Annotated in this window: 112 protein-coding genes and 2 tRNA genes (1 of these 114 cut by a window edge); 51 read left to right on the top strand and 63 right to left on the bottom strand. The window is 60.0% G+C overall.

Features of this window, described 5'->3' with window-relative positions; genetic code table 11:
* Both BG455_RS16245 and BG455_RS16240 read right to left on the bottom strand, forming a co-directional pair.
* Positions 1-66, bottom strand: the 5' end (the start) of a protein-coding gene (locus BG455_RS16245; protein ID WP_071471055.1) for a helix-turn-helix domain-containing protein. 588 nt of this gene lie to the left of the window's left edge; 66 of the gene's 654 nt are visible here — the first part of the coding sequence; the start codon lies at positions 64-66; the stop codon falls past the left edge of the window.
* Positions 67-206: 140 nt separating this feature from the next.
* Entirely contained in the window at positions 207-677 is a 471-nt protein-coding gene (locus tag BG455_RS16240; RefSeq protein WP_071471054.1) for a MarR family winged helix-turn-helix transcriptional regulator, read from the bottom strand.
* A gap of 235 nt (positions 678-912) precedes the next feature.
* Here BG455_RS16240 and BG455_RS16230 point away from each other — a divergent pair, with 235 nt between their 5' ends.
* Positions 913-1,308, top strand: a complete 396-nt coding sequence (locus tag BG455_RS16230) for a hypothetical protein (RefSeq protein WP_071471052.1) — start codon at positions 913-915, stop codon at positions 1,306-1,308.
* Between the two features lie 21 nt (positions 1,309-1,329).
* Here the strand turns inward: BG455_RS16230 and BG455_RS16225 are convergent, their stop codons facing one another.
* Positions 1,330-1,587 carry a BolA family protein gene (locus tag BG455_RS16225; RefSeq protein ID WP_071471112.1) on the bottom strand — a complete coding sequence of 86 codons (258 nt, stop codon included), beginning with the start codon at positions 1,585-1,587 and terminating at the stop codon, positions 1,330-1,332.
* Positions 1,588-1,710: 123 nt separating this feature from the next.
* Between BG455_RS16225 and BG455_RS16220 the strand changes: the two genes are divergently transcribed.
* Positions 1,711-2,346, top strand: coding sequence for a J domain-containing protein (locus BG455_RS16220; protein ID WP_071471051.1), 636 nt, complete (start codon positions 1,711-1,713; stop codon positions 2,344-2,346).
* On the opposite strand, the gene BG455_RS16215 is transcribed toward BG455_RS16220, so the two are convergent.
* Entirely contained in the window at positions 2,318-2,530 is a 213-nt protein-coding gene (locus BG455_RS16215) for a hypothetical protein (RefSeq protein ID WP_071471050.1), read from the bottom strand. The two genes, BG455_RS16220 and BG455_RS16215, sit on opposite strands and share 29 nt — an antisense overlap.
* 164 nt (positions 2,531-2,694) lie before the next feature.
* Between BG455_RS16215 and BG455_RS16210 the strand changes: the two genes are divergently transcribed.
* Positions 2,695-2,769 (top strand) — tRNA-Gly (locus BG455_RS16210).
* A 768-nt stretch (positions 2,770-3,537) separates the two neighbouring features.
* Here BG455_RS16210 and BG455_RS17400 read toward each other — a convergent pair.
* Positions 3,538-3,705 carry a hypothetical protein gene (locus BG455_RS17400; RefSeq protein WP_170124760.1) on the bottom strand — a complete coding sequence of 56 codons (168 nt, stop codon included), beginning with the start codon at positions 3,703-3,705 and terminating at the stop codon, positions 3,538-3,540.
* Between the two features lie 209 nt (positions 3,706-3,914).
* On the opposite strand from BG455_RS17400, the gene BG455_RS16205 reads away from it, so the two are divergent.
* Positions 3,915-7,562: a vitamin B12-dependent ribonucleotide reductase gene (locus BG455_RS16205; RefSeq protein ID WP_071471049.1), complete on the top strand. Its 3,648-nt coding sequence runs from the start codon at positions 3,915-3,917 to the stop codon at positions 7,560-7,562.
* Positions 7,563-7,839: 277 nt separating this feature from the next.
* On the opposite strand, the gene BG455_RS16200 is transcribed toward BG455_RS16205, so the two are convergent.
* Positions 7,840-8,040 (bottom strand): helix-turn-helix transcriptional regulator, encoded by a 201-nt coding sequence (locus tag BG455_RS16200; protein ID WP_071471111.1) that lies wholly within the window; start codon positions 8,038-8,040, stop codon positions 7,840-7,842.
* Positions 8,041-8,345: 305 nt separating this feature from the next.
* A complete protein-coding gene (locus tag BG455_RS16195) occupies positions 8,346-10,202 on the bottom strand; it encodes a sigma 54-interacting transcriptional regulator (RefSeq protein ID WP_084386527.1) in 1,857 nt (618 codons plus the stop codon).
* Between the two features lie 211 nt (positions 10,203-10,413).
* On the opposite strand from BG455_RS16195, the gene BG455_RS16190 reads away from it, so the two are divergent.
* The 13 genes from BG455_RS16190 (at position 10,414) to BG455_RS16130 (ending at position 20,940) form a co-directional block, all read left to right on the top strand.
* Positions 10,414-11,790, top strand: coding sequence for a CmpA/NrtA family ABC transporter substrate-binding protein (locus BG455_RS16190; protein WP_071471048.1), 1,377 nt, complete (start codon positions 10,414-10,416; stop codon positions 11,788-11,790).
* A gap of 3 nt (positions 11,791-11,793) precedes the next feature.
* Positions 11,794-12,627 (top strand): nitrate ABC transporter permease, encoded by an 834-nt coding sequence (gene ntrB / locus BG455_RS16185; RefSeq protein ID WP_071471047.1) that lies wholly within the window; start codon positions 11,794-11,796, stop codon positions 12,625-12,627.
* A gap of 13 nt (positions 12,628-12,640) precedes the next feature.
* Positions 12,641-13,552 carry an ABC transporter ATP-binding protein gene (locus BG455_RS16180; protein ID WP_071471046.1) on the top strand — a complete coding sequence of 304 codons (912 nt, stop codon included), beginning with the start codon at positions 12,641-12,643 and terminating at the stop codon, positions 13,550-13,552.
* Between the two features lie 34 nt (positions 13,553-13,586).
* Entirely contained in the window at positions 13,587-14,057 is a 471-nt protein-coding gene (cynS, locus tag BG455_RS16175; RefSeq protein WP_071471045.1) for a cyanase, read from the top strand.
* 291 nt (positions 14,058-14,348) lie between these two features.
* Complete coding sequence (gene rfbC / locus BG455_RS16170) at positions 14,349-14,903, top strand: dTDP-4-dehydrorhamnose 3,5-epimerase (RefSeq protein ID WP_071471044.1); 555 nt, start codon at positions 14,349-14,351, stop codon at positions 14,901-14,903.
* A 4-nt stretch (positions 14,904-14,907) separates the two neighbouring features.
* On the top strand, positions 14,908-15,951 hold the full coding sequence (gene rfbB, locus BG455_RS16165) for a dTDP-glucose 4,6-dehydratase (protein ID WP_071471043.1): 1,044 nt from the start codon (positions 14,908-14,910) through the stop codon (positions 15,949-15,951).
* Positions 15,948-16,796, top strand: a complete 849-nt coding sequence (gene rfbD / locus BG455_RS16160) for a dTDP-4-dehydrorhamnose reductase (RefSeq protein ID WP_071471042.1) — start codon at positions 15,948-15,950, stop codon at positions 16,794-16,796. Before rfbB ends, rfbD begins: the two co-directional genes overlap by 4 nt.
* Positions 16,793-17,665, top strand: coding sequence for a glucose-1-phosphate thymidylyltransferase RfbA (rfbA, locus tag BG455_RS16155; protein WP_071471041.1), 873 nt, complete (start codon positions 16,793-16,795; stop codon positions 17,663-17,665). The genes rfbD and rfbA overlap by 4 nt, the downstream gene beginning before the upstream one ends.
* Positions 17,666-18,019: 354 nt before the next feature.
* Positions 18,020-18,721, top strand: coding sequence for a 7-cyano-7-deazaguanine synthase QueC (queC, locus tag BG455_RS16150; protein WP_071471040.1), 702 nt, complete (start codon positions 18,020-18,022; stop codon positions 18,719-18,721).
* Positions 18,721-19,074, top strand: a complete 354-nt coding sequence (gene queD / locus BG455_RS16145) for a 6-carboxytetrahydropterin synthase QueD (RefSeq protein ID WP_071471039.1) — start codon at positions 18,721-18,723, stop codon at positions 19,072-19,074. Before queC ends, queD begins: the two co-directional genes overlap by 1 nt.
* Positions 19,071-19,778 (top strand): 7-carboxy-7-deazaguanine synthase QueE, encoded by a 708-nt coding sequence (queE, locus tag BG455_RS16140; protein ID WP_071471038.1) that lies wholly within the window; start codon positions 19,071-19,073, stop codon positions 19,776-19,778. Before queD ends, queE begins: the two co-directional genes overlap by 4 nt.
* Before the next feature lie 23 nt (positions 19,779-19,801).
* On the top strand, positions 19,802-20,266 hold the full coding sequence (gene queF, locus BG455_RS16135) for a preQ(1) synthase (protein ID WP_071471109.1): 465 nt from the start codon (positions 19,802-19,804) through the stop codon (positions 20,264-20,266).
* Positions 20,267-20,469: 203 nt separating this feature from the next.
* Positions 20,470-20,940, top strand: a complete 471-nt coding sequence (locus tag BG455_RS16130; RefSeq protein ID WP_071471108.1) for a CoA-binding protein — start codon at positions 20,470-20,472, stop codon at positions 20,938-20,940.
* Here BG455_RS16130 and BG455_RS16125 read toward each other — a convergent pair.
* From BG455_RS16125 to hisF, 3 genes are all read right to left on the bottom strand, one after another.
* Positions 20,935-21,843, bottom strand: a complete 909-nt coding sequence (locus tag BG455_RS16125; protein ID WP_071471037.1) for an SMR family transporter — start codon at positions 21,841-21,843, stop codon at positions 20,935-20,937. The two genes, BG455_RS16130 and BG455_RS16125, sit on opposite strands and share 6 nt — an antisense overlap.
* Before the next feature lie 67 nt (positions 21,844-21,910).
* A complete protein-coding gene (locus BG455_RS16120) occupies positions 21,911-22,225 on the bottom strand; it encodes a phosphoribosyl-ATP diphosphatase (RefSeq protein ID WP_071471036.1) in 315 nt (104 codons plus the stop codon).
* The gene (gene hisF, locus BG455_RS16115) at positions 22,222-22,983 is read right to left on the bottom strand and encodes an imidazole glycerol phosphate synthase subunit HisF (protein ID WP_071471107.1); all 762 of its coding nucleotides are present in this window, start codon (positions 22,981-22,983) and stop codon (positions 22,222-22,224) included. The genes BG455_RS16120 and hisF overlap by 4 nt, the downstream gene beginning before the upstream one ends.
* Positions 22,984-23,095: 112 nt before the next feature.
* On the opposite strand from hisF, the gene BG455_RS16110 reads away from it, so the two are divergent.
* Positions 23,096-23,413 carry a TraR/DksA family transcriptional regulator gene (locus BG455_RS16110; protein WP_071471035.1) on the top strand — a complete coding sequence of 106 codons (318 nt, stop codon included), beginning with the start codon at positions 23,096-23,098 and terminating at the stop codon, positions 23,411-23,413.
* Between the two features lie 36 nt (positions 23,414-23,449).
* Positions 23,450-25,060, top strand: coding sequence for a peptide chain release factor 3 (locus BG455_RS16105; protein WP_071471034.1), 1,611 nt, complete (start codon positions 23,450-23,452; stop codon positions 25,058-25,060).
* A gap of 6 nt (positions 25,061-25,066) precedes the next feature.
* Here BG455_RS16105 and BG455_RS16100 read toward each other — a convergent pair whose 3' ends face one another.
* The 4 genes from BG455_RS16100 to BG455_RS16085 form a co-directional block, all read right to left on the bottom strand.
* The gene (locus tag BG455_RS16100; RefSeq protein ID WP_071471033.1) at positions 25,067-25,984 is read right to left on the bottom strand and encodes a bifunctional riboflavin kinase/FAD synthetase; all 918 of its coding nucleotides are present in this window, start codon (positions 25,982-25,984) and stop codon (positions 25,067-25,069) included.
* A gap of 29 nt (positions 25,985-26,013) precedes the next feature.
* A complete protein-coding gene (locus BG455_RS16095) occupies positions 26,014-26,457 on the bottom strand; it encodes a MaoC family dehydratase (protein WP_071471106.1) in 444 nt (147 codons plus the stop codon).
* Positions 26,458-26,678: 221 nt separating this feature from the next.
* Positions 26,679-27,560 (bottom strand): TIGR01459 family HAD-type hydrolase, encoded by an 882-nt coding sequence (locus BG455_RS16090; RefSeq protein ID WP_071471032.1) that lies wholly within the window; start codon positions 27,558-27,560, stop codon positions 26,679-26,681.
* Complete coding sequence (locus tag BG455_RS16085) at positions 27,557-28,474, bottom strand: manganese-dependent inorganic pyrophosphatase (RefSeq protein ID WP_071471105.1); 918 nt, start codon at positions 28,472-28,474, stop codon at positions 27,557-27,559. The genes BG455_RS16090 and BG455_RS16085 overlap by 4 nt, the downstream gene beginning before the upstream one ends.
* A 241-nt stretch (positions 28,475-28,715) precedes the next feature.
* Here BG455_RS16085 and BG455_RS16080 point away from each other — a divergent pair, with 241 nt between their 5' ends.
* On the top strand, positions 28,716-29,003 hold the full coding sequence (locus BG455_RS16080; protein ID WP_071471031.1) for a co-chaperone GroES: 288 nt from the start codon (positions 28,716-28,718) through the stop codon (positions 29,001-29,003).
* Positions 29,004-29,048: 45 nt separating this feature from the next.
* Positions 29,049-30,698, top strand: coding sequence for a chaperonin GroEL (gene groL, locus BG455_RS16075; RefSeq protein ID WP_071471030.1), 1,650 nt, complete (start codon positions 29,049-29,051; stop codon positions 30,696-30,698).
* A 129-nt stretch (positions 30,699-30,827) separates the two neighbouring features.
* Here groL and BG455_RS16070 read toward each other — a convergent pair whose 3' ends face one another.
* Positions 30,828-31,052, bottom strand: coding sequence for a DUF1150 family protein (locus BG455_RS16070; RefSeq protein ID WP_071471029.1), 225 nt, complete (start codon positions 31,050-31,052; stop codon positions 30,828-30,830).
* Between the two features lie 11 nt (positions 31,053-31,063).
* The gene (locus tag BG455_RS16065; protein ID WP_071471028.1) at positions 31,064-31,480 is read right to left on the bottom strand and encodes an Hsp20 family protein; all 417 of its coding nucleotides are present in this window, start codon (positions 31,478-31,480) and stop codon (positions 31,064-31,066) included.
* 190 nt (positions 31,481-31,670) lie between these two features.
* On the opposite strand from BG455_RS16065, the gene BG455_RS16060 reads away from it, so the two are divergent.
* Genes BG455_RS16060 through BG455_RS16050 form a run of 3 tightly spaced genes read left to right on the top strand, consistent with a single transcriptional unit; the run spans position 31,671 to position 33,498 of the window.
* Positions 31,671-31,889: a YdcH family protein gene (locus BG455_RS16060; protein WP_071471104.1), complete on the top strand. Its 219-nt coding sequence runs from the start codon at positions 31,671-31,673 to the stop codon at positions 31,887-31,889.
* A gap of 60 nt (positions 31,890-31,949) precedes the next feature.
* Positions 31,950-32,438 carry a 5-(carboxyamino)imidazole ribonucleotide mutase gene (gene purE, locus BG455_RS16055; RefSeq protein WP_071471027.1) on the top strand — a complete coding sequence of 163 codons (489 nt, stop codon included), beginning with the start codon at positions 31,950-31,952 and terminating at the stop codon, positions 32,436-32,438.
* Positions 32,431-33,498 (top strand): 5-(carboxyamino)imidazole ribonucleotide synthase, encoded by a 1,068-nt coding sequence (locus BG455_RS16050; protein ID WP_071471026.1) that lies wholly within the window; start codon positions 32,431-32,433, stop codon positions 33,496-33,498. Before purE ends, BG455_RS16050 begins: the two co-directional genes overlap by 8 nt.
* Positions 33,499-33,839: 341 nt before the next feature.
* Here BG455_RS16050 and amaB read toward each other — a convergent pair whose 3' ends face one another.
* The 3 genes from amaB to BG455_RS16035 form a co-directional block, all read right to left on the bottom strand.
* Entirely contained in the window at positions 33,840-35,339 is a 1,500-nt protein-coding gene (gene amaB, locus BG455_RS16045) for an L-piperidine-6-carboxylate dehydrogenase (RefSeq protein ID WP_071471025.1), read from the bottom strand.
* 80 nt (positions 35,340-35,419) lie between these two features.
* Entirely contained in the window at positions 35,420-35,845 is a 426-nt protein-coding gene (locus BG455_RS16040; RefSeq protein WP_071471024.1) for a universal stress protein, read from the bottom strand.
* A 238-nt stretch (positions 35,846-36,083) separates the two neighbouring features.
* Positions 36,084-36,926, bottom strand: coding sequence for an EAL domain-containing protein (locus BG455_RS16035; RefSeq protein ID WP_071471023.1), 843 nt, complete (start codon positions 36,924-36,926; stop codon positions 36,084-36,086).
* Between the two features lie 182 nt (positions 36,927-37,108).
* Here BG455_RS16035 and argH point away from each other — a divergent pair, with 182 nt between their 5' ends.
* The 4 genes from argH to BG455_RS16015 all read left to right on the top strand — a co-directional run bounded on the left by argH (position 37,109) and on the right by BG455_RS16015 (position 42,797).
* Positions 37,109-38,497, top strand: coding sequence for an argininosuccinate lyase (argH, locus tag BG455_RS16030; protein WP_071471022.1), 1,389 nt, complete (start codon positions 37,109-37,111; stop codon positions 38,495-38,497).
* A 124-nt stretch (positions 38,498-38,621) separates the two neighbouring features.
* On the top strand, positions 38,622-38,936 hold the full coding sequence (locus BG455_RS16025) for a DUF2834 domain-containing protein (protein ID WP_071471021.1): 315 nt from the start codon (positions 38,622-38,624) through the stop codon (positions 38,934-38,936).
* 85 nt (positions 38,937-39,021) lie between these two features.
* On the top strand, positions 39,022-40,287 hold the full coding sequence (lysA, locus tag BG455_RS16020; RefSeq protein ID WP_071471020.1) for a diaminopimelate decarboxylase: 1,266 nt from the start codon (positions 39,022-39,024) through the stop codon (positions 40,285-40,287).
* 32 nt (positions 40,288-40,319) lie between these two features.
* On the top strand, positions 40,320-42,797 hold the full coding sequence (locus tag BG455_RS16015; RefSeq protein WP_071471019.1) for a DUF4175 domain-containing protein: 2,478 nt from the start codon (positions 40,320-40,322) through the stop codon (positions 42,795-42,797).
* A gap of 171 nt (positions 42,798-42,968) precedes the next feature.
* On the opposite strand, the gene rpsD is transcribed toward BG455_RS16015, so the two are convergent.
* From rpsD to BG455_RS15995, 4 genes are all read right to left on the bottom strand, one after another.
* Positions 42,969-43,589 carry a 30S ribosomal protein S4 gene (gene rpsD / locus BG455_RS16010; RefSeq protein WP_071471018.1) on the bottom strand — a complete coding sequence of 207 codons (621 nt, stop codon included), beginning with the start codon at positions 43,587-43,589 and terminating at the stop codon, positions 42,969-42,971.
* Between the two features lie 188 nt (positions 43,590-43,777).
* On the bottom strand, positions 43,778-44,809 hold the full coding sequence (locus tag BG455_RS16005; RefSeq protein WP_071471017.1) for a Hint domain-containing protein: 1,032 nt from the start codon (positions 44,807-44,809) through the stop codon (positions 43,778-43,780).
* 115 nt (positions 44,810-44,924) lie between these two features.
* A complete protein-coding gene (locus BG455_RS16000) occupies positions 44,925-45,563 on the bottom strand; it encodes a response regulator transcription factor (protein ID WP_071471016.1) in 639 nt (212 codons plus the stop codon).
* A 24-nt stretch (positions 45,564-45,587) separates the two neighbouring features.
* Complete coding sequence (locus BG455_RS15995) at positions 45,588-48,293, bottom strand: PAS domain-containing protein (RefSeq protein ID WP_245735573.1); 2,706 nt, start codon at positions 48,291-48,293, stop codon at positions 45,588-45,590.
* On the opposite strand from BG455_RS15995, the gene BG455_RS17620 reads away from it, so the two are divergent.
* Positions 48,216-48,518: a hypothetical protein gene (locus BG455_RS17620; RefSeq protein ID WP_245735574.1), complete on the top strand. Its 303-nt coding sequence runs from the start codon at positions 48,216-48,218 to the stop codon at positions 48,516-48,518. The two genes, BG455_RS15995 and BG455_RS17620, sit on opposite strands and share 78 nt — an antisense overlap.
* Before the next feature lie 118 nt (positions 48,519-48,636).
* Positions 48,637-49,425: a type I methionyl aminopeptidase gene (map, locus tag BG455_RS15990; RefSeq protein ID WP_071471014.1), complete on the top strand. Its 789-nt coding sequence runs from the start codon at positions 48,637-48,639 to the stop codon at positions 49,423-49,425.
* On the opposite strand, the gene BG455_RS15985 is transcribed toward map, so the two are convergent.
* Positions 49,382-50,257, bottom strand: coding sequence for a YihY/virulence factor BrkB family protein (locus BG455_RS15985; RefSeq protein ID WP_170124758.1), 876 nt, complete (start codon positions 50,255-50,257; stop codon positions 49,382-49,384). The genes map and BG455_RS15985 overlap by 44 nt on opposite strands.
* Before the next feature lie 41 nt (positions 50,258-50,298).
* Positions 50,299-50,610, bottom strand: a complete 312-nt coding sequence (locus tag BG455_RS15980) for an H-NS histone family protein (RefSeq protein WP_071471012.1) — start codon at positions 50,608-50,610, stop codon at positions 50,299-50,301.
* Positions 50,611-51,053: 443 nt separating this feature from the next.
* Between BG455_RS15980 and cobT the strand changes: the two genes are divergently transcribed.
* Entirely contained in the window at positions 51,054-52,922 is a 1,869-nt protein-coding gene (gene cobT / locus BG455_RS15975; protein WP_071471103.1) for a cobaltochelatase subunit CobT, read from the top strand.
* A gap of 4 nt (positions 52,923-52,926) precedes the next feature.
* Here the strand turns inward: cobT and BG455_RS15970 are convergent, their stop codons facing one another.
* Together BG455_RS15970 and BG455_RS15965 are read right to left on the bottom strand one after the other, a co-directional pair.
* Positions 52,927-53,679 carry an SDR family NAD(P)-dependent oxidoreductase gene (locus BG455_RS15970; protein ID WP_071471011.1) on the bottom strand — a complete coding sequence of 251 codons (753 nt, stop codon included), beginning with the start codon at positions 53,677-53,679 and terminating at the stop codon, positions 52,927-52,929.
* Positions 53,676-54,467, bottom strand: coding sequence for an SDR family NAD(P)-dependent oxidoreductase (locus BG455_RS15965; protein ID WP_071471010.1), 792 nt, complete (start codon positions 54,465-54,467; stop codon positions 53,676-53,678). Before BG455_RS15965 ends, BG455_RS15970 begins: the two co-directional genes overlap by 4 nt.
* 87 nt (positions 54,468-54,554) lie before the next feature.
* On the opposite strand from BG455_RS15965, the gene BG455_RS15960 reads away from it, so the two are divergent.
* Positions 54,555-55,241 carry a hypothetical protein gene (locus BG455_RS15960; protein ID WP_071471009.1) on the top strand — a complete coding sequence of 229 codons (687 nt, stop codon included), beginning with the start codon at positions 54,555-54,557 and terminating at the stop codon, positions 55,239-55,241.
* Here BG455_RS15960 and BG455_RS15955 read toward each other — a convergent pair.
* The 16 genes from BG455_RS15955 to BG455_RS15875 form a co-directional block, all read right to left on the bottom strand.
* Positions 55,227-56,495, bottom strand: a complete 1,269-nt coding sequence (locus BG455_RS15955; RefSeq protein WP_071471102.1) for a vWA domain-containing protein — start codon at positions 56,493-56,495, stop codon at positions 55,227-55,229. The genes BG455_RS15960 and BG455_RS15955 overlap by 15 nt on opposite strands.
* Before the next feature lies 1 nt (position 56,496).
* On the bottom strand, positions 56,497-57,606 hold the full coding sequence (locus BG455_RS15950) for an ATP-binding protein (protein ID WP_071471101.1): 1,110 nt from the start codon (positions 57,604-57,606) through the stop codon (positions 56,497-56,499).
* Positions 57,607-57,697: 91 nt separating this feature from the next.
* A complete protein-coding gene (gene glnT, locus BG455_RS15945) occupies positions 57,698-59,029 on the bottom strand; it encodes a type III glutamate--ammonia ligase (RefSeq protein ID WP_071471008.1) in 1,332 nt (443 codons plus the stop codon).
* 75 nt (positions 59,030-59,104) lie between these two features.
* Positions 59,105-60,448, bottom strand: coding sequence for an FMN-binding glutamate synthase family protein (locus tag BG455_RS15940; protein WP_071471007.1), 1,344 nt, complete (start codon positions 60,446-60,448; stop codon positions 59,105-59,107).
* A gap of 12 nt (positions 60,449-60,460) precedes the next feature.
* Positions 60,461-61,144, bottom strand: a complete 684-nt coding sequence (locus BG455_RS15935; RefSeq protein WP_071471006.1) for a GltB/FmdC/FwdC-like GXGXG domain-containing protein — start codon at positions 61,142-61,144, stop codon at positions 60,461-60,463.
* Between the two features lie 3 nt (positions 61,145-61,147).
* The gene (locus tag BG455_RS15930; RefSeq protein WP_071471005.1) at positions 61,148-62,044 is read right to left on the bottom strand and encodes a class II glutamine amidotransferase; all 897 of its coding nucleotides are present in this window, start codon (positions 62,042-62,044) and stop codon (positions 61,148-61,150) included.
* Between the two features lie 531 nt (positions 62,045-62,575).
* Positions 62,576-63,136 (bottom strand): sarcosine oxidase subunit gamma, encoded by a 561-nt coding sequence (locus BG455_RS15920; RefSeq protein WP_071471003.1) that lies wholly within the window; start codon positions 63,134-63,136, stop codon positions 62,576-62,578.
* Positions 63,129-66,074 (bottom strand): sarcosine oxidase subunit alpha family protein, encoded by a 2,946-nt coding sequence (locus BG455_RS15915; RefSeq protein WP_071471002.1) that lies wholly within the window; start codon positions 66,072-66,074, stop codon positions 63,129-63,131. The genes BG455_RS15920 and BG455_RS15915 overlap by 8 nt, the downstream gene beginning before the upstream one ends.
* Positions 66,071-66,358: a sarcosine oxidase subunit delta gene (locus BG455_RS15910; protein ID WP_071471100.1), complete on the bottom strand. Its 288-nt coding sequence runs from the start codon at positions 66,356-66,358 to the stop codon at positions 66,071-66,073. Before BG455_RS15910 ends, BG455_RS15915 begins: the two co-directional genes overlap by 4 nt.
* Positions 66,359-66,443: 85 nt before the next feature.
* A complete protein-coding gene (locus BG455_RS15905) occupies positions 66,444-67,694 on the bottom strand; it encodes a sarcosine oxidase subunit beta family protein (protein ID WP_071471001.1) in 1,251 nt (416 codons plus the stop codon).
* Between the two features lie 185 nt (positions 67,695-67,879).
* Positions 67,880-68,572 carry a transcriptional repressor LexA gene (lexA, locus tag BG455_RS15900; protein ID WP_071471000.1) on the bottom strand — a complete coding sequence of 231 codons (693 nt, stop codon included), beginning with the start codon at positions 68,570-68,572 and terminating at the stop codon, positions 67,880-67,882.
* A 78-nt stretch (positions 68,573-68,650) separates the two neighbouring features.
* The gene (locus BG455_RS15895; RefSeq protein ID WP_071470999.1) at positions 68,651-69,814 is read right to left on the bottom strand and encodes a molybdopterin molybdotransferase MoeA; all 1,164 of its coding nucleotides are present in this window, start codon (positions 69,812-69,814) and stop codon (positions 68,651-68,653) included.
* Positions 69,811-70,290: a cyclic pyranopterin monophosphate synthase MoaC gene (gene moaC / locus BG455_RS15890; protein WP_111361306.1), complete on the bottom strand. Its 480-nt coding sequence runs from the start codon at positions 70,288-70,290 to the stop codon at positions 69,811-69,813. Before moaC ends, BG455_RS15895 begins: the two co-directional genes overlap by 4 nt.
* A gap of 1 nt (position 70,291) precedes the next feature.
* On the bottom strand, positions 70,292-71,101 hold the full coding sequence (trpC, locus tag BG455_RS15885) for an indole-3-glycerol phosphate synthase TrpC (protein WP_071470998.1): 810 nt from the start codon (positions 71,099-71,101) through the stop codon (positions 70,292-70,294).
* Positions 71,102-71,121: 20 nt separating this feature from the next.
* Positions 71,122-72,144 carry an anthranilate phosphoribosyltransferase gene (gene trpD / locus BG455_RS15880; protein WP_071470997.1) on the bottom strand — a complete coding sequence of 341 codons (1,023 nt, stop codon included), beginning with the start codon at positions 72,142-72,144 and terminating at the stop codon, positions 71,122-71,124.
* Positions 72,141-72,722: an anthranilate synthase component II gene (locus tag BG455_RS15875; RefSeq protein ID WP_071470996.1), complete on the bottom strand. Its 582-nt coding sequence runs from the start codon at positions 72,720-72,722 to the stop codon at positions 72,141-72,143. The genes trpD and BG455_RS15875 overlap by 4 nt, the downstream gene beginning before the upstream one ends.
* A 174-nt stretch (positions 72,723-72,896) precedes the next feature.
* On the opposite strand from BG455_RS15875, the gene BG455_RS15870 reads away from it, so the two are divergent.
* Positions 72,897-74,348, top strand: coding sequence for a divergent polysaccharide deacetylase family protein (locus BG455_RS15870; protein WP_170124756.1), 1,452 nt, complete (start codon positions 72,897-72,899; stop codon positions 74,346-74,348).
* Between the two features lie 175 nt (positions 74,349-74,523).
* Positions 74,524-74,610, top strand: a tRNA-Leu gene (locus tag BG455_RS15865).
* Positions 74,611-74,612: 2 nt separating this feature from the next.
* Here the strand turns inward: BG455_RS15865 and BG455_RS15860 are convergent.
* The 7 genes from BG455_RS15860 to hslO all read right to left on the bottom strand — a co-directional run bounded on the left by BG455_RS15860 (position 74,613) and on the right by hslO (position 82,016).
* Positions 74,613-75,119: a L,D-transpeptidase family protein gene (locus tag BG455_RS15860; protein WP_071470994.1), complete on the bottom strand. Its 507-nt coding sequence runs from the start codon at positions 75,117-75,119 to the stop codon at positions 74,613-74,615.
* 84 nt (positions 75,120-75,203) lie between these two features.
* The gene (locus BG455_RS15855; protein ID WP_071470993.1) at positions 75,204-76,001 is read right to left on the bottom strand and encodes an ion transporter; all 798 of its coding nucleotides are present in this window, start codon (positions 75,999-76,001) and stop codon (positions 75,204-75,206) included.
* Positions 76,002-76,037: 36 nt separating this feature from the next.
* Entirely contained in the window at positions 76,038-77,252 is a 1,215-nt protein-coding gene (locus BG455_RS15850) for a class I SAM-dependent RNA methyltransferase (protein ID WP_071470992.1), read from the bottom strand.
* Between the two features lie 140 nt (positions 77,253-77,392).
* Positions 77,393-79,285, bottom strand: a complete 1,893-nt coding sequence (locus BG455_RS15845) for an ABC transporter ATP-binding protein (RefSeq protein ID WP_071471098.1) — start codon at positions 79,283-79,285, stop codon at positions 77,393-77,395.
* Positions 79,286-79,349: 64 nt separating this feature from the next.
* Positions 79,350-80,483, bottom strand: coding sequence for a CCA tRNA nucleotidyltransferase (locus tag BG455_RS15840; protein ID WP_071470991.1), 1,134 nt, complete (start codon positions 80,481-80,483; stop codon positions 79,350-79,352).
* Entirely contained in the window at positions 80,474-81,079 is a 606-nt protein-coding gene (locus BG455_RS15835; protein WP_071470990.1) for a CoA pyrophosphatase, read from the bottom strand. Before BG455_RS15835 ends, BG455_RS15840 begins: the two co-directional genes overlap by 10 nt.
* Positions 81,069-82,016, bottom strand: a complete 948-nt coding sequence (gene hslO, locus BG455_RS15830; protein ID WP_071470989.1) for an Hsp33 family molecular chaperone HslO — start codon at positions 82,014-82,016, stop codon at positions 81,069-81,071. The genes BG455_RS15835 and hslO overlap by 11 nt, the downstream gene beginning before the upstream one ends.
* 407 nt (positions 82,017-82,423) lie before the next feature.
* On the opposite strand from hslO, the gene BG455_RS15825 reads away from it, so the two are divergent.
* Positions 82,424-82,645 carry a hypothetical protein gene (locus tag BG455_RS15825; RefSeq protein ID WP_143079946.1) on the top strand — a complete coding sequence of 74 codons (222 nt, stop codon included), beginning with the start codon at positions 82,424-82,426 and terminating at the stop codon, positions 82,643-82,645.
* Positions 82,646-83,307: 662 nt separating this feature from the next.
* Here BG455_RS15825 and BG455_RS15820 read toward each other — a convergent pair.
* Entirely contained in the window at positions 83,308-84,588 is a 1,281-nt protein-coding gene (locus BG455_RS15820; RefSeq protein ID WP_245735571.1) for a PP2C family protein-serine/threonine phosphatase, read from the bottom strand.
* Between the two features lie 181 nt (positions 84,589-84,769).
* On the opposite strand from BG455_RS15820, the gene BG455_RS15815 reads away from it, so the two are divergent.
* Complete coding sequence (locus BG455_RS15815) at positions 84,770-85,111, top strand: Hpt domain-containing protein (RefSeq protein WP_071470987.1); 342 nt, start codon at positions 84,770-84,772, stop codon at positions 85,109-85,111.
* 13 nt (positions 85,112-85,124) lie between these two features.
* On the opposite strand, the gene ilvA is transcribed toward BG455_RS15815, so the two are convergent.
* The 3 genes from ilvA to BG455_RS15800 are packed head-to-tail and all read right to left on the bottom strand — an operon-like array spanning position 85,125 to position 88,132.
* On the bottom strand, positions 85,125-86,372 hold the full coding sequence (gene ilvA / locus BG455_RS15810; RefSeq protein WP_071470986.1) for a threonine ammonia-lyase IlvA: 1,248 nt from the start codon (positions 86,370-86,372) through the stop codon (positions 85,125-85,127).
* On the bottom strand, positions 86,369-86,794 hold the full coding sequence (locus tag BG455_RS15805) for an acyl-CoA thioesterase (RefSeq protein WP_071470985.1): 426 nt from the start codon (positions 86,792-86,794) through the stop codon (positions 86,369-86,371). The genes ilvA and BG455_RS15805 overlap by 4 nt, the downstream gene beginning before the upstream one ends.
* A gap of 15 nt (positions 86,795-86,809) precedes the next feature.
* A complete protein-coding gene (locus BG455_RS15800) occupies positions 86,810-88,132 on the bottom strand; it encodes a sodium-dependent transporter (RefSeq protein ID WP_071470984.1) in 1,323 nt (440 codons plus the stop codon).
* Between the two features lie 106 nt (positions 88,133-88,238).
* On the opposite strand from BG455_RS15800, the gene BG455_RS15795 reads away from it, so the two are divergent.
* From BG455_RS15795 to BG455_RS15770, 6 genes are all read left to right on the top strand, one after another.
* The gene (locus BG455_RS15795) at positions 88,239-89,468 is read left to right on the top strand and encodes an argininosuccinate synthase (protein WP_071470983.1); all 1,230 of its coding nucleotides are present in this window, start codon (positions 88,239-88,241) and stop codon (positions 89,466-89,468) included.
* Between the two features lie 79 nt (positions 89,469-89,547).
* Complete coding sequence (gene gpmI, locus BG455_RS15790) at positions 89,548-91,062, top strand: 2,3-bisphosphoglycerate-independent phosphoglycerate mutase (RefSeq protein ID WP_071470982.1); 1,515 nt, start codon at positions 89,548-89,550, stop codon at positions 91,060-91,062.
* Entirely contained in the window at positions 91,059-92,159 is a 1,101-nt protein-coding gene (locus tag BG455_RS15785; RefSeq protein WP_071470981.1) for a murein hydrolase activator EnvC family protein, read from the top strand. Before gpmI ends, BG455_RS15785 begins: the two co-directional genes overlap by 4 nt.
* 59 nt (positions 92,160-92,218) lie before the next feature.
* On the top strand, positions 92,219-93,553 hold the full coding sequence (locus BG455_RS15780) for a S41 family peptidase (RefSeq protein ID WP_071470980.1): 1,335 nt from the start codon (positions 92,219-92,221) through the stop codon (positions 93,551-93,553).
* Positions 93,550-94,035 (top strand): RNA pyrophosphohydrolase, encoded by a 486-nt coding sequence (locus BG455_RS15775; protein ID WP_071470979.1) that lies wholly within the window; start codon positions 93,550-93,552, stop codon positions 94,033-94,035. The genes BG455_RS15780 and BG455_RS15775 overlap by 4 nt, the downstream gene beginning before the upstream one ends.
* Before the next feature lie 263 nt (positions 94,036-94,298).
* Positions 94,299-94,982: an IS6 family transposase gene (locus tag BG455_RS15770; protein ID WP_071471096.1), complete on the top strand. Its 684-nt coding sequence runs from the start codon at positions 94,299-94,301 to the stop codon at positions 94,980-94,982.
* A gap of 413 nt (positions 94,983-95,395) precedes the next feature.
* Here BG455_RS15770 and BG455_RS15765 read toward each other — a convergent pair whose 3' ends face one another.
* Both BG455_RS15765 and BG455_RS17000 read right to left on the bottom strand, forming a co-directional pair.
* Positions 95,396-97,504 carry an ice-binding family protein gene (locus tag BG455_RS15765; protein WP_071470978.1) on the bottom strand — a complete coding sequence of 703 codons (2,109 nt, stop codon included), beginning with the start codon at positions 97,502-97,504 and terminating at the stop codon, positions 95,396-95,398.
* A gap of 76 nt (positions 97,505-97,580) precedes the next feature.
* Positions 97,581-98,099 (bottom strand): transposase, encoded by a 519-nt coding sequence (locus BG455_RS17000; protein WP_084386521.1) that lies wholly within the window; start codon positions 98,097-98,099, stop codon positions 97,581-97,583.
* Positions 98,100-98,254: 155 nt separating this feature from the next.
* On the opposite strand from BG455_RS17000, the gene BG455_RS15760 reads away from it, so the two are divergent.
* From BG455_RS15760 to copM, 5 genes are all read left to right on the top strand, one after another.
* Positions 98,255-98,977, top strand: a complete 723-nt coding sequence (locus BG455_RS15760) for a WD40/YVTN/BNR-like repeat-containing protein (protein ID WP_071470977.1) — start codon at positions 98,255-98,257, stop codon at positions 98,975-98,977.
* Between the two features lie 39 nt (positions 98,978-99,016).
* Positions 99,017-99,625 (top strand): hypothetical protein, encoded by a 609-nt coding sequence (locus tag BG455_RS15755; protein ID WP_071470976.1) that lies wholly within the window; start codon positions 99,017-99,019, stop codon positions 99,623-99,625.
* 69 nt (positions 99,626-99,694) lie between these two features.
* Positions 99,695-99,835, top strand: a complete 141-nt coding sequence (locus BG455_RS17395) for a hypothetical protein (protein ID WP_170124755.1) — start codon at positions 99,695-99,697, stop codon at positions 99,833-99,835.
* 18 nt (positions 99,836-99,853) lie between these two features.
* Positions 99,854-100,237, top strand: coding sequence for a DUF302 domain-containing protein (locus tag BG455_RS15750; protein ID WP_071470975.1), 384 nt, complete (start codon positions 99,854-99,856; stop codon positions 100,235-100,237).
* A 55-nt stretch (positions 100,238-100,292) separates the two neighbouring features.
* Positions 100,293-100,718, top strand: a complete 426-nt coding sequence (copM, locus tag BG455_RS15745) for a CopM family metallochaperone (protein ID WP_071471095.1) — start codon at positions 100,293-100,295, stop codon at positions 100,716-100,718.
* 87 nt (positions 100,719-100,805) lie between these two features.
* Here copM and BG455_RS15740 read toward each other — a convergent pair whose 3' ends face one another.
* The 4 genes from BG455_RS15740 to BG455_RS17480 all read right to left on the bottom strand — a co-directional run bounded on the left by BG455_RS15740 (position 100,806) and on the right by BG455_RS17480 (position 104,976).
* Complete coding sequence (locus BG455_RS15740) at positions 100,806-101,417, bottom strand: class I SAM-dependent methyltransferase (protein ID WP_071470974.1); 612 nt, start codon at positions 101,415-101,417, stop codon at positions 100,806-100,808.
* 166 nt (positions 101,418-101,583) lie between these two features.
* The gene (locus BG455_RS15735) at positions 101,584-102,624 is read right to left on the bottom strand and encodes a mechanosensitive ion channel family protein (protein ID WP_071470973.1); all 1,041 of its coding nucleotides are present in this window, start codon (positions 102,622-102,624) and stop codon (positions 101,584-101,586) included.
* Between the two features lie 22 nt (positions 102,625-102,646).
* On the bottom strand, positions 102,647-104,224 hold the full coding sequence (locus tag BG455_RS15730; RefSeq protein WP_071470972.1) for a sodium:solute symporter family transporter: 1,578 nt from the start codon (positions 104,222-104,224) through the stop codon (positions 102,647-102,649).
* A 317-nt stretch (positions 104,225-104,541) separates the two neighbouring features.
* Positions 104,542-104,976 (bottom strand): SDR family NAD(P)-dependent oxidoreductase, encoded by a 435-nt coding sequence (locus BG455_RS17480; RefSeq protein ID WP_071470971.1) that lies wholly within the window; start codon positions 104,974-104,976, stop codon positions 104,542-104,544.
* A 270-nt stretch (positions 104,977-105,246) separates the two neighbouring features.
* On the opposite strand from BG455_RS17480, the gene BG455_RS15720 reads away from it, so the two are divergent.
* Together BG455_RS15720 and BG455_RS15715 are read left to right on the top strand one after the other, a co-directional pair.
* On the top strand, positions 105,247-106,518 hold the full coding sequence (locus BG455_RS15720; RefSeq protein ID WP_211307062.1) for a chemotaxis protein CheB: 1,272 nt from the start codon (positions 105,247-105,249) through the stop codon (positions 106,516-106,518).
* Positions 106,519-106,636: 118 nt separating this feature from the next.
* Complete coding sequence (locus BG455_RS15715) at positions 106,637-107,677, top strand: IS110 family RNA-guided transposase (protein WP_071470970.1); 1,041 nt, start codon at positions 106,637-106,639, stop codon at positions 107,675-107,677.
* Positions 107,678-108,022: 345 nt separating this feature from the next.
* Here BG455_RS15715 and BG455_RS15710 read toward each other — a convergent pair whose 3' ends face one another.
* Genes BG455_RS15710 through BG455_RS15700 form a run of 3 tightly spaced genes read right to left on the bottom strand, consistent with a single transcriptional unit; the run spans position 108,023 to position 110,308 of the window.
* Complete coding sequence (locus tag BG455_RS15710) at positions 108,023-108,532, bottom strand: IS200/IS605 family accessory protein TnpB-related protein (RefSeq protein WP_084386519.1); 510 nt, start codon at positions 108,530-108,532, stop codon at positions 108,023-108,025.
* Positions 108,447-109,679 carry a hypothetical protein gene (locus tag BG455_RS15705; protein WP_071470968.1) on the bottom strand — a complete coding sequence of 411 codons (1,233 nt, stop codon included), beginning with the start codon at positions 109,677-109,679 and terminating at the stop codon, positions 108,447-108,449. Before BG455_RS15705 ends, BG455_RS15710 begins: the two co-directional genes overlap by 86 nt.
* On the bottom strand, positions 109,676-110,308 hold the full coding sequence (locus tag BG455_RS15700) for an IS607 family transposase (protein ID WP_071470967.1): 633 nt from the start codon (positions 110,306-110,308) through the stop codon (positions 109,676-109,678). The genes BG455_RS15705 and BG455_RS15700 overlap by 4 nt, the downstream gene beginning before the upstream one ends.
* Before the next feature lie 774 nt (positions 110,309-111,082).
* On the opposite strand from BG455_RS15700, the gene BG455_RS15695 reads away from it, so the two are divergent.
* Both BG455_RS15695 and BG455_RS15685 read left to right on the top strand, forming a co-directional pair.
* Positions 111,083-111,673, top strand: coding sequence for a response regulator transcription factor (locus BG455_RS15695; RefSeq protein ID WP_170124740.1), 591 nt, complete (start codon positions 111,083-111,085; stop codon positions 111,671-111,673).
* A gap of 478 nt (positions 111,674-112,151) precedes the next feature.
* On the top strand, positions 112,152-112,819 hold a 668-nt coding region (locus BG455_RS15685; RefSeq protein ID WP_143079945.1), incomplete at its 3' end, for a GAF domain-containing protein.

The following is a 112,819-nucleotide window of genomic DNA, read 5'->3' as shown; positions in this document are numbered from 1 at the left end:
GCGCAGGCGGTGGGGGTCTTGCATCAGCGTGGCTTTGCTGCTGGTCTGCTTTGCGGTCTGGGGCATGCTGACTCCGAAAGAATTCTGCGCCTGTCGCCAGTTTTGGCGTCTGTGCGGGGCGCGTGTTTCACCAGAGTATAAACCGAAGCAACCCAAATAACACGTTGATCTTGGGGTTCTGCTGGACGGGCCAAAGCGCAAGCGCGTCACGCCAGCGGTTGATCTGTGGTCTGGGGTTGCGTGCTCTCGATTGCGTACAACAAGGCCGCCAGCCCTTGTTCCAGCGCGGCGCGGTCGGGCGGGGGCATGGCGCGCAGAATATCGCTGGCCTGTGTTTCAACCTGTGGCAGGATTTCGGCAAACAGCGCTTTGCCGGTAGAAGTGCAGGCATATAGCCGCAAACGCCGGTCGCTTTGCGCAATCGCGCGCGAAATCAGGCCCTTTTCTTCCAGCCTCTGTGCCGCGCGGCTGACCTGCACCTTGTCCAGCGTGGTGCGCTGGCCCAATTCAAGCGAGGTCATCTCCTTGACCCCTGCAAGCAGGAACAACAGCCGCCATTCCTCGCGGCTTAGCCCGTAGCGGCGCCCATAGACATTCATCAGGCAGCGCGAGAAGGCTTCGGCGGCGATGGCCAGTTTATAGGGGAAAAACCCGTCAAGCTGGACATTGTCTTTCATGGCGGATGCCCTTTGTTGCTGCATGTGAAAGGCGCGGCGTGCCTGCCTTGGTGCCGTGTCACCATAGCCAGAATCATTGCATTTGCAACCAATCTGGCCATCTGGCGCGACAGGACCAGCTGGCCGGTCGTGCCCGGCCGCCGATATGCTGTGGCGGGCCAAAAACTGTGGTGTTGCGTCGCGCGGCAATGTCGTACAAGCTGCGCTGCGATAAGTTGCCAAGACAGGACTGCCAATGCAATTGTACGAGTATCTTGCCCTGCCCGCACCGCTTCGCGGTCAGAAAATCAAGGGGTTGAAAACCCCGGCCGAGCGGTATGCCCATGAAATAACAACCCTTTTAAATGAATTGTCGTCTGAGGGGTGGGAATATTGCCGCAGCGAATGTCTGCCCAGCGAAGAACGCAAGGGCCTGACAGGCAAGACTGTGGTGCAAAACCATCTGCTGATCTTTCGCAGGCAAAAGGCAGAACAACTGGCCGAACATGTTGTCGGCACAGACACCGTGCGCCCCAGTTTTGAACCCCGCCCGGACTATGTGGAGCCCCCCGCCATAGACAGCCCCAGCGCTGACAGGCCCATATATGACAACCGCAGGGAGCCTATGTTCGCACCGCGCAAGGACGAGTGACGCCGCAGCGGCGGGGCAGGGTCAGGCGTCGATATCCAGCGCAAGCGCATGGATTCGGCCCACAAGATCGGCCCCCAGGGCGGCATGTACCGCGCGGTGGCGTTGCAGGCGCGACATGGTGGCAAAACCGGGGGCGCGAATCTTCACATTGAAATGTGTCTCGCCCCCCTCGCGCCAGCCGCCATGGCCGCGATGGCTTTCGCTGTCATCCTCGACATGCAGCTCTTGCGGGGTGAATGCATCATTTAGTCGCGCCTCGATTTCTTCACAAAGTCGCATCATGGCTGTCTTCCCTCTTCAATCATTTGCCAAACATATCTAGACTGCTGCCTCCGGATCGGAAAGGGGACTTCCCCGCGCTTTCGATCCCAGCACAAGATTACAGGCCGCACAGGATACCGCATGGACCGCAAACCCCTTTTCGATTTCGACATCCGCGCCTCGACGGATAAGAAAAAACGCACGCGTGGCCGCCGTGGCATGTCTGGCGCGTGGGAAACATCCGTGCGCCAGTGCGAACATCCGGGCTGCGACGAGGATGGCAAGTATCGCTGCCCGAAATCACCCGATATGCTGACCGAATACATCTGGTTCTGCAAAGATCACGCCCGCGAATACAACCTGAAATGGAACTATTTCGAAGGCCAGACCGAAGCCGAGATGATGGACGAGATGGAGCGGGACAGGGTTTGGGGCCGGTCCACCAAGCCGCTGGGCAATAATGACGAACGGCTGGCATGGCAGCGCTTGGGCATTGAAGACCCGCATCAGGTATTGGGCGACAAGGCCACGCAAAACCCGGGCCGTGAATCGCGCATGGGCGGCACACGCAAATTGCCTGCAACAGAACGCAAGGCGCTGGAAATACTGGATGCGCGCGACAGCTGGTCGCGGACAGATATCCGCAAGCAATATAAAAGTCTGGTGAAAGACCTGCACCCCGACAGGAACGCAGGCGCGCGCACCGATGAAGACAGGCTACAAGAAGTTGTCTGGGCGTGGGACCAGATCAAGGATAGCCGAAACTTCCGCGATTGAGCAGCAGCCTGACAATGGCTTGCGCCGCGCGCTGCATCATATTTGGTGTGCGGCGCGGGGCAGGGGGGCTGTCGATCCGGGCAAGACTGCCTTCAAGCGCGCGCAAGCGGCGCAAATCCTCCAGTCGCAGCATATCGGCGGTTTCGTGGCGCGCGCCTTTGGCGGTGATCGTCGACTCTTGCATGGTAGCCTCGCTATCTTTGACACATGGCCCTTTGATACCGCGAAAAGGTAAATGGGCTGTGACATGGGCGCTCTTATGGGGTGCGATGAAAAAATCTGTGATTGTGTGGTTTTCCCTCTTGCGGCGCAGGGGGATAGTTTGTAGATCGCACTCACCCAAAGGACGCGGGCGTAGCTCAGGGGTAGAGCATAACCTTGCCAAGGTTAGGGTCGTGAGTTCGAATCTCATCGCCCGCTCCAATCAAAAAGACCGTTGCTGCGAAGCAACGGTCTTTTTGCTTTTCACCCTCTCGACAGCGCAGCCAAACATTAACTTTTGAGTCTTTGTCGGCACTTACGGGGTGCTGCTGAACGTCAAGTTAATTTTCATAGCTTTCGTGCAAAAATAGTCGTTGACGACTCTACTTTGAAAACGACTGATTGTGCTCAGTCAGTGAGTTAACCACCAAATATAGAAGGTTAGTCTTAGGGGTGGTGTGCAAAGCGACTACTGGTGGGAGCCGGTCAACATGCTCTGATTAAACGGAGTGACATGGATTGAACGGTCGGGCGTGCGCATTACGCAGACGCGCTCAACACAAGCTCGGGGGAGAAGGAATTTAACTTTCAAGCGGCTCGTTGCCGCTTGGACCGCTGTATTAGAAAGGCAAGGTAAATGAGTCAGCCACCCAGTGCCCCCGTCTATCGGACCATTGTGTATCACAAATCGGTAAGTGATTTTGTCGATAAATATAATTGTTTGGATTTAGCTTTTGCTGAGCAATGGCGTGCAGTCGAAGACTATCTATGTAGATCGTCACATCTGGCAGAGACATGCAGCGTCGCTCAAGACGAAAGCCAGTCGCCAGCCCTCTTCGAGAGTGTCCATTGTTTGTCATTTGGACGAATCGTCCTGACCGGCTGTTTGTCGCAAGACGAGGTTGTTTTGCTCTGCGTTTCGACCGTGGGACAACACCCTGCAGCCGCAATGGACTTGCAGCCAGAGGTATAACGGTTTTGATCAAGCTCTCAGATAAACATGGTGTCATAAATTTCTTCGGTGCGGCGCGTGTGCAACACCAGAAATGCGATGCGGCCTGTTTTCACAAGCTGTTTTGTCCTCCCTTTGAACCTGCCACGCGAGAGCTGTGAGTGGGTACAAAATTTGAAGGAAAAAGTGTTGACGGTTGTGCTCAATTACGTCACCTTGTGCCTATGACGACGCAGAGCACAACATGTAGTCAAGCGTGAAAGTGCCTAGACGAAAACATAACAGCGAAGAGTAGTTTCGGCCAATAACCGAACAATGAAAGCCGCGCAGCAGCGCGCACTTTCTGCTGTGTGTCCTGTGTTGTGACAGGCCAGGGTTAACTGGCGCAGCGAATAGAGATGAAAAGGATAGGCAGATGATCATCGAGCGGCATTTCACCACAAGCAACAAAGACGCTTATGCGGCACTGGACTTCACCACCACGGTTTCGGAAATCCGCAACCCTGATGGCACAGTGGTGTTCCGCAATGACGCGGTTGAGGTGCCATCGGGCTGGTCGCAAGTGGCCTCTGACGTCATTGCCCAAAAATATTTCCGCAAGGCCGGTGTGCCCGCGCGGCTGAAGCGCGTGGCAGAAGAGGGTGTGCCAGAATTCCTGTGGCGCTCGGTCGCGGATGAGGCCGCGCTGAAAGACCTGCCGGAAGATGCGCGCTACATAGGCGAATCGTCGGCCAAGCAGGTGTTTGACCGTCTGGCAGGCGCCTGGTGCTATTGGGGCTGGAAGGGCGGCTATTTCGCCACCGAATCCGATGCGCAAACCTATTTTGATGAAATGCGCTTCATGCTGGCCGCACAAATGGCCGCGCCCAACAGCCCGCAATGGTTCAACACTGGTCTGCATTGGGCGTATGGCATTGATGGGCCGTCACAGGGCCATTTCTATGTGGACCCCTTTACCCACAAGCTGGTGAAGTCGAAATCCAGCTATGAACACCCCCAGCCGCATGCCTGTTTCATCCAGAGTGTCAGCGATGATCTGGTGAATGACGGCGGCATCATGGATCTTTGGGTGCGCGAAGCGCGCCTGTTCAAATATGGTTCCGGCACAGGAACCAACTTCAGCTCGCTGCGTGGGCAAGGCGAGAAACTGTCGGGCGGCGGTAAATCCTCTGGGTTGATGGGTTTCCTGAAAATCGGTGATCGCGCGGCTGGCGCGATCAAGTCGGGCGGGACCACGCGCCGCGCGGCGAAGATGGTTATCTGTGATATGGACCATCCCGATATCGAGGAATTCATCAACTGGAAGGTGATCGAAGAACAAAAAGTCGCCTCTCTTGTTGCCGGTTCCAAATTGCACGAAGCGCGCCTGAACGAGATTTTTGGCGCAATCCGGGCATGGGATGGCAGCACAGAGGATGCCGTCGATCCGACAAAGAACCCTGCGCTGAAAGCGGCGATAAAATCGGCCAAAAAGTCGATGATCCCCGAAACCTATATCGGGCGCGTGCTGCAATATGCCCGCCAGGGCTATGACAGCATCGAATTCCCCACCTATGACACGGATTGGGATTCGGAAGCCTATGTCAGCGTCTCGGGCCAGAACTCGAACAACTCGGTGCGCGTGACCGATGCCTTCCTGAAGGCTGTCAAGGATGATGCCGATTGGGAATTGCTACGCCGCACCGATGGCAAGGTTGCCAAAACCATCAAGGCGCGCGAGTTGTGGGACCAGGTGGGCCATGCCGCATGGGCCTGTGCCGATCCGGGCATCCAGTTTCATGACACAGTGAACGCATGGCACACCTGCCCTGCGGACGGGGCCATTCGCGGCTCGAACCCGTGTTCTGAATACATGTTCCTTGATGATACGGCCTGCAATCTGGCCTCGATGAACCTGCTGAAATTCTATGATGGCAAGGTGTTCAACGCCGAAGGCTATATGCACGCGACCCGTCTGTGGACGATCACGCTGGAAATCAGCGTGATGATGGCGCAGTTCCCGTCGAAAGAAATCGCGCAGCGGTCTTACGAATTCCGCACGCTGGGTCTGGGCTATGCCAATATCGGCGGGTTGCTGATGAATATGGGCTTTGGCTATGATTCGGATGAAGGCCGCGCCCTGTGCGGCGCGCTGACCGCGCTGATGACAGGCGTTGCTTACGCCACTTCGGCAGAGATGGCCGCAGAGCTGGGCGCGTTCCCCGGCTATAAGAAAAACGCCGATCATATGCTGCGGGTCATCCGCAACCACCGCCGCGCGGCCTATGCCGATGCCAGCTATGAGGGGGTGAATATCGCGCCCCTGGCACTGGATGCCGCCAACTGCCCCGAGGCGCGCTTGGTCGAACTGGCCCGCGCGGCATGGGATGAGGCCCTCAGCCTTGGCGAGGCGCACGGCTACCGCAACGCACAATCGACCGTGATCGCGCCTACCGGCACAATCGGTCTGGTGATGGATTGCGACACAACAGGGATCGAGCCTGACTTCGCACTGGTGAAGTTCAAGAAACTGGCTGGTGGCGGCTATTTCAAGATCATCAACCAGTCGGTTCCCGCAGCCCTGCGCAAGCTGGGCTACCGCGAATCGGACGTGGGCGAGATTATCGCCTATGCTGTGGGCCATGGCTCTCTTGGTCAGGCACCCGGCATCAACCACACCAGCCTTCTGGGCCACGGCTTTGGTGCGGCAGAGATCCAGAAAATCGAAGCCGCCCTGCCATCTGCTTTCGACATCCGTTTCGTGTTCAACCAATGGACATTGGGCGAGGCATTCTGCCGCGAAACATTGGGCATTCCGGTGTCCGAATTGAACAACCCCGGCTTTGACCTGCTGCGCCACCTTGGCTTTACGAAAGCCCAGATCGATGCAGCGAATGACCATGTCTGTGGCACCATGACACTGGAAGGTGCGCCACATCTGAAGGCTGAGCATTACAGCGTCTTCGATTGCGCCAACCCCTGCGGCAAGAAGGGCACGCGCTATCTGTCGGTCAACAGCCACATCTACATGATGGCGGCGGCGCAAAGCTTTATCTCGGGGGCGATTTCCAAGACGATCAACATGCCCAATTCGGCAACGATCGAGGAAACGCTGGCCGCCTATGAATTGTCATGGTCGCTGGGGATCAAGGCCAATGCGCTGTATCGTGACGGGTCCAAACTGTCACAGCCCCTTGCCGCAGCCCTGATTGAAGATGACGCAGAGGCCGAAGAAATCCTCGAATCCGGCAGCCAGCAAGAAAAGGCGCAGGTTCTGGCCGAGAAGATTGTTGAAAAGATCATCGTCAAGGAAGTGATCCGCCGCCACCGCGAAAAACTGCCAGAGCGGCGCAAGGGTTACACCCAGAAAGCCATCGTCGGCGGGCACAAGGTTTACTTGCGCACGGGCGAATACAGCAGCGGCAAGCTGGGCGAGATTTTCATCGACATGCACAAGGAAGGTGCAGGCTTTCGTGCGATGATGAACAATTTTGCCATCGCTGTGTCGGTGGGCCTGCAATACGGTGTGCCGCTGGAAGAATTTGTCGATGCTTTCACCTTCACCCGCTTTGAACCGGCAGGCATGGTGCAGGGCAATGACAGCATCAAGAACGCAACTTCGATTCTTGATTATATCTTCCGCGAACTGGCTGTCAGCTATCTGGACCGCACTGATCTGGCGCATGTGAAACCTTCCGGCACTGCATTCGATGATCTGGGCGCCGGCGAGAATGAGGGGCAGGCGAATATCTCTGAACTCTCTGATGGTGCCGCGTCCCGCTCGCTTGAGGTGCTGCGCCAGATCAGCTCGACCGGCTATCTGCGCAAGCGCCTGCCGCAAGAATTGCATGTGCTGCAAGGGGGGCAGGCTGCAACAGGGTATTCAACCGATGGCAACACCGCCGTGGCTTTCGAGACGCGCGAAGTCGAAACCGTCAGCATCGCCCCGCTGGATGCCCGTGCCAAAGCCCGGATGCAGGGCTATGAGGGCGACCCTTGCGGCGAATGCGGCAACTATACGCTGGTGCGCAACGGCACCTGCATGAAGTGCAACACATGCGGCGGCACGAGCGGGTGTAGTTGAGGGAGGTCAGCTGGTGATTGTCCCCGGGGGGATAGTTCCTCCCGAATGGGGGGATAAATCCTCCCCTTCGGGCCAAAATTTCTCCGGGGCATAAATCAGAAAAGGATCAGATGAACGCTCTTGGCTTCGCCCCCTCGCTCATAAGCAACAGCGCTGAGGCGTCCGAGAAGATCAGTCCGCGAAGCCAAATTCAAGATCGGTGCAGAATCGGGACGTCGACTACGGAACGATAACGGTGGCTTATGAAGGCAGACTAGAATACGCAATCATGCGGTGCTCAATCCTTTCGATACTGTTCTCCGGCAGCACTCAGCGCAGCGCGCTCGAACGCTTCCACGTCTTCAATTCTGTAGATCACACGACCGCCGATTTTCAGGAACCGAGGCCCGTCCCCGATCCAGCGCCACCGTTCCAGCGTCCTCGGGCTGATTTCCCAGCGTGCTGCCAGCTCTGTCTGATTCAAACAAGTTTCACGCATTTTCGACTCCTTTCGCGCGCGCCCACATGGGCGCAGGGGAACGAAGGCGTCAGCGAAAATTATATGCAAATCAGATAGTTACAATTCATCTTGTAGCTTCGGCCTGTTTGGTCGGGCTCTGAGAAGGTTCGACCCTAGGCCCATCCCCTCCACCAGTCTACCTAAGCGTATGCTAAAATTGAAAATTCAATTATAATGCATCTTTATGACAAGGTGCCGCGCCCGCTTGCTTGCGCTGGCCCCGTGTTATGCAGGGCGCTGTGTCGAGTTCGTGCGGTTGTCTGCGTGGTGTTCAAAGCAGCGCTTCACAGCCAGTCTTCTGGCTGGATGCGAAGTTTCTTGATCCTTGAATACAAGGTTGTTGGCTGCACCATCAGCATATCGGCCGCGCCCTGTGAACCGGCGACTTTTCCCTTGGCCTTGCGCAAGGCATTGACAATATTGGCCCGCATGACCGAGGTCATCTCGGCATCTGTCATAACGCTGGTGGGGTCATGAGTGTCCTGCAACGGGGGGGGGGCCAGGTCCACTTGCAGCTTGCCGCCGGTTGAAATGATGCTGCTGCGGTCAATCACATTTTGCAATTCGCGCACATTTCCGGGCCAGTGATACGAGATCAGCTTTTCCATCGCGTGGCGCGAGATGGTGGGCATTTTTGTGTTCAAACGCTTGCAGGCCAAAGTCAGAAAATGTGCGGCCAGCGGCGGGATATCTTCGCGGCGTTCGCGCAGGGCCTGACAGGTGATCGGGAAGACGTTGAGAAACATGAACAGCTCTTCGCGGAACTGGCCCCTGCGCACCAATGTTTCCAGCGGCTTGCGACTGGCGGCAATGACGCGAATGCTTATCTCGCGCGCGCGGGTATCGCCCAGCCGCGTGACGCTTCCTTCCTGAAGCGCATGCAACAGGCGGCCTTGCAGGCTTAGCGGCAATTCATCGACATCATCCAGAAACAATGTGCCATTATGCGCAAGCTCCAACATGCCCGGTCTGTCACGCAGCGCACCGGGAAAGGCCCCGCGAATATGGCCGAACAGTTCTGCTTCGATTGCATCAGACGTGACCGCGCTGCATTTGAAATGAATAAGCGACCGGCGCCGCCGCGCGCTGTCTTTGTGGATGGCAGAGGCGACCAGCGCTTTGCCGGTTCCCGCCTCGCCTGAAATCAGGACCGTTGCCTCTGTGCCCGCGACACGTTCGATCCTGCTTAAAACATCCTGAATCGCGGGCGAGCTGCCGATAATCTCATGATGTGCGCGCTCTGACGCGATGGCTTCTTGCAGATAGGCATTTTCCTGCTCGACCTGTTCGCGCAGGGCCTGCACCTCGGTCATGGCATCGCGCAGTTTGCGCTCATTCTCTTTGCGTTCGGTGATGTCGCGGAAAATGACCACGGCCCCTGCCAGAACATTCTGGTCATAAATCGGGGTCGAGACATATTCGACGCGGATGGGTTTGCCATCCTTGCGCCAGAACACCTCATCCTCGATGCGGTTCACCTGTTCATAGCGGAAGGACTGGTAGATCGGGCAGTCATGCGCGGGGTATGCCTCGCCGCTCAGGTGGTGGTGGTGGATCATTGAATGAATGTCGCGGCCCAGCAGGTCTTCGGCACTCCAGCCCAGCATTTCGCGGGCGGCGCGGTTGACGAAAGTGGTTTTGCCATCGGCATTCACCCCGTAAATGCCTTCGCCTGCCGCGTTCAGGATCAACTGGTTCTGGCGTTCCAATTCGCTGAAAAAGGCTTGCGCGCGCTGCCATTCCAGCAGGCCAAGGCGCTGTACCTCTCCGGCCTCGGCGATCTGGTCGTGGCGCAACATCTCGTTCAGGTCGATCAATGTCAGCATGACCAAATGCGGAGACTGGCCGATCTGTGTGCCGCGCAATTCGCAATGCAGCGGGTGGCGGTTCTGGTCTTGCAAGGGAATATCGCGCCGCCACACGCGGCCCCGATGCGCCAGTTCATCCAGACACACCAGAAAGCCCGCGAAATTATCGGCAATATGGGGGGCAAAGGCAAATCCGCTGGCCGAGTCTTGCGCCAAAAGCTGCATGGCCAGCCGGTTTGCAGCGATGACCTGATCTTGCGCTGTGTCCAATACCAAGGCGGCATGCGGCACGGCTTCAAGCAGGGATTCGGGCATGGGGATGTCTGTTTTCATACCCCTGACAGTGCCTGCAATTGCCCCAAACTGGCAATACGATATTTCGTAAATTACGATTTATCGTAATTATATTTGCGCAGAAATTGGCATAAGTACTTGTATTAATTTAATAAAATTTAAAGATAAAATCTCGGGAAACAGGATTATTCTGCACCGCAGTATTGGTATTCTGTCCCCAGATCATCGCAAATTGCACATGAGGGATACCATGTCGAACAAGAGCCTTGGAAACCCGTTTTCCCATAAGACAGATTTGCGCCATGGCGCAGGGTGCGGCTGCGAAACCTGCACCACCGATGCGCGCGCCAAAATTTCCGCCCCCATGACATCGGAGGCGATGTTGGAGCGTGCGGTTGAAAGCGCGGTTGTGCGCTCGGTCTTTGGCCATAACGATATCAGCCGCCGGTCGATGATGGGCATGCTGGGCGGGGGCGCATTCGCGGCGGCGCTGGCTTCGGTCTTTCCATTGGATCAGGCCAAGGCGCTGATCATGGATGAGCTGGGCGCACCAGAGAAGCCCGATTTGAAAGTGGGCTTTGTCGCCATCACCTGCGCGACGCCTATCATCATGGCCGAACCGATGGGGTTTTATAACCGCTATGGCCTGAATGTCGAAGTTGTCAAAACCGCAGGCTGGGCCGTGGCGCGCGACATGTCGCTGTCTGGCCAGTATGATGCAAGCCATATGCTGACCCCCATGCCGCTTGCCATGACGCTGGGCGCGGGGTCGTCTGCTGTGCCCTATATCATGCCCGCGGTCGAGAATATCAACGGGCAGGCCATCGTGCTGTCGAACGAGCATCTGGACAAGCGCGATCCGCAGCAATGGAAGGGCATGACCTTTGGTGTGCCGTTCGAATATTCGATGCACAATTTCCTGCTGCGCTATTATGTGGCCGAACACGGGCTGGACCCTGACCGCGATATTCAAATCCGCGTTGTGCCGCCGCCTGAAATGGTCGCCAACCTGCGTGCGGGCAATCTGGACGGCTACCTGTCGCCCGATCCGTTCAACCAGCGTGCCGTGTGGGAGGGGATCGGCTTTATCCACATGCTGACCAAAGATATCTGGGAGGGGCACCCCTGCTGCGCCTTTGCCGCGCCCCGCCGCTTTGCAGTGGAAATGCCCAACACCTATGGCGCGCTGCTGAAATCCATCATTGATGCGACGCAATACGCCTCGAACCCTGACAACCGCAAAGAAATCTCGGAAGCGATCGCGCCTGCCAACTACCTTAACCAGCCCGTGCCGGTGATCGAGCAGGTTCTGACTGGCACCTATGCCGATGGTCTGGGCAATGTGCAGCGCGTTCCAGACCGGATCGATTTCGACCCGTTCCCGTGGCAATCCATGGGGGTGTGGATTCTGACGCAGATGAAGCGCTGGGGCTATATTGATGGCGATATTGACTACAAGGCGATTGCCGAACAGGTCTATCTGGCTTCTGACGCGCGCAAGGTGATGACAGATCTGGGCTATGACGCGCCAGAGGTAAATTACAAGTCACATACCATCATGGGCAAGACATTCGACCCCGACCAGCCCGAAGCCTATGTCGACAGCTTCGCAATTAAACGGGGGTAAGCCATGCAAAGCCTATCCATAAACAAGCGCGCTGCCATTCTGTCTTTTGTGCTGCTGATCGTCTTTCTGGGCGCGTGGGAAATCTCGATCACGCGTCAGGTACTGGGCGAAGCGCTGACCGAATATGAAATCCTGATGGGGTTGGGGCAGCAACGTTCTGCCATCCCGCCCCCCAGCGATGTGATGGTCAAAGCGTGGGAACAGTTGAGCAACCCGTTCTACGATGCCGGCCCCAATGACAAAGGGATCGGCATTCAGCTGGCCTATTCGATTTCGCGTGTGCTCTCGGGCTTTGGGCTGGCCGTTCTTGTGGCCATCCCGCTGGGTTTTCTGATCGGCATGTCGCCCGTTGCCTACAAGGCGCTGAACCCGTTTATTCAGGTTTTGCGCCCCATCTCGCCGCTGGCATGGATGCCGCTTGCGCTGTTCATCATCCAAGACGCCAATTCCAGCGCGATTTTCGTGATTTTCATCTGCTCGGTCTGGCCGATGCTGCTGAATACGGCTTTCGGGGTGGCAGGCGTCCGGGCTGACTGGGTCAATGTCGCCCGCACGCATGAGTTGGGCAGCCTGCGCACGGCGTTTACAGTTATTCTGCCTGCTGCAGCCCCGACCATTCTGACAGGCATGCGCATTTCCATCGGGATTGCGTGGCTGGTGATTGTCGCGGCGGAAATGCTCGTCGGTGGCACGGGCATTGGCTATTATGTCTGGAACGAGTGGAACAACCTCGACCTGACATCTGTCATCTTCTCAATCCTCATGATCGGCGTGGTGGGCATGTTGCTGGATGCGGTCTTCGCAACCCTGCAACGCGCGGTCACCTATGCTGAATGAAAGGAGTGCACATATGCACAAACATTTCCTGAGTATCGAGCGGCTGACCCAGACCTTCCCCGATGGGGCAGGCGGCACGCTGACTGTGTTCGAGAATGCCAGCTTCGGCATTGAAAAGGGCGAATTTGTCTGCATTCTGGGCCATTCGGGCTGCGGCAAATCCACCATCATGAATGTGCTGGCGGGCCTGTCCGATCCCACTTCTGGCGTGGTCAAGATGGATGGTGTGGCCGTATCCGGCCCGTCACTGGACCGCGGCGTGGTGTTTCAGAACTACTCACTCCTGCCATGGCTGTCGGCGCTGAAGAATGTGACCTTCGGCGTCAAGGCCCGCTACCGCGACTGGTCACGCGAGCAGGTCTTGGAACATGCCACCAAATATCTGGCAATGGTGGGGCTGGAAGGCGATGTGATCCACCGCAAGCCCAGCCAGTTATCGGGCGGTATGCGCCAGCGTGTGTCGATTGCACGCGCCTTTGCCAACCAGCCGAAGCTGCTGCTGCTGGATGAACCTTTTGGTGCGCTGGACGCGCTGACACGCGGCACCATTCAGGAAGAACTGCTGAAAGTCTGGAGCAAGACCGAACAGACCGTGTTCATGATCACCCATGACATTGACGAAGCCATCCTTCTGGCTGACCGCATCTTGCTGATGACAAATGGCCCCTTTGCGCGCGTCGCGGAATCGGTTGAAATTACCATTCCACGGCCCCGCATCCGCACCGAGATTGTCAATCACCCCAACTATTACGCCATCCGCAACCATCTGGTGCAGTTTCTTGGCAAACGGTCCAAGGAACTGGCGGGCCAGCGGTCAGAGGGGGAAAGCCAAAGCCCCGAGACTGTGCGCATCGACCTGACCGAAAACGCACCCGACCCAGAGCCGAAACCAAGACCAACCCATCTGCAAGCCGTCAACGGCTGAGCCAACACACCACCCCCTTGAGAGGAGAAACCCCATGAAAGACCTGATAAGCGCCGCAGAGATGTTGACGAAAGAAGATGTCACCGTCCTTATTCTGTCGGCCAAAAAGCGCAAGCGCATGAAATGGGAAGAGATTGCCGCAGGCATCGGCCTGTCGCCTGTCTTCACCCATTCCGCCTGCATGGGCATGAACGCCATGCCCGCAGACAAGGCCGCCGCCCTTGTCAGCTTGCTTGACCTGCCCTCAGAGGCGCAAGAGGTGCTGGAAGAATACCCCACCAAAATCTGGGAACAGGCCGTTCCCACCGACCCGTGCATTTATCGCCTGTACGAGATTGTGGGCGTCTATGGCCCGACCATAAAAGACCTTATTCAGGAAGAATTCGGCAATGGCATCATGTCGGCCATCGACTTTGACATGGTTATCTCGCGCGTTCCGCACCCGAAAGGTGATCGCGTGAAGGTTGAGATGTCGGGGAAATATCTTGCTTATGCGACTTGGTAAATAACTGCCTGAAAACCTGCCTTCATCGTGTCAGATCTGGCGGTGAAGGCACAATCTACGGGGCCGCAGTGTTGCGGCCCCATTGCTGATTCCCAGTTCGTAGATATCTGGTAAGCCACCCGGCTGTTTCATGTTGTCTTTAATTTTGGTCTGACCGGCTCAGAGACACCCATATTGCCCCACAAAAAAGCCCTAAATTCCGGCTATGTTGCCCGTCCTTGCCTGCGACACCACGGCAAATCTTGTGAATCATAGGATTCCCGAGTAGCGAGTAGGTTAAAAGGCAGCGTTATGAAGATTGAATTTTTCGACATCCCTGATCTTGTGGCGATCACCCCGCGGCGCTTTGGCGATGCGCGTGGCTGGTTCATGGAGACGTGGAACAAGACCGCGCTGGCAGAGGCCGGGCTGGACTGGCCGGAATTTGTGCAGGACAATCACAGCTATTCCGCCCCGCGCCACACATTGCGCGGGCTGCATTACCAACGCCCGCTGCGCGCGCAGGACAAGCTGGTGCGCTGCTCGAAAGGGGCGATACTGGATGTGGCGGTGGATGTGCGCCAAGGCTCTGCCAGCTATGGCCAGCATGTGGCGGTTGAACTCTCGGCCGAGAATGGCGCGCAGTTATTTGTGCCCAAAGGTTTTTTGCACGGATTCCTGACCCTGACCGAGGAATGCGAGGTGCAGTATAAATGCACCGACACCTATGCGCCGGATTGTGATGGTGCCGTGGCATGGGATAGCGTGGGCATTGACTGGGGCACCGATGCGCCCATCCTGTCCGACAAGGATGCGCGCGCCACCCCGTTTGCAGATTTCACCAGCCCGTTTCAATTTGAAGGTTAAGCGCATGAAGATATTGGTTACCGGGGGCGCAGGCTTCATCGGCTCTGCTGTGGTGCGGCTGGCGGTCGCGCGCGGGCATTATGTCGTCAATCTGGATGCGCTGACCTATGCCGCCTGTCTGGAGAATGTGGCCAGCGTGGCAGATAGCCCGCTTTATGCCTTTGCGCAGGCCGATATTCGTGACCGCGCAAGCCTGGACCGCGTGTTTGCCAGCCACCAGCCAGACGCGGTGATGCATCTGGCCGCAGAGAGCCATGTTGACCGTTCTATCGACGGGCCGGGCGATTTCATCTCGACCAATGTGACGGGCACTTATACGCTATTGGAAGCCGCGCGCAGCTATTGGCAGGACAGCGGCCGCCCAGAGAGTTTCCGCTTCCACCATATCAGCACGGATGAGGTGTTTGGCTCACTGGGGCCAGAGGGCCAGTTCACGGAAACCACCCCCTATGACCCGCGCTCGCCCTATTCGGCCAGCAAAGCGGCAAGCGATCATCTGGTGCAGGCATGGCACCACACTTATGGCCTGCCCGTGGTGATGACGAATTGCTCGAACAATTACGGCCCCTTCCATTTCCCCGAGAAGCTGATCCCTGTCATCATCCTGAATGCGCTGGCGGGCAAACCGCTGCCGATTTATGGCGACGGTTCCAATGTGCGCGACTGGCTGTATGTCGAAGACCACGCCGATGCCCTGCTGCTGGTGCTGGAAAAGGGCGCGCTGGGGCGCAGCTACAATATCGGCGGCGAGAATGAACGCTCGAACCTTGAACTGGTCCGCACGCTGTGTGCAATTCTTGATGAGAAGCAGCCAAAGGCAAGCGGCTCTTACGCCGATCAGATCACTTTCGTCACCGACCGCCCCGGCCATGACGCGCGCTATGCGATTGACCCCGCGCGCATCCGTCAGGAACTGGGCTGGCGGCCTTCGGTTACTGTGGAAGAAGGGCTGGCGCGCACGGTTGACTGGTATCTGGCCAATACAGATTGGTGGCGACCCTTGCAGGCGCGCCAAGGCGTGGGCCAGCGGCTGGGGGTAAAGGCATGATCCTTGTCTTCGGCCAAAGCGGGCAGGTTGCGACCGAATTGCAGCGCTTGCAGCCTGACGCGCTGTTTCTTGGCCGCGCGCAGGCCGATCTGTCTGACCCGGATGCCTGCGCTGCCGCCATTCGCGCGCATGCGCCCCGCGTTGTGATCAATGCCGCCGCCTATACGGCTGTGGACCGGGCAGAGGAGGAAGACGCCCTCGCCACCACCATCAATGGCGATGCGCCCGCGGCGATGGCGCGCGCCTGCGCCGCGCTTGGCATCCCGCTGGTCCATATCTCGACCGATTATGTGTTTGACGGGTCAGGCGAGGTGCCTTTTGCGCCCGACCACCCCACCGAACCGCTGGGGGCTTATGGCCGCTCGAAACTTAAAGGGGAACAGGGCGTGCGTGCAGCGGGGGGCACCTATGCGATCTTGCGCACATCCTGGGTATTTTCGGCACATGGCAATAATTTCGTCAAGACCATGCTGCGTCTGGGCGCGGAACGCGACAGCCTGACTGTTGTGGCCGACCAGATTGGCGGGCCGACGCCTGCGCGCGCCATTGGGCAAGCCTGCCTGACCATTGCGCAGCACTTACAGACCGCGCCAGAAGCTTCTGGCACCTATCACCTCAGCGGGGCACCTGACACAAGCTGGGCCGGGTTTGCCCGCGCGATCATGGCCGAGGCGGGCTTGCACTGCGAGATTGCGGATATTCCAACCTTGGCCTACCCAACCCCCGCGCGCCGCCCGTTGAATTCGCGGATGGACTGTTCCAGCCTGTCTGTTTTCGGCCTTGACCGCCCCAGTTGGCGCGAAGGGCTAGAGGATGTTTTAAGAGATTTGAAAGGCAATTCATGACACAGCGCAAAGGTATTATTCTGGCAGGCGGATCGGGCACGCGGCTTTACCCGATTACGATGGGCATCTCCAAGCAGCTTTTGCCGGTCTATGACAAACCCATGATCTATTACCCGCTATCTGCCATCATGCTGGCGGGTATCCGCGAGATTGCCATCATCACCACGCCAGAGGATCAGGCGCAGTTTCAACGGCTGATGGGCGATGGCAGCCAATGGGGGCTGGATTTTACATGGATCACGCAGCCCAGCCCCGATGGGCTGGCGCAGGCCTATCTGCTGGCAGAGGAGTTTCTTGCAGGCAGCCCGTCGTTGATGGTGCTGGGCGACAATATCTTCTTTGGCCATGGCCTGCCAGAGATGCTGGCGCGCGCAGATGCGCAAGGCATGGGCGGCACGGTATTTGGTTACCGCGTGGCCGACCCCGAACGCTACGGCGTTGTGGATTTTGACGATCAAGGGCGCGTGCGCGCGATCATCGAGAAACCATCCGTGCCCCCCTCGAATTACGCGGTGACGGGGTTGTATTGCCTTGATGGCACCGCCCCGCAAAAGGCTGCGACCATCTCGCCATCCCCGCGCGGAGAGTTGGAAATAACAACATTGCTGGAACTGTATCTGTCAGAGGGCGCTTTGCGGGTCGAGACAATGGGTCGCGGCTATGCGTGGCTCGACACTGGCACGCATGAAAGCCTGCTGGATGCAGGCAATTTCGTGCGCACATTGGAGCAGCGACAAGGGCTTCAGATCGGAAGCCCTGACGAGATTGCATTCTCTCAGGGCTGGATCGACGCAACCGGGTTGGATAAGCGGATAAGCCTGTTCGGGAAAAACGCCTATGGTGCGTTCCTCAAAGGGCTGGTGACCTGACGCGCGACATCTGACGCAGGCTATGTCTGGACCGATGCGCGGCGGCGTTCTGCCTTGACGCCGGGTCTATGCGCGCCAAGCCCTCGCCCCCGTAGTATTGCATATCATGTGCCGTGTGGCACATGCTTGCAATTCTATGCCCCAGCTTTGCAACTCTGCCCGCCCAAGCCTTCGGGCGGGGATGCGCGGATTGCAAAAGTGGCGGAGGGGCGCAGGACATAAAATGCGGCACAAGCCCAGGCCTTAGGGCAAATCTTCAGAACATGTTGCAAAGGGTTGCCTTTTCCAAGTGTGAAGACTACCTCGCAGCCCACCGGTCGCAGCCTACCCGGTCATCAAAACAAGGACTGACATATGAAAACGAATGTTATCTGCTCTGGCGGGTTGGACTCTGTTTCGCTCGCCCATATTCTGGCCAGACAGGGCGCGCTGGCGCGCCTTACCTCTTTCGATTATGGCCAGCGCCACCGCAAGGAACTGGACTATGCGCAAGCCTGCGCCACGCGGCTGTGCGTACCGCATCATGTGATCGACATGCGCGCTGTTGGCGCGGCGCTGACGGGGTCTGCATTGACAGATGATATTGCGGTGCCCGACGGGCATTATGCCGAAGACACCATGAAAATTACTGTGGTGCCCAATCGCAACGCGATCATGCTGAGCATTGCCTATGGTATTTCTGCGGCGCAGGGCGATGATGCTGTGGCGACAGCTGTGCATGGGGGCGACCATTTCATCTACCCCGATTGCCGCCCCCAATTCACCCAAGCCTTTGATGCCATGCAGCGCGCGGCGCTGGACGGATATGCACAGATTGCCTTGCATACCCCGTTTGTGCATCGCTCCAAGGCGGATATTGTGCGCGACGGCGCGCGCGTTGACACGCCCTTTGCGCAGACATGGTCCTGTTACAAAGGCGGCGCGCAGCATTGCGGGCGCTGCGGCACCTGCGTCGAGCGGCGCGAGGCGTTTGATCTGGCGGGCATCCCTGACCCCACGCCCTATGAAGACCCCACCTTCTGGAAACAGGCCATCGCCAGCAGAGAGGCAATCTGATGTTTCGCATCACCAAAGAGTTCCATTTCTCGGCTTCGCACCAGTTGTCCCACTTGCCTTCAGACCATCAATGCGCGCGGCTGCACGGGCATAACTATATCGTTGTGGTTGAACTGGCCGCCCACAGCCTGAACACCGACGGGTTTGTGCGCGATTATCACGAACTCAAGCCGTTGAAGTCTTACATCGACGATACATTCGATCATCACCATCTTGATGACATCCTCGACATTCCTTCGACGGCCGAAAACCTTGCACGGCATTTCTATGACTGGTGCAAGGCGCGCTGGCCGGAAACCGCAGCGGTGAAAGTCTCGGAAACGCCAAAAACATGGGCTGAATACCGGCCATGAGTTTGCGCATTTCCGAAATATTCGGCCCCACCATTCAAGGGGAAGGGGTGCTGATTGGCGCGCCTACGGTTTTCGTGCGCGCGGGCGGGTGTGATTACCGCTGTGTATGGTGCGACTCGATGCATGCTGTAGATACGGCCTATCGCCACCAGTGGCAGAAGATGAGCGCGCAAGCGGTCTGGGATGAGGTGCGCGCGCTTTCGGGTGGGCAGCCGCTGACTGTCTCTCTATCCGGGGGCAACCCTGCCATTCAGGATTTCGGGCCACTGATCGCGCTGGGCAAGTCGGATGGCTACCGCTTTGCCTGCGAAACCCAAGGATCGGTCGCGCGGCAGTGGTTTGCCGAACTTGACACGCTGGTTCTAAGCCCCAAGCCACCCTCCAGCGGCGAGGTGGTGGATTGGGCCGCGTTTGAAAGCTGCCTGACCATGGCACAGGCGCGCCCCGAAACTGTGCTGAAAATCGTGATCTTCGATGAAACCGATTATGCTTGGGCCAGAGAGGCGGCAGGCAGATACCCTGACTTGCCGCTGTATCTGCAACCCGGAAACCCCGATCTGGACCCGCAGCAATCGGTCGATCTGGCCGCCTGTACAGACCGGCTGTTGTGGCTGGTCGAAAAGGTCACAGCCGACAGGTGGTTTGCCGCGCGCGTGCTGCCGCAACTTCATGTGCTGCTCTGGGGCAATAAACGCGGAGTCTGACATCTATGGAAAAGGAAATCTTCATGACTGAAACCATCTATAGCGGGCTGAAGCAATTGGGCGGCGCAACGGATCTGCCGGCCAGTCCCGAAACCGCGATGTTGGAGCGGGTGCAGAACCCGCAGGCAGATATTGCCTATTGCGTGCGCTTTGTGGCGCCTGAATTCACCTCGCTTTGCCCTATGACGGGGCAGCCGGATTTCGCGCATCTGGTGATTGATTATGTGCCGGGGGAGTGGCTGGTCGAGAGCAAGTCGCTGAAACTCTACCTTGGTGCGTTCCGCAATCATGGCGCATTCCACGAGGATTGTACCATTTCCATTGCGCGGCGGCTGGTAGAGTTCCTAAGCCCGCAATGGCTTCGGATTGGGGGCTACTGGTATCCGCGTGGGGGGATTCCCATAGATGTCTTCTGGCAAACCGGCCCAATGCCCGATGGCGTTTGGATACCGGATCAGGGCGTGGCACCCTATCGGGGGCGCGGCTAGGGCGGTCATGGCGCCCCCCCCTCACAGTTGCGCGATTGCCTCTGGAAGTTTGGGGGGCACGCCCCAAAATATAGAAGATGACGCAGGACCGGAACATCCGCGTCTTCTTTGTTACTGTCCCTCGTTCCGCACCTGCGCCCGGCCTGATGGTCGGGCGTTTTTTCATCTTGCGCCTGCGTGCGATACAGGGTTTCTTGCACACTATGACCAGACCAGATGATGCGACCCTGAAAAAAATCTTGCAACGCACCAAAACAGTGGCGGTGGTGGGCGTGTCGCTAAACCCTGTGCGGCCAAGCTATTTCGTGGCGCGGTATATGAAGCTGAAAGGCTTTCGTGTGATCCCTGTCAATCCGGGCCATGCGGGGGCAGAGTTGCTGGGCGAAACCGTCCGCGCCACCCTGGCAGAGTGCCCGCCCGAGGTGGATATGGTCGATATCTTCCGCCGGTCAGAGCATGTACCGCCGATTGTCGAAGAGGCATTGGCGCATCTGCCCAACTTGCGCACGATCTGGATGCAGATTGGCGTGCAGAACCCGCAGGCCGCAGCACAGGCACAGGCGCGCGGGGTGGATGTGGTGCAGAACCTGTGCCCGAAAATGGAATATCAGCGCCTGTTCGGGGAATTGCGCATGGGGGGCATCAATACAGGCATTCTGTCGTCGCGCCTATGATGCGCGGCCAAGTTCCATGACCACCGCCCCAAGCGCGATCAGGCACATCAGCGCCAGTTTGCGTGGCCCCACACGTTCTTTCAGAATGAACCAGCCGATAAAGGCCGCAAACACGGTCGAGGTTTCGCGCAGCACTGCCGCCTCGCCCACTTTGCCGATAAGTGTGGCAATCATGACCGCGCCAAAGCTGACATAGGCAATCAGCGCACCCGCCAGCCCGCGCAGCAACAGCGGGACCGCGCGCGGGGGATGGGCCATTTTGCGATAACGCAGCGCCCCCAAAATCATGAAATCAATCGAGGAGAGCAGAAAAAACCACGCGACAAACCCCAGCGGGTCGCCCGACAGGCGGATCGCCCATGCGTCATAGGTGGTATAAACCGCCACCATCACGCCCCCCGCCAAGGCCCAGACCAGCCCCACTTTCAGCGCGCGCATGTCGATCTGTTCTTCCGACAGGTTGCGCAGCGCAAGCAGTAAAATGCCGCCCGACAGGCAGGCCACGCCCAGCCATTGCAGGGCGGTATATCTCTCGCCGAAGAACAGCATAGCCGCGATGACAGTGATCAATGGGCCAGTGCCGCGCACAACGGGGTAGACCACCGTAAACGCCGCCTTTTCATAGGCCAGCGCCATGGCCATTTTATAGATGAAATGAATGACCACCACTCCCGCAAGAACCGGCCACATATGCGGGTCAGGCAGGCCAAAGACAAATAGCGCAAGCGGCGCAGACACCACGACAAGCGACAGGTCTATAGACCCGCGCGACAACCACGGATCATGCCCGCCTTTCTGAAGCGCGCCAAAGACCGCATGCGCAACCGCCGCAGTCAGCGCAAGAAGCGTTGCCAGACGCGCACCTTCCGCCGTGCCGACAAGAGAGAGCAGCCACTCGTTCATTCAGCGCACCCGCGAAGATAGTTAACATGTGCGGCATATACCCCTGCGCAAGGCGGGGCAAGGTCGCTTAGGGCTGGCGCGCGGCCTTCTCGGCCACACCAGAGGTGCCTTCGCGGCGGGCAAGTTCAGCCTCGATTTCAGCCAACGTCACCCCGCGCGCGGCGCACATGACCAGCAGGTGATACAGCACATCTGCCGCCTCGGATGTCAGACGCGCCTTGTCACCCTTGACCGCCTCGATCACGGCTTCAATCGCCTCTTCGCCGAATTTCTCGGCGCATTTCTCGGGGCCTTTGGCCAGCAGTTTCGCAGTCCAGCTGCTTTCCGGGTCCGCGCCCTGTCGCGCCGCGATGGTGGCGGCCAGCCGCTCCAGCGCGCTCATGCCAGCCTCACAGGTATGCCAGCGGTGGCCATATGGGCTTTCGCCTCGCCAATCGTGTATTCCCCGAAATGGAAGATCGACGCGGCCAGCACGGCAGAGGCGCCTGCAACCGTCACGCCCTCGACCAAGTGATCCAGCGTGCCCACCCCGCCCGACGCGATAACCGGAATCGACACGGCATCGACAATGGCGCGGGTCAGCGGCAGGTTGAAGCCTGCGCGCGTGCCGTCGCGGTCCATGCTTGTCAGCAGAATTTCCCCCGCACCCTTGGCCGCCACAATGCGCGCGAATTCCACCGCATCAATGCCCGTGGGCTTTCGCCCGCCATGGGTGAAAATCTCCCATTTGCCGGGGCTGACGGTTTTGGCGTCAATCGCCACAACAATGCACTGGCTGCCGAAACGGTCCGCCGCGCGGGCCACCACATCGGGGTCGGCCACAGCGGCAGAATTGAACGACACCTTATCCGCCCCCGCCAGAAGCAGCGCGCGCACATCCTCGACCGTGCGCACCCCGCCGCCAACTGTCAGCGGCATGAAACAGTTTTCTGCCGTGCGCGTGACCAGATCGAACATGGTGCCACGGTTTTCATGGGTCGCGTGGATATCAAGAAAGCACAGTTCATCCGCCCCCGCCGCGTCATAGGCTTTCGCAGCCTCGACCGGATCGCCGGCATCGCGCAGGTCAACGAAATTCACGCCCTTGACCACGCGGCCATCGGCGACATCAAGGCAGGGGATGATGCGTGTTTTCAACATGGCGTTGTCATAGCCTGCGGGCGCGGCCACGAAAAGGGGGATTTGATGCGGATCAAGGACATGGGCACGAAACTGGCGCAAGATTGTTGAATACCAAAAAGGAATGCCAATCATGACCGACATCGCCGCACGCACTGCCCAGATCAAGGACCGCCGACTGGAGTTGATGGCCCGCATGAGTTCCGTCGATCAGGAACTTGGTGCACATGGCAGCCCCGATTGGGAAGACAACGCGGTTGAGCATGAAGAGGATGAAACGCTGGAAGCCTTGGGCCTTGCGGCGCAAAAAGAAATCCTGATGCTGGACGCGGCGCTAAAGCGTATTGAGGCGGGCGAATACGGGTTCTGTGTGACATGTGGCAACGATATCAGCGAACAGCGGCTGGACCTGTTGCCCGCCACCCCCTTCTGCCGGAACTGCGCGCAATAACTTGCGCGGGCCTGTGTCTGGCCGTATACGCGCGCCATGTTGGATCACGCACAAAACCGCCCAGACTTGTCGCCCGAAATCGCGCGGCGCCGCACCTTCGCCATCATCTCGCATCCTGATGCGGGCAAGACGACGCTGACTGAAAAATTCCTGCTGTTTGGCGGTGCGATCCAGATGGCGGGGCAGGTGCGCGCCAAGGGCGAGGCGCGGCGCACGCGCTCGGATTTCATGCAAATGGAAAAGGATCGGGGCATTTCTGTCTCGGCCTCGGCCATGTCGTTTGATTTCGGGAAATACCGCTTCAATCTGGTCGATACGCCGGGCCACTCGGATTTCTCGGAAGATACATATCGCACGCTGACGGCTGTGGATGCGGCCGTGATGGTGATTGACGGGGCCAAAGGCGTCGAATCCCAGACCCGCAAATTGTTCGAGGTGTGCCGCTTGCGCGACCTGCCGATCCTGACATTTTGTAACAAGATGGACAGAGAGAGCCGCGAAACCTTCGACATCATTGACGAAATCCAGCAAAACCTTGCCATTGACGTGACGCCAGCAAGCTGGCCCATCGGGCGCGGGGCTGAATTTCTGGGCTGCTATGACCTGCTGCGCAACCGGCTGGAACTGATGGACCGCGCCGACCGCAACAAGGTGGGCGCAACCATCGTGCTGGAAGGTCTGGACGACCCCGCGATGGAGGCGCATATCCCCGCCGACCTGCTGGCGCAGCTGCGCGAAGAGGTCGAGATGGCGCGCGAATTGCTGCCGCCCTTGAACCCGAAATCGGTGCTTGAAGGGCATCTGACACCCATCTGGTTCGGCTCTGCGATCAATTCTTTCGGGGTGAAGGAATTGATGGACGGTATCGCCGCCTATGCGCCCGAACCCCAGATACAAAAAGCCGAAAGCCGCCAGATTGCGCCCGAAGAAGACAAGGTGACGGGTTTTGTCTTCAAGGTGCAGGCCAATATGGACCCCAAGCACCGCGACCGCGTGGCCTTTGTGCGCCTTGCCTCTGGCCATTTTGAACGCGGAATGAAGCTGACGCATGTGCGGTCCAAAAAGCAGATGACCGTGGCAAGCCCTGTGCTGTTTCTGGCCGCTGACCGTGAATTGGCGGAAGAGGCGTGGGCAGGCGACATTATCGGCATTCCCAACCACGGCCAGTTGCGCATTGGCGACGCCCTGACCGAGGGCGAGGCGCTGCGTTTCACCGGCATCCCGTCCTTCGCGCCCGAATTGCTGCAAGCCTGCCGCGCGGGCGACCCGATGAAAGCCAAGCATCTGGACAAGGCGCTGACCCAATTCGCCGAAGAAGGCGCGGCCAAAGTGTTCAAGCCGGTTTTCGGGTCAGGCTTTATCGTGGGGGTGGTGGGGCAGTTGCAATACGAGGTGTTGGCCAGCCGGATCGAGTTGGAATATGGCCTGCCAGTGCGGTTCGAGCCTACTCAATTCACCTCGGCGCGTTGGGTGGCGGGTGAAAAGCTGGCGGTCGAGAAATTCACTGCCGCCAACAAACAGCATATGGCCACTGATACCGATGGCGACCCGGTTTTCATGACCCGCCTGCAATGGGATATCGACCGCGTGGGCCGCGATTACCCCGACATCCGCCTGACCGCGATCAAGGAAATGCACGGCACCTGACCGGGGCTATAGTGCGCCCAGAATGGCGCGGGCCTGTGCGCTGTCTGCATCCATCTGGGTGATCAGCCCCTCTAGACTGTCAAAGCGCATCTCGTCGCGCAGATGCGCGATGAGGGCGACTGACAGGTGTTGCCCGTACAGATCACCCTTGAAGTCGAACAGATGGCTTTCAAGATTGGGCAGGTTTTCCCCGAACATCGGCCGCACCCCGATCGAGGCGACCCCGTGGAACTGCCCTTGTTCCGGCACATCGACCAGCACGGCATAGACGCCAAAGCGCGGCGGGTGCAGGCCGGTGATGGACATATTCGCAGTGGGATACCCCAATTCGCGCCCGCGCTTTTCGCCGTGCAGTACCTCGCCATCTATGCGGTGCCAATGGCCCAGCATGTCGGCGGCGTCGCGTGTGCGCCCTTCGGTGATGGCCTGCCGGATCGCGGTAGAGGAGAACACCTGATCCCCTTCGGCCAGCAGGGGGGCTATCGTGACCTCAAACCCCAATTCCCGGCCAAGGCGTTCCAGATCGCTGGCTTTGCCCTGCCGCCCCTTGCCAAAACAGAAATCCGCGCCCACCACGACATGGCCCACACCAAGCCCCTGCGCCAGAACCTCGCGGGCGAATTCCTCGGCGGTGAAGCTGGACATTTCGCGCCCGAAGGGCAGCTCGTACAGGCGTTCTACCCCGATCCGCGCCAGCCGGTTGGCGCGTGTCTCGGAACTCATCAGGCGGAATGGGGGGGCGTCGGGGGCGAAGAATTCGCGCGGGTGCGGCTCGAAACAGATAATCCCCAAGGGTGCATCGGGGCGGCGCGCCAGATCGATCACGCGTTGGTGGCCGCGATGCACACCATCGAAATTGCCCATCGCAACCGAGGCACCCTTGTCAGCGGGCTGTGGGTCGCGCCAATGGTGAAATCTCTGCATCTGCCCCCTGCGGGGCATCGCGCCCGCCCTTAGTCGAATTTGCGGCTTGGTGCCAATACTGTGGCTTCGCCCTTCAGGACAGTCATATCCCCTACCATGCAGCGACATTCAAGTGTGACGCGCCGTTTCGCATAGTCAATGGTCAGCACTTTGACTTCGGCCAGCACCACATCGCCGGGGCGGACTGGGGCCATGAATTTCAGCGTCTGGCCCATATAGATCGTACCATGGCCGGGCAGCTGTTCGCCGATCACCGCCGAGATAAGACCCGCAGTCAGCATGCCATGCGCGATGCGGCCTTCAAAAATGGTGTCTTGGGCATAGTCATCGTCCAGATGCACCGGGTTCCGGTCGGTCGAGACTTCGGCAAACAGTTCAATGTCGCGGTTGGTGATTTCCTTGCGCAGGTAGCGCATCATCCCGATTTCGAGATCCTCGATGCAAATGGTGCCACGGGGAAGGTTGTCATTCATACCGTTGTCCAACATTGCTTGTACCCTTCTGAAACGCGAATCCTGATCGGTGTTGCGGTGCAGCAATAGCCGATCATGGCCTTTTGCGCAACTGCCTTGCGTAATAATCATACCAAAGTGGCAAAAATGCGGTAATTTTGTTGCGCGGCGTGGTGTCGCAGGGGCGGATGAAAAACGCCCCGACCATGGGACGGGGCGTGTTCAGGCAGAAGCGGTCAGGCTTAGCGCAGGCGGCCTATGGCGAATGTCGGCCGCATGTCTTGTGCGCCAATCCAGCCGTCCAGCAAGGCCGCATCGGGGTTTTCGACATCTGTGCCGAATTCACTGGCAGCAAGCCCGCCGGTGATGAACAGGGTGTCGAACCCTTCGACCATGCCACCCTTGATGTCGGTGCCGATCCCGTCACCAATGGCAATCGTGCGGTCTTCGGAAAACTTCAGCCCTGTTTGCGTCGCAACCCGCCGCGCCAGATCATAGATGGGCGGGTGGGGTTTGCCGAAATAGAAGCTCTCGCCGCCCATCTGGTCATACAGCTGCGCCAAGGCACCAGCGCAATAGATGCGCGTGTCGCCATAATCGACGATAAGATCAGGATTGGCGCAAAGCAGTTTCAACCCCCTCACCTTGGCCGACAGAAAGCGCCCGCGATAATCTTCCGGCGTCTCTTCCATTTCGTTGAAAGGGCCGGTGCAGACAATGCCCTCGGCCTCGTCAAAGGGCACACGCTCGATCGGGGGGTGGTCCTTGGCCCAGTCGGGCAGCTTGGTGAAGAAGCCATCATCCTTTTCCGGCCCCAGATGCCAGACGCGCCGCCCGACAGCACCTGTCAGCATGCCCGCCTGCGCCGCATCGCCAGAGGTGGCGATGCCATCATAGGCGTCTTTTGCAAGGCCCATCGCATCCAGCTGCTTTTGCACCCCGATTGTCGGGCGGGGCGAGTTGGTGACCAGCACCACGCAGCCCCCCGCCTTGCGAAACGCCTGAAGCGCCGCTTCGGCGGCGGGATACACCCGCTGGCCATTATGCACGCAGCCCCACAGATCAACCAAGGCCAGATTATAGTTGGCCGAAATCTCGGCAAAGTCTGAGAGGATGCGTGTCACTGTGTCAGCACCGGAATGATCTGCTTTTTGCGGCTCATGACGCCGGGCAGCACAATGGAATCGCCCGCAACCGTGACGTTGAAGGATTTTTCAGCAACAGTGCGCACCAGATCATTTGGCACCAGCAACGTGGCTTCTTCGTTCAGAATGTCGATAACAAACAGCATCACCTCATCCGCGCCATCTTCGGCGGCGACAGCGGGCATGGCAGCCACAAGCGCATCCTTGCGCGATAAAATTTGATCGGGCGCAGTGGTTTCCAGAACCGAGATGCGGAACGTCTTGTCGCCAACCTTGTATTTCTTGGCGTCCATCTTCAGCAATTCCGCATCGGAAAAGGCCGACACATCGGATTTCGCGGCAAACATCTGTGTGGCCAGATCGCCAATATCAACGCCCAGTTCCTCGGCCAGCGCATGCGCCACCGCACGGTCGGTCTGTGTGGTGGTCGGAGAGCGGAATTCAAGCGTGTCCGACAGGATGCAAGACAGCATCATGCCCTTCACCCCGCGCGGGGCCTGCGCCATGTGCTTGCCGATCAACTCATACATCAGCGTGGCGGTGCAGGCGAGGGGGCGAATGGTAATATCAATCGGGCCTTTGGTTTCCAGCCCGCCCACAAGTTTGTGGTGGTCGATGATTCCCTGAATATCGGCATCATTGATATTCTTTGGCAACTCGTCCGGGTTGTTGGTGTCCACAATCACAACAGGTGTGCCCGCGCCCAGATCTTGCAGGATTTCCGGTTGCTCAAAGCCCCAATGTTCCAGCGCGAACTTGGCTTCGGTATTGGGCTGGCCCAGCAACACGGCCTCGGCGGGGGTGTTTTTGATCTGGGTCAGATACCACGCCCAGATCAGGGGCGAGCCGGTCGAGTCGGTATCGGGAGAGTAATGGCCGAAAACTTTGATCATCGCTGCAATTCCGTGTGTTGTGATGGCATATGCCAAAGGCATGTTTCGCGCTGCTTATAGCTTTGGTTGCGGCGCTTGTCACGCTGTGCAAGGCCCAAAGCCGCATCCCGACGATGCAAGTATTTTTTGAAAGATAATGCTGTTGACAGGCAAGGCGCGCATCCCTATCTCTGCGTCGTTAGCACTCGACCAGTGCGAGTGATAACAGAATTTTAACCTGGAACCAAAGGAGCGTTCTCAGATGGCATTTAAACCGTTGCATGACCGTGTTCTCGTCCGTCGTGTCGAAGGCGACGAAAAAACCAAAGGCGGTCTGATCATTCCGGAAAGCGCCAAGGAAAAGCCCGCTGAAGGCGAAATCATCGCCACAGGCGAAGGCGCGCGCAAGGATTCGGGCGAACTGATCGATATGGCTGTAAAAGCTGGTGATCGCGTTCTGTTCGGCAAATGGTCGGGCACAGAAGTGACGATTGACGGCGAAGAGCTGCTGATCATGAAAGAAAGCGACATCCTGGGCATTATGGCCTGATTTCGCTGAATTCAATTCAAACACAGACAACCAGGAGGCACCCAAATGGCTGCTAAGGACGTCAAATTTAGTACAAATGCCCGCGACCGTATGCTGCGCGGCGTCAACATCCTTGCGGATGCTGTAAAAGTTACTCTCGGCCCCAAAGGCCGCAATGTCGTGATCGACAAATCCTTCGGCGCACCGCGCATCACGAAGGACGGTGTGACTGTTGCCAAGGAAATCGAACTGGAAGACAAGTTCGAGAACATGGGCGCGCAGATGGTCAAAGAAGTGGCCTCGCGCACCAATGACGAAGCAGGCGACGGCACCACGACCGCAACTGTTCTGGCACAAGCGATTGTGCGCGAAGGCCTGAAATCGGTTGCCGCTGGCATGAATCCGATGGACCTGAAGCGCGGCATCGATCTGGCAACCACCAAAGTTGTCGAAGCGATCAAAGCTGCAGCACGCCCTGTCAATGACAGCGCAGAAGTTGCCCAAGTCGGCACCATCTCGGCCAATGGCGAAGCTGAAATCGGTCGCCAGATTGCGGACGCGATGCAGAAAGTCGGCAACGAAGGCGTGATCACTGTTGAAGAGAACAAGGGTCTGGACACAGAAACCGATGTTGTCGAAGGCATGCAGTTCGACCGCGGCTACCTGTCCCCCTATTTCGTGACCAACCCCGACAAAATGGTTGCAGAACTGGATGACGCGATCATCCTGATCCACGAGAAGAAACTCTCGTCGCTTCAGCCCATGGTTCCCCTGCTGGAGCAGGTGATCCAGAGCCAGAAGCCTCTGCTGATCATCGCAGAAGATGTCGAAGGCGAAGCGCTGGCAACTCTGGTTGTCAACAAGCTGCGCGGCGGCCTGAAAATTGCTGCTGTAAAGGCACCTGGCTTTGGCGATCGTCGCAAGGCGATGCTGCAGGATATCGCAGTTCTGACAGGCGGTCAGGTCATCAGCGAAGACCTGGGCATGAAGCTGGAAAGCGTGACCATGGACATGCTGGGCCGCGCCAAGAAAGTCACGATCACCAAAGACAACACCACTGTTGTTGATGGCGCAGGCGAGAAAGCCGAGATCGAGGCACGCGTGTCGCAGATCCGTCAGCAGATCGAAGAAACCACATCCGACTACGACCGCGAAAAGCTGCAAGAGCGTCTGGCCAAGCTGGCCGGTGGCGTTGCTGTCATCCGCGTGGGCGGCATGTCCGAAATCGAAGTCAAAGAGCGTAAGGACCGTGTCGATGACGCGCTGAACGCAACTCGGGCTGCGGTTCAGGAAGGTATCGTCGTGGGCGGCGGTGTTGCGCTGATCCAGGGTGCGAAAGCCCTTGACGGCCTGAAAGGCGAAAACAGCGATCAGGATGTTGGCATCAACATCATCCGCCGCGCGATCGAAGCGCCGCTGCGCCAGATTGCCGACAATGCTGGCTTTGACGGTTCGGTTGTTGCAGGCAAGATCCGTGAAACCGACGACAAAACCTTCGGGTTCAATGCGCAGACTGGTGAATATGGCGACATGTTCAAATTCGGCGTCATCGACCCTGCCAAAGTTGTGCGCACTGCACTGCAAGACGCCGCATCGGTTGCTGGTCTGCTGATCACAACCGAAGCGATGATCGCCGACAAGCCAGAGCCGAAAGGCCAAAGCGGCGGCGGCATGCCCGATATGGGTGGCATGGGCGGCATGGGCGGCATGATGTAAGCTGCTGCCACAGCACCACTATTGACGAAGGGCCGGGCGTTTTCCCGGCCCTTTTTTGGTCCAGCGAAGCACACCGGCATGAAAAAAGCGCCCCTCGGGGCGCTTTTCGGGGTCATGGCCGGGAGGCGGTCAATGCACGCTGACCGGCTCCATGTCATTCTGGCGGGCCATTACAAAGGCCATTGTGCGGTCGGTCACCAGTGCCAGCCGCTCGCCTTCCTCGTGGTGGATGGCATACAGGTCGGTCACGCCGGGCAACTGGTCACGGATCTCTTCGGGCAGATCGCTTGCCTTGATCGGGCGGACATAGGCAATCGGGCGACCCGTTGTGTTGATGGGAAATTCGCTATTCATCTGCTTACCTCTCAGCCTCGGGTTATGGGCACTGTCTGAACAGTGTCTTCGGGTTCCTTGCGCATCAGGTCGATATGCAAAAGCCCGTCTTCCAGACGCGCCTGCGCCACATCGACACCATCGGCCAGTGCAAAGGCGCGTTGGAACTGGCGCGCCGCAATGCCACGATGCAGGAACACGCGTGTATCCTTGTCGGGGTCTTGCTGTTTTCCGTGAATCAGCAACTGGCGTTTCTCGACTGTGATCGACAAATCCTCTTCGCGGAAACCGGCCAGCGCCAGTGTGATGCGAAATTTGTTCGGTTCCGTCACTTCGATATTGAATGGCGGGTAGCCATCCGTTCCCGCCCGCGCCGTGCGTTCAACCAGCCGCTCCAGCCTGTCGAACCCCAGCAGCAGCGGGTGCGACGGGAAATTCAGTTTTGTCATCAGCTTCAGCCCTTTCTCGTAAGCGACATTGCTGCGGGCCCCGCATGCGGCGACCCTATGTACTTAGAATATGGTGCCCTTTCTGCGCACCACAAGAGGCAAGCTGTCGCGCCGCCCCGATCAAAGGCTTTTGCCGCAGGGTTTTTCCGGCTATCGTCGCGCAACAAGAAACAGGAACAGAATCGCGCCCATGAATTCTCCGCAGGAACTGAGCCATGAAGACATGTTGCGTGTCAAACTTGAAGTGTTGCGCCAGAAGCACCGCGATCTTGATGAAGCGATTGCCGCCCTTCAGGAACAGGGGCCGGGGGCGCAACTGACGATCCAGCGCCTGAAGAAAGAAAAGCTGAGGCTGAAAGACCATATTGCGCGGATTGAAGATGAATTGACCCCCGATATCATCGCCTGATGCGATTGCGCCTGTGCCGCGCCTTGGTATAGTCGCGCAAAACCAGCCAAGAGGGGCCATATGTCCGATATTCGGGTAGGAATCATCATGGGCAGCCAGTCTGACTGGCCAACACTGCGCGAAGCCGCGCAACTGCTTGATGAGTTGAAAGTCAGCTACGAGACGCGCATCGTTTCCGCCCATCGCACACCGGACAGGCTGTGGGACTATGGGCGCAGTGCTGTCGAGCGCGGTTTGCAGGTGATCATCGCAGGCGCAGGCGGTGCGGCGCATTTGCCCGGCATGATGGCGTCAAAAACCCGCGTGCCGGTGATCGGCGTGCCAGTGCAGACCAAAGCCTTGTCAGGTGTGGACAGCTTGTATTCCATCTTGCAGATGCCGCGCGGCTATCCGGTGGCAACAATGGCCATCGGGGCGGCGGGTGCTGCCAATGCAGGGCTGATGGCGGCAGGCATTCTGGCGTTGCAGGACGCAGGATTGGCCCAGCGTCTGGACCAGTGGCGCGCCGATCTGACAGCCTCTATCCCCGAGGTGCCCTGCGATGACTGAGGCATTGGCACAAGGCGGCGTCATCGGCATCTTGGGCGGTGGGCAATTGGGGCGCATGCTGTCGGTCGCGGCGTCGCGTTTGGGCTATCGCTGCCACATCTATGACCCAAGCCCCCAACCGCCCGCGGGCCATGTTGCCCAGCATGTCACAACCGCCCCGTGGGAGGATGTGCAGGCGCTGGCGCAATTTGCAGCACAGGTCGATGTTATTACCTTCGAGTTCGAGAATATCCCCACTGCAACCCTTGATCTGCTGGAACCCTTGCGCCCCATCCGCCCCGGACGCCGCGCGCTGTCTGTGTCGCAGGACCGGCTGACCGAGAAAGAGTTTCTGCGCAGCCTTGGGCTGGAGACGGCACCTTTTGCGCCTGTCGATGGCCCCGAGGATCTGGCGCGCGCGGTGGACCAGCTTGGCATGCCTGCCATTCTGAAAACCCGCCGCATGGGCTATGACGGAAAAGGGCAGGCGCGGATCGACACTGCGGCCGATATCCAGCCCGCATGGGATGCGATGCAGGGCGCATCTGCGATCCTTGAGGGGTTTGTCAGCTTTTCGCAAGAAATCTCGGTCATTGCCGCGCGTGGGGTGACGGGCGAGGTTGCAGCCTTTGATCCGGGCGAAAATGTGCATGAAGCGGGCATCTTGCGCGAAACCCGCGTGCCTGCGCGCCTGAACGGGCGCCAGCGCAGCGACGCGGTTCTGCTGGCGGCCAAGATACTGAATGCGCTGGACTATGTCGGTGTTCTGGGGGTCGAGTTGTTTGTCACGCCGGACGCGCTGATCGTCAATGAAATCGCCCCGCGCGTCCATAATTCCGGCCATTGGACGCAGAACGGGTGCAGCATCGACCAGTTTGAACAGCATATCCGCGCGGTTGCGGGCCTGCCCTTGGGCGATGGCGGGCGGCATGCGGATGTGGTGATGGAAAACCTGATCGGCGATGATCTGGACCGCGTGCCCGAATTGCTGCGCACGCGCGATGTGGCTGTCCATTTATACGGCAAGCCAGAGGTGCGCGCAGGGCGCAAGATGGGGCATGTGAACCGGATTATCCGCTAACGCCCTTTCGCGTGGTAAAGGCCCCCAAGCCTTTATCGGGTTTCTTCACACAAGATGCCGTCATGCGTGACAAAGGTCAGTTTTCGGGAGTTTTCAGCCGTTCGCGCGGAGTCGAGGCGCGTAGCGCCGCCGCGCATCGCCGGGCCGTACCCCGGCACGGCGATTTGGCTTGGCACTGCGCAAAGCCTTAATCTTCCGCGGATTTGGCCAGCATAAAGTGCTGTAGAAGAGGGCGCGGATCGCCGCACCACGGCCCGACGCTGCGCGGCTTCAGTTTGCTATCCATCTTTCGCCAATCCCGTCAAAGCCGTCATTGCCAATCTATTGTCAGCTGGCGAAGACTAGATGTCAAAGCGCACCCCTTGCGCCAGTGGCAGTTCTGCCGAATAGTTCACTGTGCAGGTCTGGCGGCGCATATAGCCTTTCCATGCGTCAGACCCGCTTTCGCGCCCGCCGCCGGTTTCCTTCTCGCCTCCGAAGGCCCCGCCAATTTCAGCGCCCGACGGGCCGATATTGACATTGGCAATCCCGCAATCAGACCCCGCTGCCGACAAAAAGGTTTCCGCCTCGCGCAGGTTAAGGGTGAAAATGCACGACGACAGGCCCTGCGGCACATCATTTTGCATCGCAATCGCCTCTTCCAAAGTGTCATAGCCCATCACATACAAGATCGGCGCAAAGGTTTCTTCGCGCACGCAGTCTGTCTGGGCGGCCATCTCCACCAGCGCGGGCGTGACATAGGCCCCGCCCTGTGGCACGCGATCTGTTACAGACACGCCGCCATGCACAGTGCCGCCATCGGCGCGGGCGCGGTCCAGTTGTTCCAGCATCCGCGCGCGGGCACCATTATCGACAAGCGGGCCAACCAGCGTGCCGGGCGCGCGCGGGTCGCCCACGGGCAGTGTGGCATAGGCGGCTTTCAGCTGCTCCACCAGCGCGGCGCGGATCGAGTTATGCACGATCAGCCGGCGCAGCGAAGTGCAGCGCTGCCCCGCCGTGCCAACCGCGCTGAACACAATCGCGCGCACTGCCATATCCAGATCGGCCGTGGGGGCCACGATCATGGCGTTATTGCCGCCCAGTTCCAGAATGGGCCGCCCGAACCGCGCCATGACCTTTGGCCCGACCAGTCGGCCCATGCGCGTGGACCCTGTGGCCGACACGATCGGCACGTCACGGCTCTCGACCAGTGCCGCGCCGATTTCCGACCCGCCGATGACAAGCTGGCTTAACCCTTCGGGGGCATCGCCGAATCGCGCCAGCGCGCGTTCAAGGCATTTATGGGCGGCCATTGCCGTCAGGGGCGATTTCTCGGACGGCTTCCAGATGATCGGATTGCCGCAGACCAGCGCCAGTGCGGCATTCCACGACCACACGGCCACCGGAAAGTTGAAGGCCGAGATAATCGCCACCGGCCCCATAGGGTGCCATGTTTCCGCCATGCGGTGCCCCGGACGTTCCGAGGCGATGGTCAACCCGTAAAGCTGGCGTGACAGGCCCACGGCAAAGTCGCAGATATCAATCATTTCCTGCACTTCGCCCAGCCCCTCAGAGGTGATCTTGCCAGCATCCAGCGTGACCAAATCGCCCAATGCCGCCTTGGCTGTGCGCAATTCCTCGCCAAACAGGCGCACCAATTCACCCCTGCGCGGCGCTGGCACACTGCGCCATTGGCGGAAAGCGGATTGCGCGCGGGCGATGATGGCAGGCATGTCGTCCAGCGCGGTTTCATGCAGTTGCGCCACTTCGGCCCCGTCTATGGGCGAATATACTGCCAGCGTGCCGCCTGACAGCGCGGCTTTGGTCAGGCCTGCAGCGGCAAGGGGGGCGTCATGGGTCATATTTTCAGCTCCTTCCAAGGGGGTGGGGCGGGCTGGCACCTATGTCGTGGCACTTGCGGGGCGCGCGCCCCCGGCCTTGCTCAGCCGCGCACCACATAGACAGATTGCTTGGCATGGCGCACCACCCGCGCGGCATTCGGCCCCAGCAGGTAGTCTTTCGCCTCTGGCCGGTGGGCGGCCAGAATGATCAGGTCCACATCCAGCTTGTCTGCCGCGCGCAAGATCTCGTCATAGATATTGCCATGCAGGATATGGGGATGCACCTCCACCGCGCCGGGGACATTTTGCTTGACCCAGTTGCGCAACGCCTCGCCAAACTGGTGCAGGGCGGTTTGTTCAAACCCCGCCTTGAAAAACGTGCCAACCATCGACATGCCGAAATCCGGCAACACGCTGACGACGTGCAATTCACCCCCCTTGATCAACATATCCTGCGCTTCGGCCAATGGTTTGATCCAAGAGGCGGGTGAGTTCAGGTCTATGGGCAACAAGATTTTCTTCGCCATTATCCCCTCCGGATGTGGTGATGTGTTCTCGATGCACGCGCAGGGCCAAACCTGCTTTCACAGATACTTGGGTGATTGGACATGACCCGCACCGCAGAAGCAACCCCAAATTGAGAAAGACCTATGTTTCACAAGGAAAGCTGGTGACGCGCGGGGGCACATCCTGACCTGCGCCCTGCCAGATGGTGCGGGGCGCAGGGGCAACGCAGGCGCGCGTGCAACAGGGCGCGCCTTGGCATTATCCTGTCCGGCGGGGTTTCAATTGCGAGATTTTCCAGGGTTCCTGTATGGATGGCGCACCGAAATAATATCCTTGCAGACAGTCGACCCCCATTTTGACCAATGTTTGCGCATCCTCTGCCGTTTCGACAGATTCGGCGACTGTGAACATGTCGAAATGGCGCGCGATCGAGACAAGCGCCTGCACCAGTATCTGATTGTCGGCTTCATGGGTGATGTCCCGAATGAAGGCCCCGTCAATCTTGACGATATCGAAGTAGAAATCCTTGAGGTAGCGAAACGCGGTATAGCCTGCGCCAAAATCATCCAGCGCAAAGCAGATGCCCCTTTCCTGCATATCCTGCATGAACACGGTCACCATGTCGGGCATCACCATGGCAGAGGATTCCGTAATCTCCAGAATCAGGCGTTCGCCAATTTGGGGCATATGGCGCAAGCCCCGTTCCAGCGTGGCCAGCCATTCCGGATACCCGATAGAGCGTGCGGACATATTGACGGATATCCGGACCGAGGGTTCGCTTGCCAATGTGGCCAGACCCATTTCCAGCGCAAGGCAATCAATTCGCCGCCCGATTTCGTTGGTTTCGACAGCATCCATGAAATCCGCAGCCGGAATCACCCGCCCTGTATGGTCGATGATCCGGATCAACCCCTCATAAAAGGCCGCGCGTTTGGGCATGCGGGCCTGCACGACAGGTTGAAAGGCCAGCACCGCGCGCCGGTCTTCCAGCGCGGCGCGCACCATTTTCAGTGTATCCCTGCGCTGCTCCTCTGCCGCGCAGGACAGGGGCGAGCCATAGATGGCATCGACTGGGGGTTCGGTGACAAGGCGCGTTGGCATACGTATTCTCCCGCGTTTTGCCTATCTTGGCAGTTATGGTTTAATCAGCCGTTAATTCGCAGCCCTTCCTTAAAATGCCATCTATTATCCTCTCGCGCGCGGCGTGCTGTCGCGCTGATTGCCTTCGTGTCGGGGCGGGCGTATATCCGTGCCGGAATTGCGTTTGGACGGGATGCTTGGTCATGGATAAAAAATCGGCAAATACAATGTGGGGCGGGCGCTTCAGCGCGGGGCCAGACGCGATCATGGAGGCGATCAATGCCTCGATCGGGTTCGACAAGCGCCTTGCGCCGCAAGATATCGCAGGCTCGCGCGCCCATGCCGCGATGCTGGCCGCAACCGGAATTATCCAGCCCGAGGATGCAACCGCCATTGACGCAGGCTTGGTGCAGGTCTTGCAAGAGATCGAGGCAGGCAGTTTCACCTTCTCGACCGCGCTGGAAGACATCCATATGAATGTCGAGGCGCGCTTGAGCGAGATTATCGGCGCGCCTGCGGGCCGCCTGCACACCGCCCGGTCGCGCAATGACCAAGTGGCGCTGGATTTCCGCATGTGGGTGCGCGACCAATGCGATGCCGCGATTGCGGGTCTGGATGCGCTGATCAACGCCTTTCTGGCGCAGGCCGAAGCAGGTGCAGACTGGATCATGCCGGGCTTCACCCATTTGCAAACCGCGCAACCTGTCACTTGGGGCCATCATATGCTGGCCTATGTCGAAATGTTCGCCCGCGACAAAGGCCGCTTTCAAGATGCGCGCCGCCGCATGAATGAATGCCCGCTGGGCGCGGCAGCCCTTGCGGGCACGTCTTTTCCCATCGACCGCCACATGACGGCGCAGGCGCTGGGGTTTGACCGGCCCACCGCCAACTCGCTCGACACTGTTTCGGATCGTGACTTTGCGCTGGAATTTCTGGGCGCAGCCTCGATCTGTGCGATGCATCTGTCGCGCTTTGCCGAAGAACTGGTCATCTGGTCCTCGGCGCAATTCCGGTTCGTGCGTATGTCCGACAGGTTCTCGACCGGCTCCAGCATCATGCCGCAAAAACGCAACCCCGATGCCGCCGAATTGCTGCGCGCGAAACTGGGGCGTATCTTGGGCGCGACAGTGGCACTGTTCACCGTCATGAAGGGGCTGCCGCTGACCTATTCCAAGGACATGCAGGAAGACAAGGAACAGGTGTTTGACGCGGCAGATAACCTGATCCTTGGCCTTGCCGCAATGGAAGGCATGGTGCGCGATCTGACGGCCAACCGCGCGGCGCTGGAAGCAGCGGCATCGTCCGGCTTCTCCACCGCCACCGATCTGGCCGACTGGCTGGTGCGCGCGCTGAACCTGCCTTTCCGAGAGGCGCATCATGTCACAGGCGCACTTGTCAAACTGGCCGAGGATAAGGGCTGCGACCTCGCCGATCTCAGCTTAGACGAGATGCAGAAAATACATGGCGAAATCACGCAGGCGGTCTATTCTGTATTGGGTGTGCAGAACTCGGTCGCCAGCCGGACAAGCTATGGCGGCACTGCACCTGACAATGTGCGCGCCCAGATCGCGCGGTGGAAAGAGGGGTCTTGATGAAATACGCGCTGCTTGCTGTTGCTTTCGCCCTATCCGCCTGCGGCGCGGAAGCGCCCCCAACCCATGCAGGCCCAGGGGCCAGCCTGAGCGGAGAAGTCACCTTGGGCGTGAGTAAAACACTATGACCCCGCTGCGCCTGACCTACCTTGCCCTTGCCATCTGGGGCACGATTCATCCTATGTATTGGTTCATCACATGGTTCATACAGAATGAATGGTCGCTGATGGCCATGGTGGATGCGTGGCACGCCAATGCCTCGACCACGGGTCTGGTCTGGGATCTGACCATCGCGGCAGTCACGTTGACGATCTTCGTGCTGGTGGAAACATGGCAGCGCCGCCGCTTCATCGGGCTTCTGGCCATTCCGGCCACGTTTTGCATCGGCGTCTCTTGCGGGTTGCCGCTCTATCTGTTCCTGCGCTCAAGCCCCAAGTGACGGGTTCATTTTCTTGCTCCAAATACTCCCGCCGGAGGCTCCCGCCCTCTCATCCTGCCCCATCGCCTGACTGAAAGCGCCTTTGATGGACCATTTCCAGTATCAAAATGGCATCCTGCATGCCGAAGATGTGCCCTTGACCGAGATTGCCGCCGCTGTCGGCACCCCGTTTTATTGCTACTCTACCGCCACGCTCACCCGGCATTTCCGCCTGTTTCAAGAGGCGCTCTCGGGTATGGACCATCTTGTGTGTTTCGCCATCAAGTCGCTGTCCAATCAGGCGATCTTGCGCACTTTGGGCAATTTGGGCGCAGGCATGGATGTTGTCTCGGGGGGCGAGTATCGGCGCGCGCTGGCCGCAGGCGTGCCGGGCGACAGGATCGTGTTTTCCGGTGTCGGCAAAACCCGAAGCGAGATGGCCTTTGCCCTGACCCACGGCATCCGCCAGTTCAATGTGGAATCCGCCGAGGAATTGCGCGTGCTGTCCGAAGTGGCCACCAGCCTTGGCGCTGTGGCGCCGATCACTTTGCGCGTGAACCCCGATGTGGACGCCAAGACCCACGAGAAAATTGCCACAGGGCGCAAGGAAGACAAATTCGGCGTCCCAATTGCGCAGGCGCGCGACATCTACAGGCTTGCCGCATCCCTGCCGGGCATCGAGGTGGTGGGCGTTGATGTGCATATCGGCAGCCAGTTGACCGATCTTGCCCCGTTCGAGGCGGCGTTTACCAAGATTGCCGATCTGACGCGCGACTTGCGCGCCGATGGTCACACCATCCGGCGGCTGGATCTGGGGGGCGGCTTGGGCATTCCCTACACCCGCTCGAATGAAACGCCGCCTTTGCCGATGGACTATGGCGCGATGATCCGGCGCGTTCTGGGGGATCTGGATGTCGAGATCGAGATTGAACCGGGGCGTCTGATCTCGGGCAATGCGGGTATTCTGGTGGCCTCGGTCCTCTACCTGAAACAGGGCGAGGGGCGGGATTTCCTGATCCTTGACGGGGCGATGAATGACCTGATCCGCCCTGCGATGTACGGGGCGCATCATGACATTGTGCCAGTGGTAGAAGCTGCGGCAGCTGTCGAACAGCACCCTGTAGATATTGTCGGCCCTGTCTGCGAATCGGGGGACACTTTTGCCAAGGGGCGCGATATGCCGCCCTTGTTGGCGGGTGATCTGGTGGCGTTCCGGTCTGCGGGGGCCTACGGCGCGGTTATGGCGTCAGAGTATAACACGCGTCCGCTGATCCCCGAAGTTCTGGTGAAAGATGATCAATATGCTGTCATCCGCCCGCGTCCAAGCTTTGACGAGATCATTAATCGAGATACGTTACCTGCATGGTTGTAACCCGATAAAGCGGTGACCTGAAACGAGGGCTTATGCGCAGACGCAAACCCAGCGACACCAACCCCGCCCTGACGCGCGCCTTGCGCGGCACACTTGCAGGGCTGTGGGCAGAGCGGCTGGCACGCGCCTTCTGGCCTTTCACGACGATCCTGTTGTTCGGGATCGCGGCGCTTGGGTTCGGGGTGCAGGACGTTTTGCCGCCTGTCTGGACCTTGTCCGCGGTTCTGGGCGCGGCGGTGGCGCTGGTGGTGGCCTTTGGTCTGGGCTTCTGGCGCTTGCGCATCCCCACCCGGTCCGAGGCGGCAGACAGGTTAGATGCCTCCATGCCCGGTCGGCCTATCAGCACCTTGGCAGATGAGCAGGCGATTGGCGCGCAGGACATGGCCTCTCGCCGCGTCTGGGCTGCGCATCTGGCGCGGATGCAGGCGCGGCTGTTGCATGCGCGCGCGGTCAGGGGTGATACGCGTCTGGCGCGATTCGACCGCTTTGGCCTGCGCTATGTGGCGCTGACGGGCTTTGTGGTGGCGCTGCTGTTCGGCGCACCTTCGCGCGTGTCGGAATTGCCTGAAATCGCGCAGCTCCCGGGCCGTGCCGAAGCCGTGGCGCTTGGCCCGTCATGGGAAGTCTGGGTGCAGCCGCCCAGCTATACGGGCCGCCCAAGCCTGTATCTGAACGAGGTGGACCGCGTGCGGCTGGACCTGCCCCAAGGCAGCCGCGTAACGGTCCGGTTTTACGGGCAGCAAGGCATTATGTCGGTGCAGGAAAGTCTGTCTGACAGGGGTGAATATGACCCGACCGACATGGCGCAGGATTTCGAGATTGAACGCTCTGGCCGCTTGACAGTGCGCGGGCCTGCGGGGCGCGATTGGGAAGTGGTGGCTTTGGTGGACCAGCCGCCAAATGTAGCACTGCGCGGCAGCGCCGAGCGGGAACGCGGCGGGCTGATGCGTCAGGATTTCAGTGCCAGCGATGATTACGGCGTCGTGGATGGCGAGGTGCGCGTTGCGCTGGACCTTGAGAATGTCGAGCGGCGCTTTGGTCTGGCAGCAGACCCCGAGCCGCGCAATGATCTGGCTTTGCCCCTGCCGATGCCCGCATCAGGGTCACGCAGCGAGATTGAAGATGCCTTCATCGAGGATTTCTCGCAGCACCCTTGGGCCAACCTGCCGGTGACGATTGCGCTGCAAGTCGAAGATGCACGCGGCCAGACTGACATGACCGAGGCCACGCAGATGGTGTTGCCGGGGCGGCGGTTCTTCGATCCGATGGCGGCGGCGGTGATCGAATTGCGCCGCGATCTGCTATGGACGCGCGAGAATGCACACCGCGTGGCGGACCTGATGAAAGCCATCGGGCATAGGCCGCAAGAGGCTTTCCGCTCGGTCGAGGGGCGGATCCGCTTTGTCGAGGCGCGCGACATGCTGCTGGCCAGTCTGGATCAGGGCCGCATGGATGACGCTTTGCGCGACGAGTTGTCAGAGAAGATGTGGGATCTGGCGGTGTTGCTGGAAGAAGGCGAGTTGGCAGATGCCCGCGAACGTCTGCGCCGCGCACAGGAAATGCTGGATGAAGCCGTGCGCAACGGCGCCGACCCCGCCGAGATTGCCGAATTGATGGAAGAATTGCGCGAAGCGATGCGCGATTACATGCGCCAGCTTGCCGAACAGCCGCGCGAACGGGGCGAGCCGCCGATGGATGACGAGAGCATGGAGATTACCCAAGACCAGATTCAGGAGTTGCTGGACCGGATTCAGGAGCTGATGGAAGAAGGCCGCATGGACGAGGCGGCAGAGCTTCTGGCGCAGTTGAATGCGCTGCTGGAGAATTTGCAGGTGGCCGAAGGGCAGGGCGGCGAAGGCATGCCCGGCGATCAGGCGATGGAAGGTCTGGGCGAGACGCTGCGCGAGCAGCAGAACCTGTCCGACGACACGTTCAACGAATTGCAGGATGAATTCCGCAATGGTGAAGAGCGTGGCGATGGCGAACAGGGAGAAGGCGAGGGCGAGGGCCAAGGACGTGCGCTTGGCGAGCGGCAGCGCGGTCTGGCTGACCAGTTGCGCGACCAGCAACTGCAACCCCTGCCCGGCGAGGGCACCCCCGAAGGCGATGCCGCGCTAGAGGCGCTGGAGCGTGCGCAGCGCGCGATGGAAGACGCAGCCGAGGCGCTGGAGAATGGCGAGACGGGCGAGGCGCTAAGCCGTCAGGCCGATGCCATGGAAGCCATGCGCGACGGGATGCGCGCCATGAACGAGGCCCGCGCGCAAGACCAGCGCGAGCAGCAGGGCGATCAGGCCGGCAGCGAGCGGGGCGGCGATGGCACCAGCCGCGACCCGCTGGGGCGCGACCGCAATCAGGGCGGCGAAGTGGGCACTGATGACAACCTGTTGCAGGGCGAAGATGTCTATCGCCGCGCACAGGATTTGCTGGAAGAATTGCGCCGCCGTTCTGCCGAACTGGACCGCCCCGAGGCCGAGTTGGATTACCTGCGCCGGTTGCTGGACCGCTTCTGAACGCGCCCGCTTTGGGGCTTTATATATCCAGCCTGCCCCTGCGCGGGTTCCAAGCGTCACGCCCACCCACCCACCCTTGCGCGCCGCTTGGAACCCGCGCAGGGGCAGGGCACGAAAAAAGCCCTGCCGGATTGGCAGGGCTTTTGAATAGTCCGGTTGTGGCGGCGAAGATCAGTTCTTCGCGTAGAATTCGACCACAAGGTTTGGTTCCATCTGAACCGGATAGGGAACGTCGCCCAAGGATGGTGTGCGCACAAACGTGGCGGTCATCTTGGAGTGGTCGACTTCCATGTAATCAGGCACATCACGCTCTGCCAGACCAACAGCTTCCAGCACGATGGCCAGTTGCTTGGACTTGTCGCGGATTGCGATGACATCGCCTTCCTTGACGCGGTAGCTGGGGATGTTGACGCGCGCGCCATTCACAGTGACATGGCCGTGGTTCACGAACTGGCGGGCCGCAAACACTGTTGGCACAAATTTCGCGCGGTAGATCACGGCATCAAGGCGGCGCTCCAGCAGGCCGATCAGGTTTTCGCCTGTATCACCCTTGACGCGCTCTGCCTCGGCATAGATGCGGCGGAACTGCTTTTCGGTCAGATCGCCGTAATAGCCCTTCAGCTTTTGCTTGGCGCGCAGCTGGGTGCCGAAATCCGACAATTTGCCCTTGCGGCGCTGGCCGTGCTGGCCGGGGCCATATTCGCGGCGGTTCACAGGGCTTTTCGGACGGCCCCAGATGTTTTCGCCCATACGGCGGTCGAGTTTGTACTTGGCAGACGTGCGTTTGGTCACGGCTGATCTCCTTCGGTTGCAGCCCCTGATGGGGCGATATGAAGGGCGTTGTCCTCTCCCGCTTGTGGCGGGCGACAGGCTGCCTTTTGCAAGGGCCCCCAACACCAATAAAATCAGGGCGCAGATGCGCCACAGATTGCGCGCTTATACAGATGGCGCGGGTGGTGTCAATGCGGGTCGCGCGCCCTTCAGGCGGCCAGAAGTGCGGCCTCGCCGGTTTGCAGGCAGCGCCGCGCGGGTGGGCCATAGCTGTCGGGGGTTGCAACCCATGCGGGGCAGAGCTGCCGCAAGGCGTGTTTATGCTCGCGCAGGGTCTGCGCGGGGGCCAGTGCTGGGTGAAAACTCTCGGTCGGCACACCATTGGCGAAAAGGATCTGATGCGCCTCTAGCAGCAGGTGCATATAGACGACCCCATGCAATGCGGGGTCTTGTGTGATCGTGGTATAATTCACCATGTCACCTGCCCTGACAAGCACCTCGTCGCAGCCGAACAGGGCGCGCGCCTTGGGGCCGCTGACAATAATCCGGTGCGCGGGCGAGACATACAGGTCTTCATCCGGCAGGCCATCCCCCACAGCCCCGCACCGCAGCCGGACGGGGCGCAGATGCGGGTTCCGGCGCAGCGCAAGGCCCGACAGATTGCTCTGGCCCAGCCAAAGCACGGGTTGCGGGCCATTGTCGCGCGTCAAGACCTTGTCACCCGCGCGCAGCTGCGCCACGGGTTTCGGCCCTTGTGGCGTTGCAATCAGCGTATGAGAGGCAAAGCAGATCACATCTTGCGCAAATGCCTGTGGCCCCTTCGGGGCGGGCGTGTGATGTGTGATCCAGCACAGTTTGCCCTGTGGCGGGATTGGTCCGTCAAACACGACCAGTGTTTTCTGTCCGGCCTGCGCAACCTGTGCGCTATAGGCCAGTGTTCCATCTGTCAGAATAAAGCCGCCCGCAGGCAGCACCGACATTTCTGTGGCGGTTTGCGGACGGGGCACAGTGCCGGTAAGCCTATGTGCAATCACCCGCGCATGCGCGCGAATATCGCGCTGCCCGATGGGGCGAAACAGGGGCAAAACCGAAGAATTTGCATCAAGGCGGGTGGCAGTGCCGGTCCATTGCCAACTGGCCCCGATGCGCAGCCATGACGGGTCTATGCCTGCCATGCCGTCGATTTGCGTCGCGTCCCATTCAATAGCGAACACGCCGCCATGCGGTGAAGCTGTTGTCATGCCTGCCTCTTACATGCTGCTATTTTATGCAGCTTACAGTGCAGAGGTTATCAAGAATTCAGGATAAAAACCAGAAATTTAATCTGTGCCGGGGCGCTGCGTGGCTGATGCGCGCTTAGGGCAGCCCATGTGCCATGGCGGCCATGACAGCTTGGGTGCGGTTATTGACACCCAACCTGCGGCACAATGTTTTGACATGCAGCTTGATGGTTGGCTCGCTCAGGCCCAGATCGCGGCCAATTTCCTTGTTGGTTTTGCCATCGCACAGCGCTTGCAGAACCTCGCTTTCGCGCGATGTCAGTTGAGGCCGCTCGGACAGGTGCGGGATGCTGCCAGAGATCAGATCGGGTGCAGGGTCGCCCTCGGTCAGGAAATCGACAGGGATAAAGCGTTCGCCCAGTGCCATGAAGCGGATCGCATTCAACAGCGATGCCGCCGTCATGGATTTGTGCAAAAACCCGCGCACCCCCATGGTGAATGCGCGTTCCACCATCGCCCGCGACGCCACACCGGAAATCAGCGCGACGGGCGGTGCATCGGGCGTCTCGAGGATCAGCTTCAATCCCCCCAATGCGCACATGCCGGGCATGCTGTAATCCAGCAAGATCAGGTCGAACGGGGCCGATGACTCCATAATCTGCGAAACTTCACAAATGTCGCCTGCGGTTACGATTTCAATATCTTTCTCGCGCTCCAGAAAGGTGCAGAGCGTATCGCGTAACAGCTGGTGATCGTCTGCAATCAGAAGTCGCATGACATACCCTTGACCTTGCCCGTCTTAATGTCGTCGCAGCGTTGCGTCGTGAAGGAGTGTTACCAGCGCCGAAGCCGAAAACGGCTTTTGCAGAAGCGTGATATTTTCGTTTTGCATGCCATGCGTTGCGAAATGCAATTTTTTATCTGTGGTTGTCAAGATGATTGGGCAGTTCAAATCTGCATGATCCGTCAGCTTTGCAAGTGGTCCGGGCGCTCCATTTCCATTTATGACAATGACATCGCAAAAGTTCGGGTCTTCCATCAGCGCTTCGATTGCATCTTCGGGGCAAGGGCAACTGACAACTTCTGCGCCATTTCTGGACAGGACATGTGACATTTCTATCAAGCCCGCTTCTTGATGGTCTACCAGCAAAACACTCAACCCTTTCAAGGACAAGGCTTGCGCGCTTTCAGAAAGTTCTGACTGCGCGGCCGTGTCCGGTGCCGCGATTGGCCAGAAAATCTGCATGCAGGTTCCTTTGCCCTGCTCTGACTGAATGCGCAGGGCGGCTTTGTTCTCAAGCAAGATGCGGGACACGATACTCATGCCCAAGCCGGTGCCGTTTTCCCCTTTGGTCGTAAAATATGGATCAAACATTTTTGTTCTTGAATCTTCGCAAAGGCCAATACCTGTGTCACAAATGTCCACTTGGACATAACGCGACTGGGTCGAGATTGTTCCCACATCAAGCGAAAAATTATTCGCCACTGGCGGGGCTTGGCGAACGTGCACAGTGATCTGTGGGTTTGTGTCTGTGCCATCTTGCAGTGCGTCGCGCGCATTGATCAGCAGGTTCACCAAGGCTTGCATAAGTTCTGTTCGATCACAGACAATGTCGATCGGGGTGTCTGGCAGGTCCAGTGTGAGGACGGCATCGCCGCCCAAACTGGGCGAGATCAGCTCTGCCGCCTGTTTCACAATCGGGCATATGTCCGTGACACTGTATGCGACGCTGCGCTTGCCAAGTTTGCTCATGGTTTTTGCCAGCGACAGCACTTGCGTTGTCGCCGCCTCCATCCGGGCAAGGTTTTCATCCGAGGCGTCGCCGATCTGCGGTTTCAGGGCTTCTATGGCATGCAGGTTCACGGCCATATAATTGAAAATGTCATGCGCCAGACCGCCCGCAAGCTGTGCCATCTGTTGGCGGCTTTGCGCGATTTGAAGTTGCTCTCGCAGCAGGGCATTGTGTTTCTCAGTAGCTTTGCGCGCTGTCGTCTCGCGCCCGATTGTCAAGAAACTGCCATCATCCTGCACCCAGATCGCAACGTCGAAATATCGATCCGGCGCGCCCTGTTGCGGCATGGCAATTTCGCCGTTCCATTGCCCTTGGGCATATAGCACAGGCAAGATTTCTGAAAATCTGTCATTCACAGTGGGCGGGTTGACGTCATTCCATGTCAACCCTTCGATCGGGGCGTCGGCCGGAATGTTCAGAATGCGCCGCAGCGCGGGGTTCATATAGGTGAAATGCCCGTCAGGCTGGCTGATGGAAATTGTATCTTCCGACATTTCCATGGTGTTTGTCCGTTCGCGCAAGGCGCGCGATTCAGACAGTTTGTGCAAGCTTATGTCGCTGGCAACCACCAGATACCCTTCAAGCTCGCCATCGGACTCGTGCAGGGGTTGGACAGTCAGATCAACCCAATATGGCAGGCCATTCCAGCTTTTTGCGGCCACGTCCTTTTTGAAATAATCGGTCAGGGTAAGCACATCATACAAATCATGACTTGAGTTATCGGTGCCCTGCTCCAGGCGCAGCACATCTCTGGGGTGGCGGCCAAGCGCGTCTTCAAGGGAAATGCCCGTTCTGGAAACAGCGGCAGGATTCATCCATGTAAGGCGACGGTTTTCATCTGTCAGCATAACCAGATTGCTGGACAGGTCAGCAGCCCGCGCCAGAAGCCGTGTGCGATGTGTCTGATGATAGGTTGCGGTTATGTCGCGGATGACAAAAAGATAGCCTTGCAAGTGAGCGGGTTTTGCCTTGCGGCGGCGTGTGGCATGCAACGCAAAGCGCCGGCGCTGGCCGTTGATTGTGATCGAATAGTCATGTGTTTCGGACCTGCCATTCGCATCGACCTGCGCCATTGCAAGGCGCGCAATGCGGGCCACATGTGGGGGCAAAAATGCTTCTGGCGGAAGGCCAATAACCTCGACCGGATTCAGTGCAAGGATCAGGGGCGGGCGTTGGTGAAACCCTATAACGACGCCGTTGCGGTCAGCCTTGATCAGCAGTTCTGGTAGCGCCCTGACATAGGTTGACACCCTGTCTTGGACGGTTTTCAACTCGGCGCTCAGGGCGGTGCGCTGCTTGTCGCTGCATTGCAAGTCCAGCGCCGCGCCAAGGCTTGCGGCAAAGCTGCGCAGAAGGGCCCCGTCGCGCGCGTCCAAAACGCGCGGCGCCTTGCAGTAATCCAGTGCGACAAAACCCGCAATATCGTCTGCCGACCAGATCGGCGCTGCGACCAGTGACTTTATTTCTTGCTCGACAAGCATTTTGTGCATGTCACAGCCCGCTGGAACAGAGGCGATATCGCTAAGCAAAAGCACCCCGTCGCGGCGAAAGGCGGCCCAGAATGCCTCGCCCGCGTAATAGGGCGTTTCCTTCAACCCTTGCTGCATGGGCTTTATCCCCGGTGCCAGCCATTCATGCGTATTCTCGACAAAAACCATGTCCTTTATCCGGAACAAAACAGCCCTGTCCGCACCATGGGCCTGCCCGATCATCGCAAGGGCCGTGTCGATGTCTTTGTTCAGTCTGGCAGGGGTGCTGCGTTGCAGGAAGGTTTGCGCATCGGCCAGCGCGAGATAGGGGTCGGATATCTGCGGAACCGCAGCGGCGCTATTTGGAGAAGTGTAATGCAAGCCCATTTGTATATCCTGTTTCAAAGGTTCACCCTCGATACCGAAATTCGCGTTGCAGCGTTGAAAAATTCGGTATCAGGCCGTTGACGAAAAAATCATGGCGAAAGCACAAAGCGTAGTCTGGTTTTCCGGGCGCTGACCCTCTATTTTGCCCGCTGAAATATAGATAAGGGGTTGCGCCGTGGACGACAAGCACGATGGACGCATGACAAAGGAAGGAATCCGCCTGCACGAGCGTGCGGATTTCGCAGGCATGCACAAAGCGGGTCGCTTGGCGGCGATTATCCTTGATGAGATCACAGACCACGTCTACCCCGGCCAGACCACAGCAGAGATTGACCGGATCATCACGGAAAAGGTCATGGCCGCTGGCGCGGAATCGGCCACCATCGGGTATCGCGGGTATCAGCATGCCAGTTGCATTTCGGTCAACCATGTCGTGTGTCATGGCATACCTGGCCCTAAAGTTCTGAAATCCGGCGATATTCTGAATATAGATGTAACTGTGATTGTCGATGGCTGGTTCGGTGACACCTCGCGCATGTATGTTGCGGGCGAATTACCACGCAAGGCAGAGCGGTTGATTCAAGTAACCTATGATTCGCTTATGCTGGGAATAGAGGCCGCGCGCCCCGGCAATACATTCGGCGATATTGGCCACGCAATTCAAAGCTATGTCGAAAGCCAGCGCATGTCGGTTGTGCGCGATTTTTGTGGCCATGGTCTGGGCAGGGTTTTCCATGCGCCGCCGAATGTTTTGCATTACGGGCGCGCGGGGCAGGGGCCAAGGCTGGAAGAGGGAATGTTCTTTACAATAGAACCGATGGTCAATCTTGGACGGCCTGAAACCAAGGTTTTGGGCGATGACTGGACAGCGGTTACGCGTGATAAATCACTTTCAGCCCAATTCGAGCATTCGATTGGCGTCACCGCTGACGGGTGCGAGATATTTACAAGCTCTCCGGCGGGCCGGTTTCATCCGACATGGGCTTGACCGGCCCTTGCCATTCGCTGGTGGCTTTGGTGTCTGCATGGGCGTGATGCATTTCTAGCGTGGCGTTCAAAACCGCGCCCAGCAGGACCGCATAGGCCGAAATATAAAACCACATCAGCAAAGCCACAACCGCGCCGATAGAGCCGTAAATTTCGTTATAATTCCCGAAATTGCTTAGGTAATACGAAAACCCGGCAGAAGCGCTGACCCATAGCGCCATTGCCATGACAAGCCCGGGCCGCAATACTGCATATGATTTGTCATTGCGGTTTGGGCCGATGCGGTAAAACACCCAAATCCAGAGGGCGACCAGCCCCAGAGAAACAAACCACCGCGTAACCTCGACCATTAGTCCCTGAATGCCGATTATCGGGAAAAAGGCGAATAATACGGGCAGAATCAGAATAGACAGCAGCGCGACGACGCCCACAATCAGCATTCCGAAGGTAATCACCGCCACCCGCAGCGCATGCGACAGCCCCGACCGGCGCGGTGTGCCGTGAATGGCACACAGCCCGATCAGCATTGCATCTACCCCCCTGCGCGCCAGAAACAGCGCCACCAGAATGGAAATTGCACTGGTCCAGCCCAACACGCCTTCATTTGCCCAGACCAGCCGCGTGATCTGATTGCTCATCAGTGTAAAGGCGGCAGGGGGAACCAGATCTTGCAGCAGGGACAGCTGGTCCTGAATCATCAGCGGGTCAGCAAAGAAACCGAAAACCGAAACCAGCGCCGCAATTCCGGGAAACACGGCCAGAAGCGCAAAAAAGGCCACCCCCGCAGAGAGCAGCCCGATATTGCGCGCATTCATCGCGGTATACATATCCATCAAAAAACGGAATGATGAATGCAAAGAAGGCATTCGCTTGATCAAATACTCATATCTTCAAGCGTCTTGCCAGATTCCAACTCTGCAATGATCCAGCGTGGTTTGCGCCCGCGTCCGGTCCATGTTTGTGAAGGATCACTTGGATTAGCATATTTCGGTGCCACCGCCGCGCGGGTTGCTTTCGGGGCTTTTCCGAACAGCTGGTCAATTGTAAACCCGTGCTGGCGGACAACAGCATCCGCTTCGGCAAGGGCCTTCTTGCGCGCGCGTTCTTCAAAAGACTCAATTGCTTTCGCAACATCTTTTTGCAGTTTCTTTAATTCATCCAGTGACAGTGTACTCACATCGGTCATGTTAACCCTCGTATGCTACAGTGAATTCAGACACCACACCATATCAGGTAAGTGCACAAGTGACAAAATCAAAATTTTTGGGCTACATTCTAAAAATTAAGGAATGGAATTAGCAAAAATCCGATCAAAATCATTTTACATTTGTGAAAATACACGGGCTACCGCGTGATGTAAGTGAAACCATATGAGCGCTGCATGTGTTGGTCGTGCTTTTATCAGGCGGCAGGTGCGAATCGCCCGAGTTTTATTTTTTCCATTTCAGCTACAGTTTGTTTCCGCCCTGTAATGCCCAAGGCAAAGCCCGCGCACCCGTTTTTGTGCCCTTGGGCGTGGCTTCGCTGCGCTGGGCGCAGTTTGCCCCAAGGAAATGGCGCGATATTCTTTCTTTTCCCTGCGCTGTGGTCTATCTCTCGGCTCTGACCGCTCTAGCACCGGACCTGCGCATGACCCGCACTGACAACCCTGCCGACCCTTTCAAGAAGGCACTCTCCGAGGCCGCGCGCACCATGGCGGATGCGCGTGATCTGACAGTGACTTATTCTGTCGATCCCCCCGGTATGAGCGGGGACGCCATGCGCCTGCCGCAGGTCACCCGCCGCATGACCCGCGACGAGGTGCTGCTGGCGCGGGGCACTGCCGATACGCTTGCGCTGCGGCACCGCTACCATAACGATGCCCTGCATGCCCGCTACATGCCCCAAGGCCAGATGGCGCGCGACCTGTATCAGGCGATGGAAGAGGCCCGCTGCGAGGCCGTGGGCGCGCGCCATATGCCCGGCACCTCCAAGAATATTGACGCGCGCATCGCGCATGAAGCCACGCGCAAGGGCTACAGCCAGATCCGCGACCGGCAGGATGCGCCCTTGTCCGTGGCTGCGTCCTATATGATCCGCCAATTGGCAACGGGCCGCGAGCTGCCTGAAGGCGCCAGCCATGTGCTGGACCTGTGGCGCGGTTTTATCGAGGAACGCGCGGGCGGCACGCTGGAGGGTCTGGAAAAGGTGCTGGCCGATCAGGGTGCTTTCGCACGGTTTGCCCGCAAGATGATCGACGATTTGGGCTATGGCGACCAGCTTGGCGAAGACCCTGATCAGACCGGCGATGAGGACGAGGCCAGCGAGGACGACGCAGAAGAGCAGACAGAAGACCCCGAAAACCCCGACAGCCAAGGGCAGGATGACCAGTCAGACGAAGACAGCGACGAAGATAGCCCCGCGCAGGACAGCGCGCAGGCCGATGTCGCCCTCGACACTGATTCGGAAGACGAGATGTCCGACGAGGCCCAGATGCCAGAGGCCGACGCCCCGCTGGACCCGCCCGCGCCGCCCCCCCACTCGGACGCCAGCGCAGATTACAAAGTGTTCAGCACCGCTTTTGATGAAGAAGTGCGCGCCGAAGATCTGGCCGAACCGGCGGAACTGGAACGCTTGCGCGCCTATCTTGACCAGCAGCTTGACCCGCTGAAAGGGGCTGTGTCGCGTTTGGCAAATAAATTGCAGCGCCGCCTGCAAGCGCAGCAAAACCGCTCTTGGTTGTTCGATCTGGAAGAGGGGATTCTGGACGCAGGCCGCCTTGCGCGCGTGGTGGCCAACCCCACCACGCCGCTGTCATTCAAACAGGAAAAGGACACCGAATTCCGCGACACAGTGGTGACGCTGCTTCTGGACAATTCCGGCTCCATGCGCGGGCGGCCCATTTCAATTGCCGCGATCTGCGCAGATGTTCTGGCCCGCACGCTGGAACGCTGCAACGTCAAGGTCGAGATTTTGGGCTTCACCACCCGCGCATGGAAGGGCGGGCAATCGCGCGAACGCTGGCTGCAAGAGGGGCGCAGCCTGCAACCGGGCCGCCTGAATGACTTGCGCCATATCATCTATAAACAGGCCGATGCGCCATGGCGGCGCGTGCGCCCCAATCTGGGCCTGATGATGAAAGAAGGGTTGCTGAAAGAAAACATCGACGGCGAGGCGCTGGAATGGGCGCATCGGCGTATGATGGCCCGGCCAGAGGCGCGGCGCATTCTGATGGTCATCTCTGACGGTGCACCGGTGGACGATTCAACCCTGTCGGTGAATGCTGCCAATTACCTTGAAAAACACCTGCGCGATGTGATCGCCATGGTGGAGCGGCGCAAGGCTGTGGAATTGCTGGCCATCGGCATTGGCCATGATGTCACGCGCTATTACCAGCGCGCGGTCACAATCACGGATGTCGAGCAACTGGCGGGTGCCATGACAGAACAACTGGCGGCCTTGTTCGACAAAGACCCCCGCGCGCGTGCGCGCTTCAGGGGGATCAACCGCGCGAAGTGACCTTTCAGCGCGGTTGGTCCTTGAGTTTGGCAAACAGCACCCGCCCCATGATGCGGGTCATCATGGCAGGCGCAAGGCGGCCCAGAAGGGCCGCCAGCTTCGCGCCAGCCCCCGGCACCAGCACAAAACGCGCGCGCGGCGCATCCAGCACCATCTGCGCCACGGTCTGTGGCGCGATGCGCCGGTCTGCGCGCGCGCCTTTCGGGGCGTAGCGGGTGGCGTGGGGCGTGTCCATCGGGCCGGGGCATAGCAGCTGCACCGCCACGCCCGCGCGCCGCATGGGTCTGCGCAAGGACCGCGCAAAGGCCGCCAGCCCGTCTTTGCTGGCCCCGTAGCTGGCTGCCCCCGGATATCCGGTGAAGCATGACAGCGACGCCACAAAGACCAGCCGTCCCCCCTGTGCCAGCGCGCCGCGCTGCTGCAAGATCAGGCAAAGCCGCATCGGCGCATGCAGGTTGATGCGGCTGACCTGTTGGTGGGCATGGGCGCTGATGGTCTCGAAAGGGCCGGTCGCGCTTATCCCCGCGCAAAGGACCGTCAGATCGAACGGGTCTTGCTGTGCGATTGCATCTGCAATTCTGTCCCATAAGGCAGGGTCCGTGTCGGACAGATCATGTTGCAGCCATGTTACCGTGTCGGGCAGGTTGGGCGGGCGCGCATCTATATCAATCACGCAAACACTGTCGCCCCGCGCAATGCAGGCACGCAACAGTGCTGCCCCCAGCCCGCTGGCCGCCCCTGTCAGCAAGACATTCATCGCCCAGCCCCCCCCGCCAGTTTGCGCCACAGCATATGGCCGCCCACTTGCGCGAATGAGACAACCTGTCTGTCTGGCCCGCGCGTGCTGTTCAGCCGGTCCAGCAGTGTCATGGCCACCGCGCGCGGTGACAGGAACAGGCTGTCTATCATATCGCGCGGGCGGCCCGCGCGCTCTGACATGCCGGTTGCAACGGGGCCGGGGTGCAGCACTCGCACCCGCACTGTACCGCGCCATTCTTCCGCCAAGGCACGCCCGAACCCGTCCAGTGCGCCCTTGCTGGCGGCATAAACCGGCATTCCCGCCGCCCCCTTATGCGCGACAGAGCCGATCAACCCAAGCGTGCCGCCTTGCAATTTGGGGTGTAGCGCTTGGGCAAGCTGCACATTCGCATCGAAATTGATCTGAAGCACCTCTGCCATCTCGGCGGCGGTTTCATCCGATAGCGGGCGATAGCGCCCTGCGCCTGCATTCAGAATGGCAAGGGGCAGGGGGCCTGCCACCTGCCGCGCGCACCACGCGGCAATGCGCGGCGCTGCATCCGCCTGCGTCAGATCGACCGGAAGATAGGCGCAATCGGGGAAATCCGCTGGCAACTCTGCATGCGGCCTGCGGCCCGTGCCCAGTACCTGATAGCCGCGCGCAACAAGTTCCTGCGCCAATGCCAGCCCCAAACCATGCGAGGCCCCTGTCAGCAGGCAAATTTTCCCTGAACCCGTCATCACACCCCTGATCCACAAATGGCCGCCTGTTCCGTCGGTCTGCACATCTTGTTCAAGATGTGACAAACGCAGGCAAGGTCAATCTGGCCGCAATCGCACGATCTGCGCGGCAAGCAGGCTTGATGGCGCAGGATTCTGCACCATAATCACCCCATGTTCATTCTTTGCCCCGATACTGTCGCCAACCGCACCGCACTGGATATCCGCTGGTTGCCACGGCGGTTTCTGGGGCGCACCATTTTATGGCCCCGTCAGGGCGGCTGGCGGCTGTGGCTGCGTGTTGTGTTCGAAACCGAGGTGTTGCGCTATGCGCTGGCATTGCTGCCTTTTGTTGTGGCCGCGCTGGTCTGGCAGGACTATGCCATCATCATCGCAAAAGCGCCGATCCTGATGCTGATTGTGATTTATCTGGTCGAGGCCCGCTTGCTGCGTGCGACGCCTGCGCAACGCGCGGCGCTGGTGTCTGACGCGCAGGCCGATAGCGGGCTGGATATGCTGCGCGCGCGTGCCCGCGCGATCCTGACCAAGATTGCGGCGGGGCGCGGGTTGCAGTCGGGCTGCCTGCATCTGGTGATCGAGCAATCCGATCTGCTAAGGGTCGCGCCCTTGTCGCTGGTTTCGGTGCAATCGGATGAGGGGCCAGAGTTGTTGGCGCTGGATGCGGGAGAGCGCGCGTTGATTGCAGACATGCTATTTGCGCCACCTCTGACCGAGCGGCAGTTGCAACGCATCGGGCTGGCCCGCAAGATTGAAATCCATGATCTGACGTTTGAGCCTGTGCAAGTGTCGGCCCATGCGCGCATGGCTGCGCTGATGGCCGCGCGCTCAGCGGGCGAGTGACAGGACATGCCCAAAGGGCATGGCACGGGGCTGCAAATCGGGGCTGGCCCAGATGACAGGGCAGGCGGGGCGCTTGCCACCCGTGGGGCCATCGAGGTCGCTTAGCACGACCAGAACCGAGGCACCCAGCGCGCTGGCGCGTGCCAGAACAGGGCGGAAATCGGTGCCGCCGCCTTCGGGCAGCTCCAGCGTGGCAAGGGTTTGGCGCCAGTTTGCAGGGTCCAGCGTGATCTCGTGGCGTATCTCCTCGTCAAACACCAGCAGCGTCACGCGTGCTGTCATGCGCCGCGCAATGCCGCTGGCCTCTGCCACAAGGCGGCGCAGCATATCTGTCGGGATCGAGCCAGAGCAATCCAGTGCCACCGCAATTGCAGGGCTGGCTTGGGGGGCTTGCAGGCGGGGTTGCCATGCGGGCAGGGCCGCGCCGGACCCCACCGCCAGCCCCGCCTGCGCCAGCCAGCGGCGCGATGGGCGCGCGGTGCTGGGGGCGGGGCGTTGCAGTGTGGCGCGCAGCAGCAGGCGGCGCAGCACCAATTCCCACGGGGTGTGTGGTTGCGGCAGGTCCGCCAACCGCAGCCCCAGCGCGCCAAGCCCCACACCGGCCATGCGCCCTGCTGCCAGTGCGCGCGCCAGATGCGCGCGCCAGTCGCCTGCATCAACTTGGTCGGGGGCTGCGCTATCTTCTGCCGCTGTGTCTGCCGCCGTGAAATCGGGCTGGAACCCTTGGTCTTGCGCATAGGCGCGCGTCAGGGCGGCACTGTCCTTGCGTGTGCTCTCGCCCCGCCCGCCGCTGGCCCCCGTTTGCACAAGGCGGTGATACAGGCGTTCCGCATCCCATTCGGCCAGCAGGGCGGTGTCTGACTTTGCGCCAATGGACTCCATCAGCCGCGACAGGGTCAGGGCAGGGCGGGGCAGTGCATGACCTGCGGCCAGAAGTGCCTCGTTTATCAGCGCATCGCAGCCGATCTGCCAGATGTCTGGCGCGAAATCCGGCCCCATGCGGTCGGCCATGGCCTGCATCCGGCCCGGATGCTGCAAGGCCACATGCAAAATGTGATGGCCCGCAACACCTGTCTGTTCATGCAAGGGCAGTGCGGCAAAACCTGCACCATAGCGGATTTCACTGCCCCAAGTTTCGGCCAGCGCCGTTCGGTCGTCATCGCGGTGCTGGCACCACAGGGCAAGCGCCGCCAAGGCGGGGTCTTGTTCGGTCAGCGCCTGCAAGGCGGCGGTTGCGCGCTGGGAGTGGCGCATCTCAGCCAAGGCCTGCCGCGTCGCGTTCGCGCGCATAGGCGGCATAGGCGTTCGAGGTGAGGAAGGTTTCCTGCCAGCCATGCTCCAACGCTTTGGCGATCAGCACTTCAAACCCGTGCGTGCCGAGTTCCGCCAGTGGCATGGCGTCAAAGGGTGCGCCGCGCAGCCTGCCCAGCCCCCGCAATTCGGCCATGATCTCGATAATCAGGGGCAAGCTGTCTGCATCTGCCCGCGCGATCAGCGCATAAACCAGCGCGGTCATTCCATGCATTGAGGCGGGGTAAAGGGCGGCGCGGTCTTTGGTATCCAACAGCGCCTCTAGCTGGACAGTGGCCGCGATATCTTCGGCGATCAGCCGGAATTCTGCCGCGACATTCTCGCCCAAGACCCCTGCAATGGCCGTGTTGCGTAAGCCGCGATCCTTGATCGTGCGCATCAATTCCGACACCCGCGCCCAAGACCGCGGTGTGCAGGCGATCATCTCGCCGCGGCGCAAGGCATCCTCGATCGTGTCAAGGCAATCGGGCCGCGTGCGGATAAAGGCAATCACCGCAGGGTCCAACGCATTGGGCACAGCATAGTTGCGCAGCCAGTCATCGGCACTGGCCCCAAGGCGCAGATGGATCAGCCGGTCTGACAGGGCGGTTCCCATTTCATAGGCGATGGCCCCATCTTCGACCATATTGCCTGCTGCAATCAGAAAGCAGCTGTCAGGCAATTTATGCGGCCCAACGCGGCGTTCTTGCAGCAACCCATAGACTGTGGGTTGCAGATGGGGGGCGGCGGCGGTCAATTCATCCAGAAATAGGACCGAAGGCGCATCGGGGTCATCTGGCAGGTCTTCGGGCCGGAACCAGACCGTGCGCTTTGCTTCAAGGTCGAAAAAGGGCAGGCCGCGCAGGTCTTGCGGCTCTATCGTGGTCAGGCGCAGGTCATAGAGTTTCGCGCCAATGTCACGGGCGAATTTCTGGACAATCTCGGTCTTGCCTATGCCGGGGCGGCCATGCAGCATCCAGCTTGCACGAAAGCCATGATCGCGCTGCGCCACCCAGCCTGCCTGCAACAGCTTCAGCGCCTGACCTGTTGCGACAGGGGGGGTGTTCACCATGATCTTCTGCGCCTTGCTTTGGGGATGCCCTGCAATATCTGGCCCAGACAGGCTGCTTGGCAAGCCCCATATGGGGCAGGCTTGGGGGGCTGTGTCAGATGTCGAGCGTGTTTTCCCGTTCCCACCGGCTGAAATGCGACACAAAGGAATTCCATTCCTGCCGCTTGAGTTTCAGGAAGGCTTGCGAGAATTCCGCGCCCATCATCTCCATAAGCGCGTCATCTGCCTCATAGGCGCGCAGCGCGTCCAACAGGTTCAGCGGCAGTTTTGGCGCGCCCTCTACCTTGTGGCCTTCAGCATACATGTCAATATCCCAGCGCTGGCCCGGATCGGCCTTGGAATGGATGCCGCTTAGCCCCGCCGCAATAATGACGGCTTGCAAAAGGTAGGGGTTGGCCGCGCCATCGGGCAGGCGCAATTCAAACCGCCCCGGCCCCGGCACGCGCACCATATGGGTGCGGTTGTTGCCTGTCCATGTGACGGAATTGGGCGCCCATGTGGCCCCTGACAGGGTGCGTGGCGCATTGATGCGCTTGTAGCTGTTCACGGTGGGGTTGGTGATCGCGGCCAAGGCGCTGGCGTGTTTCATGATCCCGCCAAGGAAGTACGCGCCCTGATCCGACAGGCCCAATTCGCGGGTTGGCCCTTCGCCTGTAGCTGTTGCAAAGGCATTCTTGCCCTTGCCCCGCCCCGGTGCATCCCAGACAGAGACATGCACATGGCAGCCATTGCCGGTCAGCCCCTCAATGGGTTTGGGCATGAATGTGGCGCGCAGCCCATGTGCTTCGGCCACGGATTTGACCATGAACTTGAAGAAACTGTGCTTGTCGGCCGTGGCAAGCGCATCGTCAAATTCCCAGTTCATTTCAAACTGGCCATTGGCGTCTTCATGGTCGGTCTGGTACGGCCCCCAGCCCAGATCAAGCATGTAATCGCAAATCTCGCGCACCACGTCATAGCGGCGCATCACGGCCTGTTGGTCATAGCAGGGCTTTTCGGCAGTATCGAACGGGTCGGAAATCTGTTTGCCATCGGGGGTGAGCAAAAAGAATTCGGCCTCGATGCCGGTTTTGACATGCAGCCCTTCTTGTGCGGCCTTGGCAATCTGGCGGCGCAGCACATTGCGCGGGGCTTGGGCCACATCCTGCCCCTCCATCACGCAATCGGCGGCGACCCATGCCACTTCGGGCTTCCATGGCAGTTGAATGACGGATGAAGGGTCTGGCACGGCCAGCATATCGGGATGCGCGGGCGTCAGGTCCAGCCATGTGGCAAAGCCCGCAAAGCCTGCGCCATCTTCCTGCATATCGGCAATGGCCTGCGCAGGCACAAGTTTCGCGCGTTGCCCGCCGAACAGGTCGGTGAAAGAGATCATAAAATACTTGACGCCGCGTTCGGCTGCGAATTGTGCAAGATCTTGTGTCATGCTGTTCTGTCCCTGTTGGTCGCGTGTTGCAGAAGCAAAAACGCGGGCCAGAACAGTGTCTGACCCGCGCGGGTTTCAGTAGCTGGTGCCGGGTTTGCCCGGATACCAATCCGTGCCGGCCAGTGGAATTTGCGCCATGGCCGCAGCCTCCATCGTCAGGGCGCACAGGTCTTCGGGTTCCAGATTGTGCAGGTGGTTATGCCCGCAGGCGCGCGCGATGGTCTGCGCTTCCAGTGTCATGACCTTCAGGTAGTTGCGCAGCCGCCGTCCGCCTTCGATCGGATCAAGGCGCGCGGCAAGATCCGGGTCTTGGGTGGTAATGCCTGCCGGGTCGCGCCCTTCGTGCCAATCGTCATAGGCCCCTGTTGTGGTTCCAAGTTTCTGATACTCGGCCTCCCATTTCGGGTCATTGTCGCCCAGTGCAATCAGGGCTGCCGTGCCAATCGCCACCGCATCCGCGCCCAAGGCCATGGCCTTGGCCACATCCGCGCCGGTGCGGATGCCGCCAGAGACGATCAACTGCACCTCGCGGTGCAGGCCAAGGTCTTGCAGGGCGCGCACGGCAGGGCGGATACAGGCCAGTGTCGGCAGGCCCACATTCTCGATGAACACATCCTGCGTGGCCGCTGTGCCGCCTTGCATGCCGTCCAGCACCACCACATCCGCGCCCGCCTTGACCGCCAGCGCCACGTCGTAATAAGGCCGCGTGCCGCCCACTTTCACATAGATCGGCGCTTGCCAGCCGGTAATTTCGCGCAACTCCAGTATCTTGATTTCCAGATCGTCCGGCCCTGTCCAGTCGGGGTGACGACAGGCAGACCGCTGGTCAATTCCTTTGGGCAGCGTGCGCATTTCGGCCACGCGGTCGGAAATTTTCTGCCCCAAAAGCATGCCGCCGCCCCCCGGTTTCGCGCCTTGGCCCACGACAATCTCAATCGCATCGGCGCGGCGCAGGTCGTCGGGGTTCATCCCGTAGCGGGACGGCAGGTATTGATAGACCAGCTTGGTGGAATGGCCGCGTTCTTCGGGCGTCATGCCCCCGTCGCCCGTGGTGGTCGAGGTGCCCGCCGCAGATGCCCCGCGCCCCAGCGCTTCTTTCGCCTGCGCCGACAGCGCGCCAAAACTCATGCCCGCAATGGTGATGGGAATGTCCAGCTCGATTGGTTTCTTGGCGAAGCGCGTGCCAAGTGTCACGCGCGTGTCGCATTTCTCGCGGTAGCCTTCCAGCGGGTAGCGGCTGATGGATGCGCCCAGAAACAGCAGATCATCGAAATGCGGCACGCGGCGCTTTGCACCACCGCCACGAATGTCGTAAATGCCCGTGGCCGCTGCCCGCCGGATTTCGGCGTTGATGGGGTTTGTAAATGTCGCGGACTGGATCGGCACGGTCTGCGGAATGCGTTTGTCGTGGTCATTCATGACGATCTATCCTTAATATGCCGCAGCATTGTCGATGTCGAAATTATACAGCTTGCGCGCTGATCCATAGCGGCGGAATTCCTCTGGCTTGGCGTCAATTCCCGCGCGTTCCAGCAACGCGCGCAAAATCTCCAGATGCTCGGGCCGCATCTCTTTCTCGATGCAATCCGCACCAAGGCTTTTGACCGACCCGCGCACGAACAGCCGCGCTTCATAGAGCGAGTCACCCAAAGCGTCGCCTGCGTCGCCGCAGACTACCAGATTGCCCGCCTGCCCCATGAAGGCCGACATATGCCCGATATTGCCCTGAACCACGATGTCGATGCCTTTCATCGAGATCCCGCAGCGTGACGCGGCATTGCCCTTGATCACCAGCAAGCCCCCGCGCCCTGTCGCGCCAGCATACTGGCTGGCATCGCCCTCGATTATGACAGTGCCCGACATCATGTTTTCCGCCACGCCCGGCCCGGCAGAGCCTGTGACATGCACTGTCGCCTGCTTGTTCATGCCTGCGCAGTAATAGCCGGTAGAGCCGCGCACAGTCACCTCTATCGGGGCATCCAACCCTACGGCGATGGCATGCGCGCCGCGCGGGTTTTCAATGCTCCATTGCGTCGCGTTGGTCTGGTCTTTTTGCGCCTGAAGCGTTGCGTTCATCTCGCGCAGAGATGTGGTTGCAAGATCAAGTGTTTGCATGGCTCAATGGCTCCAGAAATAGACAGTTGCAGGCTCTGGTTCCCAGACGCGGGCGGCCTCGATCCCCGGCAGGTTCACCAGCGCGCGATATTCAGACCCGAAGGCCACATATTGGTCGGTTTCGGCCATGACAGCAGGTTTGCAGGCAATCGGGTCGCGCACCACGCCAAAGCCGTCTTTCGTGCCGACAACAAAGGTGAAGAACCCGTCAAGGTCTTGCAATGTGCCCTCCAGCGCCTCGCCCAGGGATGCGCCTTTCTGCATTTTCCATGTCAGATAGGCCGCGCCCACTTCGGTGTCGTTCTGGCTTTCGATCCGCACCCCTTCGCGCTTGAGCTTGCGCCGCCAGTTGTTGTGGTTGGACAGCGAGCCGTTATGCACAAGGCACTGGTCCGATCCGGTCGAGAACGGATGCGCGCCTTGGGTCGTGACCGCAGATTCGGTGGCCATGCGCGTATGCCCAATGCCATGCGTGCCAGACATCGCCGCCAGATCGAACCGCGCGGCCACATCCTTGGGCAGGCCCACGGATTTATAGATTTCGACATTCGCGCCATCACTCATGATGCGCAGGCCGGGGCGCAGGGTTGCAAGGGCCGCGCGCGCGTCTTGGGCCTTGTCCGCAGGCAGGCTGAGAACCGCGTGGCTGTCAGCACGGCGCATGCTGACATCTGCGCCGATTTCCGCGCCCAGATCGGCCGCCAGCGTGGCGAAATCCGCATCGGCCTGATCCGATTGCACGGTCAGTTTCGAAAGCGCGGCATCGCCGCCCCGATAAATCGCAATCCCTGCGCTGTCGGGGCCACGGTCGGTCATGGTGACCAGCATCTCTGTCAGCAACTGGCCCAGTCTTGGTTCAAGAGATTTGTCTTTCAGGAACAAACCAACAATTCCGCACATGCGTGCCGCTCCTTCTCGTGATCGAGGGTTGACTTAGCCTAGGTGTACCCTTCGAGAAGTTCAACTTGCAAGAAACATATTTTCCTGCGGGGTGAGGATGTGCCCGATTTTTTAGCACCTTCGCGGGCTTTGCAGGGATTGAAAAGGCGTCACATGCCGCGCATGGGCTGCAACCGGCGGGCCGCAGGAAATTTGCCCACAGGCGCGCGCCATATGCAGGCTGGTGTTGAGCGTCTGACATCGGGTTCCGTGAATTGGCAATGCAGGTCGGTACTGCGGGGTTTTTCAGCCGTTCGCGCGGAATCAAGGGCCGTAGGCCCGCCGCGCATCGCCGGGCCGTCCCCCGGCACGGCGATTTGGCTTGGCTACGCGCAAAGCCTCGATCTTTCGCGGATTTGACTGGCATAAAGTTATCCAGCATAGATCGGGGATCGCCGCACCACGGCCCGACGCTGCGCGGCTAGTCTCATACCTCAAATGCCCCCAAGCCCTCAAAGCCGCCCTTGAGAACCTTGCATGATGCGCAGACCCCTAGAACACAGCACGCGCCGCACTGATCAGGGCATGGTGCAAGCTGCGCGCCGAAGATCGCGGCCCGTAAACATGCACGCCATCTGCGCGCCGAATGACATAACAGCCCAGATGCTCGATCACACTGCGCCGCGCAGTCCCCGCCGCCATGCGCGCCAGATCAAGGTTGCACAGCCGCGCGAACACCTGCTCCAGCCCCTCGCCGCTGATATCGAAGCGCACCCATGCATCGCTTTGCTCGGTCACGCTGGCGCAGTCGCCCAACTGCGCTTTCAGCGTCAACGCAAGCGTCTCGTGGCTGTGATACGGTGCCTCCACCATCCAGATGTCGGGGCCGGTCCAGAACGCGCCCAGATCCGGCCCTTGCACATGCGCGGCAATGGCAGGCGCGGCCCCGCCCAATGCGGCTGCTAGCGCGGTGCGGCAGCCCTCTTCCTGCCCCAGCCTTGCGGCGACAGAGGCCAGCGCCCAGTCGGGCGATTCGGTAAATGTCACAGGGCCGATGCTGTCTTGCAGGGGCGTGGTGCCGCCGAGGGCGGTCAGGGGGGGCAGATCATGCACGAAGTCGTTCTCCCTCTGGGTCGATGAAATGCGCCGGGACGATCTCGACATCGACATCATCGCCCGTCAAGGGCGAGGCGGCGCGCAGCACATCGCCCATGCGGCTCTGGCCCGCTTTCAGAAACCCGATGGCGATGTAGGATTGCAGATTGGGCGAATAACATGCCGAGGTGACATAGCCCAGATCATTGGCCGCTGTCGCCTTGGCCCCGATTTCCAGCAGATGCGCGCCCGCAAGCACGCGGGCCTGCGGGTTCTTGGGCCTGAACCCCACCAGCCGCAACCCGTCCGGCTGGTTTAGCCCTTCGCGCCGCGACAGGACCGCGCCGATACTGTCTTTCTTGTCGCTGACCATACGGCCCATGCCCAGATCGCGCGCGGTGGTCTGGCCGTTCAATTCATTGCCCGCAGCATGGCCCTTTTCAATGCGCATGACGCCAAGCGCCTCGGTGCCATAGGGGGTGACATCGAATTCTGCGCCCGCCTGCATCAACCGGCGCATCAGCGCATCGCCATAGCGGGTGGGAACGGCCAGTTCATAGGCCAACTCGCCCGAGAACGAGATGCGAAACACCCGCGCCCGCAACCCGCCGCATACTGTCACTTCGCCACAGGCCATGAAGGGGAATGCCTCATTCGACAGATCAAATGCGGGGTCCACGATTTTTTGCAACAGCTTGCGAGAATTGGGGCCAGCGATGGCATATTGCGCCCATGCTTCGGTGGTCGAGATCAGTTGCACATCCATATCCGGCCACAGGCATTGGCGCGCAAATTCCATGTGGCGGTACACGGGCACGGCATTGGCGGTGGTGGTGGTGACGACGAAATGATCCTCGGCCAGACGGGCGGCGGTGCCGTCATCCATGGCGATGCCATCCTCGCGCAGCATCAGCCCGTAGCGCACGCGGCCCACCGCCAGCTTGGCAAAGCCGTTGCAATAGATGCGGTTCAGGAATGCGGCTGCATCGCGCCCCTGCACATCAATCTTGCCAAGGGTGGTCACATCGCACACCCCGACAGAGGCGCGCGTGGCCAGAACCTCGCGGTCCACACTCTCGCGCCATGTTTTCTCGCCCGCGCGCGGGAAAAATTGCGCGCGCAGCCATAGGCCCACCTCGACAAAGACTGCGCCTTGTTCCGTCGCCCATGTGTGGCTGGGGGTCAGGCGGGTCGGGCGAAAATCCTGCCCTGTGGACCGGCCCGCAAGCACCCCCATTGCAACCGGCGTATAGGGCGGGCGGAAGATGGTGGTGCCCGTGGCCTGAATGCTTTGGCCCGTCAGTTCGGCCATGACCGCAAGCCCGCCCATGTTCGAGGTTTTGCCCTGATCGGTTGCCATGCCCAATGTTGTGTAGCGCTTCAGATGCTCGACCGAACGGAAATTTTCCTGGTGCGCCAGTTTCACATCCTTGACGGTCACATCATTCTGGAAATCCAGCCATGCGCGCTTGGTGCCGCCAACATGCCAGAACGGGGTAATGTTGACCGGCGCATCCTCGGCCTGCGGCAGATCGGCAGCAGGGGCAGACAGGCCCAGATCGGCCATTATAGCCGCCGCCCCCGCCGCCCCTGTTTGCAAGGCCGCATGGGTGCTGAACTGCCCCTGCGCCGCGCCTGCAACCTGCATGCCCTGCGGCAGGTCTGCCCCCGGCATGAAAGCGGCAATCGCATCATTCCAGACAGGCCGCCCGCGCTGGTGGCAGGTTAGCGCGACATTCGGGTTCCACCCGCCCGCAATACCCAGCGCGCCAACTTTCAGGTTGCGGCTTTGGCCATTGGCCAACCGCACGGTTACAGACCGCAAGCCCAACCGGCCCGCGCTGTCGGTCACTTGTGCACCGGCCAACACCTCGACCCCGCGCAAGGCGGGCGCGTCCGTGCGTGTGTCGATAACGGCGGCAACAGTGATGCCTGCATCCATCAGGTCGGTGGCGGTGCGGTACCCGTCGTCATTATTGGTGAAAACCGCAACCGTGTCAGCAGGGCTGGCCGCCCAGCGGTTGACATAAGCGCGCAACGCGCTGGCGGTCATGATGCCGGGGCGGTCGTTATTGGCAAAAGCAATGGGCCGTTCAATCGCGCCTGCACATAGAAGGGCGCGCTTGGAATAGATGCGCCACAGAATTTGGCGCGGCTTGTCGGGGGAGGGGGTAAGAAGATGATCCGACACACGCTCGACCGCGCCATAGATGCCATGATCGAACGCACCGAAAATCGTCGTGCGCGGCAAAAGGCGCACATTGGGCATGCTGTCCAGTTCGGCCACAGCCCTTGTGGCCCAGTCTGCGCCGGATTGGTCGCCAAGCGCGAATGTCTCGGCATTCAGGCGCCCGCCCATGCGGAAATCCTCATCCGCCACGATCACGCGCGCCCCCGCCCGACCCGCTGTCAAAGCCGCTGCAAGGCCAGACGGGCCTGCGCCGATGATCAACAGGTCACAATGCAAAAACCCCTTGTCATAAAGGTCCGGGTCCGCCTTGGTGGTGATGGACCCCAGCCCCGCCGCGCGCCGGATGATCGGCTCATACAGCTTTTCCCAAAATGCCGCAGGCCACATGAAAGTCTTGTAATAAAACCCCGCTGTCAGAAAATTCGACAAACGGTCATTGATCGCAAGCGCATCGAATTTCAGGCTGGGCCATGCGTTTTGCGACTTGGCTTGCAAGCCGTCAAACAGCTCGATCGTGGTGGCGCGGGTGTTGGGTTCCTGCCGCCCGCCTGTGCGCAATTCGACCAGCGCATTGGGTTCTTCGCTGCCTGCGGTCAAGACACCGCGCGGGCGGTGATACTTGAACGAGCGCCCCATCAAACGCACGCCATTGGCCAGCAGCGCCGAGGCCAGCGTGTCGCCCGGATGGCCCCTGAAATACTGCCCGTCGAAGCGGAAGCTGATCTTGCGCGCGCGGTTGATCTGGCCGCCTGTCCCAAGCCTCATGTGCTGCGCCCCATGTTGCGCGCAACATCGCGCGCCAGTTCTACCTTGGTGATCTCATGCGTGACGGTATTGCGTGTGACCACCAGCCAGCTGCGGTCGCCCTGTTCGTGAAACCACAATTCGCGGTGCAGGCCCGCCGGATTGTCGCGCAGATAGGCGTAGTCGTAAAAGGCACCCTCTGCCCCCTCGGCCATGCCATCGGGGCGGTTTATCAGGCTTGCGTCGCCCTTATAGGTGAATTCCTGCGCGTCACAGGGGCCAAGGAGTGGATGGTTGATGATCATGCGCGCCCCCTTTGGCGGCTGGTCCCGGTGGAGCGGGTGGAATTTGAGTATTTCAGGCAAGAAAATGACATCATATGCGCCGCCCTTAATGCAGGTTGGGTTGGGCACCCATGCCTTTTTCGTCGATCATGCGCCCCCGCGCGAAGCGGTCGAAACGGTAGGCGGTGGCAGTGGGGTGGGGGGTGTCGGTTGCCAGCAGATGCGCGAAGCACCAGCCAGAGGCAGGCGTTGCCTTGAACCCGCCATAGCACCAGCCGCCGTTGAAATAGAGCCCGTCAATATGCGTGCGGTCGATGATGGGCGAGCCGTCCATGCTCATATCCATGACGCCCCCCCACATGCGCAGCAGCCGCACGCGGCCAAGGCCGGGGAACAGCGCCATGCCCCCCTCTGCCACATCCTCGACCACAGGCAGGTTGCCGCGCTGGGCGTAGGAATTATAGCCGTCAATATCGCCCCCGAAGACCAACCCGCCCTTGTCGGATTGGCTGCAATAGAAATGGCCTGCGCCGAAGGTGATGACGCCGGGCAAAACCGGCTTCAACCCTTCCGAGACGAAGGCTTGCAACACATGGGATTCAATTGGTAGGCGCATGCCGGCCTGCGCCATGACGCGGGTGGAATTGCCCGCCACTGCAACGCCGACCTTGCCTGCGCCGATGAAGCCGCGCGATGTCTCGACGCCTTTGCACTGGCCATTCTCGATGCGAAAGCCGGTCACTTCGCAATTCTGGAGGATGTCGACGCCGCGCGAGTCGGCCCCGCGCGCATAGCCCCATGCGACCGCGTCATGGCGCACAGTGCCGCCGCGTCGCTGTGCCAGCCCCCCCTTGATGGGAAAGCGCGCATCGTTGAAATTCAGGAACGGGTATTCGCGGCGCAGTTGGTCGAGGCTAAGGAGTTCGGCATCGGCCCCGTTCAGCAGCATGGCATTGCCGCGCCGGATATAGGCGTCGCGCTGGGCGTCGGAATGGATGAGGTTCAGAATCCCGCGCTGGCTGACCATGGCGTTATAGTTGAAATCCTGCTCCAACCCCTCCCATAGCTTGAGCGAGAATTCATAGAACGGTTCATTGCCATCAAGCAGGTAGTTCGAGCGGATGATCGTGGTGTTGCGCCCGACATTCCCGCCGCCGATCCAGCCTTTTTCGATCACGGCGATCTTGTGTTGGTGGAATTCCTTGGCAAGGTAATAGGCCGTGGCCAGCCCATGACCGCCGCCGCCGATGATGACGATGTCATAATGCGGTTTCGGTTCCGGGGTACGCCACGCGGGTTCCCAGCCTTTATGGCCGCTCAAAGCCTCTTTGATGACGCGAAAACCTGAATAGCGCATGCGGCCCACTCCTTGCACGGCGCAGTGGTAGCAGATTTATGCAACGGCGCTGTCTTCAAATCGGACATCGGGTTTGCCGGATACGACATGCGGGCCGGAATCTTGGTGCGCGGCAGGAAATTGGAAGCTACAAACCCGACATCTTGCGTCAAGCGACGGGGGTATGACTGTCGGGTTCGGCGCGCCTAGTAGCTGCGGATCAGCCCGACAAGCCGCCCTTGCACCTGCACCTGATCATCGCGCAGCAACCGCGTTTCATAGGCCGGATTGGCCGCTTCAAGCGCGATCATGCCATTCTGGCGGCGAAAGCGTTTCAGTGTGGCTTCCAGCCCTTCGACAAGTGCGACAACGATATCACCGTTATCGGCGGTATCCTGTTCGCGGATCACAACGATATCGCCGTCATTTATGCCCAGATCGATCATCGAATCGCCCTGTACTTCCAGCGCGTAATGGCTGGCGCGGCCCCGCAGCATGCTGGCGGGAACCGAGATGTCATTGACCACGGCGCTGATGGCCTCAATCGGGGTGCCGGCGGCAATACGGCCCATAATCGGCAGGCTGAGTGCCGAGGCATCTACCGGCAGGGCTTTTGCAGGGGGGGTGGGTTTTTCACGCGCGCCGCCCTCGATGACCTTGGCCTCGAACCCGTCTTTTTGCAGCGCGTCAGGCAGTTTCAGCACCTCGATCGCGCGGGCGCGGTGGTGCATGCGGCGGATAAAACCGCGTTCTTCCAAGGCGGTGATCAGGCGGTGAATGCCGGATTTTGACCGCAGATCCAGCGCATCTTTCATCTCGTCAAACGAAGGCGCAACCCCATCTGTTTCCATGCGTGTATGGATAAGTTTGAGAAGTTCAATCTGCTTGCGTGTCAGCACGGCGCGCCCCCCGGCTATGGATTTGCCACGAATACTCTCACGATGTTCTACCTCTGTTCCGCGCTTGTGTCAACGGTTTCACAAAGGGATATACCGCATTTGTTCCCCTGCCTTGCGCGCGCCATCCCCTGCGGGATGGATCAGCAGCGCATCGGCCTGACACAGCACGCCCAGCAGCGCGCTGTCCTGATTGGGGTGGGGCGCGATGGTGCCGCCGGGGCCAAGGCTTGCGCGCATATAATGCGTGCGCGGGCCATTGGCGGGCAGGTCGCGTTCCAGCGCGGCTGTGGCGGTTTGCATCGGATAGGCCCCAAGCCCCTGCATCGCGCGCAGGGCAGGGCGCATGAACAAATGCCCGCATACGATAGAAGACACAGGGTTTCCCGGCAGGCCCAGCAGCAGCGCCTGACCCAGCCGCCCTGCCATCAGGGGCTTTCCGGGGCGCATGGCGACCTTGTAGAAGGCGCGGCTTGCGCCCATCGCATCGACCACAGGCCCGACCAGATCATGGTCGCCCACGGATGCGCCGCCAATGGTGACGATGAGATCGGCATCTGCGGCCAGTTCCAGCACCGCGCGCAGGCTGGCTTCGGTGTCGTGGGCAATGGGCAGGATGCGGGCGCGCGCGCCTTCAGCCTCGGCCATGGCTTTCAGCGCAAAGGCGTTGGAGGCGATGATCTGATCAGGGCGCGGTGTCTCTCCGGGCATGACCAACTCATCCCCTGTGGCAATGATTGCCACATCGGGGCGGCGGCTGACAGTGGCGCGGGGGCAGTTCATCGCGGCCAGCAGCGCCAGTTCAACAGGGCGCAGGCGGCGCGGAGCGCTGATCTGGTCGCCTGCTTTGAAATCACTGCCTTGGGCGCGAATATGCAAGGCCGCATCCAAGGGGTGGGTCAGGGTAATCTGGTCGCCTGTGCGCGTGACATCTTCCTGAATGATAACGCGGTCTGCGCCGTCCGGCACGGGGGCGCCTGTGAAGATGCGCACAGCCTCTCCCGCTGTCAGGCGGCCTGCGAAAGCGTGGCCGGCAGCGGCCTCGCCGATCACGCGGTAGCTGTTTGTATCCGTGGACACAGCATAGCCATCCATCGCAGAGGCGGGAAAAGGGGGCTGGTCGCGTTGGGCGGTGACGGGCGCGCGCAGCACGCGGCCTGCAAGCCGGGGCAGTTCTACTTCTTCCGTGGCCAGCGGCGTGACCAGCGCAAAAACCTGCGCCAGCGCCTGTTCAGCGGGGATCACGGCTGCACCTCATAGCGGCCGGATTTGCCGCCATCTTTCAGCACCACGCGGGTGGCGGTGATGGTCATCGATTTCTCTGCGGCCTTGAGCATGTCATAGATCGTCAGCGCCGCGACCGAGGCTGCGGTCAGTGCTTCCATCTCGACACCTGTCTGGCCAGTGGTGCGCACTTCGGCGCGGATACGCACGCCGGGCAAGGTGTCATCCGGGGTCAGGTCGACCGAGACTTTGGTGATTGGCAGCGGGTGGCACAGCGGAATCAGATCGGCGCAGCGTTTCGCGCCCATGATCCCCGCCAGCCGCGCAACGCCCAAGACATCGCCCTTTTTGGCGCGGCCTTCGGTGACAAGCGCCAAGGTTTCGGGCAGCATCTGCACCGCACTTTCGGCCACGGCAACGCGGGCGGTATGCGACTTTTGCGACACGTCAACCATATGCGCATGGCCTTCGGCGTCGAAATGGGTCAGTTTTTCCACATTACACCTTTTCGGGCTTGATCGGGTTTGCCAGCAGCGTGCGGGTGGCCAGTGCCACATCGGGCTGGCGCATCAGGCTTTCGCCAATCAGGAAACTGCGCGCGCCATACCCTGCCAGATCTGCCAGATCGGCGGGGGTATAAATGCCGCTTTCGGCGATCAGCATCTTGCCCTGTGGCACAAGGCGCGACAGGCGGCGCGTTGTCTCTAGCGTGACATCAAAGGTGTTCAGATTGCGGTTGTTGATCCCCAGCATGGGCGAGGTGAGCGCCAGCGCGCGGTCAAGTTCTGCCTCGTCATGCACCTCGACCAGCACATCCATGCCCCAAGCCATTGCCGCCTGTTCCAACTCCTGCGCCTGCATGTCAGAGACAGAGGCCATGATGATCAGAATGCAATCGGCATGCAGCGCGCGGGCTTCGGCCACCTGATAGGTGTCATACATGAAATCCTTGCGCAGCGCGGGCAGGGCGGTGGCGCTGCGCGCTTGCGTCAGGAAATGGTCAGCGCCCTGAAAACTGGGGGTGTCGGTCAGCACGCTCAGGCAGGTCGCCCCGCCCGCCTCATAGGCGCGGGCCAGTGCGGGCGGGTCGAAATCGGCGCGGATCAACCCTTTGGAAGGGCTGGCTTTCTTGATCTCGGCAATCAGCCCGTAGCCGGTCGCTTCCGCCTTGCGCAAGGCAGCGGCAAAGCCGCGCGGGGCGGGGGCATTGCGCGCGGCCTCTGCCACCTCTGACAGCGGGCGCGCGGCCTTGCGGCTTGCGACCTCTTGCAGCTTGTAGCTTTTGATCTTGTCAAGAATGGTGGCCATGGGTGCAGACTTTCAGAGTTTCAGGCAGATATGGGGCTGATGCGGGCAAGTGCTTCGACCGCGCGCATGGCCGCGCCAGAGGCAAGACTGTCGCGCGCCTGCGCGACCCCCTCACTTAGCGCGGTGGCCTTGCCTGCGATCACCAGCGCGGCGGCAGAGTTCAGCAGCACAGCATCGCGGTAGGCAGGGCGACCCGCACCTTGCAGCACGGCGCGCAATTCGCGGGCATTTTCTTCGGGCGCACCGCCCAGCAAATCTTCAAACGGGTGCAGCGGCAGGCCTGCATCTTCGGGGTGCAGGGTGAATGCGCGCAATTCGCCCCCTTCAAGGGCCACGACCTGAGAAGCGGCGGCAATCGACAATTCATCCGTGCCATCGCCGCCATGCACCAGCCACGCGCGCTCGGTGCCCAAGGTGCGCAGCGTCTCGGCCATGGGGCGCAGCAGATCGGCGGTGAACGCGCCGGTCAACTGGAATTTCACGCCTGCGGGGTTGGTCAGCGGGCCAAGAATGTTGAAGATTGTGCGCGTGCCAAGTTCCATGCGCACAGGGCCGACATGGCGCATGGCAGGGTGGTGCATCGGGGCCATCATAAAGCCGATGCCCGCCGCGTGCAGCGCCTGTTCAACCACTTTCGCGCCGACCATCACATCAATGCCCAAGGCCCCCAGCGCATCTGCCGCGCCCGATTTCGATGACAGGTTGCGGTTGCCATGCTTGGCCACAGGCACGCCCGCACCTGCCACCACAAAGGCTGTGGCGGTGGAAATGTTCAGCGTGCCTTTGCCATCGCCGCCAGTGCCGACAATATCCATCGCGCCTTCGGGCGCGCGCACCTTGACGCATTTGGCGCGCATCACGCTGGCGGCAGCGGCGTATTCATCCACCGTTTCGCCGCGTGTGCGCAGGGCCATCAGAAACCCGCCGGTTTGCGCGGGTGTTGCTTGCCCCTCGAACAGCAGGTTGAACGCGGCCTCGGCCTCGGCGCGGGTCAGGGGGCGGGTGGCGGCAATGCCGATCAAGGGTTTAAGGTCATCCATCATGCGGCCACGGCTGCCTGATCCAGAAAATTGCGCAGCATTGCATGCCCATGTTCCGACCGGATGCTTTCGGGGTGGAATTGCACGCCCTCAATCGGCAGGTCGCGGTGGCGCAGCCCCATGATCAACCCATCTTCCAGCCAGCTTGTGACCTCAAGGCAATCGGGCAATGTCTCACGCTCCACCACCAGCGAATGATAGCGCGTGGCCATCAGCGGCGAGGGCAGACCCTTGAACACACCCATACCGGCATGGTGCATCTCGCCGAGCTTGCCATGCACAATTTGGGGCGCGCGGATGACCCGCCCGCCAAACGCCTGCCCGATGGTCTGGTGCCCAAGGCACACCCCCAGAAGGGGCACGCGCGCTTCTGCGGCAGCTAGGGTCAGGGGCAGGCAGATGCCTGCCTGATCAGGGTCGCATGGCCCGGGCGAGAGCACAATGGCCGAAGGGTTCAGCGCCAGTGCCGCCTGCACATCCAGCGCATCATTGCGCCGCACCATCACTTCGGCCCCCAACTCGCCCAGATAATGGACCAGATTGTAGGTGAAACTGTCGTAATTATCGATCAGCAGCAGCATGAGCGCGTTCCGGTGCCATAATCCACAGAGTGCCTACATGCCCGCCACATGCTGGCAAGGTCAAGGGCGCGTGCGCCATTCCGTTTGATATGCGCGCGGTTTTGTGGAAGAATCAACCAAAGCTGTGCAGTATAAGCGCAGGGCAGGCTTTTATTTGTAAACATGGGGCATAGTGTGAACAGCAGTCTTTTTGCAGGTTTGGCGGCGGGGGCTGGTTTGGTCTTGGCTGGTGTCATTGGTGCCACTGTGATCTTTCCGCCGCCGCCTAGTGGAAGTGCAGGCGATGCCCCCCTTTCGCAGCCAGTGCCCGAGGGTGAGGTATCGGCCCCCCGCCCGCTGGTCGAAGGGCAGCCTCACACGCCCGTGGCACCGCTGGACCCTGCCCCCCAAGACATGCCGGAAGGTGCCGCAGATGCGCCATTGCCAGACGCGGATATGCCGGACTTTAATAGGCCGGAAGATTTGGTGCTCCTGCCGCCACAGGGTGCCGATATGGCCGAAGATATGCTGGCACTGGAAGATACCGTTTTGCTGGATGCCCCAGCAGACACCGAACTGACCGACATCCCTGTGCCGCACAGCCCGCATATTGACTTGCACCCCCCGTTGCCCGCCGATGCCCTGCCCGAGGATGGCGCGCCCGCATTGCCTGACGCGCAAGACAGCACCGCCGCGCCCGCGCCACTGCCAAGCGCAGCTTCGGCCCCGCGTGCAGATATGGCCATAGAAGGGGTTGAACTGGTTCCGCCCGCGCCTTTGGTTCAGGTGGAGGACGCGCCACAGGCCGGCTCTGACCCCGAAGCTGAAAGCGCGCCCGCCCGCCAGGCAGGCCCGGAACCGCGCCAGACCATGCCCGGCACCCGTGCGCAGGGTTTGCCGCGCATTGGCGGCGGGGAAGATGTGCCAGTAACAGTGGATCAAGACCCCGTGCCCGATGTGACACCGCGCCCCGCTTTGCTGCGAAATTCAGTGTATCAGGCACAAGACGGCACTGCCGATAAAATGGCGCTGATCCTGTCTGATGCGGGCCTGCCAATGCCCATACGCCGCGACCTTGCCGCGCTGGACCTGCCCTTTACCATTGCGCTGGACCCGATGGACAGCACCGCGCAAGAGGCCGCAGAGATATATCACGCCGCAGGCAAAGAGGTGGTGATCCTTGCATCCGGTCTGCCTTCGGGCGCGACCGCGTCTGATCTTGATGTCTCGTTCAATGCTTATTTCGGGGCTGTGCCCTTGGCGGTCGCTGTGATCGACGTGCCGGAAAACGGCTTTGCCCGAAATGCGGGCCTGCTGCGCGAAGTGCTGCCGTTGCTTGCGCAAGACGGCCATGGGCTTTTGACTTTTGCAGGCGGGCTGACACAGGCAGGCCGCGCCGCCACAGCGGCGGGTATTGCACATGCCGAAGTGTTCCGCGTGCTGGATGCGGCGGGCGAGAGTGTATTCACCATCCGGCGCTATCTGGACCGTGCTGTATTTCAGGCCAGCCAGATCGGGCATGTTATCGTCTTTGGCGATGCCGCCAATGAAGAAACACTTGATGCACTCCAGACATGGCAGGCCGAGCGGCGCAGCGGACAGGTTGCGCTGGTGCCCGTCTCGGGCATTCTGCTGCGCGATGACTGAAGCAATTTCAGGCAGAGTTGATCGGCTTTTCCGGTTCGCAATTGCGGCAAAGCCAAAAGCCACAGCGTTTCAGCGTTTCAACAGAAAACCGAAACGCTTTAAGCAGTGGTAATTTAGGCCGCAACACTCTGGGCTTGAAGCTTCCAGCGCTGCGGTTTAGACCATCGCCACAACTGGCCGCTTGCTGGAACTGGTAGACAGACCGGACTTAAAATCCGTTGCTCGCAAGGGCGTGTGGGTTCGACTCCCACAGCGGCCACCAGTTCAGGGATTTATGCGTATGGGTGTGCCATCGCGCACCATGGCATAGATATCTTCCATCTCTCGGTCAGAGACCGCGATACACCCATCTGTCCAATCGCCACGCGCATTCTGGAACCTTGGGCCGCGCCCGTGGATGAAAATATCGCCGCCCGGTTTCCAGCCATTCGCTTTCGCATAGGCTTTATCCGCAAGGTTGGGGTAATCTATGCCGATTGACAGATGAAACCGGCTGTTGGGGTTGCGCCGGTCGATGATGTAGTCACCTTCGGGCGTGCGGCTGTCGCCTTCGCGCTGCTTATGCCCGAATGGAGCGCCACCAAGTTGCACATTGAAACTGCGCAATACGCGGTCATGGTGCCATAACTCCATCCGGCGCGCGGCTTTGTAAACCACGACCTGCGTGACTTCGGGGCCGTTATAGGTGCGGAATTTGCTGGGGGGCTGGGCTGCGCAAGATGCCAGCACAGCAACAAACGCCAATGCGGCGAAAACTCGGAAAAAGCTCATGAAGACTGCCTCGGGATTTTTATGTGACCATGCCCTAGTCGCGTGATTCTGCCAAGGCTTCTTGTTGGGCCGATCACGCAGGCGTCATTCAGCGGGCGGCACTTTTTCGCGTTGGGTGGCGTTCAAGCGCTCCTCAATCGCAGCAAGGCGTTTGAGCACCTCATCGCGGTAATCCTCGGTCGCCTGATTGCTCTCGGCGGCATGTGCGTCTTGCATCGAGTTCACGATCAGACCGACCAGCAGGTTCACCACTGCAAATGTGGTAACCATGATAAAGGGCACAAAGAACGCCCAAGCATAGGGGTAGGCCTCCATCACAGGCCGGACAATCCCCATCGACCATGATTCCAGCGTCATGATCTGGAACAGGGTATAGGCCGAATTGCCCAGATCGCCGAACCATTCGGGGAATGTTTCCTTGAACAGCTTGGTCGCCATGACCGCGCCGATATAGAACAACATGCCCATCAGCAAAAACACCGACCCCATGCCGGGCAGCGCCTTGATGAACCCTTCGACCACGCGGCGCAGATTGGGGCTGACAGAAACCACCCGCAGCAGGCGCAGAATCCGCAAGGCCCGCAACACGCTGAACCCCTGTGCGCCGGGCACAAGCGAGATGCCCACGATCAGAAAATCAAAGATATTCCAGCCAGAGCGCCAGAATTTCCCGCGTTGGGCATGGAATTTCAGCACCAGTTCAACCACGAAAATACTCAGACAGGCCGCATCCAGCCCAAGGATCAGCGGCCCCGCAAACCCCATCAGGGTATCCGAGGTCTCCATCCCCAACAGGATCGCGTTGAAGATGATGACAACGATAATCCCGTTGCGCACCCAAGGCTGGTCCAGAAAGGCGGCGGTCTTTTCACGGCTAAGCATCTTGGTCCCCGTTCTGCGGTTGCTGGGCGCGATATGCTATCTTGTGAACTGGGCTGCAAGCTCCACATGCGGGCTGAAGCGGAATTGATCGACCATTTGCACCCAGTCAAGGCGATACCCGCCGCCGATAAGTATTTTTGCATCGCGCGCGAAAGTGGCGGGGCTGCAAGACACGGCTGCAATGCGCGGAATGGCGCAGGCCGCAAGGGCATTTGCCTGTGCCTCGGCGCCCGCGCGGGGCGGGTCGATCACGGCGGCGTCATATTTTGCCAGCTCCGCAGGCAGCAGGGGGCGGCGGAACAGATCGCGCGCCTCATGGGTGACGCGCTTTAACCCTGTGGCCTGCCGCCAGCCTGCATCCAGCGCGTGCAGCATCGGTGCCTCGCCTTCCACCGCGTGCAGTTCCGCGCGCTCGGCCAAAGGCAGGGTAAAGGTGCCGCAGCCTGCAAACAGGTCCAGAATGCGCGCGGCATTTCCCACGCTTGTCGCTACAGCCGCTTGCAACGCCTGCTCTGCCGGTTTGGTTGCTTGCAAAAACGCACCGGGGGGCGGGGTGATTTTCGCGCGCCCGATCTGGTGAAAGGGCGGGTGCGCTTGGGCCACGACCTCGCCCTCCCATGCCAGACGCGCAAGCCCGGCTTGACCGGCCCATTGTCCAAGTTCGGCGCGCATCGCGTCATCCAGCAGCTTGCCGCCTGAAACCGCCAGATCAAGCCCCGCATCAGACCGTGTCAGCGACAGCGACATCGTGGTTTTGCGCGACCCGAAACGCGCGGTTACGTCTTCCAGCAGGGGCAGGGCGGCGGTCAGGTCGGGGTGCAGGATCAGGCACTCGGGCACAGGTGTAATCACATCGGATGCGCGGGCATGAAAGCCCACAAGCGCGCCTTTCTTCAATCTACGCCCAGAAAAACTGGCGCGCCGCCGGCTGTGCAGGGGCGAGATATGGGGCGCGCGAAACTCTGCCGTCAGCCCTTGCGCGGCCAGTGCTTGCCGGATCACCCCCTCTTTCCACTGGCTCACGAAATCCGCCTGCGCATGCTGCAAGGCACAGCCGCCACAATTTCGGTAATGCGGGCAGGGCGCCTTTATGCGCAGGGGCGAGGGCGTGACGATGCGCGGCGCGTCCATGCGCCCTTGCGCAATCTCGCCCTCGACCACCTCGCCCGGCAGGGTGCGCGGCACATAGACCGGGCCGTCGGCAATGCCATCGCCATGATGGCCAAGTCGCAGGATGGTTGTGTGTGTCATATGGGCCAGCCTGTCCAAAGGGGGGCTTGCGGCACGGCACAGGCTCTGCGCGGGGCAAGCCAAAGGCAGGGGGCGATCTGGTGGAACTCCGTCACGCTGGCAGCCCCGGCCTACGCGCCGGGGCCTCTTGGCCCGTCTGGTCAGCTTGCTGTGTCCACATCGTCGTCAAACCCCAAAAACCCGCCCGATTGCCGCGCCCAGAAACGGGCATAGGTGCCGCCTGCCGCCAGCAATTCATCATGTGTGCCTTGCTCGATGATATGGCCATCGTCAAGCACGATGATGCGGTCCAGTTTCGCAATGGTGGACAGACGATGCGCGATGGCCAGCACGGTCTTGCCCTCCATCAATGGCTCCAACGCGTCCTGCACTGCCGCTTCAACCTCGGAATCCAGTGCCGATGTTGCTTCATCCAGCACCAGAATGGGCGCATCTTTCAGAAACGCGCGCGCAAGGGCAATGCGCTGGCGCTGCCCGCCCGACAGGCGCACGCCCCGTTCGCCCAGATGCGCGTCATAGCCGCGCCGCCCTTCGGCGTCTTGCAGGTCCAGAATGAACTTATGCGCCTCTGCTGCGCGGGCGGCCTGTTCGACCTGCGCCAGCGTGGCATCGGGGCGGCCATAGCGGATATTCTCGAAGGCAGAGCGGTTGAACATCGCCGTTTCCTGCGTGACCATCGCGATATTGCGCCGCAAGCTTTCTTGCGTGACCTGCCGTATATCCTGCCCGTCAACCATGATGCGCCCGCCTTCGACATCATACAGCCGCAGCAACAGCGCAACGAGCGTGGATTTGCCTGCACCCGATGCGCCCACAATCCCGATCTTCTCGCCCGGTGCAATCTGTAGCGCCAGTCCTTCAACCCCGCCGGTCTGGCGGCCATAGGCGAAATTCACATCGTCAAAATGCAAAGCACCTGTCACGCGCCCCAGTTCCACCGCATTCTCGGCGTCTTGCAGGGTAGAGGGTTTGGTCAGGGTTTTCATCCCATCCTCGACCTCGCCCAGATTGCCGTAAATCGCCATCAGAACGAAACTGACCCAGCCTGTCATCTGCGCAATGCGGATGGCTACAGCGCCCGCCGCCGCAATCGCCCCCGGTGTGGCCTGTCCCAGCATCCATAGCCACAGCGTGCCGCCGATCAGCAGCACCGGCAGCACGCCCGCGACCACCATCAGCCAGAATCGGAACCACGCTTGCACCTCGCCAAATTCCACCGCGCGGTCCCGAAACACGCCCATCGCGTTCAATGCGGCGCGGTCCTCAAACTCGGAATGGGCAAACAGCTTGACGGTTTTGATATTGGTGATCGTATCCACCACCTGCCCGCTGACCTGCGCCCGCGCCCCCGCCCTTGCACCAGAGCGTTTGCGCACCTGCGGCAGGAAATACCGGATCAGCGCCAGATAACCCACCAGCCACACAGCCAGCGCCAGCGCGATGCGCGCGTCAATCGTCAGCAGCAAAATGACCGAGCCGATGATCGAGGCCAGCGCGAATGCCATCGTGTTGATGGTTTCATTCGCCACATCCGTCAGCGCGCGGGCGGTCTGCACCTGTTTTTGCGCGATTCGCCCTGCGAAATCATTGTCGAAAAATGTCACCGGCTGGCCCAGCGTCCAGCGGTTCAGGCGCGATTGCACCAGCACATAGACATTGGGCTGCACCACGATCGAATTTGCCGCTGATGACAGGCCAAAGGCCAAAGGGCGCAAAATGACGAAGAACAAAATGAAACTGACCACCAGCCACATATGCTGCGCCAGAAATTCGACCGGCCCGGTTTCCACCACTGCGTCAATAATCAGCCCAAGCAGCAGGGCCGATACCACCTCGGTTGTGCCAACCAGTGCCGAGATGACCGCCGCCAGAACCAGAACAGGCCATGCCCCGCGCACCGACCACAGCATGAAAGCCCATAGGCTGCGCGGCGGGGGTGAGGGCGCGCGCTCGAACGCGTCGATCAATCCTGCAAGGCGTTGCGCAGGCCCGGGCCTGTTTTCCGGCGTGAAATCTTCTGTCTGTGTGGTCAGTTTTTGTAGCACATCGCCCCCGATCCTGATGCCAGATATAGGGGCGGCGCGGGCCAAAGGCCAGTCAGGCCAGCAAGTCTGCCTTGCTCATGCTGAAATTCGACGCGATCCAACGCTCCTCCAGCCTGCGCAACCCTGCGCCCAGCTCAGGCCCTTGCAGATGCGGCAAATCCTGTGCGCGCAGTGGGAATCGGGCCGCCGCCCCACGCGCGATGCAAGCCTGCCAATCGGGCGGCAGGGGTGTTTCAAACAAGGCCGCGCGCGCCAGCACGACATTGCGTGCAAGCCCCGCGCCCATGCGATAGGCCATTTCACCCGCAGGCACCATCGCGGACAGGGCCGCGCGCATCTTGTCCATATCACGCCCCTCGCGCCGGGTCAGGCGTAGATGGCCTGCCTGCCCGCCCAGCACCAGCAAACGCCGCAGCCAGTCGGGGCCAATGCCGTCTTCCAGATGCACAAGCACCGCCAGCCCCTCTGCCTGCGCGCCGGGCAGCACATGCACCAGCGCGCCGCATTGCGCCATGGCACAGACTGCAGGGGCAGGGTCTGGGGCAGAAAGCAGTTTTCGCATCTCCGCCCCGATCCGCTCGGGCGAGAGGCGCGCCAGCCCGTCAACCCCTGCCGCACACGCCGCCAGTGCATCGGCATCCAACCCTTGCGCGGCATCGCCATATTGCGCGTGAAAGCGGAAAAACCGCAGAATGCGCAGGTAATCTTCGCGGATACGCGCGCCCGCATCGCCCACAAACCGCACCCGCCGCGCCTGCAGATCAGGCAAGCCCCCCAGCGGGTCCAGCACAGTACCATCTGCGCGCGCATAAAGCGCGTTCATGGTGAAATCGCGCCGCGCGGCATCTTCTGCCAGATCACTGGAAAAGGCGACAGTGGCATGGCGGCCATGGGTTTCCACATCGCGCCGGAAGGTCGTCACCTCGAACCCTTGCCCCGCGAGTACCAAGGTGACAGTGCCATGCTCTATGCCCGTTGGCACCGCCCGCAATCCGGCCCTCTCGGCGAGTGCCATGACCATTTCGGGCCGCGCATCGGTTGCGATGTCGATATCCGTCACCGGCACGCCCATCAGCGCATTGCGCACGCACCCGCCCACGACCAGCGCCTGATGCCCTGCATCTGCGATCAGGCGCATCACCTGTTGGGTTGCGGGGGCGTGCAGCCATGCGCCCGCTATCTGCATGGCCCTGTCCTTTCGGCCAGCCCGCGCAGAATGCGCGCTGTCGCCCCCCAAATGTAATACGGCCCCCAAGGCACAATGTAGTAATTGCGCCAAGTGCCGCGCCAGATCCGCCGTTCCACCCGAAAGCGGGCAGGGTCGGTGACATGGGCAAGGGGGGCTGCAAATATCTCGGCCACTTCGCCGGGGTCGGGGCGCGGGGTGAAGTCGCGCGTGATCTCGGCCAGAATGGGGGTGACCATGAAGCCGGTCACGGTTTCATGCGCAGGCAGCGCGCCGAATACTTGCACCGCATCGCGCGGAAGGCCGATTTCTTCTTCCGCCTCGCGCAAGGCGGTGGCGACAAGATCCGCATCGCCCTTGTCCTGCCGCCCGCCGGGAAAGGCGATCTGGCCGGGGTGATTGCGCAGATGCGAGGCGCGCTTGGTCAGCACCAGACGCGGGCCATCAGGCGTGCGCGACACCCCCACCAGCACTGCCGCAGGCCGCAACACGCGGTTTTCCGGCAGCACAAACCCGGGGTTCAGGTCGAAATCACTCGACTCTTGCCAAGGTTTCGCAAGCGCCGCGCGCAGGTTTTCGATGGGGTCAATCGTCATTGCCTCGGGCCTCGAAGCCCAGAGTGACAGGGTCCATGATGTAATGTGCGCCGCAGAACTGGCAATCTGCGGTAACTGTGCCTTCGGGGGTGGTCATGGTGGAAATGTCCTTGGCCGAATAGATCGACAGGCTTTGGCGGACCTTGTCTTCGGAACACGAACAGCCGAAATGCACCGCTTGCGGGTCAAAGACGCGCGGCGCTTCTTCATGGAACAGGCGCAACAGCAATTCGGGCGGCTGCACATTGGGGCCGACAAGTTCCAGCTCCTCGACCGTGTCCAGCAGCAGATTGGCGCGCGACCAGTCTTCTGCAATGCCCTCTGCTGCGCGCGGGCTGGTGCCCGAGGCTTGCGGCATATGTTGCAGCATCACCCCGCCCGCGCGCCATTTTTCGGGCTGGCCGGGCAGAATAGTGCGCCCGAAGCTTAACTCGAACCGCGTTGGCAATTGCTCGGACTGGTCGAAATACGCCTCGGCGCAATCGGAAAGCGAGGTGCCTGCAATCGGCGTGATGCCCTGATAAGGCGTCATATCGGGGCCTTGATCGATGAGAATGGCGAAATAGCCCTTGCCGATCTGCTCGAATGCGGGGCCATCGGGGGCCACGCGGTCCTTGTCGTAACTGGCATAGGCGCGGATGCGCGCAGGCGCGCCGTCCTCGGTGGGGGCGTAGTAATCGGTGGCGATCAGCCGGATCGGGCCGCTGCCACGCACTTGCACCGACAAACGCCAGCGCAGTTTGATTGTCTGGCCGATCATCGCGGTCAGAAGGGCGGCTTCGGCCACCAGAGCCTCGACCGCAGGCGGATATGTGTGGCGGGCAAGCACGCGTTCCAGCGCGGTATCCAGCCGCGCGACCCGCCCGCGAATATCGCTGCGATCCAGCTGGAATGGCAGGACGGTATCATCCCAGGCGATCTGTGCGCCGAAGCTCATAAAACTATTCCTTGTCTTGGCAGGCAGGGTTTGCCGCATGTCTGGCCCCTCCATATAGGAAGTTCCGCCCAAGGGCCAAGTGTGATCGGGTGCCTGACGTGCCACGGCCTGTGGTGTGTCTGGTCAGACCAAGCGCTTTGGGGCCGCGCGGCATATGGGTGCGCCCGCCGATGGCCCTTGTGACATGCTGACAGGCCAGCGCCCATGCGCCGCGCTGCTATAGGGATGGGGCAGGGCCAATGGCCCGCATGAGATATGGTTAGGCCAGAGCCTATGGGCTGTGCAGAATATGGGCAGACCAGCAGTTATGATACGCCCAGCACATGGGTGCCAGAGCCTATGAACCGGGCGAAATACTAGCAGGCCGGTGCCCATGGCCCTTGTGACATGCTGACAGGCCAGCGCCTATGCGCCGCGCTGCTATAGGGATGGGGCAGGGCCAATGGCCCGCGCAGCATAAGGGTGGCCCAGAGCCTATGGGCTGTGCGGAATATGGGCAGACCAGCAGTTATGATACGCCCAGCATATGGGTGCCAGAGCCTATGAACCGGGCGAAATACGAGCAGGCCGGTGCCCATGGCCCTTGTGACATGCTGACAGGCCAGCGCCCATGCGCCGCGCTGCTATAGGGATGGGGGCAGGGCCTATGGCCCGCATGAGATATGGTTAGGCCAGAGCCTATGGCCCGCGCGACATTTTGGGCGGAGGCTCATGGCCCGCGCCGCCTATCGGGGGCCGATCCAACGGCCGCGCGGCATTTGGTCTGTCCAATGCCTATGGCCTGCGCAACTTATGGGGAAAGCCATCGCCCATAAACCGCGCTGCATATGGGCAGGCCAGTACCTATAGCTGCCGCCATATACAGGGGGCCGATCCAACGGCCCGCGCGGCATTTGGTCTGACCAACGCCTATGGCATGCGCAACATACGGGGGCCAGCCACCGCCCATAACGCGCGCTGCATATGGGCAGGCCAGCGCCGATGGCTTCCGCCATATACAGGGGTCCGAGCCTGTGGTCCGCACAAAGCGTGGTTACGCCAGCGCTTATCGTCCGTATGAAATAAAGGCAGGCCAGTGCCCATAGCCCGCGCGCCAGACAGGCAGCCGAGTGCTCACGGCCCGCGCGGCATACGGACCAAGGCGGCCGCCACCGTGCGGCGATCATTTGCACAGCACAGCACAGCTGCGCGCCATGTCCGGTGCAAGGGGTTTTGCCACTTGCGCGCTTTGCATCGTCCTATGTGCCTGCATGTTTGTGTCACCAACGCCTTGCACTGCGCTGCCAGTGCGTCACGTCTCGACCGGCACCCCCCGATAATAGCGCGGTGGCGCGTTCGGTGCCTGCATGGCGTGATTGAATTCAAACAACGCGCCCGAGACATCATCCTCGAACTCGTCTTTTCCCGACCAGTGCAGCAACTCCCATTTCAGGGCGTCAACAAATTCCACACCTTTGAGATGCGCCAGCTTCGCCAGCGCAGTTTTCAAACCCTCCTCGCCAAATTCCTCGGCATGCTGATTGGTGCATTCGGTTATGCCATCGCTATACAAAAGCAACCTGTCCCCGGGCATCAACTGCGCCTCTATTGTGGCGAAACTTGCATTGGGGATCAGCCCGATGGGCAGGCCGCCTTCGCCGATATACTCTATCCGGCCATCGGCGCGCTGGATGACAGGATGCGGGTGGCCCGCCTGAACCAGCCGTAACCTGCCGGTGCGCAGGTCAATATCGGCATAAACAACTGTAAGGTAGGTTTCTGTGTCAAACTCCTCCAGCATCAGGTCATTAATCCGCGCGGCGACCTCATGCGGGGCGCCCGCGCGGGGTTTGCCGGTGCCCGGATCACGGATCAGCACGATATTCTGATGATGCTCGCCGCCAGAGAACAGCCCCGCCACCCGCGCGCCCAGCATGGCGGCGGCCACCCCGTGCCCCGAGACATCTATGGCATAAACCCCGATCCGCGCGGTCGAGATGATGAATGTGCCAACCATATCCCCCCCGACATGCCCCGAGGATTGCAGCAACAACGACAGCGTGTTGCCTTCAAAATTGTGCTGGCGCTTGCGGATCAGGGATTGTTGCAGCCTGCGCGCTTCCATCAGGTCACGGTCAAGGGCATCATACAGGTTTTGCAACTCTTCAAGCGCGGCGCGCACCTCTCGCTCCATCGCCAGCAAGCGTTCGCCTGCAGTGATTCGCGCGCGCAATTCCACAGGGGAAACCGGCTTGGGCAGAAAATCATCTGCGCCGACATCCAGCCCCTCGGCCACAGCGGTCTTGTCATTTTTCGAGGTCAGCAAAATGAAATAGCTGTAGCGGTCCCCCTGCATGGCACGAAAGGCGCGGCAGAATTCCAGCCCGTCCATTTCCGGCATCATCCAGTCCGACAGAATCAGGTCGAAATGCTGTGTGCTGCATGCCTCCAGCGCGTGCAGGCCGGACCCGGCCTCATGCGTCCGGTACCCCCACCCTTGCAGATGTTTGGCAAAGATCAGACGCTGCGCGCGACTGTCATCGACGATCAGCGCGACTTTTTGCGCATCGGGCCTGATTGTTGGTTTCGTCACTTTGTGCGGCACGCGTTTGAACCCGTAAATTATGAACCAGTTACACTCTGTCGCACACAGGTCTCGCAGAGTTTTCTTAAGTAACAGTAAAGGTGCAGGGCTTTGTCACAGGCGCGTGGCAGGTAACGGAATCTTAGCAGTTACATGGCATTTTGCAGGGAATTGGCAGAAAGGACGGAGAATGATTGACTGGGCGCATGTCGCGGGCCTTTGCGCAGATTTCGGCGAAGAAGAGTTCGCCGAAGTGGTCGCGCTGTTCATGGCAGAGGTGCAAGACGGGCTTGCGCGGCTGGCCATGGCCGACACGCCTGATGCGCACCGGCTGGCGTTTCATTTCCTGAAAGGGGCGGCGCTGAATCTGGGCTTTCTGGACATGGCCGCGCTGACATCGGCAGGTGAGGAGAACGCCACGCGCGGCACGGATTTCCGCCAAGAGAAAGAACAGGTTCTGGCGCTGTTCCCGCCAGCCTGCACCCAGTTTGAACGCGAGTGGCGGGAGAAGACAGATGCAATCCGGCAATGAAAAAAACCGCGCCCTAGATCACAAACCCCGCGATCACCTCATCATCGGTGATATCGGTAAATTTGAACCCTTGCGCCGACATGCGGTCAAACAGGCTGTCGAAATTTTCGGGCCGTATGGTTTCAATCCCGATCAATACTGTGCCAAAATTGCGCGCGGTTTTTTTCAGATATTCAAACCGCGCAATGTCATCTTCGGGGCCAAGCGTTTCCAGAAAATCGCGCAAGGCACCCGGGCGTTGCGGCAGGCGCAGCATCAGGTATTTCTTGGTGCCCATATGACGCATCGCGCGTTCCTTGACCTCTGGCAGGCGCTCAAAATCAAAATTCCCGCCCGAAGTCAGGCAAACCACGGTTTTGCCTGCGATCTGCGCGGCAAGCGCAGGCAGCACATCGACCGACAGCGCGCCCGCAGGTTCCAGCACAATTCCTTCGACATTCAACATTTCCAGCATGGTGACGCAAATGCGGTTTTCCGGCGCGATCAGCAGGTGGTCGGGGTTGATCTGGTGCAGGTGCTGAAAGGTGCGCGCGCCGATCCGCGCGACCGAGGCACCGTCTACAAAACTGTCCAGCTGGCCCAGCGTGACAGGCGCGCCCGCGCCCAGGGCCGCTTGCAGGCTGGCCCCGCCCAGCGGCTCGACATAGCGCAGTGCAGTGGTGGTGCCGGTGTCGGACATGTAGCGCGTGACCCCCGCGCTCAGCCCGCCACCGCCCACAGGCAAGATCACCATATCCGGCGCGTGGCCCAGCTGCGCCAGCATTTCAACGGCCACGCTGGCCTGCCCCTCGATCACGTCATCATCATCGAAGGGCGAGAGGAAATGCGCGCCTTGCGCGGCACAATAGGCCTGCGCCGCCGTCAGGGCTTGGTCGAAAATATCGCCCACCAGCGTAATCTCGACATGAGTGCCGCCAAAGGTGCGCGTTTTCATGATCTTTTGCGCAGGCGTGGTCACTGGCATGAAGATCGTGCCCTTGACCCCGAAATGCCGGCAGGCAAAGGCCACGCCCTGCGCATGGTTGCCTGCACTGGCACAGACAAAATGGCGCTGGCCGGGATGGGTGGCAAGGCGCTTGCGCATGGCATTGAACGCACCGCGTATCTTGTAGCTGCGCACCGGGCTAAGGTCTTCGCGTTTCAGCCAGATATCCGCGCCAAACCGCTTGGACAAATGGTCATTGCGGGCCAGTGGCGTGGCCTCGAACACATCGCGCATCGCGGCAGTGGCAGCGCGCGCGGCTTTGGCAAATTCGCTCATGTCGCGGCCACCCAGGTTTCAAGCTGCAACCGGATCGCCTGCGGCATAGGTGCGGATGTCCGGGTCTTGGGGTCGAAAAACACCTCGACCAGATCATATGTTGCGTGCAGCGCGCCTGTATCGGCATGCAGCATGCGCAAATGAAAGGTGCAGCTTTTGGTGCCCAGCCCCTCGACACTGCCATCAATCACGATCAGATCGCCTGCTTGCAATTCCTGCACAAAGCGCGTGGTCGCCTGCGCTGTGACCAGATGCACCCCATGATTGGCCAGCATCTCGCGGTAGGCCAGCCCCAGTCGCGTCCATAAGTGATAGGTCGCATCGTCGAAAAACGGCGCGTAATGGCGCACATTCATATGCCCGAAATGGTCGTGGTGCCACGGGTGCACCACCCCGCGCAAAAGCTCCAGCCGCTTGCTCATGGCGCTATCCCCTGTTCACTCTGTCCCTGATACCAGTCGCCAGACAAGAAACGCAACTGCCGCGAAGGGCAGGCTGCGCCCGACAATGAAGATACGCCATGACCACCAGCGGCTTTTGGCCCCCAGCGCATAGACCACGCGCGATGGCGGCAGCACCCAGCACAACAGCCCCGCCCCGATGATGCCAGAGGCAATGATGACATTCGTGCCGCCGAACTGGTCCAGAAAATCCAGAAACGGCATGCCTGCCACAGTCAGTTGTACGGGGCTGAAACTTAGCGCCGAGGGCAGGCCAAGCCCGAACATCAGCGCCGCAGTCAGCCCCACCGCGCGCGCATTGGACAGGCGCAATTCTTCGGCAAAGGCCGCGACAATCACCTTAAGCCCTGCCAGACAAATGGAAAAAGCGGCCGCAAAGAACATGCCGAAAAAGGCAATCGCCAGCCAGATGCCAATCTCCATCTCCTCAAACACGCGCGGCAGGGTCGAGAAGGCCAGCTCGCTGCCTGCGCCGGGGTCCATCCCGTAGGAAAACACGAAGGGAAAGATCATCCAGCCCGCCATCAGCGCGATTGTCGTTTCTGTTGCAGCAACAATCAGGGTTGCGCGCGGCACATTGGTCTTGCGCGGGATATAGCTGCCATAGGTGACCAGATAGCCCTGACCAATCGCCAGCGTGTAAAACGCCTGCCCGAAAGCGAAGAACCACAATTCCGGCGCGCGCAGGGCGGCTGCGTCCCATGTTGTCATGAAGGCCACCGCCTCTGACCAGCCGGGCATGGTGGCGGCCACGCCCACCAGCGCGGCAATCATCAGCACCAATAACGGCATCAGCAGCTTGGACAATGCCTCGATCGCGCGCACCCCGCGCAGCAGCACAAGCCCCGCAAGGGTGGTGACAATCAGGAAATACCAGACAGAATTATAGCCTGCGGTGAAGTCATCGAAATCCTGCAATTCCAGACGCAGCGCATCAACCGCATATCCCAGCGTCCATCCGGTGATGACCAGATAATAGCTGGTGATCACAATGGTCAGCACCACAACCGCCCAGCCATAGACAACACCCAGCCGCGTGGCCCCGCGATAGGTTGTGACAACAGACCCCTGCCGCAAACGCCCTGCCGCCACTTCCAGCATCATGATCGGCATGGCCACCACAACCAGCGCCAGCAGATAGGCCACGATAAACGCAGCGCCGCCGTTTTCGCCCACCATATAGGGAAACCGCCACAGATTCCCCAACCCCACTGCGGCGGCGGCCATGGAAAAGACAAAGGCCGGCTCGGATGACCATTGTTTGCGGTTCTTCTTCGGGTCCAGATGTCGTTCGTCCATGCCCCAGACCTAAGCAGGCGCGCGCGCGTTTCAATCGCGCCCCCTTGCCCAGCGGCGGCAAAGCCAATAGACGAATGCAAAATCGCAGTCTGTGACCGGAGTCCCCATGACCAAAGCCCCAAAGAAAGTCGTGCTTGCCTATTCGGGCGGGCTGGATACCTCGATCATCCTCAAATGGCTCAAGACCGAATATGACTGCGAAGTGGTCACTTTCACCGCCGATCTGGGGCAGGGGGAAGAGTTGGAGCCTGCGCGCGCCAAGGCCGAAATGCTGGGCGTCGCGCCAGAAAATATCTATATCGAAGACCTGCGCGAAGAATTCGTGCGCGATTTCGTCTTCCCCATGTTCCGCGCGAATGCCTTGTATGAGGGGCTGTATCTGCTGGGCACCTCGATCGCGCGCCCGCTTATTTCCAAACGACTGGTCGAGATTGCCGCCCAGACTGGGGCCGATGCGGTTGCGCATGGGGCCACCGGCAAGGGCAATGATCAGGTGCGGTTTGAATTGTCAGCCTATGCGCTGAACCCCGAGATCAAGGTGATCGCGCCTTGGCGCGAATGGGATCTGACCTCGCGCACGCGCCTTCTGGAATTCGCCGAGGCCAACCAGATTCCCATCGCCAAGGACAAGCGCGGCGAAGCGCCCTTCTCGGTAGATGCAAACCTTCTGCACACCTCCTCCGAAGGCAAGGTTCTGGAAGATCCGGCAGTGGATGCGCCCGATTACGTCTATCAGCGCACCGTCAACCCCGAAGATGCGCCCGACCAGCCCGAGATTATCGAGATCTCCTTCGAGAAAGGCGACGCAGTCGCCATCAATGGGCAGGCCATGTCGCCTGCCACGATCCTGACCGAACTCAACACCTATGGTGGCCGCCACGGCATCGGGCGGCTGGATTTCGTGGAAAACCGCTTTGTCGGCATGAAATCGCGCGGCATCTATGAAACGCCGGGCGGCACCCTGCTGCTAGAGGCGCATCGCGGGATCGAACAGATCACCCTCGACAGTGGCGCGGGCCATCTGAAAGACAGCCTTATGCCGCGCTATGCGGAACTCATCTATAACGGCTTCTGGTTCTCGCCCGAACGCGAGATGCTGCAAGCCTTGATCGACAAATCGCAAGAACATGTCAGCGGCACAGTGCGCTTGAAACTCTACAAAGGCCATGTGCGTACCATCGGGCGCTGGTCCGATCACAGCCTGTATTCCGAGGCCCATGTCACCTTTGAAGAAGATGCAGGCGCCTATGACCAGAAAGATGCGGCAGGTTTCATCCAGTTGAACGCGCTGCGCCTGAAGCTGATTGCCGCGCGCAACCGTCGGGTTAAGTCCTGACAGGGCCCATTTTCTTGCCCTAAATACTCCCGCCGGAGGCACGCTTGCCTCTGGCACCACGCCAGACCGAGGGAGAGCCATGACCAGACCCGTCGTTTTGTGCATTCTTGACGGCTGGGGCCTTGGCCCCACGCCCCAAGCCAACGCTGTGGCCCTTGCCCGGACCCCCAACTTCGACCGCGTGATGCGCGCGTGTCCGAATGCCACGCTTGTCACGCATGGGCCGGATGCGGGCCTGCCGACAGGGCAGATGGGCAATTCCGAAGTGGGCCATACCAATATCGGCGCAGGCCGCGTGGTGGCGATGGACTTGGGCCAGATCGATCTGGCCATCGAGGATGGCAGCTTCGCCCAAAACCCTGCACTTTTGGGCTTTGTTGAAAAACTGCAAGACACCGGCGGCACGGCACATCTGTTTTCAGTTATTTCGGATGGTGGTGTTCACGGCCATGTTGCACATTTGAAAGCGGCTTTGGGGGTATGTGCGGCCGCGGGTGTGCCTGTGGTGGTCCATGCCATCACCGATGGGCGTGATGTCGCCCCCAAAAGTGCGGATCGTTTCATGGCGGATGTGCAAGGCACATTGCCCGAGGGGGCCAAAATCGGCACAGTGATCGGGCGCTATTGGGCAATGGACCGCGACAATCGCTGGGACAGGGTGGAACGCGCGTGGCGCGCGATCATGCGCGGCGAGGGGGAGGCCGCCCCGACCGCTGTTGAGGCGGTCGCGGCAGCTTATGCGCGCGGCGAAACCGATGAATTCATCGCGCCCACAATCGTGGCGGGGTATGGTGGGGCCAAACCCGGCGACGGGCTGTTTTGCCTGAATTTCCGCGCCGACCGCGCGCGCGAAATTCTTGCCGCCCTTGGCGCGCCCAGCTTCAACGGGTTTGATCGGGGCACCCCGCCCAACTGGTCGGCGCTTTTGGGCATGGTCGAGTATTCCGAGGCCCATAACGCATTTATGGGCACAGCCTTTCCCAAGCGCGAGATCGTCAATACGCTGGGTGCATGGGTCGCGGCCAAAGGTCTGCGCCAGTTCCGGCTGGCCGAGACCGAGAAATACCCCCATGTGACTTTCTTCCTTAATGGCGGCAAGGAAGCGCTTGAGCAGGGCGAGGATCGGCACATGCCGTCCAGCCCCAAGGTTGCCACCTATGACCTGCAACCCGAGATGGCCGCGGCGGAAGTGACCGCCAAACTGGTCGAGGTGATCGGGCAGGGCTATGACCTGATCGTGGTGAATTTCGCCAATCCCGACATGGTGGGCCATACCGGCGATCTGGACGCCGCCAGCCGCGCCTGCGAGGCCGTGGATGCAGGGCTTGGCGCGGCGCTGGAGGCGCTTGACAAGGTTGGGGGTGCGATGCTGCTGACAGCGGATCATGGCAATTGCGAACAGATGCGCGACCCTGAAACAGGCGGGCCGCATACTGCGCATACGCTAAACCCCGTGCCGGTGGTGCTGATCGGCGGGCCAGAGGGGGCAGGTCTGCGCGATGGGCGGCTGGCCGATGTCGCGCCAACCCTTCTGGCGCTCATGGGGCTGGATCAGCCGCCAGAGATGACAGGCGAAAGCCTGATCATCCGATGATCCGTCGGGGGCTTGCGGCTCTTGTCTGTGTGCTGTGGTCCGGCGCGGCCATGGCCGATGTGGCTGACCGCGCCCTGACTGCCGCGCGCGCATTGGAAGCGGCAACAGCGGCCATGCAGGCCGCCACAGGCGGGCGCGACCAGATATCGGCGCTGGGCCAGACCATTCAGGCCTATGAAGACGGGCTTGTTGCCCTGCGCGACGGGTTGCGCGATGCGCAACTGCGCGAGGGGGCGCTACAGCGCGCCTTTGCTGCGCGCAGCGAAGAACTGTCGCGCCTGCTCAGCGTGCTGATGGCAACCGAGCGTGTGGATGAAACCGTCGCCTTGCTGCACCCCCAAGGCGGGCTGGAGACAGCGCGCGCGGCCATGCTGCTGGGCGAACTGACCCCGCCACTGGCGCGCGCTGTGACCGAATTGCGCGACGAGCTGGATGATTTGCGCGCCTTGCGCCGCGCCCGCCAATACGGGTTCCTTGCGCTGGAACAGGGGCTAGAGGGCGCGCAGAACGCGCGTGTGGCGCTGGCGCAGGCGGTGGCAGAGCGTGGACCCCTGCCCAAACGGCTGGTCGAAGAACCAGAGCAACTGGATTTTCTTGCCCGCAATGCCGCAACACTTGAAGAATTCGCGCAAGAGTTGGCGCAGTCTTCCGCAGTGTCGGACAACCAAACCGCCGCCACGTTCCAAACAGCCAAAGGCACGCTATCGCCCCCTGTGCGCGCGACCATCCTGCACCGCTTCAACCAGCCGGATGCGGCAGGGATCGTGCGCCAAGGTCTGGTGCTGGCAACCGCCCCGGATGCGCTTGTAACCGCGCCTTGGTCTGCCACTGTGCGCTATGCCGGCCCCTTGGCGGGGCAGGGTGCTGTGGTGATCCTAGAGCCTGCCGAGGCGGTCTTGCTGGTGCTGGCAGGGTTGGAGAGCCTTTTGGTGTCTACGGGCGAGATTTTGCCCCTTGGTGCACCGCTGGGCAGCATGCCAAGCGGACACAGTCCCGAGATAACAACTGGCAGTCGTAGCCAAACACTCTATTTTGAGCTTCGAGAAGGTGGCAACCCCATTGACCCAGAGCCTTGGTTCGCATTCAGTGGGGGCTGAACAGGGTGAGAATAAAATGCGCGCCGCCCATGCGGGCTTGCGCAGGATAGGATGGCGGGATGAAAAGATTTGTAATGGCGGGCCTTGGTGGCATTGTTGGCGGTGCCCTTCTTGCGACGCAGGTGGCAGGGCCGCTTCTGGCGCAGGAACGTGTGCGCGCGACCAATGTCTATGAACAGCTTGATCTGTTCGGCGATGTGTTCGAGCGTATTCGCAACCAATATGTCGAAGAGCCTGACACTGCAAAGCTGATTGAAGCTGCCATCAACGGCATGCTTATGTCGTTGGACCCCCATTCCGGCTATATGCCCCCCGATGATTTTGACGATATGCGCACGCAGACCCGCGGTTCCTTCGGGGGGCTGGGGATCGAGGTGACGCAGGAAGATGGCTTTATCAAGGTTGTGACGCCGATGGATGGCACCCCCGCCGATCAGGCAGGGGTAGAGCCGGGCGACCTGATTACCCATGTCGATGGCGAGTCGCTGATGGGTCTGACACTGGCGCAGGCCGTTGACATGATGCGCGGCCCTGTCGGGTCCGAGATTATTGTGACGATCCTGCGTGACGGTGTGTCGGAACCGTTCGACCTGTCGATCATCCGCGACACGATCCGCTTGCAAGCCGTGCGTGTGCGCACCGAGGGCAATATTGTCGTGCTGCGCGTCACCACGTTCAATGAACAGACCTTCCCCAACCTGCGCGATGGGCTGAATGACGCCATCGAGGAATTGGGCGGAATGGACAGCCTCGGCGGTGTGGTGCTGGATATGCGCAACAATCCGGGGGGGCTGCTGACACAGGCGATCCGCGTCTCTGATGCGTTTCTGGAACAGGGCGAGATCGTCTCGACCCGCGGGCGCGAAGATGGCGCGGGCGAGCGGTTCAATGCCCAAGCCGGTGATCTGATCAATGGCAAGCCGCTGGTGGTGCTGATCAATGCGGGGTCTGCCTCGGCTTCGGAAATTGTGGCGGGTGCGTTGCAAGACCACCGCCGCGCGATTGTGGTAGGTACACGCAGCTTTGGCAAAGGGTCGGTGCAGACTGTCATGCCGCTGCGCGGCGATGGGGCGATCCGTCTGACGACATCATTGTATTACACCCCCTCGGGCCGGTCCATTCAGGCGCTGGGCGTCTCGCCCGATATTGTGGTGGAACAGCCGCGCCGCCAGCCGATCGAGGATGGCGAGGAGGCGACCCCCCCGCGTACCCGGTCTGAAAACGACCTGCGCGGGCGGTTGGACAATAACGACATGTCCGAAGATGAACGCCGCCAGATGGAAGAGGAACGCCAGCAGGCGGAAGATGTCGCGCGGCTGCGGCAGGAAGATTACCAATTGGCCTATGCGCTGGATATTCTGCGGGGGCTGACTGCGTTGAACGGCCAGAAATGACCCCTGCCGCCATAGCAGCGCTGCCCTACCGCCCCTGTGTCGGGATCATGCTGATCAATGCACAGGGGCTGATCTTCGCCGCCCAACGCATCGACAGCCCCACGCCCGCATGGCAAATGCCCCAAGGCGGGATTGATGAGGGCGAAAACCCCGGCGTGGCGGCCCTACGCGAGTTGGAAGAGGAAATCAGCGTCACGCCCGATCTGGTGGCCCCCTTATCCGAGACGCGCGACTGGCTGGCCTATGACCTGCCGCCAGAGATTGTGCCGAACATCTGGAACGGGTGTTACAAGGGCCAGCAGCAACGATGGTTCCTGATGCGGTATCTGGGCGATGACGATCAGATCAATATCCAGACGGCACATCCCGAATTCTCGGAATGGCGCTGGATTGCGGCGGATGAGATGCTGGGCGCCATCGTCCCGTTCAAACGCCAGATTTATGCACAGGTGATTGACGAGTTCCGCGACTGGCTGGCGTGATGCGCGCTTGACGCATGATGCCGATGCCCCCAAGTTCATCAGCAAAATCGATAAGCGTTTGATTTCATTTGGGCCGAATGGCCAAAAATGTTACAACAAGAGCGCTGTCAGCTGGGTTTCGGCAGGTTGAGTGTTTCGAAGAGGTCCATTTGCTCCGGTGTGGTTTTGATGGTTCTGTCGCAAAGATTTTCAGCTTGCTGGTGGAGTCGCTTCATCGGTATTGTTGTTTGGGGTTGACGCTTGGATATGATTGGACGGTGACGGTGGTTGACTTCAAGGTCGCGCATTATCCGAAATCGGTGATCCTGTTTGCGGTGTTTTTCTACCTGCGCTACCCGGTGTCCTATCGTGACCTGGAGGAAATCATGCAGGAGCGTGGCGTCGATGTTGACCATGCAACGTTGAACCGCTGGGTGGTCAAATACTCCCCCGCAATTGCAGCCCAAGCCCAAAGGAAGAAGCGTCCGACAGCGAAATCGTGGCGCATGGACGAGACGTATATCAGGGTTAAGGGCAAGTGGATGTATCACTACCGCGCGGTGGATCGGAACGGCGAAACCCTTGATTTCATGCTCTCCGAGCGCCGCGACAAGCCGGCGGCGCGGCGTTTCTTCCAGCGCGCGATCGGCAATCATGGCGTCCCCGATCGCATCGTGATTGACAAAAGCGGCGCCAACCTGGCGGGGCTGGAGGCCGTGAATGTGATCCTGAAATTCACCGGAACAGGGCAGACCATCAACATCTTGCAGGTCAAATATCTGAACAATATCCTTGAGCAGGATCATCGGTCCATCAAGCGCATCACGGGGCGGATGCTCGGCTTCAAAGCGTTCCATTCCGCGTCCGCAACTCTTGAGGGGATCGAGGCCGCGCACATGATCCGCAAGGGGCAATTCGACAACAATGGACTCAACCCATTCAAGCAGTTTGCCCAGCTCGCAGCATAAGTGTGTCCAGCGCCAGCCTACACTCAACCTTCTCGAAAATTTGCGACAGAACCGTTCTCTGTCACGTGCTTGCAGGTCATGCGACCGCCCCAAGTTGGCGTGGCGTGAAGTACCCACGCAGGCCGAGCACTGCGGAGATGTCCCGCGACTTTACAAAGTTCGCTATCTTTCAATTGCAGTTATTGAGCCGCAGGTAGACGACTGGCCGCTTTAGCCAATTTCTGCAGCTGCAATGCCGCTGGGTCACAGTCGGGAAACTGCCCCTTGCGAAGGCGACGCAGCTTCGACGTGTACGGTCCATTTCGGCCGGTTAACCTGTCACACGGGCTCCTCAGAAGCGGCGGTTCAAGCCCGACGCAGCGTGGACCCGCAACTCGCTTGATACCGGTCGGAGCCTCCACGTTACCAGATATCTACCAGCGGTACCCCATTTTGATCGATCCACCGAAATCGTGAAAGTTTTTTGAGTATTCCGCATTGATCGCCCCGTCGATGTAGAGACCGTTAGATGCGGACCTTCCCACGCGTGCAGCCAGGATCAGGGAGTCTCTGCCCCGCGTCGCCCCGGAGATTGGAAACGAAACGCCAGGAACGCTTACGAACGATCGTATTCCCGGCTCGTTCGATGCAAACTCATGAGCCCATGCTGCACGAAGTCCAAATGTCGTCGCCCCACCTCCAGCGTCTTCCGAGGACCACCCGATGTCCAGCCCCAATTCGGTACGAAGCGAGTTTGTAATCTGTTCATCATATTGCAGCGCGAAGGTAGATGTCCCCGAAGCGGCAAGTTCCGTAAAGGCATCCGTCTTTAAGGATTGCGCCCGCACACCGACAAACGGTGTGAATACTCCCATGTAGTAGCCAGCTTCAACATGCGCCGCGAGATTTCGTACCTTTGTTTCACCAATCAACCTGTCCATTCCGGCAATCGTCACCGTGCGGTCTGTCGTGACATTGCTGCGCCCGTAGGCAAGGGCACCTTCAAGGTAAGCGGTTTCGGTTTCTGTACGCCCACGAAGTGCGACAAACACTGTCTCGGCTGCTCCAGATCCATAATCATTGCTCAGTGCAAAATCCGCCTTGTTCCACGACACCGCGACGCCGACATTCGTGTAGGTACTCAGCATGTAGTTCAGGCCTGCTGCTAGGCCACGGTTTTCTGAGGTGCGCTTCTGCCAACCGCGAGCCGGATCACCATCGGTCACGCTCCGAGAGCCATATCCGGACGCCCAGACATCCCACGGGCGTGGCTGTGCGGCCAATGTTGCTGGATTAATACGTGGTGGCTCAATTATGATCGGCTCTGAAAGCCCATACTTGGGTGTGCCATATTTTCCGACCGTTTGAACCCTGTCTTGGATTATAGCGACTGGAGCCTCTTGGCGTTGTGGTTCCACAAGCCGTGTGCGCGGCTGGTGGCTAGAGCGCACGACAGTATCAAGGAAAGCGTCCATCGACTGCATGACCATGGGGGCGACACCAGTCGACACCTCGCCGGACATCTGCGACAGATTTTCAGAGAATTCTTCGGTGCTCAAGGCTTTTCCCATAAAGTCGAGCCAGAGCGGAAGCCTGCCACCCCCCTCCAGATAATCCGACCAAGCATTGGCAACAGACTTTGCCGCCTCCGTAGTCTCCGAAGCATTGATAACGTTATCAAATATATTTTCCGCGCCGCCTCCATTACCGTTACCACCGCCGTTTCCATTCCCGTTGCCGTCGCCCACAGGGTCGACTGGGTCAACTGGGTCCGCAGGGTCTACTGGATCCACAGGGTCAACGGGGTCCACAGGGGCAACGGGGTCGCCGTTGTCGTCGCCATCGTTCACGAGCGTACAAATATTAATGACGTTTGTATCAAGGGTCACAGATCCGTTGCGCGCGTATGCAGCGCCGCAATCGAGCGTGGCGAAAGTATTCATGGTGATGCTTGTAAGCGCCACAATCTGCCCTTGCATTTCGGCTGAAGTGTTCAATGTTGCGGAACTGCCGACCCGAAAGTATACATTACCAGCTTGTGCCCCATTCAAAAGCACCATGTTGCCAGCACTTTCCACTGTCAGAGTCGACCCAATATTGAAGATGAAGATCGCATTCGGATCGCCTTCAGCATCCAGCGCGAGGGTTTGACCCGCGGCCAGATTGGCGGATGTGTCGAAGTTGTACACACCTGCAACCAGTGTCTTTCCGGCGAGATCCTGACCAGTAAGATCTTGCGTGGTCGGTCGCCCCTGTAGCAAAAGGTAAAGCGTGGTCAGATCGTCCTGGATCCGTTGCGCCACGGCGTCCCCTAGGTAGATTACCCCATTAATTTGCGTCACGCTGGTGGCGCCGGTGTAAGAGGTACCCGGCCAGACGGCGATGTTTCCGTTTATTTCTGTCGGCCCAGTGTTTGTAAGAGACTGGCCAGAGATGATGGCAAAGCTCTCCAGATTCTGCGCGCTGCCCCCGTCGGCATGCACGAAGCTCAGCGGGGCCGCAAAAAGCGCAGCCGTGACGGCAGCACGAATAGATTTGGACATGGGGGACCTGACAGTATGTGGGTGATGAGTTGGATGTCAGAGTGCTTTAGAGCCATGGCTACGAAGCTAACTTGGATCATGTTGCCGACATGATCGTTCGTTTATGGAGCATTTCAGACACACCGCGCGACACCAATGCCCGCGTATGGTCCTCACCAGATCTTCGGGTTCGCTTGCGGACGTGGTTTCTTTCACGACCTTGCCTTGCTTGGACACCCCGCAGATCGCAATGCTTGGCACACCACAGAAACATCCAAGACGATATACAGAGCAACTGCCGCGCGACAATCTTGATGAGAAGATTCACACTTTGATTGTCGCGCGGCAGAGTAACGGCCTCTGTGACCTTCACGGGCATGAATGTCACGGGGGCTGAGGACCCACCCATAAGGACACCGCTACGATACTGGCGGCGCCAGCGAACCAAAAGGGTACGGCCAATATCATAACGTCGGGCTGTTTGGGCCACACTCTCACGCTGGCCAAAACTTTTTTCTACAATCCAAACCTTCTCTGCATCCGTCCAGCGCCGACGGCGACCAGTATCGGTGACAGAGAGGATCTCGACTTGGGGTCTGTATCTATGCTCGGACATAGCGTCGAATTTAAATGCAAGACCTCAGACCTCTGACGGCCCCCGCTGGATGAATACCCCGTCTCGCTATCTCTGCACACCGGTTACGCCAAAGGCGATTTCCTTGCAGAACGAATTGATACTGCCTTTGTGTTTGGGGGCAAGACAGCGGGCGGTTGTTTATCGCCACCCATCACGGGTTGCATGCGCTGGATCTGGACACGGGCCTGACAGTCCAGATATCGGATCACAGCGATGATCTTATGGGGTTTGTCGCCGACCCGGTGGCCCCCGGTGGCTTCCTTGCCAGCGGACACCCCGCACGCGGCGGCAATCTGGGTGTGATCGCCAGCAGCGACGGGGGTGCCAGTTGGGCGAAACTCTCGGACGGGGTGAATGGTCCGGTCGATTTCCACCAGATGGATATCAGCAAGGCCGATCCCTCTGTGGTCTGGGGCAATTATGGCGGTTTGCAGCGCAGCCGCGACGCTGGCCGGACATGGGAACAGGTTGCGGATGCGCCGCTTGGGCTGATCAACATCGCCGCATCGGCGCGTTCTGCCGAACGGCTTTATGCCGCAACGGAAACCGGGCTTTGGGTCAGCGATGCGGATGCACGCGACTGGCAGCCCGCCCATCCCGCAGATGCCCCCGTCACCTTTGTCGAGGTGATGGCGGACGGGATGATCCATGCCTTCATTCTGGGCGAAGGATTGGTCCGCCGCCATGAGGATGGCGGGGGATGGGAACAGCTGCATCCCGATTTTGAACAGCGGTTCCTGCTTTATTATGCCGCCGATCCCGCCAATCCCGACCGCGCCTTCGCGGCAACGCAACTGGGCGAAATCCTGACCTCAGATGATGGCGGGCGCAGTTGGCGCCAGTTCGGCACGGACTGATCCAAAGCCCATTTCACACCCCAACCAAGGAGAAGACCAATGACAACACGCACCCGAACACCACAGATCCTTGCCGCAGCGATGATCCTTACTTTCAGCGCACCCGCATTCGCCCAGACAAGCGACGATGATCATGCCGCCCATCACCCCGAGGCCGAGACCAGCGCACCCGCGCCGGGTGGCGCGCCGATGGAGGGCATGATGGACATGATGACGCCCGAGATGATGCAGATGATGATGCGCATGATGCGCGAGGGCGGCATGCAGGGCCAGGGCACCATGCCCGGACGAATGGGCGGCATGGCCGACGCCCCTATGGGGCATGGCATGATGGGCATGAGGGGCCAAGGGGACATGCCCATGGGCCGGATGATGCGCGGCCAACACGGTGCGATGGGTGGGCACGGCCTTGGCCCGGACGCGCTTTACGGCATGCCGCAAGGGGCAGTTACCGAGATGACACCCGCGCGCGTCGCGGCATTTCTGTCACACCTGCTGGAACGCCACGCCAATCCGCGCCTTGAGTTGGGAGAGGTCGCGGAAGCGGAGGATGGCAGCATCACAGCCGAGATCGTCACAATTGACGGATCGCTGGTGCAGCGGTTGTCGTTCAACCGTTACCCGGGCCTGTTCCGGCAGATCGACTGATCCTGCATTAACTGGCCGCCGACGGTTTGTCATCGGCGGTCTCACGCATCTGATAAGGAGCCAACGATCATGAATTTAGCGGGAATGATGCATCACGGAACAGGAATGATGAATAACTGGGGCTGGGGGCTGCACTGGATCTGGATGGTCCTGATCCTTGCGCTGATCGTCCTCGTGATTGCTGCACTGGTCAAATACCTGATGAAATGAACCCCGAAAGGACTGAACATGAGCTACACTTATGACCGCATTATCGACGCACCTTTTGACGACGTGGATGCCCGCGTGCGCAAGGCCCTGTCAGATCACGGCTTTGGCGTTCTGACAGAAATTGACGTCAAATCCACCCTGAAGACCAAGATCGATGCCGAGATTGACGCCTATCGCATCCTTGGGGCCTGCAACCCCGGTATGGCCTACGAGGCCATTCAGGCTGAGCCGCGCGTGGGGGCTTTGCTGCCCTGCAATGTGATCCTGCGCGCCGTCACAGGCGGGGTGGAGGTCAGCGCCATCGACCCTGTGGCCTCCATGCAGGCGGTCGGGAATGCCGCGCTGGACGCGATTGCAGCCGATGTGCGCGATATGCTGATCAAAGCGGTCAAGGCCGCATGACGCAGCGGAAGACCGTGTCACCACCGACCTAACAAACACTTCAATGGAGAAGACCATGACCAAGACAAAAACACTTATCGCAACAGCCCTTATCGCCAGTGTCGGGGGCTGGGGAGCGATGACCCTTGCCAGCTCGCATGATGGGCATGGCAACCATGGTCAAATCGATCACGGGGCCATGCATGGCGCAGATCATGGCGCGCAAGGGGATATTCCTGCGGATGCATCGCCCTCGACACGCGCCTATATGGAAGCAAACGAAGCCATGCATACGGGCATGGCGATCGAGTTCACAGGCGATGCCGATGTGGATTTCGCCAAAGGCATGATCCCGCATCATGAAGGCGCGATTGCAATGGCGCAAATCGTCCTTCAACATGGCGAAGACCCCGAAACCCGCGCGTTGGCGATGGAAATTATTGCCGCACAGGAAAGCGAAATAGCATTTCTGCGCGACTGGCTTGCTGCACGCGGGCACTGACAAACGTAGCGCCACGCAACAACAAGGTTTCGCCCGAACTTCACCACAGGTTCGGGCGAAATGCTGGTCAATTCCCGGATGCAAACATCATCCCCGCCGGAACAGACTATACTGGAACGACTGCGGGTGCCCCCATGGGGTTGTGTGGCTTTGAAACCGCTGATCGATCAAAGAAAACCCTGCGCCAAGCGTCTCGGCCAGCAATTCGGGGCTGTATCTGGCAACCGGAAGGCCGCTGCATGTTTCAGGTCCATCTGGCGCAAATGTCGCGATAACCGCATGCCCGCCTGTCACAAGGGCACTGGTCAGCGTACCGATATAGGCGGCCTGATCTTTGGGATCAGTCAGGAAGTGGAACACCGCGCGGTCATGCCAGAGGTCATATGTCCGTGCAGGCCACCAAAGGGTGATGTCACCTGCAATCCATGACACCGTGCGCCCGTCTGGCCCAAGGCGCGCCCGCGTGGCATCAAGAGCGGCTTGTGACACATCCAGAACTGTCAGATCGGACAAGCCACGGGAAACCAGTGCGTCGACAATACGGGATGTGCCGCCGCCCACATCAATGACTGAAGTGTCAGCAGCAAGTCCGGCCTTTTCCATCAGGTCCAGAGAAACCGAAGGGTCACTCTGATGCCAGCTGAGTTCTGCATCCAGCTTGCGACTGTAGACCGCGTTCCAATGTGTTTTATCGCTCATTTTGACCACCTGACTGTCATTTCCGCAATCCTAAGGCCGCTCGCAGCCCTTCAGCAACTCGTCCAGTAGTTCCTTGGAAATTGTCATCGTCCTTGCTCCTCTCAGGAAACATGGACCAAATCCCAGTTACACAGAAGATCGGACACTCTCCATGAAAGGCGACCGCTCACTTTTCGGTTGAGGCCATCTCAAACGAACCGCGCAGGCGCGGCAGAGATTCTGGATAGGTCTCTTGCAGATATCTGGCCAGATGTTCGCGGATTTCGCAGCGCAGGTCGAACACCCGAGGCGCGCTGCTTGCTGTGGCCAGAATTCTGATCTCCATAACAAATTCGCGAAAATCTGTCACCTGAACAGCGAAGACATCGCGATCCCATAACGGGTTTTGGTTCAGAAATGCGGCCACGGTTTCTCGTATGTCTTCCACCCGCACAGAATAGTCGAGATAGATCATCACAGTGCCGATCAGTGTTGCATCTTCGCGCGTCCAGTTCTCGAAGGGTTGCTCAATGAAGTAGGTGAGTGGGACGACCAGCCTGCGCTTATCCCAGATCCGGATCACGACATATGAGGAAGAGATTTCTTCGATATTACCCCATTCGCCCTGCACGATGACTGCATCATCCATCCGTATCGGCTGTGTTATTGCAAGTTGGATACCCGCGAAGAGATTGCGCATGATCGGTTGAAGCGCGAACCCGAGCACGATCCCGGCAGCCCCTGCCGAGGCGAGGATGCTGATGCCGATCTGGCGCGCGCCCTCAAAGGTCATGGTGACTGCGCCAGCGCCAAGGACCAGCAGCAATGTATCTGCCACGCGCTGCAGAATTCGGGATTGGGTGACGTGTTTGCGCGCAGCCAGATTGTCCGCAACGTCAGTTCGATAACGGCGCAGATGCATGGACAGCCAGATATCCATCGCGGTGCGCACGACCCAGACCAGACACAGGATTATACCGATCAGCAGGAGATGCCCTGCCACCGCTTCGTGCCTTGGGTCCAACGGAGCCGATACGACAGCGCCTGTCAGCGCGAGAATTGTCAATGTCAGGCGCGCTGGCCCCTTCGTCTGGCGCAGCAGCGCACGCCAGTATTCTTCGCGCCGCGACAGCAGGTGCATCGACAGTCGGTATATTGCTGCATGGACCACCCAAGACGCCAGAAACGCACTGATGACCAGGGCGAGGGAAATTGTCCAGGGTGACATTGGCGGGTCTCCCCTGACAGGCTCAGATCAGCCACACGACCATCGCAAGCGTGATGACCACCAGCACGCCTGACCAGAGATGGTGGGATTGCCACTTTGGCTTCTCGCTCAGCGCCTTGCGATCCTCGCGCCATGTCTCCCGGCTCCATGTCAGGTCTGCAGAGTCCATGTCCGGCGGATCGGACCGCAAGGTGATCGTCACATATATCCCGAGGTTCAGCAGCAGCATCAACCCGACCCCATATAGGAACTGCAGATCGACAACGTTAAAAACTTCGATGGCTGTGAAACAGGCGAGCCCGATAGGGATGCCGATGGAGAGCGTCCAGAAAGCCACATGTCGTGGTGGCCGGGTCCAGAACAACCCGCCCAGAAAGACCACCACCACCGGCATCGTGACATAGCCCAAGAAGGACTGGAAATATACCACGATCCCTCCGAATGTGCCGATCAGCGGGGCCCAGACGGCTGCGAGAACCATGAATACGCCGACAAGCACGCGGCTTATCATCAGCATTCGCGCATCACTCAGCTTTTTTTTGCGCGGTTTGATGAAATCGTTGACGACCAGATGCGCGCTGGCATTCAGAACAGAATCTACCGTCGACATCAACGCGGCCACGAGTGCCGCCAGCGCCAGCCCCCGCAGACCTTGTGGCAGCAGTTCGAACACAAGAGCGGGCCAGATCTGGTCGGACTCCTGAATGTCGGGGAAAATGTCGCGGCCCATCACACCCGGAAGGACCAGGATGAACAGGAAGGGAAGCTGCATCGCCGCTGCCAACAACAGCCCCCACCGCCCGTGGTCGATGTTCTTGGCCGAGAGGACTTTTTGCACCACAGCCTGATTGGTCGTCCAGTAATAGAAGCTCAGCCAGATCGCTCCGGTGAAAATGCCGGGCCAGGGAAAGAATTCATCGTCGACCGGCGGTGCGATGGTGAAGCCACCTTCCGGCGCGGCCGCGCGCACACCTTCCCACGACCCGATCTGCGCGTAGGTCATGAAGAAGATGATTGTGCCGATCACAATCAACAACACACCCTGGATCGTGTCGGTGACCATGACCGCTTTCAGGCCCCCGAAAATGACATATGATCCCCCAAGAAAGGCAATCACTGCGATCAGCGTCCACATCGGGACATCGGGAAACAACAGCTTCAGCGTCAGTGACCCAGCAAATAAGGCGCCCGCACTGTCGATCACGATTGCTGTAAAGACCGAGAACGCCGCAAAGACCTTGCGCGCCCGCCAGTCATACCGCTTCTCCAGAAACTCGGGCATCGTGTTGACCTTGGAACGCAGATAGAAAGGCAACACGAACAGCGAGAAGAAGATCAGAACAAGCGTCGCGGTCCATTCGTAGTTCCAGACGGAAATGCCATGATCATAGCCCGCCCCGGCAAGCCCCACAAAAGATGTCCCTGAAAGATTGGCCGACATCATGGAGATGCCGATGACCGGCCAGATCGCCCCGCTACCGCCTAGAAAGCTGCTGCTATCTTTTTGCGAGCGGCTCACCCAAAGCCCGATCGCGACGACGATAACGATGTAGATTGCAGCAATCGAAAAATCGAGACCGGAAACATCAAAGTCAGGCATGGTTTTAGACTCCCCCTGAAAACACTTTTGGGAACAGTTCAGGCTTTGTTTCGTTCCAAGCTGTGTAAGTAGGCTGGTGTTGGGACTTCATGCTGTTGAAACGTGAACAAGCGTGCTCGCCAGCGTTCTGGATCAACCTCCGATCAGATCACCACCATTGGAATGCAATATCTGGCCAGTCATATGCGAGGCATCCTCGCACGCCAGAAACAGCATGCTGGGCGCGACTTCGTTCGGTTGACCGGGTATTCCAAGGGGGACGGAATTTCCGAAACTCGTAACCTCGTCAGGGGGAAGGAGGCAGGGATCAAAGGCGTTCATATGGGGCCGGGAGCCACACCCTTCACCCGGATACCCTCTGCGGCAAGCGCGCTGTACGGGGCGCGCACGAAAGACACGATAGCGCCCTTGGTCGAAGCGTAATCGATCAGAAGGTCCGGCCTGCGATAGGCCGTCACCGATGTGGTGCAGATGATGGACGCACCCCGCGACAGATGCGGTCGCCCCGCTTGCACCATGAAGAAATAGCCATTGAAGTTGCTGCGGAAGGTACGAAAAAGCTGTTCCTCGGCGATGTCCGTGACGCTGTCCTGTGCATGCTGCTCGGCTGCATTGTTCACCATAATTTGAAGTTGGCCAAATCCTTCGACAGTGGCCGAAACGGCATCGCCACAGAATGACTTGTCCTCCACATCACCGCGCAGCAATAGGGCTTCGCCAATGAAGAAAACGACGACTGATGAGTTCGTCATCACTGCAAGGGGCGGGACAGATATCCCGCCCCTTTTCTTATCATTCGCTTTCGACCAGTGGGCTGGCTGGTTATTGCGCCGGCAGGGGAGATCCACTCATACCCAGCGCCAAGAGGGTTTGACATTGCGGACGTATGAACAATCGATCCGCGGGGGCAGGACCACTCGGTTACATCACTTTAGGTCATTACTTTTCGAAGAGATGCGGAACGCATTTTCTTTGCAGCGATTGTCCCAGTTAATTTTGGCAACAGCACTGGCCCGATAAGCATGACCAATTTTGGCAGGTCCCAAAAAGCGGAAGCAAAAAAATCGCAGCTCCTCCTTCAGATAGTTGATGCGCGCCGACGGTTCACGCCGTCCTCGGGACTGGCTGCTGCACAAGATAGCAGCAAGTCAAACGTAGATGAGGGAATACCAGTCGCGCCCGACGTCGTTCACCTCGTCGACGACGATCCCGTTTCTATAGCGCAAGAACGACTCGTGCAGCGCGGCAATACATTAGCTACGGAGAAGCGAATGGACCGAACGAACACGCACAAACTCATCGTCGTTGGGGCATCCGCCGGGGGCATGCAGGCGCTCAAGAGACTGGTGGCGCAGTTCCCAGCCGACCTGCCTGCGCCTGTGTTTATTGTCACGCATTTGGGCCCAGACGCCACGGGCGATGCACTGGTCCATGTGCTTGACGAGGCAGGGCCGTTGCAATGTCACCACCCGACAGATGGGGAGCACTTCACGAAAGGAAATATCTATGTAGCCCCGTCAGACCGGCACATGCTGATTGAGCAAAGTGCCATCCTGCTCACAAGTGGCGCGCGAGAAAACCGGTATCGACCGGCTATCGACCCACTGTTTCGGTCTGCCGCGGTCGCCCACGGCAATCGCGTGATCGGCGTGATCCTGACTGGGTATCTTGACGATGGCACAAGCGGGATGATGGCCATCAGGCGATGTGGTGGGATCTGCATCGCTCAGCACCCCGAGGACGCCGACTATGCGGACATGCCGCGATCCGTGGTTGTCAATGTTGGCGTCGATCACTGTGTGCCGATCTCAAGCATGGGTGCGCTGCTGTCTGAGCTTTCGCGCCAGGAAGCTGCGGAGGATGTGCCCCCTCCGGAGGATGTGGTGATAGAGGCGCGGATTGCGCAACGTGTCTTGAGCGATCTGCCCTCGGTCGAGGCGCTTGGCGATCAGGTCCCGTTCAACTGCCCTGAATGCGGGGGAGTGCTGTGGCAGATCAAAGAGGGTGATCTGTTGCGTTATCGCTGCCACACTGGCCATGCGTTCACCTCGGGCGTGCTTCTGGCTGTGCAGTCGGCGAAGATAGAGGAGACGCTCTGGACCGCGCTGCGCATGTTCGAGGAGCGACAGAACCTTATGGCGACAATGAGCACCCGACCTGATGGTAAATCGTCAAAGGTGTTGGCAGAACGCACGAAAGATGCCCAAGTGCATATTGAGCGGATTCGTGCCATTTTGCTAGCGAATGAGATACCGTATTGGGGCTCGGCGCGAATCACGACGGTTGTGAATTGAAATCCGAGGTTTGTTGAGGTGTCGTTGCCCTTGGCACGCTGTGCGGCGTGTCAACGGGGTCGTGCTGTGAAGCGCGCCCGAAGATCGTTCCTAAGAAAGGGCAAGAAAGGACAACGACATGGATCTGTATATCGGTTTTGACGTCTCTCTGGCAAGCACCGCGATGTGCGGGCTTTCCGAAAAGGGCAAGTTGGTGAAGGAAACGTCGGCCCCAAGCAAACCCGAAGATTTGGTGAAGATGTTGAACGCACTGCCGGGGCGCGTTGTTGCGGTGGGCCTTGAGGCTGGGCCCCTATCGCAATGGCTGTATCAGCATTTGACCGAGGCCGGCTTCCCGACTGTTCTGATGGAAACCCGGCAGGTGAAGGGTGCGCTGAAGGCGATGCCAATCAAAACAGACCGGCGCGACGCGGAAGGGATCGCCCGGCTCTTGCAGATGGGCTGGTTCCGGCCCGTGCATTGTAAATCCCTGTCGGCGCAGGAAATGCGTGCGCTGTTGTCCTCGCGCAAGGCGATCCAGCAAGCGGCTTCATCGCTGGAGTTGTCAATCCGTGGGGTGCTGCGCAACTTCGGGCTGAAGATGGGACAGGTGGCCAAGGGACGCTTTGAACAACGGGTGCTGGAGCTGACCGGGGGCAATCCTATGCTAGAGGCCGCAGCAAACCCGATCCTGAGCGCCCGGCGCGCGCTGCGTCAGGAGCTGGCAGGGATGGAGAAGTTGCTGCGTGATCATGCCAAATCTGATCCCGTCTGCCGTCACCTGATGACCATGCCAGGGGTCGGCGCCCTTGTCGCTTTGACCTACAAGGCTGCGATCGATGATCCTGATCGCTTCTTATCCTCTAGGGACGTTGGTCCTTGGGTTGGTCTGACCCCGCGGCGCGAGCAATCCGGGGAGCGCGACATCATTGGCGAAATCTCCCGGGCCGGCGATGCGGGGTTGCGCACGGCGCTTTATCAAGCCGCGACGGTGATGTTGAATACTGCGCGCCCGAATTGGCTGAGTGCCTGGGCATGGAATGTCGCCAAGCGGCGCGGCAAAAAGCGCGCCACGGTTGCGCTGGCACGTCGGATCGGGGTGGTTCTGCACCGCATGTGGCAAGACGGCACGGAATTTCGCTTTACCCGTGCTGATGCCGCAACGGCAGCCGCAGCATAAGGCACAACCAACCTCACAATCCATGCAGATCAGATTTGAAGCAAAAGGAGAGATAGGCCGCGCCTGACGGCGCTGGCTCACCGAAGTCCCAAACCGGGACGCGGTCCCCGATGATGCCGGGTGGGACCTGGTCACCAGATAATAATCTGAGTGCGCCACTGAGATAGGCACGCGGGAACCGTTCTTGGACTTGGTATAGTGTGGCAGCCACGGTGCTGACTACGGATGGAAGCATATTCCGGTGCGGGAGATTTCGGTGACGCTGATGCGCGGAAGACACGGCCAAACAATAAAGTTCTGCAGCATACAGGGGAGTCACGGCTACTTTTCCCGGGGCGTTCATCGCTACGATAGCTGGATGTCTTCGCGCTGAACGTCCCTTGCCGTGGTTCTCCTGAAATGATCCCGCTCTGCCGGATCCGCTAATCGATGACACCCTCGCAGCCAACAGCTCAGCCGGGGGCGAGGCTTTTGTGAAATTATCTCTTGATACCACCCGCCCCAATATGGAAGCCCATAGCGCTGCGCGTAATTCACACGGCCAATGACCGAGGTATAGGCCGGGTTGACCTCGACCAGCTCGACACCTGCGCGCGCGGCGCGCCGGCGGAGCATCGTCTGGATCGCGGCATAGGCCAGGGAGGAGAGCATCCGGGCATAGCCCGCGCCGCTGCCCTCCAGCTCCCGCTTCCTGGCTGCGAAGTCGAGCCTCTCGATGACGATCGGCAGATCGAGATCGGCCGCCATGAAGACGATCGCCGCTGAAGCGTCACCGATCAGCGCCGCGCGCTGAGGAGGTCTTGCCACGCAGGGGCAGGTCGATCCGCCCAGTCTTCGCCTTGACCGGATTGCCATGCCGGTCGATTACCGCCCAGGCCAGATGGTCGGCGTTGAGATCGACACCGAGGGCGCCGCAGAAGTTGCCCGCAACGCCCTGGGCCATCAGGCCGTTGCGGCCCTTCCCCCAGGTCGCGAAGACCGGCTGCTGGATCGCAGGCGCGGGGCTTTCCAAGGTCACCAATACGCGCCAGGCCGACAGCGGGTTGCCCCGCGGCCAGCCTTCGTCGCGGACGAAGCGGTAGGCGATGGCGACGCGGCCCTTGCGGGCCTCTGGACCCTTACCCTTTGCCGCATGGACCTGCAGCGCCTTGTGGATCGCGTCGCGGCCGAATTCCGGAAATTCCAGGCCAGTGATGTCGAGGTGGCGGCCAGCGCCCTCGTCGCGCAGCGCGTCGGGCAGGCGCAGCGCCAGGCTGAGGCGACCATCGGCCCCAGAGGTCGCCACGCAGCTGTGGCAGCCTGCGGTCTCATCGCTGGATCCGATGACGAGGAACTGCGCGCTGCGGGCGCGCGCCCATTTCCGGCGCCAGGCCGTGAGCCCCTCCAGATCGTTGGGATGGATCGCGGCGCGCTGCTGCAGAAGCGCCTTCGAGCCGAAGACCACCGGCGGCACCGCCGAAGCGGCAATCTCCCGGTCGCGTTCGATCTTTGTGCGCAGGATCTCCGCGCGGCGCTTTTGCTGATGCTGGATGAAGCGGTTCTTGTCATACGCATCCCGTGACAGCAGGCGCTTCGCCTGGGCTTTGGTCGGGCCCTTGCCGAGCTGTGCCCGCGCTTCGACTGCGGCCGAGACCTTGGCGAAGGACTCCAGCTTGCGGCCTCGCGTAGTGATCTTTTTCACAAGGCTCCGGCGCTTGCGCTCGGTGGTCTCGATGCGGGCCTTGGCCAGTTCCTGCAATGAGGCATAGCGGCCCTCGAGGCCGCGCAGCAGGCTGTTGTACTGCCGCCCGGTGATCCCGTGCTCGGTCAGGAACCGGCGCTTGAGGTCGTTCTTGCCCACCCGGAGCGCCTCGGCATCGCCCCCGGCCGCCCGATGCAGCCGCGCTAGGGCGCTGTGAAGATGCCGCTCTACCCCACAGAGATGGGCGGCGACCGCGGCCAGCCCGTCCTCGTGCGGGCCGCGCGGCAGTCGCATCTGGTAGGTGGTCATCAGCCCGCTCATGCGCCATCAGCCTCGGCTGCTTTTCGCATGCCGTCGAGCAGCTTTGCGTTCTTGCGCGAACGCGCTCCGTAGAGCCGCGCACTGAAGACGGTGATGATTTCGAGCACGTCCCGGGCCAAGTCTTCCTCGAAGCTTGTATCCTCACCCTGGTTCAGGATCACGATCTCGACGCCTTTGGTCTGGCAGATCGCGAAGACCAACTCGGCGCCGAAACGCAGGAGCCGGTCCTGGTGCGTGATCACCAGCCGCCCGACCCTGTCCTCGATGATGTCATCGAGAAGCCGCTTCAGGCCCTTCTTGCGATAATTCATCCCGGACCCGAGATCGGTCACGATCTCAAAGGTCCAGCCCTGCGCGGCGCAATAGGACTCAAGGACCTGGGACTGGCGTTCCAGATCCGGCTTCTGGTCATGGGAGGATACGCGCGCATACGCGATCGTCCGGCGCGGGTCGCTCTGAGCGGGGCGGCCCTCGGCCGCTGGCTGGAGCTTGGAGAGGTCATAGCGCCGCCGCCCGCCCTCGGTGACGAGGTCAGGGAGGAGCTTTCCGCTCTCGTGCCAGCGCCGGAGGGTGAGCGGCGTGACGCCGTATGCCTTCGCGGCCTCGCCGATGGAGACAAGCCTTTTCATCATTATGACTACATACGATATGAAAAGCACAAATCAATATCTAAATGTTGAAACCCTCCAAACAGTGCCGCGATGAACATCAATACTGTGGGTTGCAGCCAATTCGGGCACCAATTCATCCAGTGTGATTTCTCTCTTGGAAGTGGCCCGTGCTTCAACACAGTCTCCCAATCCAGCCAGCTTTCCATGACCGCAGGTATCACATTACGTGCGCGGCAAAAAGTGATCCCCTTTCGCGCCGCAGTTTGATCAGGTCGTTCACGAACTTCGGTGCCACCCGAAATGCCGCGCCGCCTCCGCGGTGCCAACGGGGTTGATCGACAAATGCGACAGCACGCGTTCGCAGCTCCACTGGATGTGGCTTGCACATCTGTGACCCCCATATCTGCCTCAAATGCAGCGAATCACACCACAACTAAACTGGGAACCCTGAAACTTAACGGCAGAGGCGCGCTCTACAGGATAAAAATCGAAAACTATTCAGAGTTCTGTTTCCCATATGGGGGAAGCTGCGCACAAATCCGGATATATGAAACAAATCCGCCGCGCGGCGCCAGAGCTTGCTGCAAGCACGGTGCTCCGAGATCGAGAGGTAATGCATAGTCTTTACATCTTTAGTTGGTTATTGTGAAATTTCGCAGCAAACAGGCCGAAAGATGTTAACAATCTGTTCAAGTGAGGCTAGTAGATATCCTCAGGGCTTAATGGTGGGAAAAAATGACAACCTCGGCGCGAAATATAACGGAACCATCGGGGGCTTTGCAGCTCCTGGTTGTGGATGATCATTCGCTGATCTGTGAGACGTTATCGGCAGCATTGGATAGCGAAGACGGGCTACATGCTGAATCTGTCAGCTCGGTCGATGCGGCATTTGACAGGATCAGCGAAAATGGGCGTTTTGACATTATCTTGCTGGATTATGACGTGCCGGGCATGGATGGGCTTAACGGATTGCGCCGCTTGATCGACGCGAACAAGGGCGCGGTGGCCTTGTTTTCCGGGGTGGCCAACCGGATGGTCGTCGAGCGTGCGATCGATGCAGGCGCGAGCGGGTTTATTCCGAAAACTTTGCCGTTTCGCACGCTGAAACATGCGGTGCGGCTGATTGCAGAGGGAGAGTTGTATCTTCCCGGTGAATTCATGCGCCGCGTGCCGGACGAACAAAGCACCGATCTGGGCCTGAAGCCGCGCGAATTGCGGGTTCTGGGTTTTCTGTGCGAAGGGATGCAGAACAAGGAAATAGGCCGCGAGATCGGGGTTGAAGAGACGATCATTAAAATGGATGTGAAATCCATCTGCCGCAAGATGGGCGCACGCAACCGCACTCAGGTTGTGATAGAGGCGATGAAGCGCGGCGTATTCTGACGGATGATGTAAGGTGGCGTCACAGGTGGGGGCATCGGTGACAGTTCTGCTGCCACATATATCAGTACCAGCCGGTCACCGGGACCAGCATAGAGGGCGCGCAGGCGACTTTTGCCTTGGTTTCTGACCTGTTTCGCTCGGGTGAGCGACTGAAGCCCGCTATGGTGCGACAAGTCAGTGCGGCGTGAACTCGCGTTCCGTCGGGCGAAGTGCGGCAAACTGTCAGAAACAGGACCGTATTTCGGACGCATTGATGATCTATTGGATAGGGTGTATGCTCAATCCTGCAGCGTATGTATCAGGTGGCCCGCAATGTGAACCAAGCGCTGGACGGGCCTGTGTTTATTGGGGTATTCAGTTTTGGTGAGCCGGGCAAAACGCTGAGTGGGAATTCCGAGCATGGCAACCTGATGATATCTTGTATTACCTTTGGCGCAGTTTCGTCGGGTAAGCCAAAACCTGACGCGTGGCAGGTGCCATGACCGCGCCTGAGCATCTTTTATCTGCACTGGCAGAGCGCGAGCGGCAGCTGCGCCAAGAGCGTATTTCTGCAAGCCATGGCCGCACGCTGATGATGGCGATGGATGTTTTGCATGCCAGCGAAGTGCCAGAGCAAGGGATTGCACAGGTGCTTGAGATTGTTCGCAGTGCAACTGGCGCAGATCTGGCGGTTCTGTTGTGTCATGAAGATCGCGGCGAGGTCGCAACCCGGCTGGCAACTGACCCCGCTTTCGGGCAGCCGCACTGGTGCATTGATGCGGGCTTTCTGGCGCGAAAGCGGCGCATAACCGACATTTCCGAAGCAGGGCTGGCATCAGGCTTGCCGCCACAGGCAGGTGGCTTCCAGTCTCTTCTGTCTGTTCCGCTTGCGGTTACGGATGAAGCGCCGATGGTGATCGTGCTCTTGTCCAGCGCTGCTGCGAAATTCTCGCGCTTTGATGAGGATTTGTTGCAGCGTATCGTGACTCTGTTGGAGCAGGCAATTGACCGGCTTCGCCTGATCCATCGTAACGCGGTACTTGCGCAGATTGTGGATACTGAAGTCAGCGCGCCTGCTGCAAGTTATTTCGCAGAATCCTCGTTCGATGTGCTGAGCCGCGCTTTTGCGCATGTTGTCGATTGGCAGCGCAACATTGTGGATATTAC

The organism is Roseinatronobacter thiooxidans (assembly GCF_001870675.1).
GTDB classification, from domain to species: domain Bacteria; phylum Pseudomonadota; class Alphaproteobacteria; order Rhodobacterales; family Rhodobacteraceae; genus Roseinatronobacter; species Roseinatronobacter thiooxidans.
Note: the sequence above shows the minus strand (reverse complement) of the source record. Positions and strands in the feature narration are given on the sequence as shown.

What these genes read in the sequence shown, in the direction of transcription:
- BG455_RS16240 (WP_071471054.1), bottom strand. Translation starts at nt 677, where the DNA reads ATGAAAGACAATGTCCAGCTTGACGGGTTTTTCCCCTATAAACTGGCC.
- BG455_RS16230 (WP_071471052.1), top strand. Translation starts at nt 913, where the DNA reads ATGCAATTGTACGAGTATCTTGCCCTGCCCGCACCGCTTCGCGGTCAG.
- BG455_RS16225 (WP_071471112.1), bottom strand. Translation starts at nt 1,587, where the DNA reads ATGCGACTTTGTGAAGAAATCGAGGCGCGACTAAATGATGCATTCACC.
- BG455_RS16220 (WP_071471051.1), top strand. Translation starts at nt 1,711, where the DNA reads ATGGACCGCAAACCCCTTTTCGATTTCGACATCCGCGCCTCGACGGAT.
- BG455_RS16215 (WP_071471050.1), bottom strand. Translation starts at nt 2,530, where the DNA reads ATGCAAGAGTCGACGATCACCGCCAAAGGCGCGCGCCACGAAACCGCC.
- BG455_RS16205 (WP_071471049.1), top strand. Translation starts at nt 3,915, where the DNA reads ATGATCATCGAGCGGCATTTCACCACAAGCAACAAAGACGCTTATGCG.
- BG455_RS16200 (WP_071471111.1), bottom strand. Translation starts at nt 8,040, where the DNA reads ATGCGTGAAACTTGTTTGAATCAGACAGAGCTGGCAGCACGCTGGGAA.
- BG455_RS16195 (WP_084386527.1), bottom strand. Translation starts at nt 10,202, where the DNA reads ATGAAAACAGACATCCCCATGCCCGAATCCCTGCTTGAAGCCGTGCCG.
- BG455_RS16190 (WP_071471048.1), top strand. Translation starts at nt 10,414, where the DNA reads ATGTCGAACAAGAGCCTTGGAAACCCGTTTTCCCATAAGACAGATTTG.
- ntrB (WP_071471047.1), top strand. Translation starts at nt 11,794, where the DNA reads ATGCAAAGCCTATCCATAAACAAGCGCGCTGCCATTCTGTCTTTTGTG.
- BG455_RS16180 (WP_071471046.1), top strand. Translation starts at nt 12,641, where the DNA reads ATGCACAAACATTTCCTGAGTATCGAGCGGCTGACCCAGACCTTCCCC.
- cynS (WP_071471045.1), top strand. Translation starts at nt 13,587, where the DNA reads ATGAAAGACCTGATAAGCGCCGCAGAGATGTTGACGAAAGAAGATGTC.
- rfbC (WP_071471044.1), top strand. Translation starts at nt 14,349, where the DNA reads ATGAAGATTGAATTTTTCGACATCCCTGATCTTGTGGCGATCACCCCG.
- rfbB (WP_071471043.1), top strand. Translation starts at nt 14,908, where the DNA reads ATGAAGATATTGGTTACCGGGGGCGCAGGCTTCATCGGCTCTGCTGTG.
- rfbD (WP_071471042.1), top strand. Translation starts at nt 15,948, where the DNA reads ATGATCCTTGTCTTCGGCCAAAGCGGGCAGGTTGCGACCGAATTGCAG.
- rfbA (WP_071471041.1), top strand. Translation starts at nt 16,793, where the DNA reads ATGACACAGCGCAAAGGTATTATTCTGGCAGGCGGATCGGGCACGCGG.
- queC (WP_071471040.1), top strand. Translation starts at nt 18,020, where the DNA reads ATGAAAACGAATGTTATCTGCTCTGGCGGGTTGGACTCTGTTTCGCTC.
- queD (WP_071471039.1), top strand. Translation starts at nt 18,721, where the DNA reads ATGTTTCGCATCACCAAAGAGTTCCATTTCTCGGCTTCGCACCAGTTG.
- queE (WP_071471038.1), top strand. Translation starts at nt 19,071, where the DNA reads ATGAGTTTGCGCATTTCCGAAATATTCGGCCCCACCATTCAAGGGGAA.
- queF (WP_071471109.1), top strand. Translation starts at nt 19,802, where the DNA reads ATGACTGAAACCATCTATAGCGGGCTGAAGCAATTGGGCGGCGCAACG.
- BG455_RS16130 (WP_071471108.1), top strand. Translation starts at nt 20,470, where the DNA reads ATGACCAGACCAGATGATGCGACCCTGAAAAAAATCTTGCAACGCACC.
- BG455_RS16125 (WP_071471037.1), bottom strand. Translation starts at nt 21,843, where the DNA reads ATGAACGAGTGGCTGCTCTCTCTTGTCGGCACGGCGGAAGGTGCGCGT.
- BG455_RS16120 (WP_071471036.1), bottom strand. Translation starts at nt 22,225, where the DNA reads ATGAGCGCGCTGGAGCGGCTGGCCGCCACCATCGCGGCGCGACAGGGC.
- hisF (WP_071471107.1), bottom strand. Translation starts at nt 22,983, where the DNA reads ATGTTGAAAACACGCATCATCCCCTGCCTTGATGTCGCCGATGGCCGC.
- BG455_RS16110 (WP_071471035.1), top strand. Translation starts at nt 23,096, where the DNA reads ATGACCGACATCGCCGCACGCACTGCCCAGATCAAGGACCGCCGACTG.
- BG455_RS16105 (WP_071471034.1), top strand. Translation starts at nt 23,450, where the DNA reads ATGTTGGATCACGCACAAAACCGCCCAGACTTGTCGCCCGAAATCGCG.
- BG455_RS16100 (WP_071471033.1), bottom strand. Translation starts at nt 25,984, where the DNA reads ATGCAGAGATTTCACCATTGGCGCGACCCACAGCCCGCTGACAAGGGT.
- BG455_RS16095 (WP_071471106.1), bottom strand. Translation starts at nt 26,457, where the DNA reads ATGAATGACAACCTTCCCCGTGGCACCATTTGCATCGAGGATCTCGAA.
- BG455_RS16085 (WP_071471105.1), bottom strand. Translation starts at nt 28,474, where the DNA reads ATGATCAAAGTTTTCGGCCATTACTCTCCCGATACCGACTCGACCGGC.
- BG455_RS16080 (WP_071471031.1), top strand. Translation starts at nt 28,716, where the DNA reads ATGGCATTTAAACCGTTGCATGACCGTGTTCTCGTCCGTCGTGTCGAA.
- groL (WP_071471030.1), top strand. Translation starts at nt 29,049, where the DNA reads ATGGCTGCTAAGGACGTCAAATTTAGTACAAATGCCCGCGACCGTATG.
- BG455_RS16070 (WP_071471029.1), bottom strand. Translation starts at nt 31,052, where the DNA reads ATGAATAGCGAATTTCCCATCAACACAACGGGTCGCCCGATTGCCTAT.
- BG455_RS16065 (WP_071471028.1), bottom strand. Translation starts at nt 31,480, where the DNA reads ATGACAAAACTGAATTTCCCGTCGCACCCGCTGCTGCTGGGGTTCGAC.
- BG455_RS16060 (WP_071471104.1), top strand. Translation starts at nt 31,671, where the DNA reads ATGAATTCTCCGCAGGAACTGAGCCATGAAGACATGTTGCGTGTCAAA.
- purE (WP_071471027.1), top strand. Translation starts at nt 31,950, where the DNA reads ATGTCCGATATTCGGGTAGGAATCATCATGGGCAGCCAGTCTGACTGG.
- BG455_RS16050 (WP_071471026.1), top strand. Translation starts at nt 32,431, where the DNA reads ATGACTGAGGCATTGGCACAAGGCGGCGTCATCGGCATCTTGGGCGGT.
- amaB (WP_071471025.1), bottom strand. Translation starts at nt 35,339, where the DNA reads ATGACCCATGACGCCCCCCTTGCCGCTGCAGGCCTGACCAAAGCCGCG.
- BG455_RS16040 (WP_071471024.1), bottom strand. Translation starts at nt 35,845, where the DNA reads ATGGCGAAGAAAATCTTGTTGCCCATAGACCTGAACTCACCCGCCTCT.
- BG455_RS16035 (WP_071471023.1), bottom strand. Translation starts at nt 36,926, where the DNA reads ATGCCAACGCGCCTTGTCACCGAACCCCCAGTCGATGCCATCTATGGC.
- argH (WP_071471022.1), top strand. Translation starts at nt 37,109, where the DNA reads ATGGATAAAAAATCGGCAAATACAATGTGGGGCGGGCGCTTCAGCGCG.
- BG455_RS16025 (WP_071471021.1), top strand. Translation starts at nt 38,622, where the DNA reads ATGACCCCGCTGCGCCTGACCTACCTTGCCCTTGCCATCTGGGGCACG.
- lysA (WP_071471020.1), top strand. Translation starts at nt 39,022, where the DNA reads ATGGACCATTTCCAGTATCAAAATGGCATCCTGCATGCCGAAGATGTG.
- BG455_RS16015 (WP_071471019.1), top strand. Translation starts at nt 40,320, where the DNA reads ATGCGCAGACGCAAACCCAGCGACACCAACCCCGCCCTGACGCGCGCC.
- BG455_RS16005 (WP_071471017.1), bottom strand. Translation starts at nt 44,809, where the DNA reads ATGACAACAGCTTCACCGCATGGCGGCGTGTTCGCTATTGAATGGGAC.
- BG455_RS16000 (WP_071471016.1), bottom strand. Translation starts at nt 45,563, where the DNA reads ATGCGACTTCTGATTGCAGACGATCACCAGCTGTTACGCGATACGCTC.
- BG455_RS17620 (WP_245735574.1), top strand. Translation starts at nt 48,216, where the DNA reads ATGCGTATTCTCGACAAAAACCATGTCCTTTATCCGGAACAAAACAGC.
- BG455_RS15995 (WP_245735573.1), bottom strand. Translation starts at nt 48,293, where the DNA reads ATGATCGGGCAGGCCCATGGTGCGGACAGGGCTGTTTTGTTCCGGATA.
- map (WP_071471014.1), top strand. Translation starts at nt 48,637, where the DNA reads ATGACAAAGGAAGGAATCCGCCTGCACGAGCGTGCGGATTTCGCAGGC.
- BG455_RS15985 (WP_170124758.1), bottom strand. Translation starts at nt 50,257, where the DNA reads ATGGATATGTATACCGCGATGAATGCGCGCAATATCGGGCTGCTCTCT.
- BG455_RS15980 (WP_071471012.1), bottom strand. Translation starts at nt 50,610, where the DNA reads ATGACCGATGTGAGTACACTGTCACTGGATGAATTAAAGAAACTGCAA.
- cobT (WP_071471103.1), top strand. Translation starts at nt 51,054, where the DNA reads ATGACCCGCACTGACAACCCTGCCGACCCTTTCAAGAAGGCACTCTCC.
- BG455_RS15970 (WP_071471011.1), bottom strand. Translation starts at nt 53,679, where the DNA reads ATGAATGTCTTGCTGACAGGGGCGGCCAGCGGGCTGGGGGCAGCACTG.
- BG455_RS15960 (WP_071471009.1), top strand. Translation starts at nt 54,555, where the DNA reads ATGTTCATTCTTTGCCCCGATACTGTCGCCAACCGCACCGCACTGGAT.
- BG455_RS15955 (WP_071471102.1), bottom strand. Translation starts at nt 56,495, where the DNA reads ATGCGCCACTCCCAGCGCGCAACCGCCGCCTTGCAGGCGCTGACCGAA.
- glnT (WP_071471008.1), bottom strand. Translation starts at nt 59,029, where the DNA reads ATGACACAAGATCTTGCACAATTCGCAGCCGAACGCGGCGTCAAGTAT.
- BG455_RS15940 (WP_071471007.1), bottom strand. Translation starts at nt 60,448, where the DNA reads ATGAATGACCACGACAAACGCATTCCGCAGACCGTGCCGATCCAGTCC.
- BG455_RS15935 (WP_071471006.1), bottom strand. Translation starts at nt 61,144, where the DNA reads ATGCAAACACTTGATCTTGCAACCACATCTCTGCGCGAGATGAACGCA.
- BG455_RS15930 (WP_071471005.1), bottom strand. Translation starts at nt 62,044, where the DNA reads ATGTGCGGAATTGTTGGTTTGTTCCTGAAAGACAAATCTCTTGAACCA.
- BG455_RS15915 (WP_071471002.1), bottom strand. Translation starts at nt 66,074, where the DNA reads ATGAGGCTTGGGACAGGCGGCCAGATCAACCGCGCGCGCAAGATCAGC.
- BG455_RS15910 (WP_071471100.1), bottom strand. Translation starts at nt 66,358, where the DNA reads ATGATCATCAACCATCCACTCCTTGGCCCCTGTGACGCGCAGGAATTC.
- BG455_RS15905 (WP_071471001.1), bottom strand. Translation starts at nt 67,694, where the DNA reads ATGCGCTATTCAGGTTTTCGCGTCATCAAAGAGGCTTTGAGCGGCCAT.
- trpC (WP_071470998.1), bottom strand. Translation starts at nt 71,101, where the DNA reads ATGGCCACCATTCTTGACAAGATCAAAAGCTACAAGCTGCAAGAGGTC.
- trpD (WP_071470997.1), bottom strand. Translation starts at nt 72,144, where the DNA reads ATGATGGATGACCTTAAACCCTTGATCGGCATTGCCGCCACCCGCCCC.
- BG455_RS15875 (WP_071470996.1), bottom strand. Translation starts at nt 72,722, where the DNA reads ATGCTGCTGCTGATCGATAATTACGACAGTTTCACCTACAATCTGGTC.
- BG455_RS15860 (WP_071470994.1), bottom strand. Translation starts at nt 75,119, where the DNA reads ATGAGCTTTTTCCGAGTTTTCGCCGCATTGGCGTTTGTTGCTGTGCTG.
- BG455_RS15855 (WP_071470993.1), bottom strand. Translation starts at nt 76,001, where the DNA reads ATGCTTAGCCGTGAAAAGACCGCCGCCTTTCTGGACCAGCCTTGGGTG.
- BG455_RS15850 (WP_071470992.1), bottom strand. Translation starts at nt 77,252, where the DNA reads ATGACACACACAACCATCCTGCGACTTGGCCATCATGGCGATGGCATT.
- BG455_RS15840 (WP_071470991.1), bottom strand. Translation starts at nt 80,483, where the DNA reads ATGCAGATAGCGGGCGCATGGCTGCACGCCCCCGCAACCCAACAGGTG.
- BG455_RS15835 (WP_071470990.1), bottom strand. Translation starts at nt 81,079, where the DNA reads ATGACGATTGACCCCATCGAAAACCTGCGCGCGGCGCTTGCGAAACCT.
- hslO (WP_071470989.1), bottom strand. Translation starts at nt 82,016, where the DNA reads ATGAGCTTCGGCGCACAGATCGCCTGGGATGATACCGTCCTGCCATTC.
- BG455_RS15825 (WP_143079946.1), top strand. Translation starts at nt 82,424, where the DNA reads ATGCGCCGCGCTGCTATAGGGATGGGGCAGGGCCAATGGCCCGCGCAG.
- BG455_RS15815 (WP_071470987.1), top strand. Translation starts at nt 84,770, where the DNA reads ATGATTGACTGGGCGCATGTCGCGGGCCTTTGCGCAGATTTCGGCGAA.
- ilvA (WP_071470986.1), bottom strand. Translation starts at nt 86,372, where the DNA reads ATGAGCGAATTTGCCAAAGCCGCGCGCGCTGCCACTGCCGCGATGCGC.
- BG455_RS15805 (WP_071470985.1), bottom strand. Translation starts at nt 86,794, where the DNA reads ATGAGCAAGCGGCTGGAGCTTTTGCGCGGGGTGGTGCACCCGTGGCAC.
- BG455_RS15800 (WP_071470984.1), bottom strand. Translation starts at nt 88,132, where the DNA reads ATGGACGAACGACATCTGGACCCGAAGAAGAACCGCAAACAATGGTCA.
- BG455_RS15795 (WP_071470983.1), top strand. Translation starts at nt 88,239, where the DNA reads ATGACCAAAGCCCCAAAGAAAGTCGTGCTTGCCTATTCGGGCGGGCTG.
- gpmI (WP_071470982.1), top strand. Translation starts at nt 89,548, where the DNA reads ATGACCAGACCCGTCGTTTTGTGCATTCTTGACGGCTGGGGCCTTGGC.
- BG455_RS15785 (WP_071470981.1), top strand. Translation starts at nt 91,059, where the DNA reads ATGATCCGTCGGGGGCTTGCGGCTCTTGTCTGTGTGCTGTGGTCCGGC.
- BG455_RS15780 (WP_071470980.1), top strand. Translation starts at nt 92,219, where the DNA reads ATGAAAAGATTTGTAATGGCGGGCCTTGGTGGCATTGTTGGCGGTGCC.
- BG455_RS15775 (WP_071470979.1), top strand. Translation starts at nt 93,550, where the DNA reads ATGACCCCTGCCGCCATAGCAGCGCTGCCCTACCGCCCCTGTGTCGGG.
- BG455_RS15765 (WP_071470978.1), bottom strand. Translation starts at nt 97,504, where the DNA reads ATGTCCAAATCTATTCGTGCTGCCGTCACGGCTGCGCTTTTTGCGGCC.
- BG455_RS17000 (WP_084386521.1), bottom strand. Translation starts at nt 98,099, where the DNA reads ATGTCCGAGCATAGATACAGACCCCAAGTCGAGATCCTCTCTGTCACC.
- BG455_RS15755 (WP_071470976.1), top strand. Translation starts at nt 99,017, where the DNA reads ATGACAACACGCACCCGAACACCACAGATCCTTGCCGCAGCGATGATC.
- BG455_RS17395 (WP_170124755.1), top strand. Translation starts at nt 99,695, where the DNA reads ATGAATTTAGCGGGAATGATGCATCACGGAACAGGAATGATGAATAAC.
- BG455_RS15750 (WP_071470975.1), top strand. Translation starts at nt 99,854, where the DNA reads ATGAGCTACACTTATGACCGCATTATCGACGCACCTTTTGACGACGTG.
- copM (WP_071471095.1), top strand. Translation starts at nt 100,293, where the DNA reads ATGACCAAGACAAAAACACTTATCGCAACAGCCCTTATCGCCAGTGTC.
- BG455_RS15740 (WP_071470974.1), bottom strand. Translation starts at nt 101,417, where the DNA reads ATGAGCGATAAAACACATTGGAACGCGGTCTACAGTCGCAAGCTGGAT.
- BG455_RS15735 (WP_071470973.1), bottom strand. Translation starts at nt 102,624, where the DNA reads ATGTCACCCTGGACAATTTCCCTCGCCCTGGTCATCAGTGCGTTTCTG.
- BG455_RS15730 (WP_071470972.1), bottom strand. Translation starts at nt 104,224, where the DNA reads ATGCCTGACTTTGATGTTTCCGGTCTCGATTTTTCGATTGCTGCAATC.
- BG455_RS17480 (WP_071470971.1), bottom strand. Translation starts at nt 104,976, where the DNA reads ATGACGAACTCATCAGTCGTCGTTTTCTTCATTGGCGAAGCCCTATTG.
- BG455_RS15720 (WP_211307062.1), top strand. Translation starts at nt 105,247, where the DNA reads ATGACCAATTTTGGCAGGTCCCAAAAAGCGGAAGCAAAAAAATCGCAG.
- BG455_RS15715 (WP_071470970.1), top strand. Translation starts at nt 106,637, where the DNA reads ATGGATCTGTATATCGGTTTTGACGTCTCTCTGGCAAGCACCGCGATG.
- BG455_RS15710 (WP_084386519.1), bottom strand. Translation starts at nt 108,532, where the DNA reads ATGGCAATCCGGTCAAGGCGAAGACTGGGCGGATCGACCTGCCCCTGC.
- BG455_RS15705 (WP_071470968.1), bottom strand. Translation starts at nt 109,679, where the DNA reads ATGAGCGGGCTGATGACCACCTACCAGATGCGACTGCCGCGCGGCCCG.
- BG455_RS15700 (WP_071470967.1), bottom strand. Translation starts at nt 110,308, where the DNA reads ATGAAAAGGCTTGTCTCCATCGGCGAGGCCGCGAAGGCATACGGCGTC.